This is a genomic window from Novosphingobium pentaromativorans US6-1, assembly GCF_000767465.1.
GTDB classification, from domain to species: Bacteria; Pseudomonadota; Alphaproteobacteria; order Sphingomonadales; family Sphingomonadaceae; genus Novosphingobium; species Novosphingobium pentaromativorans.
The window spans coordinates 57,139-169,537 of sequence record NZ_CP009294.1; the positions used below are offsets into that span (position 1 = coordinate 57,139).

The 112,399-nt window shown below is 63.0% G+C and carries 111 protein-coding genes and 7 pseudogenes (2 of these 118 running past the window's edge); 61 read left to right on the plus strand and 57 right to left on the minus strand.

Translation table 11 applies throughout. From position 1 onward, the window contains the following. A pseudogene (locus tag JI59_RS23825) lies at positions 1-163 on the minus strand (IS3 family transposase) (its annotated part extends 740 nt beyond the left edge of the window); the annotation flags it as partial. On the opposite strand from JI59_RS23825, the gene JI59_RS27245 reads away from it, so the two are divergent. Beyond that, positions 107-301 (plus strand): hypothetical protein, encoded by a 195-nt coding sequence (locus JI59_RS27245; protein WP_162473516.1) that lies wholly within the window; start codon positions 107-109, stop codon positions 299-301. The pseudogene JI59_RS23825 and the gene JI59_RS27245 sit on opposite strands and share 57 nt — an antisense overlap. Beyond that, positions 231-1,263: pseudogene (locus JI59_RS23830) on the plus strand (IS110 family RNA-guided transposase). Before JI59_RS27245 ends, JI59_RS23830 begins: the two are co-directional and overlap by 71 nt. A 246-nt stretch (positions 1,264-1,509) precedes the next feature. On the opposite strand, the pseudogene JI59_RS23835 reads toward JI59_RS23830, so the two are convergent. From JI59_RS23835 to JI59_RS23845, 3 genes and pseudogenes are all read right to left on the minus strand, one after another. Continuing rightward, positions 1,510-1,743 (minus strand): annotated as a pseudogene (locus JI59_RS23835) (transposase); the annotation flags it as partial. A 194-nt stretch (positions 1,744-1,937) separates the two neighbouring features. Next, entirely contained in the window at positions 1,938-3,506 is a 1,569-nt protein-coding gene (locus JI59_RS23840) for an AMP-binding protein (RefSeq protein WP_007016007.1), read from the minus strand. Positions 3,507-3,509: 3 nt separating this feature from the next. Then, positions 3,510-4,469: a DMT family transporter gene (locus JI59_RS23845; protein ID WP_047824562.1), complete on the minus strand. Its 960-nt coding sequence runs from the start codon at positions 4,467-4,469 to the stop codon at positions 3,510-3,512. Between the two features lie 127 nt (positions 4,470-4,596). Here JI59_RS23845 and JI59_RS23850 point away from each other — a divergent pair, with 127 nt between their 5' ends. The 9 genes and pseudogenes from JI59_RS23850 (at position 4,597) to JI59_RS23890 (ending at position 12,144) form a co-directional block, all read left to right on the plus strand. Next, positions 4,597-5,961 (plus strand): aromatic ring-hydroxylating oxygenase subunit alpha, encoded by a 1,365-nt coding sequence (locus JI59_RS23850; protein ID WP_039859049.1) that lies wholly within the window; start codon positions 4,597-4,599, stop codon positions 5,959-5,961. A 41-nt stretch (positions 5,962-6,002) separates the two neighbouring features. After that, positions 6,003-6,527 (plus strand): aromatic-ring-hydroxylating dioxygenase subunit beta, encoded by a 525-nt coding sequence (locus tag JI59_RS23855; protein WP_037485814.1) that lies wholly within the window; start codon positions 6,003-6,005, stop codon positions 6,525-6,527. Between the two features lie 36 nt (positions 6,528-6,563). Further along, positions 6,564-6,800, plus strand: a pseudogene (locus tag JI59_RS23860) (alcohol dehydrogenase catalytic domain-containing protein); the annotation flags it as partial. A gap of 108 nt (positions 6,801-6,908) precedes the next feature. Further along, entirely contained in the window at positions 6,909-7,871 is a 963-nt protein-coding gene (locus tag JI59_RS23865; RefSeq protein ID WP_007016013.1) for a dihydrodipicolinate synthase family protein, read from the plus strand. Positions 7,872-7,891: 20 nt separating this feature from the next. After that, entirely contained in the window at positions 7,892-8,905 is a 1,014-nt protein-coding gene (locus JI59_RS23870) for a ketopantoate reductase family protein (protein ID WP_007016014.1), read from the plus strand. 22 nt (positions 8,906-8,927) lie between these two features. Next, a complete protein-coding gene (locus JI59_RS23875) occupies positions 8,928-9,995 on the plus strand; it encodes a tartrate dehydrogenase (RefSeq protein WP_007016015.1) in 1,068 nt (355 codons plus the stop codon). A 38-nt stretch (positions 9,996-10,033) separates the two neighbouring features. After that, positions 10,034-11,356: an LLM class flavin-dependent oxidoreductase gene (locus tag JI59_RS23880; protein WP_037485717.1), complete on the plus strand. Its 1,323-nt coding sequence runs from the start codon at positions 10,034-10,036 to the stop codon at positions 11,354-11,356. A gap of 54 nt (positions 11,357-11,410) precedes the next feature. Next, positions 11,411-11,698 carry a DUF1330 domain-containing protein gene (locus JI59_RS23885; protein ID WP_007016018.1) on the plus strand — a complete coding sequence of 96 codons (288 nt, stop codon included), beginning with the start codon at positions 11,411-11,413 and terminating at the stop codon, positions 11,696-11,698. Between the two features lie 26 nt (positions 11,699-11,724). Next, positions 11,725-12,144, plus strand: coding sequence for a BphX family protein (locus JI59_RS23890; RefSeq protein WP_007016019.1), 420 nt, complete (start codon positions 11,725-11,727; stop codon positions 12,142-12,144). Positions 12,145-12,182: 38 nt separating this feature from the next. Here JI59_RS23890 and JI59_RS26500 read toward each other — a convergent pair whose 3' ends face one another. After that, positions 12,183-12,509, minus strand: coding sequence for a 2Fe-2S iron-sulfur cluster-binding protein (locus JI59_RS26500; protein ID WP_081474106.1), 327 nt, complete (start codon positions 12,507-12,509; stop codon positions 12,183-12,185). A gap of 28 nt (positions 12,510-12,537) precedes the next feature. Next, positions 12,538-13,815, minus strand: coding sequence for a cytochrome P450 (locus JI59_RS23900; protein WP_007016021.1), 1,278 nt, complete (start codon positions 13,813-13,815; stop codon positions 12,538-12,540). Positions 13,816-13,969: 154 nt separating this feature from the next. Here JI59_RS23900 and JI59_RS23905 point away from each other — a divergent pair, with 154 nt between their 5' ends. After that, positions 13,970-14,755 (plus strand): FadR/GntR family transcriptional regulator, encoded by a 786-nt coding sequence (locus JI59_RS23905; RefSeq protein WP_052118054.1) that lies wholly within the window; start codon positions 13,970-13,972, stop codon positions 14,753-14,755. A gap of 14 nt (positions 14,756-14,769) precedes the next feature. Next, positions 14,770-15,885 carry an NAD(P)H-dependent flavin oxidoreductase gene (locus JI59_RS23910; protein ID WP_007016023.1) on the plus strand — a complete coding sequence of 372 codons (1,116 nt, stop codon included), beginning with the start codon at positions 14,770-14,772 and terminating at the stop codon, positions 15,883-15,885. A gap of 482 nt (positions 15,886-16,367) precedes the next feature. Here JI59_RS23910 and JI59_RS23915 read toward each other — a convergent pair whose 3' ends face one another. Further along, positions 16,368-16,925 (minus strand): recombinase family protein, encoded by a 558-nt coding sequence (locus tag JI59_RS23915; RefSeq protein ID WP_031290454.1) that lies wholly within the window; start codon positions 16,923-16,925, stop codon positions 16,368-16,370. A gap of 139 nt (positions 16,926-17,064) precedes the next feature. Here JI59_RS23915 and JI59_RS23920 point away from each other — a divergent pair, with 139 nt between their 5' ends. Continuing rightward, entirely contained in the window at positions 17,065-20,022 is a 2,958-nt protein-coding gene (locus tag JI59_RS23920; protein WP_039859054.1) for a Tn3 family transposase, read from the plus strand. A 56-nt stretch (positions 20,023-20,078) separates the two neighbouring features. On the opposite strand, the pseudogene JI59_RS23925 reads toward JI59_RS23920, so the two are convergent. Together JI59_RS23925 and istA are read right to left on the minus strand one after the other, a co-directional pair. Continuing rightward, positions 20,079-20,600: pseudogene (locus JI59_RS23925) on the minus strand (ATP-binding protein); the annotation flags it as partial. Continuing rightward, positions 20,597-22,093 carry an IS21 family transposase gene (istA, locus tag JI59_RS23930; RefSeq protein ID WP_039859056.1) on the minus strand — a complete coding sequence of 499 codons (1,497 nt, stop codon included), beginning with the start codon at positions 22,091-22,093 and terminating at the stop codon, positions 20,597-20,599. The gene istA and the pseudogene JI59_RS23925, both read right to left, overlap by 4 nt. 48 nt (positions 22,094-22,141) lie before the next feature. On the opposite strand from istA, the gene JI59_RS23935 reads away from it, so the two are divergent. After that, a complete protein-coding gene (locus tag JI59_RS23935; RefSeq protein ID WP_138921582.1) occupies positions 22,142-22,468 on the plus strand; it encodes a hypothetical protein in 327 nt (108 codons plus the stop codon). Positions 22,469-23,117: 649 nt separating this feature from the next. Here JI59_RS23935 and JI59_RS23940 read toward each other — a convergent pair. Then, positions 23,118-23,510 carry a hypothetical protein gene (locus JI59_RS23940; RefSeq protein ID WP_138921583.1) on the minus strand — a complete coding sequence of 131 codons (393 nt, stop codon included), beginning with the start codon at positions 23,508-23,510 and terminating at the stop codon, positions 23,118-23,120. A gap of 241 nt (positions 23,511-23,751) precedes the next feature. Here JI59_RS23940 and JI59_RS23945 point away from each other — a divergent pair, with 241 nt between their 5' ends. From JI59_RS23945 to JI59_RS23955, 3 genes are all read left to right on the plus strand, one after another. Beyond that, the gene (locus tag JI59_RS23945; protein ID WP_039859059.1) at positions 23,752-24,027 is read left to right on the plus strand and encodes a hypothetical protein; all 276 of its coding nucleotides are present in this window, start codon (positions 23,752-23,754) and stop codon (positions 24,025-24,027) included. Between the two features lie 148 nt (positions 24,028-24,175). Continuing rightward, positions 24,176-24,790, plus strand: coding sequence for a hypothetical protein (locus tag JI59_RS23950; protein ID WP_007016032.1), 615 nt, complete (start codon positions 24,176-24,178; stop codon positions 24,788-24,790). A 211-nt stretch (positions 24,791-25,001) separates the two neighbouring features. Continuing rightward, entirely contained in the window at positions 25,002-25,991 is a 990-nt protein-coding gene (locus JI59_RS23955; protein ID WP_007016033.1) for a 5'/3'-nucleotidase SurE, read from the plus strand. 34 nt (positions 25,992-26,025) lie between these two features. Here JI59_RS23955 and JI59_RS23960 read toward each other — a convergent pair whose 3' ends face one another. The 3 genes from JI59_RS23960 to JI59_RS23970 are packed head-to-tail and all read right to left on the minus strand — an operon-like array spanning position 26,026 to position 31,787. Continuing rightward, positions 26,026-27,450 (minus strand): efflux transporter outer membrane subunit, encoded by a 1,425-nt coding sequence (locus JI59_RS23960; protein ID WP_039859099.1) that lies wholly within the window; start codon positions 27,448-27,450, stop codon positions 26,026-26,028. A gap of 2 nt (positions 27,451-27,452) precedes the next feature. Further along, positions 27,453-30,638 (minus strand): efflux RND transporter permease subunit, encoded by a 3,186-nt coding sequence (locus tag JI59_RS23965; RefSeq protein WP_007016035.1) that lies wholly within the window; start codon positions 30,636-30,638, stop codon positions 27,453-27,455. A 3-nt stretch (positions 30,639-30,641) separates the two neighbouring features. Beyond that, positions 30,642-31,787, minus strand: a complete 1,146-nt coding sequence (locus JI59_RS23970; RefSeq protein WP_007016036.1) for an efflux RND transporter periplasmic adaptor subunit — start codon at positions 31,785-31,787, stop codon at positions 30,642-30,644. Positions 31,788-31,902: 115 nt separating this feature from the next. Between JI59_RS23970 and JI59_RS23975 the strand changes: the two genes are divergently transcribed. Continuing rightward, positions 31,903-32,487: a TetR/AcrR family transcriptional regulator gene (locus JI59_RS23975; RefSeq protein WP_007016037.1), complete on the plus strand. Its 585-nt coding sequence runs from the start codon at positions 31,903-31,905 to the stop codon at positions 32,485-32,487. 390 nt (positions 32,488-32,877) lie between these two features. Then, the gene (locus JI59_RS23980) at positions 32,878-33,801 is read left to right on the plus strand and encodes a lytic transglycosylase domain-containing protein (protein ID WP_238532672.1); all 924 of its coding nucleotides are present in this window, start codon (positions 32,878-32,880) and stop codon (positions 33,799-33,801) included. A gap of 58 nt (positions 33,802-33,859) precedes the next feature. Here the strand turns inward: JI59_RS23980 and JI59_RS23985 are convergent, their stop codons facing one another. Then, positions 33,860-34,381, minus strand: coding sequence for a hypothetical protein (locus tag JI59_RS23985; protein WP_007016039.1), 522 nt, complete (start codon positions 34,379-34,381; stop codon positions 33,860-33,862). Positions 34,382-34,473: 92 nt separating this feature from the next. Further along, positions 34,474-34,839, minus strand: a complete 366-nt coding sequence (locus JI59_RS23990; RefSeq protein WP_007016040.1) for a hypothetical protein — start codon at positions 34,837-34,839, stop codon at positions 34,474-34,476. Between the two features lie 342 nt (positions 34,840-35,181). On the opposite strand from JI59_RS23990, the gene JI59_RS23995 reads away from it, so the two are divergent. The 20 genes from JI59_RS23995 to JI59_RS24090 all read left to right on the plus strand — a co-directional run bounded on the left by JI59_RS23995 (position 35,182) and on the right by JI59_RS24090 (position 57,120). Beyond that, positions 35,182-35,508, plus strand: a complete 327-nt coding sequence (locus JI59_RS23995) for a hypothetical protein (RefSeq protein ID WP_039859106.1) — start codon at positions 35,182-35,184, stop codon at positions 35,506-35,508. 75 nt (positions 35,509-35,583) lie between these two features. Next, on the plus strand, positions 35,584-35,868 hold the full coding sequence (gene traL, locus JI59_RS24000) for a type IV conjugative transfer system protein TraL (protein ID WP_007016042.1): 285 nt from the start codon (positions 35,584-35,586) through the stop codon (positions 35,866-35,868). A 1-nt stretch (position 35,869) separates the two neighbouring features. Then, positions 35,870-36,442 (plus strand): type IV conjugative transfer system protein TraE, encoded by a 573-nt coding sequence (locus JI59_RS24005; protein WP_007016043.1) that lies wholly within the window; start codon positions 35,870-35,872, stop codon positions 36,440-36,442. Then, positions 36,439-37,248, plus strand: a complete 810-nt coding sequence (locus JI59_RS24010; protein ID WP_007016044.1) for a type-F conjugative transfer system secretin TraK — start codon at positions 36,439-36,441, stop codon at positions 37,246-37,248. Before JI59_RS24005 ends, JI59_RS24010 begins: the two co-directional genes overlap by 4 nt. After that, on the plus strand, positions 37,248-38,624 hold the full coding sequence (locus tag JI59_RS24015; protein WP_007016045.1) for a TraB/VirB10 family protein: 1,377 nt from the start codon (positions 37,248-37,250) through the stop codon (positions 38,622-38,624). Before JI59_RS24010 ends, JI59_RS24015 begins: the two co-directional genes overlap by 1 nt. An 8-nt stretch (positions 38,625-38,632) precedes the next feature. Then, positions 38,633-39,496, plus strand: coding sequence for a DsbC family protein (locus tag JI59_RS24020; RefSeq protein WP_007016046.1), 864 nt, complete (start codon positions 38,633-38,635; stop codon positions 39,494-39,496). After that, positions 39,493-40,668 carry a hypothetical protein gene (locus tag JI59_RS24025; protein WP_007016047.1) on the plus strand — a complete coding sequence of 392 codons (1,176 nt, stop codon included), beginning with the start codon at positions 39,493-39,495 and terminating at the stop codon, positions 40,666-40,668. Before JI59_RS24020 ends, JI59_RS24025 begins: the two co-directional genes overlap by 4 nt. Positions 40,669-40,673: 5 nt before the next feature. Next, entirely contained in the window at positions 40,674-43,295 is a 2,622-nt protein-coding gene (traC, locus tag JI59_RS24030) for a type IV secretion system protein TraC (protein WP_007016048.1), read from the plus strand. Next, positions 43,292-43,660, plus strand: coding sequence for a hypothetical protein (locus JI59_RS24035; protein ID WP_039859061.1), 369 nt, complete (start codon positions 43,292-43,294; stop codon positions 43,658-43,660). Before traC ends, JI59_RS24035 begins: the two co-directional genes overlap by 4 nt. Next, positions 43,632-44,204, plus strand: a complete 573-nt coding sequence (locus JI59_RS24040; RefSeq protein WP_007016050.1) for a type-F conjugative transfer system protein TrbI — start codon at positions 43,632-43,634, stop codon at positions 44,202-44,204. Before JI59_RS24035 ends, JI59_RS24040 begins: the two co-directional genes overlap by 29 nt. After that, positions 44,188-44,706, plus strand: coding sequence for a S26 family signal peptidase (locus JI59_RS24045; RefSeq protein ID WP_007016051.1), 519 nt, complete (start codon positions 44,188-44,190; stop codon positions 44,704-44,706). Before JI59_RS24040 ends, JI59_RS24045 begins: the two co-directional genes overlap by 17 nt. Next, on the plus strand, positions 44,703-45,359 hold the full coding sequence (traW, locus tag JI59_RS24050) for a type-F conjugative transfer system protein TraW (protein ID WP_238532674.1): 657 nt from the start codon (positions 44,703-44,705) through the stop codon (positions 45,357-45,359). Before JI59_RS24045 ends, traW begins: the two co-directional genes overlap by 4 nt. Further along, a complete protein-coding gene (locus JI59_RS24055; RefSeq protein WP_007016053.1) occupies positions 45,356-45,634 on the plus strand; it encodes a hypothetical protein in 279 nt (92 codons plus the stop codon). Before traW ends, JI59_RS24055 begins: the two co-directional genes overlap by 4 nt. Further along, complete coding sequence (gene traU / locus JI59_RS24060; protein WP_039859015.1) at positions 45,631-46,647, plus strand: conjugal transfer pilus assembly protein TraU; 1,017 nt, start codon at positions 45,631-45,633, stop codon at positions 46,645-46,647. The genes JI59_RS24055 and traU overlap by 4 nt, the downstream gene beginning before the upstream one ends. A gap of 621 nt (positions 46,648-47,268) precedes the next feature. Next, complete coding sequence (gene ltrA, locus JI59_RS24065) at positions 47,269-48,873, plus strand: group II intron reverse transcriptase/maturase (protein WP_138921578.1); 1,605 nt, start codon at positions 47,269-47,271, stop codon at positions 48,871-48,873. Beyond that, complete coding sequence (gene trbC, locus JI59_RS24070) at positions 48,870-49,658, plus strand: type-F conjugative transfer system pilin assembly protein TrbC (protein WP_007015857.1); 789 nt, start codon at positions 48,870-48,872, stop codon at positions 49,656-49,658. Before ltrA ends, trbC begins: the two co-directional genes overlap by 4 nt. 1 nt (position 49,659) lies before the next feature. Continuing rightward, the gene (locus tag JI59_RS24075; protein ID WP_007015858.1) at positions 49,660-51,795 is read left to right on the plus strand and encodes a conjugal transfer protein TraN; all 2,136 of its coding nucleotides are present in this window, start codon (positions 49,660-49,662) and stop codon (positions 51,793-51,795) included. A 25-nt stretch (positions 51,796-51,820) separates the two neighbouring features. Continuing rightward, positions 51,821-52,648, plus strand: coding sequence for a conjugal transfer protein TraF (gene traF, locus JI59_RS24080; protein ID WP_007015859.1), 828 nt, complete (start codon positions 51,821-51,823; stop codon positions 52,646-52,648). Beyond that, a complete protein-coding gene (locus tag JI59_RS24085) occupies positions 52,648-54,087 on the plus strand; it encodes a conjugal transfer protein TraH (RefSeq protein WP_039859018.1) in 1,440 nt (479 codons plus the stop codon). Before traF ends, JI59_RS24085 begins: the two co-directional genes overlap by 1 nt. A gap of 15 nt (positions 54,088-54,102) precedes the next feature. Beyond that, a complete protein-coding gene (locus JI59_RS24090) occupies positions 54,103-57,120 on the plus strand; it encodes a conjugal transfer protein TraG N-terminal domain-containing protein (protein ID WP_007015861.1) in 3,018 nt (1,005 codons plus the stop codon). Positions 57,121-57,465: 345 nt separating this feature from the next. Here JI59_RS24090 and JI59_RS24095 read toward each other — a convergent pair whose 3' ends face one another. The 5 genes from JI59_RS24095 to JI59_RS24115 all read right to left on the minus strand — a co-directional run bounded on the left by JI59_RS24095 (position 57,466) and on the right by JI59_RS24115 (position 63,871). Next, entirely contained in the window at positions 57,466-57,702 is a 237-nt protein-coding gene (locus tag JI59_RS24095; RefSeq protein ID WP_007015863.1) for a DUF5818 domain-containing protein, read from the minus strand. A 247-nt stretch (positions 57,703-57,949) separates the two neighbouring features. After that, a complete protein-coding gene (locus JI59_RS24100; protein WP_007015864.1) occupies positions 57,950-58,153 on the minus strand; it encodes a hypothetical protein in 204 nt (67 codons plus the stop codon). Between the two features lie 48 nt (positions 58,154-58,201). Then, entirely contained in the window at positions 58,202-61,246 is a 3,045-nt protein-coding gene (gene mobF / locus JI59_RS24105; protein WP_007015865.1) for a MobF family relaxase, read from the minus strand. Positions 61,247-61,251: 5 nt separating this feature from the next. Then, positions 61,252-63,594, minus strand: coding sequence for a type IV secretion system DNA-binding domain-containing protein (locus JI59_RS24110; RefSeq protein WP_007015866.1), 2,343 nt, complete (start codon positions 63,592-63,594; stop codon positions 61,252-61,254). After that, the gene (locus JI59_RS24115) at positions 63,581-63,871 is read right to left on the minus strand and encodes a ribbon-helix-helix protein, CopG family (RefSeq protein WP_007015867.1); all 291 of its coding nucleotides are present in this window, start codon (positions 63,869-63,871) and stop codon (positions 63,581-63,583) included. The genes JI59_RS24110 and JI59_RS24115 overlap by 14 nt, the downstream gene beginning before the upstream one ends. 474 nt (positions 63,872-64,345) lie before the next feature. Here JI59_RS24115 and JI59_RS24120 point away from each other — a divergent pair, with 474 nt between their 5' ends. After that, positions 64,346-64,573, plus strand: coding sequence for a hypothetical protein (locus JI59_RS24120; RefSeq protein WP_007015868.1), 228 nt, complete (start codon positions 64,346-64,348; stop codon positions 64,571-64,573). 127 nt (positions 64,574-64,700) lie between these two features. Here JI59_RS24120 and JI59_RS24125 read toward each other — a convergent pair whose 3' ends face one another. The 3 genes from JI59_RS24125 to JI59_RS24135 all read right to left on the minus strand — a co-directional run bounded on the left by JI59_RS24125 (position 64,701) and on the right by JI59_RS24135 (position 66,534). After that, a complete protein-coding gene (locus JI59_RS24125; protein WP_007015869.1) occupies positions 64,701-65,012 on the minus strand; it encodes a hypothetical protein in 312 nt (103 codons plus the stop codon). Next, entirely contained in the window at positions 65,009-65,197 is a 189-nt protein-coding gene (locus JI59_RS27500) for a hypothetical protein (RefSeq protein WP_007015870.1), read from the minus strand. Before JI59_RS27500 ends, JI59_RS24125 begins: the two co-directional genes overlap by 4 nt. Positions 65,198-65,478: 281 nt before the next feature. Continuing rightward, complete coding sequence (locus JI59_RS24135) at positions 65,479-66,534, minus strand: DUF2493 domain-containing protein (RefSeq protein ID WP_037486491.1); 1,056 nt, start codon at positions 66,532-66,534, stop codon at positions 65,479-65,481. A 563-nt stretch (positions 66,535-67,097) separates the two neighbouring features. On the opposite strand from JI59_RS24135, the gene JI59_RS24140 reads away from it, so the two are divergent. Beyond that, the gene (locus JI59_RS24140) at positions 67,098-67,379 is read left to right on the plus strand and encodes a hypothetical protein (RefSeq protein ID WP_007015872.1); all 282 of its coding nucleotides are present in this window, start codon (positions 67,098-67,100) and stop codon (positions 67,377-67,379) included. 381 nt (positions 67,380-67,760) lie between these two features. Here JI59_RS24140 and JI59_RS24145 read toward each other — a convergent pair whose 3' ends face one another. The 6 genes and pseudogenes from JI59_RS24145 to JI59_RS28250 form a co-directional block, all read right to left on the minus strand. Next, positions 67,761-69,002, minus strand: coding sequence for a type II toxin-antitoxin system HipA family toxin (locus JI59_RS24145; protein WP_007015873.1), 1,242 nt, complete (start codon positions 69,000-69,002; stop codon positions 67,761-67,763). After that, positions 68,999-69,211 carry a type II toxin-antitoxin system Y4mF family antitoxin gene (locus tag JI59_RS24150; RefSeq protein WP_007015874.1) on the minus strand — a complete coding sequence of 71 codons (213 nt, stop codon included), beginning with the start codon at positions 69,209-69,211 and terminating at the stop codon, positions 68,999-69,001. Before JI59_RS24150 ends, JI59_RS24145 begins: the two co-directional genes overlap by 4 nt. A 297-nt stretch (positions 69,212-69,508) precedes the next feature. After that, positions 69,509-70,024 (minus strand): Ros/MucR family transcriptional regulator, encoded by a 516-nt coding sequence (locus JI59_RS24155; protein WP_007015875.1) that lies wholly within the window; start codon positions 70,022-70,024, stop codon positions 69,509-69,511. A gap of 118 nt (positions 70,025-70,142) precedes the next feature. Beyond that, on the minus strand, positions 70,143-70,700 hold the full coding sequence (locus JI59_RS24160) for a hypothetical protein (protein ID WP_007015877.1): 558 nt from the start codon (positions 70,698-70,700) through the stop codon (positions 70,143-70,145). 500 nt (positions 70,701-71,200) lie between these two features. Further along, positions 71,201-71,536, minus strand: a pseudogene (locus JI59_RS24165) (single-stranded DNA-binding protein). 282 nt (positions 71,537-71,818) lie between these two features. Then, positions 71,819-72,130, minus strand: a complete 312-nt coding sequence (locus JI59_RS28250; RefSeq protein WP_420798907.1) for a hypothetical protein — start codon at positions 72,128-72,130, stop codon at positions 71,819-71,821. 543 nt (positions 72,131-72,673) lie between these two features. On the opposite strand from JI59_RS28250, the gene JI59_RS24170 reads away from it, so the two are divergent. Beyond that, the gene (locus tag JI59_RS24170; protein WP_138921579.1) at positions 72,674-72,862 is read left to right on the plus strand and encodes a hypothetical protein; all 189 of its coding nucleotides are present in this window, start codon (positions 72,674-72,676) and stop codon (positions 72,860-72,862) included. A 17-nt stretch (positions 72,863-72,879) separates the two neighbouring features. On the opposite strand, the gene JI59_RS24175 is transcribed toward JI59_RS24170, so the two are convergent. Continuing rightward, positions 72,880-73,569, minus strand: a complete 690-nt coding sequence (locus tag JI59_RS24175) for a pentapeptide repeat-containing protein (RefSeq protein ID WP_007015881.1) — start codon at positions 73,567-73,569, stop codon at positions 72,880-72,882. 225 nt (positions 73,570-73,794) lie between these two features. Between JI59_RS24175 and JI59_RS24180 the strand changes: the two genes are divergently transcribed. Next, positions 73,795-75,027, plus strand: coding sequence for a DUF1173 domain-containing protein (locus JI59_RS24180; protein ID WP_007015882.1), 1,233 nt, complete (start codon positions 73,795-73,797; stop codon positions 75,025-75,027). A gap of 6 nt (positions 75,028-75,033) precedes the next feature. Here the strand turns inward: JI59_RS24180 and JI59_RS24185 are convergent, their stop codons facing one another. The 6 genes from JI59_RS24185 to JI59_RS24210 form a co-directional block, all read right to left on the minus strand. Then, positions 75,034-75,537 carry a hypothetical protein gene (locus tag JI59_RS24185; protein ID WP_007015883.1) on the minus strand — a complete coding sequence of 168 codons (504 nt, stop codon included), beginning with the start codon at positions 75,535-75,537 and terminating at the stop codon, positions 75,034-75,036. Between the two features lie 88 nt (positions 75,538-75,625). Beyond that, positions 75,626-76,138: a hypothetical protein gene (locus JI59_RS24190; RefSeq protein ID WP_007015884.1), complete on the minus strand. Its 513-nt coding sequence runs from the start codon at positions 76,136-76,138 to the stop codon at positions 75,626-75,628. 45 nt (positions 76,139-76,183) lie between these two features. Next, positions 76,184-76,675, minus strand: coding sequence for a hypothetical protein (locus JI59_RS24195; RefSeq protein ID WP_007015885.1), 492 nt, complete (start codon positions 76,673-76,675; stop codon positions 76,184-76,186). After that, positions 76,672-77,013: a hypothetical protein gene (locus tag JI59_RS24200; protein ID WP_007015886.1), complete on the minus strand. Its 342-nt coding sequence runs from the start codon at positions 77,011-77,013 to the stop codon at positions 76,672-76,674. Before JI59_RS24200 ends, JI59_RS24195 begins: the two co-directional genes overlap by 4 nt. Further along, positions 77,000-77,464 (minus strand): hypothetical protein, encoded by a 465-nt coding sequence (locus JI59_RS24205; protein ID WP_007015887.1) that lies wholly within the window; start codon positions 77,462-77,464, stop codon positions 77,000-77,002. Before JI59_RS24205 ends, JI59_RS24200 begins: the two co-directional genes overlap by 14 nt. A gap of 52 nt (positions 77,465-77,516) precedes the next feature. Further along, positions 77,517-78,137 (minus strand): SOS response-associated peptidase, encoded by a 621-nt coding sequence (locus JI59_RS24210; RefSeq protein WP_007015888.1) that lies wholly within the window; start codon positions 78,135-78,137, stop codon positions 77,517-77,519. A 97-nt stretch (positions 78,138-78,234) separates the two neighbouring features. Between JI59_RS24210 and JI59_RS24215 the strand changes: the two genes are divergently transcribed. Next, entirely contained in the window at positions 78,235-78,426 is a 192-nt protein-coding gene (locus JI59_RS24215) for a DUF6771 family protein (RefSeq protein WP_007015889.1), read from the plus strand. 11 nt (positions 78,427-78,437) lie between these two features. Here JI59_RS24215 and JI59_RS24220 read toward each other — a convergent pair whose 3' ends face one another. Further along, entirely contained in the window at positions 78,438-78,794 is a 357-nt protein-coding gene (locus JI59_RS24220; RefSeq protein WP_007015890.1) for a hypothetical protein, read from the minus strand. A 163-nt stretch (positions 78,795-78,957) separates the two neighbouring features. After that, positions 78,958-79,491, minus strand: a complete 534-nt coding sequence (locus tag JI59_RS24225) for a DUF736 domain-containing protein (protein ID WP_007015891.1) — start codon at positions 79,489-79,491, stop codon at positions 78,958-78,960. A 420-nt stretch (positions 79,492-79,911) separates the two neighbouring features. Here JI59_RS24225 and JI59_RS27910 point away from each other — a divergent pair, with 420 nt between their 5' ends. The 3 genes from JI59_RS27910 to JI59_RS24240 are packed head-to-tail and all read left to right on the plus strand — an operon-like array spanning position 79,912 to position 84,219. Further along, positions 79,912-80,907 (plus strand): AAA family ATPase, encoded by a 996-nt coding sequence (locus JI59_RS27910; protein WP_007015892.1) that lies wholly within the window; start codon positions 79,912-79,914, stop codon positions 80,905-80,907. 5 nt (positions 80,908-80,912) lie between these two features. Next, entirely contained in the window at positions 80,913-83,414 is a 2,502-nt protein-coding gene (locus tag JI59_RS24235; protein ID WP_007015893.1) for a S8 family peptidase, read from the plus strand. A 16-nt stretch (positions 83,415-83,430) separates the two neighbouring features. Then, positions 83,431-84,219 (plus strand): HNH endonuclease signature motif containing protein, encoded by a 789-nt coding sequence (locus JI59_RS24240; RefSeq protein WP_007015894.1) that lies wholly within the window; start codon positions 83,431-83,433, stop codon positions 84,217-84,219. Positions 84,220-84,259: 40 nt separating this feature from the next. Here the strand turns inward: JI59_RS24240 and JI59_RS24245 are convergent, their stop codons facing one another. Beyond that, a complete protein-coding gene (locus JI59_RS24245; protein ID WP_039859074.1) occupies positions 84,260-84,667 on the minus strand; it encodes a DUF2513 domain-containing protein in 408 nt (135 codons plus the stop codon). A 335-nt stretch (positions 84,668-85,002) separates the two neighbouring features. On the opposite strand from JI59_RS24245, the gene JI59_RS24250 reads away from it, so the two are divergent. The 7 genes from JI59_RS24250 (at position 85,003) to JI59_RS28080 (ending at position 90,657) form a co-directional block, all read left to right on the plus strand. Beyond that, positions 85,003-86,109 carry a hypothetical protein gene (locus tag JI59_RS24250; RefSeq protein ID WP_007015898.1) on the plus strand — a complete coding sequence of 369 codons (1,107 nt, stop codon included), beginning with the start codon at positions 85,003-85,005 and terminating at the stop codon, positions 86,107-86,109. Then, positions 86,103-87,074: a competence protein CoiA gene (locus tag JI59_RS24255; protein ID WP_007015899.1), complete on the plus strand. Its 972-nt coding sequence runs from the start codon at positions 86,103-86,105 to the stop codon at positions 87,072-87,074. Before JI59_RS24250 ends, JI59_RS24255 begins: the two co-directional genes overlap by 7 nt. Before the next feature lie 11 nt (positions 87,075-87,085). Further along, positions 87,086-87,667: a hypothetical protein gene (locus JI59_RS24260; RefSeq protein ID WP_007015900.1), complete on the plus strand. Its 582-nt coding sequence runs from the start codon at positions 87,086-87,088 to the stop codon at positions 87,665-87,667. 53 nt (positions 87,668-87,720) lie between these two features. Beyond that, positions 87,721-88,392 (plus strand): hypothetical protein, encoded by a 672-nt coding sequence (locus tag JI59_RS24265; protein ID WP_238532677.1) that lies wholly within the window; start codon positions 87,721-87,723, stop codon positions 88,390-88,392. Continuing rightward, positions 88,392-89,705, plus strand: coding sequence for a hypothetical protein (locus JI59_RS24270; protein WP_007015902.1), 1,314 nt, complete (start codon positions 88,392-88,394; stop codon positions 89,703-89,705). The genes JI59_RS24265 and JI59_RS24270 overlap by 1 nt, the downstream gene beginning before the upstream one ends. Positions 89,706-89,779: 74 nt before the next feature. After that, positions 89,780-90,526, plus strand: a complete 747-nt coding sequence (locus JI59_RS24275; protein ID WP_007015903.1) for a helix-turn-helix domain-containing protein — start codon at positions 89,780-89,782, stop codon at positions 90,524-90,526. After that, a complete protein-coding gene (locus tag JI59_RS28080) occupies positions 90,526-90,657 on the plus strand; it encodes a hypothetical protein (RefSeq protein ID WP_007015904.1) in 132 nt (43 codons plus the stop codon). Before JI59_RS24275 ends, JI59_RS28080 begins: the two co-directional genes overlap by 1 nt. Here the strand turns inward: JI59_RS28080 and JI59_RS24280 are convergent, their stop codons facing one another. From JI59_RS24280 to JI59_RS24295, 4 genes are all read right to left on the minus strand, one after another. Beyond that, the gene (locus JI59_RS24280) at positions 90,658-91,830 is read right to left on the minus strand and encodes a DUF3800 domain-containing protein (protein WP_007015905.1); all 1,173 of its coding nucleotides are present in this window, start codon (positions 91,828-91,830) and stop codon (positions 90,658-90,660) included. 152 nt (positions 91,831-91,982) lie between these two features. Next, positions 91,983-92,231, minus strand: a complete 249-nt coding sequence (locus tag JI59_RS24285) for a hypothetical protein (RefSeq protein WP_039859023.1) — start codon at positions 92,229-92,231, stop codon at positions 91,983-91,985. Between the two features lies 1 nt (position 92,232). Then, positions 92,233-92,529: a hypothetical protein gene (locus JI59_RS24290; protein ID WP_239000653.1), complete on the minus strand. Its 297-nt coding sequence runs from the start codon at positions 92,527-92,529 to the stop codon at positions 92,233-92,235. A 19-nt stretch (positions 92,530-92,548) separates the two neighbouring features. Next, entirely contained in the window at positions 92,549-92,956 is a 408-nt protein-coding gene (locus tag JI59_RS24295) for a DUF3768 domain-containing protein (protein WP_007015908.1), read from the minus strand. A 108-nt stretch (positions 92,957-93,064) separates the two neighbouring features. Between JI59_RS24295 and JI59_RS24300 the strand changes: the two genes are divergently transcribed. Continuing rightward, entirely contained in the window at positions 93,065-93,553 is a 489-nt protein-coding gene (locus JI59_RS24300; protein WP_007015909.1) for a hypothetical protein, read from the plus strand. Here JI59_RS24300 and JI59_RS24305 read toward each other — a convergent pair. The 8 genes from JI59_RS24305 to JI59_RS24340 all read right to left on the minus strand — a co-directional run bounded on the left by JI59_RS24305 (position 93,547) and on the right by JI59_RS24340 (position 100,582). Next, complete coding sequence (locus JI59_RS24305; protein ID WP_138921580.1) at positions 93,547-93,807, minus strand: hypothetical protein; 261 nt, start codon at positions 93,805-93,807, stop codon at positions 93,547-93,549. The genes JI59_RS24300 and JI59_RS24305 overlap by 7 nt on opposite strands. Then, positions 93,804-94,247: a DUF6927 domain-containing protein gene (locus JI59_RS24310; protein WP_039859025.1), complete on the minus strand. Its 444-nt coding sequence runs from the start codon at positions 94,245-94,247 to the stop codon at positions 93,804-93,806. The genes JI59_RS24305 and JI59_RS24310 overlap by 4 nt, the downstream gene beginning before the upstream one ends. After that, entirely contained in the window at positions 94,244-96,121 is a 1,878-nt protein-coding gene (locus JI59_RS24315; protein WP_238532678.1) for a reverse transcriptase domain-containing protein, read from the minus strand. Before JI59_RS24315 ends, JI59_RS24310 begins: the two co-directional genes overlap by 4 nt. A 549-nt stretch (positions 96,122-96,670) precedes the next feature. Further along, on the minus strand, positions 96,671-96,958 hold the full coding sequence (locus JI59_RS24320) for a hypothetical protein (RefSeq protein WP_007015913.1): 288 nt from the start codon (positions 96,956-96,958) through the stop codon (positions 96,671-96,673). A gap of 10 nt (positions 96,959-96,968) precedes the next feature. Beyond that, positions 96,969-97,625 carry a hypothetical protein gene (locus tag JI59_RS24325; protein ID WP_007015914.1) on the minus strand — a complete coding sequence of 219 codons (657 nt, stop codon included), beginning with the start codon at positions 97,623-97,625 and terminating at the stop codon, positions 96,969-96,971. Between the two features lie 103 nt (positions 97,626-97,728). Beyond that, on the minus strand, positions 97,729-98,013 hold the full coding sequence (locus JI59_RS24330) for a zincin-like metallopeptidase domain-containing protein (protein ID WP_039859029.1): 285 nt from the start codon (positions 98,011-98,013) through the stop codon (positions 97,729-97,731). After that, positions 98,010-98,912 (minus strand): ArdC family protein, encoded by a 903-nt coding sequence (locus JI59_RS24335; RefSeq protein ID WP_007015916.1) that lies wholly within the window; start codon positions 98,910-98,912, stop codon positions 98,010-98,012. The genes JI59_RS24330 and JI59_RS24335 overlap by 4 nt, the downstream gene beginning before the upstream one ends. A 44-nt stretch (positions 98,913-98,956) precedes the next feature. Next, entirely contained in the window at positions 98,957-100,582 is a 1,626-nt protein-coding gene (locus tag JI59_RS24340) for an integrase (protein ID WP_239000654.1), read from the minus strand. A gap of 99 nt (positions 100,583-100,681) precedes the next feature. On the opposite strand from JI59_RS24340, the gene JI59_RS27915 reads away from it, so the two are divergent. Further along, positions 100,682-101,167, plus strand: a complete 486-nt coding sequence (locus JI59_RS27915; RefSeq protein ID WP_239000655.1) for a hypothetical protein — start codon at positions 100,682-100,684, stop codon at positions 101,165-101,167. Between the two features lie 11 nt (positions 101,168-101,178). On the opposite strand, the gene JI59_RS24345 is transcribed toward JI59_RS27915, so the two are convergent. From JI59_RS24345 to JI59_RS27210, 3 genes and pseudogenes are all read right to left on the minus strand, one after another. Beyond that, on the minus strand, positions 101,179-102,966 hold the full coding sequence (locus JI59_RS24345; RefSeq protein ID WP_007015919.1) for a hypothetical protein: 1,788 nt from the start codon (positions 102,964-102,966) through the stop codon (positions 101,179-101,181). Continuing rightward, positions 102,963-104,276, minus strand: coding sequence for a tyrosine-type recombinase/integrase (locus tag JI59_RS24350; RefSeq protein ID WP_081976352.1), 1,314 nt, complete (start codon positions 104,274-104,276; stop codon positions 102,963-102,965). The genes JI59_RS24345 and JI59_RS24350 overlap by 4 nt, the downstream gene beginning before the upstream one ends. Positions 104,277-104,508: 232 nt before the next feature. Next, positions 104,509-104,646: pseudogene (locus JI59_RS27210) on the minus strand (zincin-like metallopeptidase domain-containing protein); the annotation flags it as partial. Between the two features lie 136 nt (positions 104,647-104,782). Here JI59_RS27210 and JI59_RS24355 point away from each other — a divergent pair. Genes JI59_RS24355 through JI59_RS24370 form a run of 4 tightly spaced genes read left to right on the plus strand, consistent with a single transcriptional unit; the run spans position 104,783 to position 109,947 of the window. Then, the gene (locus JI59_RS24355) at positions 104,783-105,916 is read left to right on the plus strand and encodes a tyrosine-type recombinase/integrase (RefSeq protein ID WP_007015922.1); all 1,134 of its coding nucleotides are present in this window, start codon (positions 104,783-104,785) and stop codon (positions 105,914-105,916) included. Beyond that, positions 105,916-107,691 (plus strand): site-specific integrase, encoded by a 1,776-nt coding sequence (locus JI59_RS24360; RefSeq protein ID WP_007015923.1) that lies wholly within the window; start codon positions 105,916-105,918, stop codon positions 107,689-107,691. The genes JI59_RS24355 and JI59_RS24360 overlap by 1 nt, the downstream gene beginning before the upstream one ends. Beyond that, positions 107,688-109,517 carry a site-specific integrase gene (locus JI59_RS27920; RefSeq protein WP_238532679.1) on the plus strand — a complete coding sequence of 610 codons (1,830 nt, stop codon included), beginning with the start codon at positions 107,688-107,690 and terminating at the stop codon, positions 109,515-109,517. The genes JI59_RS24360 and JI59_RS27920 overlap by 4 nt, the downstream gene beginning before the upstream one ends. Next, positions 109,504-109,947: a hypothetical protein gene (locus JI59_RS24370; protein WP_007015925.1), complete on the plus strand. Its 444-nt coding sequence runs from the start codon at positions 109,504-109,506 to the stop codon at positions 109,945-109,947. The genes JI59_RS27920 and JI59_RS24370 overlap by 14 nt, the downstream gene beginning before the upstream one ends. On the opposite strand, the gene JI59_RS24375 is transcribed toward JI59_RS24370, so the two are convergent. The 3 genes in view from JI59_RS24375 to JI59_RS24385 are tightly spaced (at most 2 nt apart) and all read right to left on the minus strand, a layout consistent with a single transcriptional unit that may run on beyond the window. Further along, complete coding sequence (locus JI59_RS24375; protein ID WP_007015926.1) at positions 109,931-110,830, minus strand: ArdC family protein; 900 nt, start codon at positions 110,828-110,830, stop codon at positions 109,931-109,933. The two genes, JI59_RS24370 and JI59_RS24375, sit on opposite strands and share 17 nt — an antisense overlap. A gap of 2 nt (positions 110,831-110,832) precedes the next feature. Further along, positions 110,833-111,543 carry an ArdC family protein gene (locus tag JI59_RS24380; RefSeq protein ID WP_007015927.1) on the minus strand — a complete coding sequence of 237 codons (711 nt, stop codon included), beginning with the start codon at positions 111,541-111,543 and terminating at the stop codon, positions 110,833-110,835. Beyond that, on the minus strand, positions 111,540-112,399 hold the 3' portion of the coding sequence (locus JI59_RS24385; RefSeq protein WP_007015928.1) for an ATP-binding protein. Its footprint extends 805 nt past the window's final position; the window shows 860 of its 1,665 coding nt (coding positions 806-1,665); the start codon falls outside the window, past its right edge; it ends in the stop codon at positions 111,540-111,542. Before JI59_RS24385 ends, JI59_RS24380 begins: the two co-directional genes overlap by 4 nt.

Below are 112,399 nucleotides of genomic sequence, written 5' to 3' on the forward strand. Positions count from 1 at the left end.
CGTCTTCCCGAGCCCGCTGGCTCAGCGGACTCTTCTGCCAGGCATAATAGCCACTGGGCTGCACGGCGAGGCACCGGCACATTGCCCGCACACGGAAACGATCACGATGCTCGGCGATGAACGCGTACCTCACTTTGCATCTGGGGCGAAATACGCGGTGGCTTTATGGGATGGCCCGCCCCTCACCGACCGGCATTATCATGCTGCCGGAATGGAAGTGGAGAAGATCTATGACGAATCCGGCGATCAGCATTTTGGGCGTAGATCTTGGCAAGAACAGCTGCAGCGTCGCAGGCCTTGATGCCACGGGCGCGGTCGTGATGCGTCGGCGAATGACGCGCGAGGGGCTGATCAGGTTCGTCTCGAAGTTGCCGCAATGCGTGGTGGCGATGGAGGCATGCTGCGGGGCGCACTTTCTGAGCCGCATCTTCGTGACGCAGGGACACGTCGTGCGATTGATGTCGCCGGAATACGTTCAGCATTACGTCAAGGCGCCAGAAAACCGACGACCGGGATGCCGAGGCTATCACCGAAGCCGCGACCCGTCCGACAATGCGCCTGGTGACGCCGAAAAGCGAAGCGCAGCTGGATTTACAAATTCTGCATCGGGCGCGAGCGAGGCTGGTTGCGGAGCGAACACGGCTAACCAACCAATTGCGCGCGGTCTTGCTGGAGCGTGGCATCATCCTGCCGCAACGGCGTGCTCCTCTGATCCGGCGACTGGGCGAACTTATGTCGGGCGAACTTGCGATCAGCGCCCGAATGCTGCGTCTACTGAACGACTTGCGAGAGGAATGGGCGGACCTTGATCGCAGGATCAGCGCCTATGACGAGGAATTGATTGCAATGACGCGGGAAGACGATCTGGCACGGCGTCTGGTTACGGTTCCCGGCATCGGCGTGATCAATGCAACGGCCTTGGTCGCCGCAGTGGGTGATGCCAGCGCGTTCGCCAAGGCACGCGATCTGGCTGCATGGCTCGGTCTGACGCCGCGCCAACATTCAACCGGCGGCAAAACCAAAATGCTCGGGATCAGCAAACGCGGAAATCGCTACCTGCGAACCCAGCTCATCCACGGCGCGCGGGCGGCGATGCGGCACTTCGCCGAAAGACCAACGGCACTCGGGGCCTGGATCCGCAATCTGCTTGCACGCGCGCATCCCAATGTTGTGGTGGTTGCGCTGGCTGCCAAGCTGGCTCGGATCGCCTGGGCTGTCCTTCGGCGCGGCGACGCATATCGGCCGCAAGCAAGCTTGACCTGACGCAATTGCGGCCTGGCAGAACCGGCTGCTCGACATGTCTGTGGAGGTGAGAAAGATGGCATAACGGTCGAACCGGCGGAGCGGTTAGCCTGGTTAAAAATGTGGCGCATGACGCCGATAGCTTTATGAGGCCCCACCCGCGCGGAACCCATCTTGGCCAGGACAGCAAGCCTGAGACCGGATACGTTGATGCAGACCCACTACGCCATCCATTCTATCCTTGCAGACGGGGGCGGGCCTTACGTTTTTTAGGATGTCGCGCTCCTCGGTCACCCGGGCCAGCTCGCGCTTCAGCTGGCGGATCTCGGCATCCTTGCTGGCATCACCAGACACGACTTTCGCCAGCTGCCGCTTCCACGCATACAGCGAGTGCGCGCTGACCCCGAGCCGCTGCGAGACCTCCGCCACTAGATACCCGCGTTCGGTGATCTGGGCCACCGCATCACGCTTGAACTCATCACTGAAGTTGGGCTTCCCCATAATAGCCTCCTGTCCTCAAAATTAGGATCGAAGGCGTCCAGAAATCTAGGGGCTATTCACTCTGCCTTGTCGCTGACCACCGTCCCGAGCAGTTCCTCGCGCCGAGCGATCGCGAACGCCTCCTTTCCCGGCCAATGAAATCCTGAAGCGGCAGCGTTCGCTCTAAACGGTCGAAAACTCATGATGCAGGTCAATCACTTACCGGGATTTTGCAGATGAGGGTCGTCTAGTCCCAATTCTTCCCGACAAACCGCCGCAATCTTGGCCGGCGTTTCTGGATCGTCAATTGTCGCGGGGATATCAAAGGGTTCGCGGTTCACGATCTTGCGGAGCAGGCTACGCAAGATCTTGCCAGAACGGGTCTTGGGCAATTGCTCAACGACCAGCACCGCCTTCATCGCCGCGATCGCACCAAGCTCGCTACGCACGGCAAGGACAGCGCGCTCGGCTATGCTCTTGTCTGCCGCATAACCAATCTGCGGGGTGACGAAAGCAATCGGTACCATACCTTTGAGGTTATCGTCCGCACCGACGACGGCGCATTCAGCGACACCTGGTTGCCGCGACACGATCTCTTCCATCTGTCCGGTCGACAGCCGATGACCGGCGATGTTGATGATGTCGTCGGTTCGTCCCATGATGTGCATGAAGCCCTCACTGTCGCGAAAGCCTGCATCACCGGTTTCGTAGTACCCAGGGAACGTCTCGAAATTTCGGACAAACGTGGCGTTGTTGTTCCACAGCGAACGGAAAGTGCCGGGCGGCAGCGGGGTCTTGATCACAACATTGCCGCTTGCCTTGTCGGGCAGAGCAAATCCTTCGTCGTCGAGGATGGCGAACTGATATCCTGGCACCGGAAAGCCAGCGCTGCCAGGCTTGCGGCGCAGATCCCCCATCGCGAAGCACGAAGCGATGGCCGGCCAGCCAAGCTCGGTCTGGCACCAATGATCGATCACCGGCAAACCGCTTTTCCGCTCCAGCCAGGCAATCGTTTCCGGGTCGGCGCGTTCGCCGGCCAGAAACACGGCACGGCACGCGCCGACGCCGATCTCCTTCAGGTACCGGGCATCGGGATCCTCCTTGCGGATCGCCCGAATCGCGGTCGGCGCGGTGAAGAAACTCTTGACATTATGGCGCGCTATGGTCCGCCAGAACGTGCCGGGATCGGGTGTGCCGACAGGCTTGCCTTCGAACAGGACGGTCGTGGCCCCAACCAGCAGCGGGGCATAGACGATGTAGCTATGCCCCACCACCCAACCGACGTCCGAGGCAGCCCAGAACGTGTCCCGTGCCCCGATGCCATAGATGTTGGCCATCGACCACGACAGGGCCACGGCATGTCCGCCATTGTCGCGCACCACACCCTTGGGAGTTCCTGTGGTGCCCCAAGTGTAGAGGATGTAGAGCGGATCGCCGGAGGCGAGAGGAACGCATGGAGGCACCGGCATATCGGCGGTCCTCCGCCGCAGATCGTGCCAGTCAATGTCTCGGACGGGCATCAAGTCCGCGGTTAGCTGTTCGCGCTGGACCAGGACGACATGCTCGACCGAGTGGGCGGCAAGGACCAGCGCTTCGTCGACCAACGGCTTGCAGGCAATGGTGCGGCTGCCCTCGATTCCGCACGAAGCGGTGAGCACCAGTTTGGGGGTGGCATCGTCGATCCGCTTGGCCAGTTCGGGTGGGGCGAACCCGCCGAACACAACGGAATGGATCACACCGGGCCGCGCGCAAGCCAGCATCGCGAAAACCGTCTCGGGGATCATCACTCATGGTTTCCGCTCTCCCCTGTTTTCTGTCTGGCCCGCCGCTGCTCGGCGCGAAACGAATATCGCGGCCACCACAATGGCCGCTCCGACCATGTGATAGGTTTCGAGTCTCTCCCCCAACAGCAGCACCGCCAGAAAAACACCAAACACTGTAGGCAGGTTCATGTAGACGCCGGCTCTTACTGAACCGATCAGGACTACCGCGCGGTTGAAGAACGCATAGGCAATCAGCGAGGGAAAGATGCCAACATAGACCACTGCGCTAATCACTTCAATTCGTGGCGTGGCGACCCCGCTGTCGGCCAGGCTGACCAGGTAAGGTACAGCCAGCGCTCCCATGCCGACCGCGAACAGCACCGCGAGCAGAGTGATGTGGTGTATGGCGGGCACCTTGCGCAAGAACGTCGCATAGGCCGAGTAAAGGAAGACCCCGGTCAGGGCGAGCAAGTCGCCGTGGTTGAGCCCGCCAAGATGCAACGCGAAAGGCTGCCCTCTGGTCACGATCCAGACGACTCCGGTAAAGGACAGCGTCGCACTGGCAACCAATAGCGGCCTGATCCGCTCCCCAAAGAGGATGCTGGGCATGACCAGAGTCATTACCGGCATGGTCGATTGCAGCAGCAGGCTGTTGGTGGCTGTAGTGAGTTGCAGGCTCCAGTAAACGATGAAGGCGAACACCCCCACGCCGAATACGCCCAATACCGCGAGCAGGCGCCAGGACTCGCGCAGGACCAGACGATCGGCCACGATGTGCTGCCAGGCAAATGGCAGAACGAACAGCAAAGCAACCACCCAACGCCAAAAGGCCAGCGACAGGGGAGAAAGCAAGTCGCGCGCCGCCCGGCCGACGATGGGATTCAAGGCCCAGAACAGCGAAGCGAGCGAAAGCAGCAAGAATGGTGAATTCCACAGGTAACCTGGGGCACGCCGCCAGCCTGGGGAACAGTTGGCAGCGCCCATCAGACGGAACGGCCCGACCATTTCAATCCCACTTGCATAGCGTCGACTTTTTGCATATCGTGCATCGCATTGCCCTTAGTGCACGATTCTGCCGAAGACAATCGGGGGCGTGAAACCGGAGAGAGCCATGAGCGGCGACACCACACTCGTAGACACTGTCAATGCTAGCCAGTCCCGTCAGGTGTTCTGGGACAGAGACGTTTATGATCTTGAAATAGAGCGGATTTTTTCCCGGGCATGGTTGATGCTCGGCCACAAATCGCTTCTCCCGAAGCCGGGCGACTTCATCACGACTTATATGGCCGAGGACAAGATCATCCTTTCGCACCAGAGCGACGGGACCTTCCGCGCCTTTATCAATTCGTGCACGCACCGCGGCAACCAGATTTGCCACGCCGACAGCGGTAACGCCAAGGCGTTCGTCTGCAATTATCACGGCTGGGTGTACGGGCAGGATGGATCGTTGGTCGATGTCCCACTCGAGTCGCGCTGTTACCACAACAAACTCGATAAGCAAGAGCTGGCGGCGAAGTCTGTTCGGGTCGAAACCTACAAGGGTTTCATTTTCGGTTGCCATGATCCCGAAGCGCCAAGCCTTGAAGACTACCTGGGCGAATTCCGTTTTTATCTCGACACCATCTGGGAAGGAGGGGGCGCTGGGCTGGAACTGCTCGGTCCGCCGATGAAGAGCCTGCTTCACTGCAACTGGAAAGTGCCGGTCGAAAATTTTGTCGGCGACGGATATCATGTCGGATGGACCCATGCGGCGGCGCTTGGTCAGATCGGTGGTCCGTTTGCGGGACTGGCCGGCAACCGCGCGGACATTCCCTTCGACGATCTTGGATTGCAGTTCACGACCCGGCATGGTCATGGCTTTGGGTTGGTCGACAACGCGGCGGCTGGGATCCACCGAAAGGGCGACGGCTGGAACAAATATCTTGAGGACACCCGCGGCGAGGTGCGCCGCAAGTTTGGCGCGGATCGCGAACGGCTTTATGTCGGGCACTGGAACGGCGCGATCTTCCCCAATTGCTCGTTCCTGTATGGCACCAACACCTTCAAAATCTGGCATCCACGCGGGCCGCACGAGATTGAAGTATGGACCTATACCATGGTGCCGAGCGATGCCGATCCCGCTACCAAGAGTGCGATACAGCGCGAAGCGACGAGAACATTCGGAACCGCCGGGACGCTGGAAAGCGACGACGGCGAAAACATGTCTTCGGCAACCTACGTGAACCGTGGCGTGATCACGCGTGACGGCATGATGAATTCGACCATGGGCGTCGGCTACGAAGGACCGCATCCGGTTTATCCCGGAATCGTCGGCATCAGCTTCATTGGCGAGACATCCTACCGGGGCTTCTACCGGTTCTGGAAGGAAATGATCGATGCCCCCGATTGGGCGAGCGTGAAGGCAAACGACGACAATTGGGATTCGGTCTTCACGAATCGCAATTTCTGGAACGAAAAGCTCAACGCGGCCGAATGATCGCCAGAGCCGGTCCAAATATCGACAACTACGGAGAGAACATGTCGACCGAACAAGTTCCGGTGACGCCGGATGTGCACTACGCCGTCGAAGCGCACTATCGTGCCGAGGTCAGACTGTTGCAGACCGGGCAGTACCGGGAATGGCTGCACGGAATGGTCGCCGAAGACATCCATTACTGGATGCCGATTTACGAACAGCGCTTCGTGAGAGACCGGCGCCCGGACCCAACGCCAGACGATGCGGCAATTTACAACGACGACTTCGAAGAGCTCAAGCAGCGTGTCGAACGGCTTTATTCAGGTCAGGTCTGGATGGAGGATCCGCCATCCAAAATCCGGTACTTCGTGTCGAATGTCGAAGCCTTTGAAGCCGAAAACGGCGAATTGGACGTCCTGTCGAACATCCTTGTCTACCGCAACCGCCGCCAGACTGAAGTCACGGTGCATACATTGGGGCGTGAAGACAAGTTGCGCCAGGACGGCAATGGTTTCAAGGTCTTCCGGCGAAAACTTATCCTCGATGCGAGAGTCACGCAAGACAAGAATCTGTATTTCTTTTGTTAGAAATGCGCGATTTGGCGCCAGATCGGGAGAATTTGCATGGAAGCCTATGCCGCGATCATCGAACGTCAGGGCGGGGAATTCGTCCTCGACACCGTATCGCTCGAAGATCCTCGCGACGGCGAGGTACTAGTCAAGATTGCTGCGGCCGGCATGTGTCACACCGACCTGACCGTGCGCGACCAGCATTTTCCGACGCCACTGCCGGCTGTGCTCGGCCACGAGGGCGCGGGCGTCGTCGAAAGGGTCGGCCTCGATTATGTCAGCGCCTCTCCGTTCCGCGTTCCGATCGCGCGCCTTGCCGCTGCCCAATCGGCGCTGGCCGCAACCTAGCTCGGCACATTGCCAACAAGTCAACCAGACAAAGGGTGAAGGAATACTAACATGGACTACGATCGCAAAGACGCCAAGAAGTGGGCCACCGAGACAGTCCGGGGGTTCTACCAGTGCCCGATCACCCCGATGACCGCCGACCACAAGTTTGATATCGACGGGATCCGCTACAACATCGACAAATACGTCGAAATGGGCCTTGATGGCCTGGTTGTCGGCGGCTTCATTGCCGAATGCTGGAACGTCACTCCGTCCGAATGGATGCGCTTTCACGAGATCGTCGCCGATGCCAACGCCGGGCGGCTCGACCTGTGGACGATCATCCTCGACCCGTCGGTCCACCTCGCGCTCGAAAAGATGCAGTTCGTCGAGAAATTGGGTTTCAACGGCGCCGAAGTCATCAACCCGGTCGTCCAGCTGCGAACCGACGACGAGATTTTCGCCTGGTTCAAGTATCTGACCGATCGCAGCAATATGGCGGTCTGCCTCTACCGCACCCCGGTTTCGGGCACGGTGCTGAGCTGGAACCTGATGCGCCGCCTAGCCGATCTCGATACCGTGATCGGGGTCAAGCAGGGTGCGCTTAACCGCGCCGAGACGATCAAGATCCGCAGCCTGATGCCCGAAGGCTTCAACACCATGGAGCCGTTCGAATATTTCTTCCTCGAAGACCTCCGGCTGGGCGGGACGGTGTGCTGGGGCGAACTGTCGTTCATGCTCTATGGCAAAAAGCGCCACCTCGCGCGCGACTATATCAACCTCGCCAACCAGGGCAAATGGGAAGAGGCCCGCACCAAGTGGGAAGGCCTGCACGATGTCCGCGAATATTACCATGACCAGTTCGTCTGGGATATTGCGCGCACCGCGACCTATGCTTCGGCACTGGCGAACATCAAGGCGTGGTATGAGGCGATCGGCCTCAAGGCCGGCCCGATCCTGCCGCCGGTTGCCGACGTGACCCCGCAGAAGAAGGAAGAGATCAGAGCCAAGCTCATCGAGCTCGGCATCGCCTGATCGAACGCAGGACACTACCAATGACAAAGCAATTGCATTTCTGCATCCACGGCGCAGGCGGTCTTGGTTCCGTTGTCGGCGGCTTCCTGGCCCGCCGCGGACACAAGGTAACGCTGATTGCGCGCAAACCCCATGTCGAGGCAATCCGTCAGGGCGGTCTGCAAATCGAAGGGGTGCGTGCACAGTTCGTGCAGCGCGACAACCTGTTCGCGGTCGAGACCCCGGCTGAGGTCGAGGACGCGATCGACTATTACATCTTGCTGACCAAGGCGAAGGGCACCGATCAGGCGCTGGCCGATGCGACAGTGCTGGTTGACCGGACAGCCTGCGCCCTCACCTTGCAGAACGGGGTTGGCAAGGAAGGCCGGCTGCAGGCCGCGTTCGGCAAGGACAAGGTGATCGGCGGGTCGATCATGGACGGCGCAACCCTGCTCGAACCCGGCCGCGCGCTCAACAATATGGCCGTCCCGGTAACCGCCTATTTCGGCGAACTGGGAGGCGGGGAAAGCGATCGCACCCGGACAATGGCCGAGGCGCTGGACTCGGCCGGGATGGGGTCCCGCTCGACTGCCGACATCACCCATGTCCATTGGGAAAAACTGGTCCAGGTCGGAAGTGCTTCATCGTGGAGCGCCAGCACCCTGGGCGGCATCAAAGAGCTCGATTTCATCGACGGTGTGGCGGTGCGCGAAGGCGCGGCCCAGTATGTCCTGATCGTCAAGGACCTGCTGGCGATTTACAAGGCGCTGGGTTACGAACCGCGAAATTTCTTTGCCCCTGTCTCACGGCTCGTCGAGATCAACGGCCAAAGTTTCGACGAAGCACTTGCCGGGGTGATGGCCATGGTCGGCCGGTTCAAGCCGGAGAACCGGCCGGCGCGGACCTCGATGCACGATGACCTGGTGGCCGGCCGGCGCATGGAGGTTGACGAAGTGCTGGGGCCGCTCGCCGAGGCCGCCGAACGCCTCGGCGTCGATGCGCCGACATTCCTGGGGGCTTACCGGGTCCTCAAAACCCTGAACAGCTACCTTTGACCTTTCGGCACGGGAAACAGTCTTGAACCGCTATACCATAGCTAATATCCCCGGCGACGGCATCGGCCGCGAAGTTCTGCCCGCCGGGGTGCGGGTCTTGTCGGCGGTCGCGCAGCGATGCGGCTTCGCGCTCGAGTTTCGCGACTTCGATTGGAGCTGCGAAACCTATCTTGCCACCGGGAAAATGATGCCCGATGACGGGCTCACCCGGCTTGCCGATCATGACGCAATCTTCCTTGGCGCGGTCGGTTATCCCGGGGTGCCCGATCACGTCTCGCTGTGGGGCTTGCTGCTGCCGATCCGGCGCGAATTCGATCAATACGTCAATCTCCGGCCGGTGCGGTTGCTGCCCGGCATTCGCTCGCCGCTGCGCGACAAGAGTACCGGCGATATCGACTTCTGGGTGGTGCGGGAAAATTCGGAAGGCGAATATTCCCGGATCGGCGGCCGCACCGGCACCGGAGAGGATGAAATCGTCATCCAGCAGGCAGTATTCACCCGCCGCGGCACCGACCGGATCCTGCGTTACGCCTTCGATTTCGCGCGCAAGCTTGGCCGGCCGCACGTCACCTCGGCCACCAAGTCCAACGGGCTATACCATTCGATGCCGTTCTGGGACGAGCGTTTCGCGGCGATCGGCGCGGAATATCCCGAGATCGCCACCGACCAGTACCATATCGACATTCTGGCGGCCCGCTTCGTGATGTCACCCGAACGCTTCGACGTGGTGGTCGGATCCAATCTGTTCGGCGACATCCTGTCCGATCTCGGTCCCGGCGTAACCGGGACGATAGCGGTCGCGCCGTCGGCTAATCTCAATCCGCCGCGGCGCTTTCCGTCGATGTTCGAACCGGTGCACGGTTCGGCCCCGGACATTGCCGGCCAGGGTATTGCCAATCCGATCGGCCAGATCTGGTCGGGGGCAATGATGCTCGACCATCTGGGAGAAGCTGAAGCCGCGGCGATGGTGCTGGCCGCGATCGAAGCGGTCCTGCTCGATCCGCAAGCGGACCTGACCCCCGATCTAGGTGGCGACGGCAGTACAGCGGACCTGACCCGCCAGATACTGGAAAAGCTGCCGGGAAGGTGATCCCCGGCAGTCTTCGCGAACCTGAAGGAACGAAACGCATGAGCCAGCAACGCCAGCTTCACCTCGGCGCGTTCATGCGGCCGGTCAGCATCCATACCGGCGCCTGGCGCTACCCCGGGGCAATCCCGGATGCGAATTTCAACTTCGCCGCGATCCGTCAATTCGCCCGCAAGCTCGAGGCGGGCAAGTTCGATGCCTTTTTCATGGCCGATCATCTCGGTGTTCTGAACATGCCGGTCGAGGCGCTGCGCCGCAGCCACACCGTCACCTCGTTCGAACCCTTCACCCTGCTGTCGGCGCTGGCCGGCGCGACTGAACGGATCGGGCTGGTCGCGACCGCTTCCACCACCTTCGACGAACCCTTTCACGTCGCGCGCCGCTTTGCCTCACTCGATCACATCAGCGGCGGGCGGGCCGGCTGGAACGTCGTGACCACGTCCAACCCCGACAGCGCGAAGAATTTCGGGTTCGAGGTGCAGCCCGATCATTCCGGACGCTACGGACGCGCCCGCGAATTCTACGACGTCGTGACTGGCCTGTGGGACAGCTTCGCGGAAGACGCCTTCGTCTGCGATGCGGAAAGCGGCATCTACTTCGATCCCGCGCGGATGCACGTGCTCGATCACAGAGGGCCGCATTTCTCGGTCCTCGGTCCGCTCAACATCGCCCGCCCCCCGCAGGGCTGGCCGGTCATCTTCCAGGCTGGGGCCTCGGATCCCGGACGCCAGCTTGCCGCCGAAACCGCCGAAGTCGTCTTTGCCGCCGCTTCGAATCTTGCCGCCGCCAAGAGCTTTTATTCCGATGTGAAAGGGCGGATGATCCCGATCGGACGCAATCCCGATCATCTCAAGATCCTGCCCGCCGCGCTCGTCGTTGTCGGTGACACGGTCGAGCAGGCCAAGGCCAAGCGCGCTCACCTGGACAGCTTAGTTCACTATGAAAGCGGGATTCACTCGCTGTGCGGCATGCTCGATCATGATGTTTCGGGGTTCGACCCCGATGGCCCCCTCCCCGAGATACCCGATACCAACGCCAGCAAGACTTCTCGTGAAATGCTGGTCACGCAAGCCCGGCAGCACAACCTCACGATCCGCCAGCTCGCCGCGAAAGCCGGCAGCTATGCCGGGCTCGCCTTCGTCGGCACTCCGGATTCGATTGCCAACGAGATGGAGCAATGGCTGGAGGAGCGCGGTTCGGACGGGTTCGTCGTGATGTTCCCCTATCTGCCGGCGGGGCTCGACGATTTCGTCGATCTGGTCGTGCCCGAATTGCAGCGCCGGGGCATTTTCCGCAAGGACTACGAAGGAACCACCCTGCGCGATCATTTCGGTTTGCCGCGCCCCGGCAACCGATTTTTTTGACGCGGCGAACCGGGAGCCGCCGACCAGACCGGTAACGACACGGAGGGAACAATCATGGCCGCCTATTTCATCGCTTCCGTCACCTCACACGACGATGGCTGGGTTGCGGACTACCAAGCCAATGTCCCGCCGATGGTTGCGCGGTTCGGCGGCGAACTGATCTGCCGCTCCAACCGGTTCGAACGATTCGAAGGCGAAGGCGCGGTGCCGCACTATACGGTGATCTTCCGCTTCCCCGCGATGGCGGATGTCCAAGCGTTCATGGCCTGCCCCGACTATGCGCCGTTCAAGGCTGCACGGATCGCCGGCGCAACGTCCGACATTTTCGCGGTCGCCGACTGACCGGCGCAGCCTTTGGAGATTGAACCATGCAAAGCCTGCGCATCTTCTTCATCGCCAGCGGAATCTGGTACCTGTGTAATCTGGTCCTGCTCTGGCCGCCGATCTATGCGGGGGCCCTGCCCCTGATCTACCCGGGAATTGATCTGGGCCAGGGCAAGCCGGTGTTCGGCCTGCTGCTCGATGCTTGGCTGATCGTCGGGATACAGCTGGCCGCGATCGGTGTCGTCGCCCTGTGGGGCGCGCGGCAGCCGTGGAAATATGTCGCGCTGGTCCCGGTGATCGTGCTCACCGAAGCGGTCGGCGCGGCCTGGGACATCTACAGCCTGCTGTGCAGCGGCGAGGCGGCATGGGTCGTCTTCACAACGCTGGCGGCTCATGCGGTAATCGTACTCGGAGCCTGGTACGCCTGGACCGCGGCGCACCGGGAAAAGGCGCAACAAGGTTGAGGAGCTAGATCACCGGCTGGACAACCGTCAGCCCGAGCTCAGTATTGTTGCTCCGGAACATGGAGGACAAGTCCGTCAAGCCGTGCGTCGAGCCTGATCTGGCAGGCAAGGCGGCTTTCCGCCGTGGTCCCTTCGGCAAACTGGAGCAGATCGGCTTCCATACTGTCATCCGCAAGGCGCCCGACCAGGTCGATCCAGGCTGGATCGACCTGGACGTGGCATGTCGCACAGGCGCACTGGCCGCCGCAATCGCCGTCGATGCCGGGAACGTCGTTGAACAGCGCCGCTTCTCGCGCCGTCAAACCCTCGCCGATTTCGACGCGGAGCTTGCGGCCATCGTGAGCTACAAATGTGACCTTGATCATGGGATCTGACTTTCCCTTGGCGTGCAAATCAATGCGCGTGAAGCTTGACCGGTAGGCGGGTGATGCCGCGAACGAGGTTCGACAGGAGTCGCTCGGGCTCACCCACCACCTCGACGAAGTCAAAACGCTTCTGGATTTCCTCCCAGATGATCCGCAATTGCAGTTCGGCCAGGCGGTTGCCCATGCAGCGATGGATGCCATAGCCGAACGAAAGGTGCTGGCGGGGATTCTTGCGGTCGATGATGAACTCTTCAGGTCGGTCGATCGCCGTTTCGTCGCGGTTGCCCGAGAGGTACCACATCACCACCTTGTCACCTTTGGCGATGCGCTTGCCGCCGATCTCGCTATCCTCAAGCGCGGTTCGGCGCATGTGGGTGAGCGGGGTCTGCCAGCGGATGATTTCCGGCACCATGCTGCTGATCACGGCGGGATCGCGCCTTAGCTTGTCATACTGGTCGGGGTGCCGGTTCAGCGCCAGGACGCCGCCGCTGATCGAATTGCGGGTGGTATCGTTACCACCGACGATCAAGAGCAGCAGGTTGCCCAGAAACTCAAGGAACGGCATGTCGCGCGTGGCGGGCGAATTGGCCATCATCGAAATCAGGTCGTTCCCCTCCGGCTGATCGATCCGCTGGTCCCACAGCCCCTTGAAGTACATCGCGCACTCGATCAGCTCGGCGCGGCGCTGTTCGAAGGAATCGACAATTCCCGCTCCCGGAATGGCGGTCGTGACGTCCGACCAGCGGGTCAGGCGCGCCCGCTCGTCCCAGGGAAAGTCAAACAGTGTCGCCAGCGTCATGGTGGTCAGTTCGACCGAGACGCATTTCACCCAGTCGATCTCCTCGCCAACCGGCAGCGCATCGAGAATCGCGCCGGCGCGCTCGCGGATCACCGGTTCGAGCAGCAGCAGGTTGGATGGCGCCACTGCCGGCGTCACCGCCTTGCGCTGGGCATCGTGCTTGGGCTGGTCCATCGCGATGAACATCTCGAGCTCAAGATTGCTCTGGTCGCGGTGCATGTCCTGGATTGCGATTCCGCCGAGCTTGGCTTCGGAGGAATAGACCTTGTGGTTGGTGTCGACCGCCATGATGTCGTCGTATCGGGTGATCGACCAGTAGGGTCCGTAGGAGCTTTCGGCGCAGTAATGAACCGGATCCTCGCGCCGCAGCCGCTCGAAGAAGGCTCCGATCTTGTCGCTCTGGAACAGGCTTGGGCGGGAAACGTCGATTTCCGCAAGCGGGATTCCGGCAACGAACCGGGACAATTCCGCGCTATCCTGGTCAGGGCTTATCGTCAGTGTGGTCATGGCCGCCTCTTACACCTCGGTCTGCGCCGGGGATGGTAGAGACAAATGGCAAGTCGGTCAATAAATAGGATCAGATTAACATGCAAGGTTCCCAGTATGAGCGATCTCATGCGTGGTGATTGACAGAATTCTGATAAATTCTTATCAGAATATCATGCGCTCAGATCACGCCTCCCCTCGCCATCCGTCCGCTGCCGCAAGCTTGGGCCGGGCCAAGGCCAAGCGCGCCTTGGTGCTGGCGCGCGAGATTGTGGAGGATATCGAGAGCAACGCCCGAGGACCGGGCGACCGGCTGCTTCACGAGGATGCCATGCTGGCGCGCTACGACGTGGCGCGCGCGACGCTGCGCGAAGCACTGCGTTTTCTCGAACTGCAAGGCGTGATCCATCTCACCAAGGGTCGGGGTGGTGGACCGGTCGTCGCCCGGCCCCAGACCGCCGATTTCGCCAGCTCGATGGCGCTGATCCTGCAATTCATGGATGCGGACCTCCAGGCGCTGCTCGAATTGCGCGAAGCGATTGCCCCGACAGTAGCGGCAAGGGCCGCGCAAATGGCCACCGCCGCAGATCTTGCCGCGCTCGAGGGTTGCCTGGCGCAGCTCGAGCGCGAACGCGAAAGTCCGCAATTCGAAGAAACCAACCGGCGATTTCACGACCTGCTGGGCTGGGCCAGCGGGAACCCGACCTTTGGCCTGCTGATTTCCGCGCTGCACCTACTGACCCGCAGCATGTCGGTGGGCCTGGGCTATTCGGCCCAGGAGCGCGACACCCAGTTGCGGTGCCTGGGGCGTGTGCTTCATGCCGTGCGGATGCGTGACGTGGCCGGCGCGCGGCGCCAGATGGACCGGCTGATTGCTGGATCGACCCAATACCTGGCCGAACGCAGTCCCGAACTGCTCGCCCAAAAGGTCCGCTGGGGGAACGCAAACCGGGAAACCTGAAAGGGAGAGAAACGATGGCCCTGAACAGCCGCATCTGCCAAATGCTGAAGATCGAATACCCGATTGTCCTCGCCGGGATGGGCGGGGCCAGCGTGCCGGCGCTGGCGGCCGCGGTTTCGAATGCTGGCGGGCTTGGCGTTCTGGGTGCAGCAGCCTGCGCGCCCGAGCGTCTGCGAGACTGGATTCGCCAGACCCGAAAACTGACCGACAAGCCCTTCGGGGTCGATACCCTGCTGCCGGCCTCGGTACGCCGGGGCAAGCCCCCGCAGAGCGGCGCAGCACCCGCCGATCCGATGGCGCTGGCGGCCGAATACCGCCAGTTTGCCGCAGATTTCATGGCCAGCGAAGGATTGGCCAGTGCCGATGGCGAGGCGGTACGGCGGGCGATCGGCGGGCGCGATGCCGAGGGCGGGCCGCCACTGTTCTCGAAAGAGTTCTTCGAAGCCCAGATGGAAGTGGTGATCGAGGAAAAGGTCCCGGTCTATGCCGCAGGCCTTGGCAACCCCGGTCCGTGGATGGACAGGCTCCACGCCAATGGAACGGTCGTCATGGCGGTGGTCGGCAAGGTCCAGCACGCGCGGCAGGTGGTCGAAAGCGGGATCGACATGATCGTCGCCCAGGGCCACGACGGCGGCGGGCACAATTCGCCGATCGGGACAATTTCGCTGATCCCGCAGGTGGTCGATTCAGTGGGCGACCGCGTGCCAGTTCTGGGCGCGGGCGGCATTTCCGACGGGCGCGGTGTGGCCGCTGCGTTCATGCTCGGCGCCGAAGGCGCGTGGGTCGGCACGGCGTTCCTGGCCACCGAAGAGGCGGGGATCGAGGATTTCCAGAAAGAGGCAATCGTTGAGGGCGGCGATGCCGATACCGTGGTCAGCCGGTCGATCACCGGCAAGCCCGCGCGGATGATCCGCAACAAGTGGGCCGACGCCTGGGTCGCAGCCGGCAAGGAGCCCTTGCCGATGCCGTACCAGTCGATGATCGCCGGTCCGGTCATGGCAGCCGGCATCGAGGCCAAGCGCAAGGATATCCTGCCCGGCTTTGCCGGACAGGGCATTGGTCTGATCCATGCCGTGCGTCCCGCTGCCGCAGTCCTGGCGGATCTCGTTGGGGTGACTACACGAAAGTGACGTAACTGCACGCTAAGGGCGAACGGATAGCGAACACATGTGGCGGGCAGATTTCCGCTACGAACACGGTCCGCTTATTTTCGGACGATATGCCCACAGGTTGGCTGTCATGAGGGTGTAGCCACCTTCCCCATCGGGACGAAGAACAGCCAGAAAGTCCCGATCATCGCGTATCTGCGCATGAGCGATTGCTGATGCGGGAACTATATGCCTGTTTTCCTTACCTTGGATCACTCGTTTGATCCGTACTTGAAGGTTATACTGGCTCCGCCAATTTGGCAGACCATCGGAGCCGGGACTGGCCTTTGAGCTAATCGTCACTATGCGTCCGACAACGGCAAGGTCTCCACATGCATATTCTAGCGCATCTGCGGCCTCGCCATCTTGGACCGTGGCGCATCCGCTGAGGGCACAGAGTAGCGGCAATAGCAGTTTGCGGAGCAACGCTCGATGTTCCGACAGCATGCAGGTAATTCCCAAGTTCATGGCGTTTTTTGTTCCAGTGCCTTGTAGAGAGCTGTCTTCCCGATCTTGAGGCGCGCGGCGGCTTCGCGAACAGTTAGGCCCGCTGCGATATGCGCCCGCGCCTTGCGTAGCTTGTCGGGGGTGACGACAGGGCGGCGACCACCCTTGTTACCCCGATCGCGCGCGGCCTTGAGGCCAGCATGGGTGCGTTCCCGGATTAGATCTCGCTCGAATTGGGCAAGCGAGCCAAAGATGTTGAACACCAGCATCCCGCCCGAAGTGGTAGTGTCGATGTTTTCGGTGAGCGAGCGGAATCCGATGCCGCGCGCCGCAAGCTCGCCGACTTTCTCGATCAGATGGCTCATTGAGCGCCCAAGACGATCGAGTTTCCAGACCACCAGCGTGTCGCCGGTACGCAGATAGGCGAGCGCCTCGGCCAGGCCAGGCCGATCGGTCTTGGCGCCGGACGCATGGTCGTCGAAGATGCGCTCGCATCCGGCCACATTCAGCGCGTCATGCTGAAGCGCCAGCTTCTGATCGCCGGTCGATACCCGCGCATAGCCGATCAGTGCCACGACCGGTCCCAATCTGTCCGTTTTCCCATCAATTTGCATTCTTGTCCGAATCGCCATCGCGGGTCCAGAGTTGACGGACATATTCATGCTGACCGCCAGAGGACCGTCTGACGGACTCGCAAAGCGAAGGAGATGATGCGTGGCGAGACGGCGACTGGTGAGCCCGGAAATCTGGGCGGGGCATTATAGCGCGCCGCTCGATGAGCGCGAGATTGCGCGGCACTATACGCTGACCAGCGACGACGTGGAAATTGTCGGCCGCCGTCGCGGCGATGCCACCCGGCTCGGTTTCGCGATGCTCCTGCTCACTATGAGATGGCCTGGCCGTGCGCTGGAAGCGGGCGAAGTCCCGCCCGCTCCTGTGCTCGCCTATGTAGCGCAGCAACTCGACATCGCGCCTGAAGCCTTTGCGGCCTATGCTCATCGGGACCAGACCCGTCGCGAGCATCTCGTTGAAATCCGACGATCGCACGGGTTCAGGATCTTCGACCGCGACGCCTTCCGTGAAGTTGTCGCCTTCTCGATCCCGATCGCGCAGACCATCATCCATCCCGGCCAGATGGCAGGGGTCATCGTCGATGAACTCCGCCGTCGGCAGATCCTCCTGCCTTCTTCGTCGATTCTCGAAGCGGTACTGCGACGGGCTCGCCAGCAAGCTGAACAGCTTACCTATGAAGTGCTCACAAATGGCCTGCTGCCCGACACACTACAGGGCCTGGACGATTTGCTGGCGCGACGGTCGGGGCAGGCCACCACATGGCTATCCTGGCTACGCAATGCGCCACAGTCGCCGGCAGCGCGCACCATCCTGCGCCTGATCGAACGGCTCGCCTATGTCCGCGCGCTGGGCCTCGATCGCGCCCGTGCCGACATGATCCCGGCTTTGACTTTTGACAGGCTGGCGGACGAAGGCAGCCGCATCACGCCCCAGCACCTTGGCGAACTCAATGCCCTACGGAGACATGCAACACTGGCGGCAACCGGCATCCGCCTTGAGGAAAGCCTGACCGACGCGGCCCTGACGATGTTCGACAAGCTGTTGGGGAGCATGGCGCGCCGCGCCGAGAACCGGACTCGCGACAAAGCCCTAAAGACGGTGCGCGAGCTGCAAGGCCATCTCCGGACGCTCACGGGATCTTGCCGGCTCCTCATCGACGCGCGCACCAAGGGCGTGGATTTTCTGGCGCAGATCGAGGCGCTGGACTGGCAGCGCTTCGCCGTGGCCGTCGAGCAGGCCGAAGTGCTCGGGCGACCGGAAACCGTCGATCGCACGGCCGAATTGATCGAGCGGCATCGCACTGTGAAGCTCTTTGCCGGTGCCTTTCTCAACACCTTTGAATTTCGCGGCGCCGGTGCGGTGCAGGGGCTCCTGTCAGCGCTGGCCATCATCGCGGAGCTCTACCAGACCGGCAAAAGGCGCTTGCCTGATCGCGTGCCGCTGCGCTTTGTGCCGTCCGCATGGCGGCCGTTCGTCCTGCGCGATGGCATCGTCGATCGTGCCGCCTATGAACTATGCGCCCTGTCGCAGCTACGTGAACGGCTGCGAGCGGGAGACATTTGGGTCGCGGGAAGCCGGCAGTTTCGCGATTTCGACAGCTATCTCATCCCGCCGGCGACCTTTGCGGCGCTTCACGAGAAGGGGCCTTTGCCGCTAGCCATCGAAACGGATTTCGAGCGCCATATCGAGGAAAGGCGCACCAGGCTCGACACGGCGATCGAACAGGTGACGATCCTCGCGCGTCAGGGCGAGCTGCCCCAGGTGAGGCTTGACGAAAACGGCCTCATCATCTCGCCGCTGAAGGCGGCAACGCCGCCCGCCACCGAGATTGCCCGTCGCGCCGCCTATGATCGACTGCCGCGCGTGAAGATCACCGATCTTCTGCTTGAGGTCGATGCCTGGACCGGGTTCAGCGAATGCTTCATCCACCGGCGTTCGGGTAGGGAAGCCGACGATCGCAATGCCCTGCTTACCGTCATCCTCGCCGACGGCATCAATCTCGGCCTCACGCGGATGGCGGAAACCTGCCGGGGCGCAAGTCTGCGTCAGCTCGCCCATCTTCACGACTGGCATATTAGCGAGGCCGCTTATGGCGAAGCGCTGGGAAGGCTGATCGACGCCCATCGCGCCATGCCACTCGCCGCGCTGTGGGGAGACGGCACCACTTCGTCGAGCGACGGACAGCAATTTCACGCTGGCGGTCGTGGGGCCGCGATCGGCGACATCAACGCACGCAGCGGCAACGAACCGGGCGTCGCCTTCTACACCCATGTCTCGGATCGATATGATCCCTTCGCGAGCAGGGTGATCGCGGCGACTGCCGGCGAAGCGCCTTATGTGCTGGATGGCTTGCTGTATCATCAGACCGGCCTGACGATTGAGGAGCACTACACCGATACAGGCGGGGCATCGGACCATGTGTTCGGCCTCATGCCTTTCTTCGGCTACCGCTTCGCGCCGCGCCTCCGCGATATCAGGGAGCGTCGCTTGCACCTCCTGCCTGGCCAGGAATCTGGCCAGCTGCTCACTGGCATGACGGCCGAGCCGATCGCATTGGGTCATGTCGCCGCGCATTGGGACGAACTGCTGCGGTTCGCCACATCGATCCGCACCGGCACCGTCACCGCTTCGGCGATGCTCCGCCGGCTGTCCGCCTATCCCCGACAAAATGGACTGGCCCTCGCGTTGCGCGAGCTTGGCCGCCTCGAACGCTCGATCTTCATGCTCGACTGGCTGCGCGACATTGACCTGCGCCGGCGCACCCAGGCGGGCCTCAATAAGGGTGAAGCCCGCAATGCGCTCGCCCGCGCGCTCTTCTTCAACCAACTCGGCGAGCTGCGTGATCGGCGCTTCGAGAACCAGACTTATCGGGCATCGGGCCTCAATCTGCTCGTCGCCGCCATCATCCTGTGGAACACCCGCTATCTCGAAATGGCGTTGGCTGACATCGGTACGCCCGACGAGATCGCACGCCACATCGCACCGTTGGGCTGGGAGCACATCTCGCTGACAGGGGACTATAGCTGGAATGTCGAAGATCGCCCAGATCCGGATGCCTTGCGGCCGCTGCGCGCCGTCAGCTCCTTGCTCGCCGCGTGACGTTCGCTATCCGTTCGCCCTTACCGTGCAGTTGCGTCACTTTCGTGTAGTCACCCCATGATGAGGAGCTTGTATCCGGCCATCTGCTTGTGAAGTCGCAGCAGGCGGCGTTCGTCGCGTGCTTCCATCATCTGGCTGACCAGCGCGGATGCGGTGACGAACCCGACGGTCAGGCCCTTCTGGCAGGCCGCGAGGCCCAGGCCGATTGCGACATGGGTCTTGCCGGTTCCCGACGGTCCCAGGGCAATGACGTTCTCGCGCCGGTTGATCCATTCGCAGCGCGCCAGTTCCAGCACCTGCATTTTGTTGAGCTTGGGGATGGCGGTAAAATCGAAGCTGTCGAGGCTCTTGGCCGCCGGGAACCGTGCGGCTTTGATCCGGCGCTCGACCATCCGGCGTTCCCGGTCGATCAGCTCCAGTTCAACAAGCCGGGCAAGGTAGCGGACATGATCCACGCCTTCTGCTGCGCATTGCCGGGCCAGCTTGTCATGCTCGCGCAGGAACGTCGGCAGCTTGAGCGTCTTGAGGTGGCTGGCCAGTAACAGCTCGGGCAGCAGTTCGGGAGCCTGGCTGCTCATGCCGCATCCTTCGCATTGTCCGACAGCAGCCGCATGTACGAGCGCGCCGATGTCGCCTCCACCCTGGCCCTTGGCAGGTAGGGATAGATCGCCATGTCCAGTCTGGGCACCCGGCGCTCCACCCGGCACAGCAGCAGATGCTTCACTGCATCGAAGCCGATCGCGCCCATGTCGAGGGCCTGCTTCACCGCGCCATGCAGATCGGCCAGAGCGAAGCTCTCCAGCAGGCGCAGCACCTGCACATACTCGCGCCGGCCATGCTTGCCCATCCGTGCTTCCATGAGACGGCGCAGCGATGCAAACGCCTCGGGCAGGTTCCAGGCCTGCAAGGGCGCGGCCTGATCGAGGGCATTGATCTTCTGTTCGATCAGGGGAAGGTAATGGACCGGATCGAAGATCACATCCTCGCGCTCGTAGCTGCGGGGATGGCGGGCAATGACCTCGCCCCGGCAGCCGATCACCACCTCGCCGACATAGCCCCGGATCCACACCTCCTGGTGGCCGAAGCGTACCGGCACCGAGTAATCGTTGGTCCGGTAGCGCACCAGCGCCTGCGACGAGACCTGGCCGCTGGTCTGGTCACAGGCCTCGAAGGGGGAAGCCGGCAGTTCCTGCATCGCCGCCAGATCGCGCTGCAGCCTCTCGCCGATCGTCTCGCTCTCGCCCCGCAGCCGGTCGTTCTGCCGTTTGCGGCATTGCTCCTCGAGCCACAGGTTGAACGCCTCCCATGTCGCGAACCGGGGGATCGGGACCATGAAGTTGCGGCGGGCATAGCCGACAAGGCCTTCAACGCCGCCCTTGTCGTTACCCTTGCCGGGGCGGCCATACCGGTCCCGGATCAGGTAGTGCGACAGGAAGGCGCTGAACAGCCTCGCGCGCAGCCGCGTCCCGTCGGGCAGGATCTTCGAGACCAGGCAGCGGTCGTTATCGTAGACGATCGACAGCGGCACCGCGCCGAAGAACGCAAAGGCGTGAACATGGCCGTCCATCCAGGCCTCGGCAACGGCAGCCGGATAGGCGCGTACGTAGCAGGCGTCGCTGTGCGGCAGATCGAGCACGAAGAAGTGCGCCTTCTGCTCCACCCCGCCGATCTCTACCAGAGCTTCTCCAAAATCTGCCTGCCCATGGCCGGGTGCGTGCGCCAGCGGCACGAACATCTCACGCCTGCGCTGATCCCGCTCCCGGATGTAATCCTTGATGATCGTGTAGCCTCCGGTGAAGCCATGCTCTTCGCGAAGGCGGTCGAACACACGCTTCGCCGTATGGCGCTGCTTGCGCGGAACCTGACGGTCCCCATCCAGCCACGCATCGATGACCGGAATGAACGGTCCTAGCTTGGGCCGCCGAACCGCCGCCGTGCGACGGTAGCCGGGTGGCTCGGAATACGACAGCATCTTGCAGACCGTGTCGCGCGATAAGTTGAAACGCTTCGCTGCCTCGCGCTGGCTCATCCCTTCAGCGCAAGCCAGGCGAACCCTCAGATAAAGTTCCACGGTGTAAATCCCTCATCCCTCCTCGCCCAATCTGCGAAAAGGGAAAAAGTGGACGACTTTTACGCCGCCCGCAGCAACACAACGCCGCCGCTACCGTGGTCTAATTTTGCACCGCCGTTCTCAATTGAGCGCATGATTGCGCGTTATCCGGAACTGGAAGGTGAGGAATTGAACCGGACGCTGAGCTATCTCAAGCGCGAGGCGTCCGCCATGGATCAGGCGATGATCGCCTCCAATCCCGATATCATGCGGCAATACCGGCAACTAAGCCGCGATCATTACCTCGACCGGTTGCGCCCGTCGCAGCTTGCCCTCGCCACGATAGTCGCGTTGGTGATTGTCGTGGCTCTCATCTTGGCGGTGATTTTGCTATAGTGGCGTCGGCTATACGGGCAATCGTCGCGTGCCAAAGGGGACCGTTCGATTTGCCCGTATGGCGAATGACCCGCAATCGACATTCGATGGCTGCCGGCTGCTGAGATCACATGCACTTGCACGCTATTGTGCCTATGTTCCGTCATGCCGGCTACAGTCCGTCAGGAGCCTGGCGTTTTCGGGGCGTGTGATGCCAAGATGTGCTTGCGTCCAACAGGAGGTGCCGGCTGTCGGGGCTCTTGCGGACATTCCGGCAAGGCGATCGATGGACAATTCTGGATTGACGCCGGAAGCATGTGATACCGGCCACCGCGGCCGATCCTGGAAACGCCAACACCTCCTGCATCCGATAAAACGGGATAGGATGGGCGCAGACGCTGACACACTGACGGGACCCGGCTAAGGGATCAGCATGGCTTTGCTCTGCCTTATCGGTCGTCACAGACCCTCGATGTCCTCGATCACGCGCGGCAAGAATGGCGGCTATGCAGGCCTGTGCGATGGCTGCGGTCTACCGCTTGAACGGGCGGAGAAAGGACCATGGCGGGCCAGCGAACCCCTGACATCTCGCCAGCGTTAGACCGTTTGCGACATCGGTAGATTATCCGCTCTCTTGTTTCTTGCCGTTTCCTGACAACAGGATACCAGGTCAGTTGCAGGGCAATGTCGGGCAAGGATCGGTTTCGTCAATGGGGTCCAGCGTCGTGTCGAGATCGTGCGGCAGCTTTCTCAGCTTCTTGCCCTTGAAGGGCCAAATGCGCTGATTGGCATCCTCCGTATCGTCTGCATTGCCACCGCCCGAGCCATCCGTCGCCGCCTGAGGGGCTTTGTAAAGCGCATTTTCATGGGTCGTTCCGGAGGCCTCGTGCAGCGGGTTCTCGCCGGATTTTCTCGTATCCGTCTCAACGGGTTCGGACTGGACCGCCTGAGGCTGGCGCCTATCCGGTTCAGCCGTCTGCGCATTGCTGGCGGCTGTAAACGCCATCGTGCCCGCTACGATCATACCCGCGAACCGGGCTGTCCTGTATGAGCGTGTGACCATTGGTTCCCTCTCCCTGTCTGGCATAATCATCGAGGCGTTCACTTATCATCGCGTCAACATGAACTGCGCCCTAATGCACGGTTGGCGATGATGCAGATGCGTGGATCATGGAGGGCTCACGTTGTCTTCGCGCTGGCGCCTTTCATTGCCGGTCTATTTGGCATGAAAATCGGTATAATATTAGCATGTTTTAGCGTAATGGCCGCAAGCAACAAAATTTGGAAGCAGGAAAATCAGCGTCATGCGCAGCGATAGGCAGCAATCAGCGCGACAACTCCGACGTATGGTCAAATGGATCATTATGGCAGGCGTCTTGATGGTCGTCGGCGCGCTTCTCTATCTGCGAGCAATGGATGCATGGAGCACCCATGCCGTTATCGCGACGGTTCTGGGTGTGTTCCTCTCCGTCCTTCTGGGCTGCGGATTGTTCGCGCTGGCTTTCTATAGCGACAAGAGCGGTCACGATGAGGACGTGAGCAATACTACGTCAAAACGCAATGATGAGCATGACGTGTGATGTCTCCTTGGAAGCGCTTAGCAAAAACCGACGCGATTGACGTGGACCTGACGATAATGGGCCTATCCTCGCAAATTCAGGGGTTACCACTGGAATCCCCTACGGAAACTTCTCGCCGGAGGGCAGCACCGGGATTGCTGACGAGGACGTGGCAACGCTCGATTCCGCGACCAAGGTAGACTGGTCACGGCTCAGTTTTGGCACCGCCTATAATCTCTTCGAGAGTAGTGAAGCCTTTGCGGAAATAGCACGTTTCGTGCTGTCCGGCTATGTCGATGTGGAATTGAGCGACACCGACATCAGAACCGCGCCGACCGGCACCTGCACGGTCGAACGTTTCGCCTTCAGCTTCGACCAGGCCCGCGTTCACGACCTCAAGGAAAGAACGTACGGGCTTGGCCTCAAGATGGAGTATGCAATGTCCCTCGCCGAGAGGCTGGGTCTGAAACTGAATGTGGAAATCGGCCCTTACCTCTATGATTTCAAACGAGAAATAACCGAGACCGACCGGTCCAGCTTTATTCTCCCGCTCGACAATGAGTTTGCGCTGAACTCCACCGAAAGCGATAGCGGCGTCGGTCTGAGGGCACACGCCCTACTCAAGCTTGAATATGATCTCGGCGGCGGCTTTACCATCGGCGCCGCGGGCTCCTATGCCTGGCGCTCGGACGGGCGGGGCGTCTTTGTGCCTAAGTCCGGCGTCAGACCCTTGGCGGACAAACGACCATGCTACGCCGGGAGGAGCGCGATGAATTCGGCGTGAGAGTGATCCTTGAGATCCCGTTCGGGGGGTCGAGGCTCGCCGCCGCGGAGGCCGTCCCGGCGGTGTCAAACCTTGAGAGGAAAGCGGCAAGGTGGCCCCTTGCTGAGCAATAAACCCAATGACAAACTGTAATATCTCCTCATAGTTGCCGTTTAGCCTCCTAGAGGCTGTGGGAAGAGCTATAGCGTCCTATCAATAAGGGAGAAGAGATATGTGGCGGGCCTTCGTTGCCAGTTTGGCGCTGACCGTATTCGCGCAAGGAAGCATGGCGCAGGCGCGCAACATCGTCATCACTAACGATGATGGCCTTTCGAACAATGTCGTGGCGCTTTACAAGGCCCTGAAGGCGGAAGGGCACGATGTTGTGGTGTCGGTGCCATGCACCAACCAGAGCGGTATGGGCACCGCGCTCAAGATCGGCAGGCCGGTCGTGCCATTGGAGGCAGCCTGCCGCGCCGATGCCGCGCAGCCGGGAGACCCCGGAACGGGCGCAATGACGCGCCAAGACCTTGTCGCAGGCGACTTTTTCTATGTAGACGGCACGCCCACCATGGCGATGCTCTATGGTGTCGATGTCGTGGCGGCGAAGCGGTGGGGCAAGGCGCCGGATCTCGTCCTGTCCGGCCCCAACGAGGGGCAGAATGTCGGCGCGATCATTCTGAGTTCGGGCACGGTAAGCGCCGCCCAGGGCGCAGCGGTGCGGGGCATTCCGGCGATCGCGCTCAGCGCCGGTGGGCGTACGGTCGACGACAAGGCCTTCAGCAACCCGGATTCGGCCCGTGTGGCGCAGCTTTCTGCCGAGTTGGTCGGTCGGCTCGACAAGCTGGCGGGAGAGGCTTCGCTCTTGCCCAGCGGCATGGCGCTCAATGTCAACTTTCCGGACAAGCTGGAAGGTGCGAAATGGCGAAGTGCCCGCATCGGAACGTACAATGCCTATGAACTGCGCTTTGTCGACGACATGGCGGCATCGAGTTCACCCGAAATGGTTGCCATGGCCAAGGAGCACGGCATGGAAATCCCGCACCTGCCCGGGCTTTCTGCGCAAAGGGATACCGGAACGCCGACCGCGATGCAGGCTGACGACGAGTCCGTTGTCTACAAGACCGCAATCTCGGTCAGCCCGATGCAAGCCGGATACGAACCTGTTGCGTTTGAGGGCTGGGGGCGCTGGCTGGTGGGGGCGCTTAACTCGGACGAATAGGCCAGCCGGCAACAGGGTTGGCCAACCAAAGAGGTCAATTCAAGCCGCCTCCAATGGCGCGATAAATCTCCACCATATTGGTTGCACGGTTCAACCTTGCCGCAATCAACGATTGTTCAGCACTGTAGACCGTCCTCTGGGAATCGAGCGTCACCAGAAAGCCATCGACACCTGCGCGAAATCGCGCATCGGAGAGCCTGTAGGCGGACCTGGCCGCATCCCGCAGCGAGACTTGTGCTTCGAGCTCGTCCGCCATCGTCGCGCGTCTTGCAAGTGCGTCAGCGACTTCCCTGAAACCGGATTGGACGCTCTTTTCATATGTGGCCACCATGGCGTCGTAGGTGGCACGCGAATAGCGAAGATTGCCCGTGTTCCTGCCAAAATCGAAAATGGTCAGATCGGCAGACGGTGTCACCGTCCAGTAATCGCTACCCGATCCGAACAGGTTTGAAAGGCCAAGGCTCATCGAGCCCAACGCCGCGGTCAGCGAAATTCGCGGAAAGAAGGCGGCGCGAGCCGCGCCGATATTGGCGTTCGCGGCACGAAGGCGGTGTTCGGCAGCGACGATATCCGGGCGGTTCAGCAACAATTCTGACGGGAGTTCGGCCGGGAGTTCATCAAGCGTGACGTCCGTTTCAGGAAAGCCTGATGGAAGATCGCTGGCGGTAAGCGCCGTGCCAGCCAGAAGATCGAGGGCGTTCCTGTCCTGCGCTACACGGGTGGTCGACGCGGCGATATCGGCCCGCGCCTGATCGTAGCTTGTCTGTGCCTGGCGAACTTCAAGCTCGGACGCGATACCCTTGGCAAACCGGGCCCTCGTCAATTCCAGGGTTTGCCCGAACGCCTGTTCAAGGTCATGCGCAATTCGGAGCCGTTCCTGATCCGCCGCCATTGTCAGCCATGCCGTCGCCACTTCGGCGATCAGAGCTGTCTGTGCCGCGTTCCGGTTCTCGACACTGGCGAAAAATTCCTGCTGCGCTGCCGATGACAAGTTGCGGATCCGGCCAAACAGATCGATTTCCCAGGCCGACACGCCTGCCGAAGCCGAATAGGTATCGGTCCGGCCCGACACGGCCCCACCCGTGCTGCCCGCAAACGGCTGATCCTGATAGGCAGCGCTGCCCGTAACTCCAACCGTAGGCAAAAGATCTGCGCGCTGCACTCGATATTGCGCGCGTGCCTGCTCGACATTGGCAAGGGCGATGCGAAGATCACGGTTGTTGTCCAGAGCCATCTGGAGGACGCGCGTCAGACGCGGATCGACGAAAAAGTCATGCCAGGCGGTTTCGGCTGACACGGTCATGACCGTACCGGCCGCACCTTCACCCGGCCCGGCAAGTCCGGCTGCTGCAGTTGTTTCAGGCACAGGCAGTTCGGGGCGTACATATTTGGGCGCCATATTGCACGCAGTCAGTGCAAGTATCAGCGCAGGGGTGGCGAGCAGCTTCGTATTTCGCATGGTCATGCCTCCCGCGGCATATCGGGTTCATCGCCGTCACGCCCTGCGATGAGATGTTCCTGATGCTGGCGGAACACGCGCTTCACCACCGTAAAGAACAAGGGAACGAAAAAGATCGCCAGCACCGTTGCCGAAACCATGCCGCCCACCACGGCCCAGCCGATTGCATTCTGGCCGCCCGCACCCGCACCGGTTGATAGCGCCAGCGGCAGCACGCCGAAAGTGAAGGCAAGACTGGTCATGAGGATCGGACGGAGGCGCAGTTTGCCCGCTTCGAGGGCAGCCTGAACCGGAGATAGCCCCTGACGCATCTTTTCTTCCGCGAACTCGACGATCAGGATCGCGTTCTTGGCCGATACGCCTATGGTGGTAATGATGCCGACCTGAAGATAGATGTCGTTGTTCAGACCTGCCAGGGTTGCTGCAACCACCGCCCCGAGTACGCCGAGAGGGACAACGAGCATCACTGCCACTGGCACGGACCAGCTTTCATACAGCGCGGCGAGACACAGGAACACGATCAGCATGGACAGAGCATAGACCGCCGGAGCCTGACCACCCGAAGTTCTTTCCTCGTATGAAATACCACTCCATTCGATACCCACTCCGTCGGGCAATTGCGTGGCAAGTTCCTCGACGGCTTCCATCGCCTCGCCGGTCGACACGCCAGGTGCTGGCGCGCCCACGATCTGAATGGACGATACGCCGTTGAAGCGTTCCAGTTTCGCCGGACCTTGTGCCCACTCCGTTGTCGCGAACGCCGAAATTGGCGCCATCGTACCGCTGTTACCGCGTACATGAAACGCGCCAATGGATTCAGGGCTTGTGCGGAATTGTGCGTCGGCCTGTACGAACACCTTTTTTACGCGGTCACGATCGATAAAATCGTTGACGTAAGTGCCCCCCATTGCGGTGCTGATAGTGGCATTGATGTCTGATTGGGCGACTCCGAAAGATCCGGCTGCAGCCTGATCGACATCCAGCTTGAGTTGCGGCGTATCATCAAGGCCGTTGGGCCGCACTTGCGAGAGTCGGGGGTCCGTGGACGCCAAGCCGAGGAACTGATTGCGTGCCTCGGTCATTTTCCGGTGGCCGAGGCCCGCACGGTCAACAAGCTGCACTTCGAAGCCTGAGGCATTGCCCAGTTCCCGGACAGCGGGTGGGGCAAAGGCGATTATCATGCCGGACGTTATCTTCTGGAATGCCATGTTGGCGCGTTGGGCAACAGCGGCAACCCCGTTTTCGCTTCCTTCGCGTTCCGACCAGTCGCGCATGTCAACGAAAATCATGCCGACATTCTGGCCCTGCCCCGCAAATCCGAAGCCGGCGAGCGTGAATACATTGGCGACATTGTCGCCTTCCTCGGTGATGTAGTGCGCGCGCGCGCGGGCGAGAGTACGCTCCGTCTCTTCAATGGTGGAACCGGCGGGCAAATAGACCTGATTGATGATCGTTCCCTGATCCTCGTCAGGCAGGAAACCACTGGGGAGCCTAAGGAAGATTACCGCCATTCCGACGACGACCAGCGCGTAGATCGCCATTGATTGGCCCCATCGCCGCTCGACCTTTCCCAGAGCACCGCCATAGTGGCTTACACCGCGATCGAAGGTAGTGTTGAACCAGTTGAAAAACCTGTCGGACAATCCGGCAAGTCCGGTCCTGCTGCGTTCCGGGTTATGCCCGTTGGTGGACGGCTTGAGGATGCTGGCGCACAAAGCGGGGGTCAGGATAAGCGCTACCAGAACCGAAAGCGCCATGGCAGAGGCAATGGTGATGGAAAACTGCCGGAAAATTACCCCCGTGGAACCACCGAAAAACGCCATCGGTATGAACACCGCAGACAGGACAAGCCCGACACCAACCAGGGCTCCGCTGATTTCGTCCATGGACCGTCGCGCGGCCTCCTTGGGACTCAGTTGCTCGGTGTGAATGAGCCTTTCCACGTTCTCGACAACAACGATGGCGTCATCGACCAGCAGGCCAATTGCCAGCACCATGCCGAACAGGGTGAGCGTATTGATCGTAAAGCCAGCCAGCGCCAGAATCGCGATTGACCCCAGAAGAACGACGGGTATGGCAATTGTAGGGATCAGGGTCGCCCGCCAGTTCTGAAGGAACAGGAACATGACGAGGAAGACCAGGACAACGGCCTCGATCAGCGTGTAGATGACTTGCTCGACCGACAATTCGACAAATGTCGAGTTATCGACCGGGAATTCGTATTTCACCCAGGCAGGAAAATCATCCGACAATGTATCCAGTTCGGCCTTGATTGCCTCGACCGTATCGAGCGCATTGGCGCCAGGAGCCAGATTTATGCCGACAGCCGCAGCCGGATGACCATTGAACTTTCCCCTGAAACCATACGTTTCGATGCCCAGTTCGACTCGCGCAACGTCAGCCAGGCGGACGACCGAACCGTCGCTATTGTTGCGCAGCATGATCTCGCGGAACTCATCGACCGTCTGCAATCGTGACTGGGCCGTGATCGTGGCATTCAGCACCTGCCCTCCGGGCGAGGGCGCGCCTCCGACCTGACCGGCGGACACCTGTGCGTTTTGCGCCCTGATCGCACTCAGAATATCCGCTGTCGTGATGCTCAGGTTTGCCATCTTGTATGGATCGAGCCAGATGCGCATCGCATATTGTGCGCCAAGAAGCTGCGTATCGCCCACGCCGGTCAGCCGGCTGAGGCGGTCCTGCAATGTTGATGCGATAAAGTCGCCCGCGTCATTCTGATCGTGAATACCATCATCGGCATAGACAGCCATGATCATCAGAAACGTCGAACTGGACTTGGTTACACGCAACCCCAGTTGCTGAACTTCCTGCGGTAACATGGGTGTTGCCTGCGCCAGCTTGTTCTGGACCTGCACTTGCGCGATGTCCGGGTCGGCACCTTGCTCGAAAGTCAAGGTGACAGTCAGATTTCCGGCCCCGTCGCTGGACGAGGTGAAATAGCGCAGATTGTCTATGCCCTTGAGCTGCTGCTCGATCACTTTCGTGGTTGTGTTTTCCAGTGTTTCCGCGTCAGCGCCCGGATAGCTGCCCATGATCTGCACGGTCGGGGGCGCGATCGACGGGAACTGGGCCACAGCAAGGGAACGCAAGGCAATTGCGCCCGCAAGCATCAACACGATGGCAAGGACCCATGCAAAGATGGGTCTGTCAATGAAGAAACGCGACATTTGCTACTTCGTCCCGCTTGCGCTGGCGGTCACTTGCTGCGGTTTTTCAGGCTTTACTACCGTGCCTGGGCGCAGGTTCATCAGACCCTCGACGATAAGCCGGTCGCCAGGCTTGAGCCCGTCCGTCACAATCCACTTATCGCCGACCGCGCGATCCGTCTTGACTTGACGAACCTCAACCTTGTTGTCCTTGCCAATCACCATGGCGGTGGCGCGGCCGCGCACATCCCGGGAGATGCCTTGCTGGGGGGCTAGTATGATATTGATGCGCTCACCTTCGACAACCCGTGCACGCACATACATGCCGGGAAGCAGCAGGCCGTCGGGATTGGGAAAGGTGGCGCGCAACACAACTGCGCCGGAGTCCGGGTCGACAGTGACATCGGAAAACTGAAGCCGCCCCTCAAGGGGATAGACCGAGCCATTTGGAAGAGTCAGCTTTATGCGTGCGCCATCACTTTCGTTCAGTTCGCCGGCAGCCAGGGACTGCCTGAGGTCGATGAGCTGCGCGGCGGACTGGGTCACATCGACATAGACCGAATCGGTTCGCTGGATTGTCGCCAGAGGGCTTGCTTGCGCCGCCGAGACAAGCGCGCCGGGCGTGATCAGCGAGCGACCGATTCTCCCCGAAATCGGAGCGCGAATGCGTGTGAAATTCTGGTTGACCTGCGCGACACGCAGCGCACCTTGCTGCGCTGCGACGTTGGCGCGGGCCTGCGCCGCAGCTGCTGCCGCATCGTCAAATTCCTGCTTGCTGACGGCATTGATCGCAACAAGGTCTTTGTAGCGGCTCGCTTGTGAAGCGGTTGAGTTGATCGTTGCCCTGGCGACAGCAAGGGCACCCTGAGCCTGCGCAACGGCCGCGCGATAAGGTGCGTCCTCGATTTCATACAAGACCTGTCCCGCCCTGACGAAGCTGCCTTCTTCAAACAACCTGCGGCGAATGACACCGGAAATCTGCGGTCGAACATCGGCCGTTTCCCGAGCGGCAATCCGTCCCGGCAGTTCGTTTGCCAGTTCTGTCGATCCTGTCGCGAGCGTGACGATTCCCACAGTTGGAGGAGGCGGCTCGAACTGTTCCTGCCCACAGGCCGCAAGCGAGAGTGTCAGGATACAGGCGAGAATTACGCCTTGTATGCCATTTTGCATGGTGCATTTTCCGTTGTAAACACGTACTGGCGAGTAAATGAACGCTCATTCACTCGCCAGTCGAGTAGGTTTCGAAAACTAGGATTGCAAGGTGAAATAGACGGGGAGTGGTGAAATGTCCGCGATCGAACACAAGCTGCCCAGTAAGGATCGCATCCTGCTTGCGGCGCGTAAGCTCTTTGGCGAAAACGGTTTTCATCGGACATCAATGTCCGAACTGGCGGCAGGGGCGGACATGTCGGTCGGTCTGATCTACCGCTCGTTCAAGAGCAAGGAAGAGATAATCGAGGCGATTGTTTGCGCCGATTTCGATCGCAAACTCGCTGAGTTCGAAAGCCTTCGGCAGAGGTTGGTCGATGGAGAGCTAACGGTCAGGCAAACTTTCGAAGAGCTCTTCCAAAAAACCATCGAGGAGAATCGAGAGGCCTTGGCATTCGACATCCTTGCGGAAGGCTTTAGAAACGGGCGAGTCGGAAGAACCATTGACGAATCGTGTCAGCGGTTTCGCGATTATTTGCGCCAATTCATACGAACTGCGAATGGCGGATTGAACAACGAAGAACTTGAGGGTGCGACTGAGTTGGCGTTGTGCTGTCTGTTTGGTCTCGGGCATCGCAACATATCAAAGCCTCGGCTTGGCGCTGTTCAAACCGCTCGTCAGAGTGCCAGAATGGTTACAGCCGCGCTGGAAGGCCTCTGAAAAAGAGGCTACACGCAGTCAGGACTACCAGGAACTGGCCTGCGTCCTGATGGATCAACCCAGACCGGGCCGGAAAGATGCCTAGTAGCGGCGCTTCATATCGTACTGAGCCGCGCCTAGTTGATCCGGGAGATAGAGCGACGCATGGGACGGGACGGGCCTGGCGCGCAATACGATCCGCAAGTACTTGCGCAACGGCACGGTGGAACGCGCTCGTGCCCGCATTATCACATGGCATCGTTATAGCACCAACGTCTCCCGTCCAGGTCAAGACGCGGCTCATCAACATTGCGCTTCAAATGCATAAAGTGGGCCCGGGACAGCGTTCCCGATGCAACGGATGAAGGCGGTTCTGAATGACCACCAACGGCAATCGGGTGCGGCGCAGTATTGACGCCCACGCGCTCATCTGCTTGGTCTTTCGCGCGCAACCTGCCGACCCGCACGCACCAAACGGTGCGCGACATGAAATTCCTTGGCTTCCCAACTACCTTGTTCGTCCTTGCGTGTGCCGCTCCCACCAGTGCGCGCGAAGTCGATCTGCTGCAATTCGCGAATGCCAACGCAGTTGAGCCCGAGTCCAAATCTACCTTCGACACGCGCAGAGGCGGCGTGGCTGTTTCTACCTCCTTGCTCGACCACTTTGCAGAAGAATTGGAGGAACAAACGCAAGCAGCCGTTTTGCAGATTAGTCCTGTCGGCGGATTAATTCGATCGCGCGTCGATGATTTGAACCTGCCGCGGCAACGGTCGGCAACGGCAGGCTTGGCCTGTGACGGTGCATCGTACACTCCAACATGGTGGCTCTCGCTCACAGCTGAGACGCGCAGATCACTGTACTTCGACACCGTCGCCCGGATCGCATGCGAACATGGTCTTCCCACTCGCCTGCTTGATGCCGTGATTGCCCAGGAGTCAGGCTACAATTCGCGCGCGATCAGTTCTGCTGGCGCCATGGGCATGATGCAGATCATGCCCGGCACCGCTCGCTCGCTTGGCCTCTCTCGTCCATTCGATCCGATCGCCAACATGCGCGCCGGTGCTCGCTACCTGCGCCAGCAACTCGACCGCTTCGGCCGCGTCGATCTCGCGCTCGCCGCGTACAACGCCGGACCCGAGCGCCGCTCATTGCGGCGCGGCACAATCCCTCGCATCCCGGAAACCATCAACTACGTGCGCACGATCACCACCAACTGGGCACGCCTCGCCGAACTTAGCCAGGGACAATCCCCATCTGTCGATCGCGCGCGGGCAGCGATGGTGGCCGTCAATTCATCGCCCTATCGCAGCGTCGAGCTGGTCAGCTACGATTGAGGTGCTGGGCCGTCCCAACTGACGCGGTGTCAGCCCGAGACCTGTCGAGCCGACCAATTCATTCGAACAGTCTGTCATCGACCTCAAGCACCCGTTCCTGGTGCTTCAGCAGCATCTCGTAAGTCCGTCCCAGAGCCTCATGGATGAGCTGCGGACGGATCGATACATGCAGTTCGCCGCGGCGACACGAGAGTACTTCGCTGCAAAACCCCTTCATCGCTTCGCAGACGACCGAGATCGACGGGTCGTCATAGGCCGTTTGGTTGTGCAGGAAGACAACGCAGAACTTTGCTCGGACAGGATCGAGCTCGAGCGCATCAAACAGCCGGTCACGCAGTTCGTCGGACAGTGCGGCACCATTTCGCAGAACCTTATGGAGACGCGAGCGTCCCGCACCAATCCGGTCTGCAAGATGGCCCAGCGGCAGTGCCTGTTTCGCGGCCTGCTCAATAATGAGAAGCTTGTAGCGGTCCTGCTCAGTAAGCGGTTTTTTGGTTGGTCCGAACGAAAATGCGGAAGGCTCATCTGCCGATGGGCGCGGCATGAATACCGTATCAGGCGTCAAGGAACGATGCGGCATCGAACGACCCTCCCGAACCAATCGCTCTATGGGATGCCATAAGATGTCAAGTGGGTAGAACCCAGTATCTTTGCGAATAATTCGCAGAAAAATCAAAGGAGTTTATTTGTCCGGACCAGCCAGACTACGAAGGCAATCACGACCCGGTCGTGCATAACCCGGCCACAAGTCTCGGCGATCCTGTGGCGGACTGCATCGTAATCTTCGATCCAGTCGGGTTTGACTTCGAGCCAGATCGAGATGGAGCCTTCAAGCGGAAGGCCTGAGATGAACTTCTCAACCTCCTCGCGCGCAATTTCAAGGCCTTTCGCGCGTGCGCAGGCATGCTGTACGGTCGAGCGCAGGCTCTGGAAACGGCCGGTCGACTTGGAAAATTCGCACATGGCATCGGCCAGAAGCGCGAAGCATTCCTGGCTCACGGTTATGCGGATGTTGCGCGTTCCGCCTGCCACCAACATCAACTCCAAGCGCGATCCTGCGCCCATGAGTATGATCGAGAACCGTTAATATCCCGAGTCGCCGCACTTCGGCTGCGATTCGCATTGCCCGAGTTCCAATATGGCACTCGTGATTTCCTTTTCGGAAATTGTAAATTGTCTGCGCGGAACTCTCGGTTTGCCGATCCGGCATCTGCCGTTTCCAATACGGAAATTGCGACCCCCTTCGCATTCCCGATTCTGCAATCCATGTCCCGCGAAGTCGGTTGCCGGTCGTCCTGCCGATTGCCCGGCGAGCCCGATCGCTGTCCTTTTGACCTGGCCCCGCGAACAACGCGGCTGAAGCAGCGAAAGGACGAAGCGATGCAATTGACGATCAAGGGGATGGGCAAAGTGAAGGGCCAGGCACTCGCGCAAGGCGTGGCGGCATTCGCCATCGCGGGTCTGGTGGGCAGCAGCGCGGCCTTTGCCGGCGCGGACGGGACGTTCAACACCGCACTCACGGCATTCACCGGCTTCCTCGAAGGCTCGGGCGGCAAGATCATCACCGTGCTTTCGCTTGCCGGCGGCATTGTCGGGCTCGCCTCGGGCCGTTTCAGCCTCGGTCAGGTCGCGATCCCCGTCGGCGTCGGGGTCGGCGCTGGCACGGGCGTGCCGATCGTCACCGCCGCGGTCACCGCGACGATCTGATCCATTCACAGCTTCCGGCTCAAGGGGTTCACGCATGGCCCCCGCGCCGGAACAGCCAAGAGGGTGGCGGCGGCAATGAACCGGTACACGGTCCCAGCACATCTCGATGACCCGGAGCTGATCGGCTTCTGGACGCTCGACGAGTTCATCGCGATGATCGTGCCCTTCGCCTGGGGCGTCCTGTCTCAACATATTCTGATTGGGCTCTTTGCAAGCGTGCTGGCCTGGTGGGGATTGCGCAAGTTGAAGGCAGGCCGCGCGGTCTCGTGGATCATCCACACCGCCTACTGGTACCTGCCGGGCTCCTTCATGGGCCTCAAGGCGACGCCACCCTCGCACCTTCGCGTGATGGCAGGCTGAGATGGACCTCTCGATCTCGCATGGCCAGGCGCAGCGCTTGCTTCGCCAGCGCAATCTCCTAGCGATCGGCTGCGCGCTGCTGTTCGGGGTCTGCGTGCTGCTAACGCTGACCGCAGCAAGCCGCGACCGCGAAGTGGTGCTCCAGCCAGTGCTCGCAAAGCCGCTGACGCTTTCCTCAAGCCATGTCGACAAGGACTATCTCGAGCTGGTCACGCGCGATGCCGCGCTGCTCACGCTCAATCGCTCGCCTTCGAACCTGCAGTACTGGATGGAATCGATCCTCGAGATCACCGATCCCAGAACCCACGGCCGGATGAAGGCCGAACTGATGAAGATCATGAGCGAGCAGAACGGCTCGAACGTCTCTCAGTACTTCACGATTGAAAAACTCACTGTCGATCCCGAGGAGCTGACCAGCGAGGTCAATGGCATACTCCACACCGTGGTTGGTTCGAAGGAAGTGACCGCCGAGGCGCGCACCTTTCGCTACGTCTGGTCCTATTCTGGTGTGAGCCTCAAGCTCGCCGGGTTCGGACAGGTGACCGACAAGGACAAGAGCGGAGGCGAGGCATGATCGCGCCGCTCTCCTTCAATCTCGCCTGGTGCCTAGTTGGTGTCGGCAGCGCACTTGCCGGAAGGCCGCTCGCCTTCGCCGGCCGCCCGATCGGGGCAATGCTCATCGCGATCGGGCTTGCAAGCCTCGCAAGCCCGGCGCTGGCCGACCAGAACGTGCTCACCGCCGACAATGGCACGGTGCAATGTGTCGCGTCGGCCAAGGATCTGACTCGTATCAGCCTTGCCGGCGACCAGTTCGCCTCGGTTTCCAAGATATCGACCGGCAATCCGGCCGAAGACTTCAAGATCGTCAACGAGCCGGTGCGCGGCGACATCTACATATCCGTGCCAGACGGGTTTCCGCGCGCGGCGATCTCGTTCTTTGGCACGACCCGCAAGGGCTATGTCTACAAGTTCGTCTGCCAGGTGCGAGGGCAGGACGCCGAGCAGGTCTTCGTTGCCAACGAGGCGATCGCTCAAGACAGCGCGCGCGACTGGGAACTGCGCACATCGCCCGAGGACGCCGCCGTTCGGCTTGCCCAGGCGATGTACCGCGGCGAACCCATCGATGGCTACGACATGCGCGCTTCGGTGCTTGAGCCGGTGCGGCTTGGCCCGCTCGAAGTCCAGCAGGTCGGCGAATGGCGCGGCGCGGAACTGAAGGGCCTGGTGCTCAAGGTGCGCAATGCCGGACGCACGGCGCAGAACCTCGATGAGACCATGCTCGCCGCGCGCGGCAGCCTTGCCTTCATGACCCCCGTGAGCGCCATCGGCCCCGGCGAGGAAACCGCCGTCTACCTCATCCAGTCGAACGGAGCCCGCTGATGGACCTGCGTCGCCTCTTTCAAAAAAGACCAAAGGCTCTCGATCATGCCGATGACGGGTTCGGCGAAGATGACGACGATACCGCACCGCTCGGCGATGCCATGGCGGCCAACGATGCCGCGCGGCGCAAGCAGATGCTGCTGCTTGGCGGAGCAGGGGCGGGAGCGCTCATTATCGGCTCGCTCTACATCTTCGACGACGGTCCCGGCAAAGGCGAGGGCGAGCTTGCCGAAGCGGTCGAGGGCGTCTCGGTCGACGAGATGGTCAACAAGAACATGGCCGAGAAGGAATGGCGCGCCCAGTCCGAAGCGCAGATGATGTCGATGGACACCAACATGCGCGCGCTGGCCGCCCGGGCCGAACGCGCCGACCAGCTCGAAGCCCAGCTCGCGCGTGAACAGGGCGGCAGCGTTTCGCCAGAAACCGAGCGCGTGCTGTCCGCCTACCAGGCGGAGAACGAACAACTGCGGGCAGCGCTCGCCGCCGCGCGCCAGTCACCGGTCGGCGGCAATGCCGGACCCACTTCGCTCTACGGGCGCACCAGCCCGCCAGGCTACCAGGTGGCGGGGAGCCCGCGCGGCAATGCCGGTAGCGCCACCCCCGCAGGACAAGCAGCCGCCGCTGCGGCGGGCCTGCAGGGGCGGAGCAGCGAGGTCGCGCTGGTCTCGTTCGGCGAGGGCGCGGTGAGCAGTAATGGCTCGCCCGTGCCGAAAGGCAATACGGTCTACACCGACAGCGCCAATTACCTGCCGCCCAATTCGATTGCTCTGGCGCGCGTCATCGTCGGGGTCGACGCCAATGCCGGCGTCCAGAGCCAGACCGATCCGCTGCCCGTGGTGCTGCGCATCACCGGGCCTGCACGCTCGGTCTACGACAATGGGCGTCTGCTCACGACCAATATTTCCGGATGCCTGGTAAACGGGGCGGCGCGCGGAGACCTTTCTTCGGAAAAGGTCTACGTCAAGCTCCAGCGCATGACCTGCCCGCAGCCCAACGGGCGCTACGCGGTCTCCGAAGTAAAGGGGTTCATAGCCTTTGGCGGCAAGACCGGGGTCAGGGGCCGGGTGGTCAGCCGCGAGGGCGCACTGGTCGGCCAGGCGTTCCTTGCCGGGCTTGCCGGAGGGTTCGGCCGCGGGTTCTCGGCAAACACCAGTTCGATCCTTACCGGCACCAATGTCACCGTCGATGGCAAGCGCCAGCGGCTCGGCACCGGCGAGATTCTCGAGGGAGGCCTCGGCGAGGGCGTCGCGACCTCGGCCGACATGGTCTCCAAATATCTGATCGAGCGGGCCGAACAGTACCAGCCCGTGATCGAGATGCCGACCGGCATCGATGTCGAAATCGTCTTCCTCGAAGGCGTGTTCATCAACGGATGAGGAGGAAGATGATGCAGTTCAAACGCCTTGGCTGGGCCCTGTCGGCCATCGCGCTCGGAAGCGGCGCCTCGCTGGTCTGGGCCAATGCCGGTGAGGGCAAGCGCGCGCAGCCTTCCAACGTCGATACGGCGGTTGCCCAGCTGCTCAAGACGCGCCTGCCACGCACGCAGGTCTCGAAGATCGATTGCCAGGTGGTCGAGGGAATCTGCGAAGTGACTGCGGGCTCGCAGCTCTTCTATGTCGACAGGAGTGCGCGCTACCTCCTGATCGGGCGGGTCTATGACATGGAAACGCGCCAGGACCTCACCGCCGTGCGCCTGCTCGAAGTCAATCCCGACCTGCTGGTTGGCGGCGCGGCAGGACGCCGGCGCGAAGCCGAGGACGTCGAAGCGCCCCGGCGCGGGATCAGCACGGCCGCCACAGCCAGAACGGCTGCGACCGGCAACCCCCGGACGATGTCGCTTGCCGCACTGCCCGAGGCCGGCGGCATCGTCTGGGGCAACCCTTCGGGCAAGACAGTGACTGTCTTCAGCGATTTTCGCTGCGGCTATTGCCGCGCGCTCGCGAGTGAACTCGAAGCGATGAATGTGCGGGTGATCGAGCGGCCGATTTCGCTGCTTGGCAGCCGCGATCTGGCCAACCAGGTGTTCTGCGCGCGCGACCGGCGCAAGGCGATCAAGGCAGCCTATGCCGGGGCACCGATCATCGGCAGTAGCCCCTGCGACACCTCGCCGCTCGATGCCAACGAGCGCTTCGCGCGCGAGCAGGGGATTGCCGGAACGCCGGTGATCGTGCGCTCTGACGGCGCGGTAATCGAAGGCTTCCGTCCGCGCGCCGTCCTCGAGACCTGGCTCAAGGGAGCCTCTTCGTGACCCTGCTTGCCAGACCCGAACTGGCGAGCCTGCGTCGTGCGGTCGGGCGTCGCTCGAGAGGGCAGGTGCGGATACCCGCCGGCGATCTCGGTCGCGAGCTGGCTATCGCCCTGTGGCGCGATGTCGCAACCGCGTTCTCGCCGGGTAAGGGCAGGGTGCTGACCGACCAGGAATGCGCTCATCTGCGTCAACGTGCCTGGCGATTTTCGCATGGATATGTCGCCCTGTCCGATAGCCCGCTCACGCTCGACCAGGGCCTGGCCCTCTGGGCGCTTGCATGTCAGCTCGGTGAGCTTGCGACTGGCGAACCGCGCTCGCGGTTTCTCCGCGCGGCGGGCGTTGCCGCCTTCGGGCTTGCCGCGACCCAGCTCGCCGCCTGCACAACCTTTCTGGGCAGCAACGTCAAAGGCAGTTTTTCGTGCAGCGCGCCGGGCGGCACCTGCGCGCCATCGACAGTGATCGACGACCAGGCATTGAGCCTGATCCAGAACGCGCGGCCCATGGTGCCCGAAACCCGGTTTCCCGCAGGACCGACCTTCGAGGGGCAACCCCGGCGTTCCAGCACCAGGACCTCCGCCAGCGGGCAGGAAGGCCGGGGCAGACTCGCCGCCGTGCGCCCTGACCTGGTCCATCGCGAGCGCAGGGTGCTCAAGGTCGTGTTTCCTTCCTATGTCGATGGTGCGGGCAATTTCCATGAACCGCGTGTCGTCCACACGGTCGCCGACGAAGGCGGGTGGATGCAGCTTTCCGCTGTCGCGCCGACCCCGGTACTGGCAACATCAGGCACCGGCCCTTCGATCCCCGAAGCGTCCGCCGCAATGCCCGCCGGGTCTGTTGAGCCGACCCTGGCGGCTAGCGGGCTTGCACCCGCCGGACCTCCAGACCCCCGTGTTGTTGCCGCTGCCCGGGCAAGAGGCACCGCCGCGCGCACCGCCAACCCGATCGATGCGATCAAGGCCGAAGTCGATGCGCGCCTTGGCCAGAGTGCCAAAGCGCCCGGTGGACTTATGGCATCACCTGGACTCGCCGCATCGCCTGCAGATGTGCAGCCCGCAGAGGGCACTGCGGAGCAAGCAGCCTCGCGTCCTAAAGGGGCATCGCAGCCTCCTGCGACCGGCGAGGCCACATCGATCAACCCGCCCGCATCCTTTCCCGCCGTCGAGGAGGATTGATAGCCATGGCGCGGCGCGGTTTCTGGGAGAGCTTTCTCGATCTCGTCTTCGGCGAAAGCGCGCGGCCCGAGGCCGAGCGCCCGCTGCTTGGCGCACCGATGCTGTCGAACTGGCTTCCCTACCGCAGCTACGACGCCAAGGCGCGGATGTTCATCAACACCGAGTCGATCGGGTTCATCCTCGAACTCGCGCCGATGATGGGCGCCGACGAGCGCAGCGGTGAAATCCTCACGCAGTTCCTCTCCGACGCTGTGCCGTCGGGCTGCGAGATCCAGCTGATCCACTGGCAAAGTCCCTCGGTGGGTGAGCGCATCGCCGACTGGGTCATGCCGCGCGTTGCCGCCAAGGGGGTCTATGGCCGTGCAGCCGAGCACCGTGCACGCTGGCTGCGGCGCGGGGCATGGATGTCGATCTCGCGCGACGCGCCCTTCTACCTGCGTTCGCACCGCGTGATCCTCTCGGTCGGAGCCTCGCTGCGCTCGTCAACTGGGGCCGACGCATTATCGACCGTGCGCGAAAGCCTGATGGGGACCTTGCAGGCGCTTTCGATCCCCGCACGCGAAATGGGTCCGGTCGAGCTTATCGCTTTCCTCGATGATTTCCTCTGTCCCTCGGTCGACAATGCCGACCGGCCCGAACACTATTCCGAACTCGATCCGATCAATGTCCAGTGCATCCGCCGCGACCTCGAAACAAGGATCACGCCAGAGCGGATCGTTCTCAGAACCGAGCGCTTTCGCCCCACTGGGGAGAAGCATGACGGCGTCCCCGTCATCGGCGAGGTTGTGCCCGACGCCTTCGACTGGCGCTTCTTCGGAGTGCGGCACTTGCCCAAACAGTGGGCGCCCTGGGACGTGCAGAAGATCATCGGCGACATGGTCAACGACAAGCTGCGTTTCGGCTGCAATGTCATGACCGTGCTGGCGCTGGCTTTCCAGGACGAGGAGGCGGTCGCCTCGCGCACCGGGCTCAAGGTCATGCGCACAACCAGCCTGGCGGATTCGCGATCCGCGCGCTTCCTGCCCCAGCTCTCCGATCAGCGCGACGAATGGCAATATGTGCAATCCGAGATCCGCCAGGGCCGCAAGCTGGCGCAGGTCTACTACGGCGTCGGCGCGCTCTCCCCGCTCGGCAAAGGCGACGTCAACGAGCGGCTCGTGAAGTCGGTCTACAAGGCTGCCGGTTGGGACCTGATCGACGAGCGCTACCTCCAGGTGATGGGACTGCTTGCCGCGATGCCGTTGTCGTTGCCCAACGGGCTTTCCGCCGACCTGAAGCGCATGAAGCGTTTTCGCACCATGCTCACCACCACCGCCGCAGCGATCGCGCCGGTCCAGGGCGAGCCGCTGGGCGGGACGATCCCGCATGTCCTGCTGGTGGGGCGGCGAGGGCAGCCCTTCTTCTGGTCGCCGTTCCAGAACCAGGCGGGAAATCACAATGTCGCGGTCTTCGGCAAGTCGGGTTCGGGCAAATCGGTGTTCCTGCAGGATGTCTGCGCCGCGATGTCGGGCGCAGGCGCCAAGGTCATTGTCATCGACGACGGCCGTTCGTTCGAACACATGGCGAAAGCCTTCGGCGGCGCCTTCGTCGAGTTCCGTTTGTCTGCAGGCTTCTCGCTCAACCCCTTCGACATGATCGATGCCGCGGCGCTCACCGACGATGCGGACGGCGAGGACTACGAGGTCGAATGCCTTGCCATGCTCAAGGCCATCGTCGGGCAGATGGCGCGCCAGCAGGACCGGCTCTCGGACACCGAGCGTGGGCTTATCGATTCGGCGGTGAGTTCAGTCTGGCGCGAGCATCAGCGCGAAGGGACCATCGACCACGTCGCTGCCGCGCTGCGCGCTTTGCCATCGCCCTTCGCCGGCGATCTCGCCGATGCGATGGCGCCATTCCTGAAAGGGGGCACTTACGGGCGCTTCTTTACCGGGGCCTGTTCGATCGATCTTTCTGCCGGGCTCACCGTGTTCGAGCTTTCGGACCTTTCCTCGAAGCCCGAACTGCGCTCGGTCGCGCTTACCGCGCTCATGTTCCTGACGCTTCGCGTCATGCGCGATCTCAACCGCTCGGTGCCCAAGCTCACGATGATCGACGAGGCCTGGCAGCTCCTGGGTGGCGGGCAGATGGGCCAGGCGATCGAGACCTATGCGCGCACCTGCCGCAAATATGGCGGGGCGCTCGTTACCGCGACGCAATCGCTCAACGATTTCTACAAGTCCGAGGGCTCGCTGGCGGCGCTGGAAAACTCAGACTGGTCGGTGGTGCTCCAGCAGAAGGAAGAGACGATCAACGATCTCGCGCGCCACCAGCGCTTCGAGATGGACCGCTATACCGAGACCCTGCTGCGGTCGCTGAAGCGCAACGGCACAGAATATTCCGATGTGCTCATCAAGGGTCCGGAAACGCTCTGCGTTGGCCGCCTCGTGCTCGATCCTTATTCGGCAACGCTCTATTCCTCGAGCCCGCGCGTGTTCTCCGCGATCGAGGAGCTTGTGAAGAGCGGGATGGCGCTGCCCGATGCAATCGAGCGGATTGCCTTTCCCGACTTCGTTCCGCCCGAACCGGGTGCGCCCGATTTTCATGAAGGCGAAGTTGCAGGCGGCTTCCAGCAGGAGGCGGCAGAATGAGCGTGCCTGTCGCTCCTGCGCGGACCGCCGCACGAGAGCGCTGGTGGGCGAGGGCCTGCTATGTGACGCTCAGGCTTTGTGGGTGGCTCGCGGTCTGCGTGGCGTTCGTTGCGGCATGCTGGGCGCTGTTCTTTGCCGCGCTTGGCGAGTTCACTTTCGCAGGGCTGGTGCTTCATCTCGACAATTTCGCGGACCGCTACATCAGCGCCGATCCGCTGCGTCAGGCCGCGTTTCGCGCGCAGTTCTGGCTCGCTTCGGGCGCGGTGTTCCTCGTTGTCGCGGTGCTGCGCCTGCCCGTGCTTATCCAATCAATCGCACCCAGCAAGGAGAGGCCCGATGGCCAGGAACACGCCGCCGGCCGGTAACGGGCCGCTGTTCGATGACAGGTCCGAAGAGGGGGCTGATGCATTGGCGTCGAAGCCCAGGCGCCGCGTGCCGCGCAATCTTGGCCTCGTCCCGGTCGCGCTTGTGGTCGCACTGGTTGGAACGGGCCTGTGGGGCGCGTGGGTGACGAAGGAACTGCTAGCCGATTCCGCCCTGCCGCCGATCGCCAAGGTTCAGCTCTCCACTATCGTCGGCGAATATGTCCAGGCGCAGGCGCGCTCGGCAACCCCGCCCGACCAGGTGACCGCCGAGACCCGCGCATTCATGGCCGAGATCGAGCGCAACCTGAAAGCGCGCGGGGCTCATGGCCAGACTGTGCTGGTGGGCGAGGCGGTGCTCGCCGGCGACGTTCCCGACATCACCGCCGATCTGCGCCGCGAGATCTATGCCAGGGTCAAGATGCCGCAGCCTGCTGCGGCCGATGCCGGCGACGTCATGGGCGCCATGCGGGCTGCCATCGCCGCGCCCGCCGGGGAGGCTGGGTCTGGCATTATCGGAGGGGCGGCCAATGCCCCCGTCAACTGAACACTCGCACCAGGTCCGGCGCTGGCTGGCGATCGGAGGCCTGGGGCTATGCCTAGCCGGGAGCTCAGCGCTCGCCGCCTGGCGCGACGAGCATGTGCTGCTCATCAACACCACGCAGTCGCTGCCCAACTGGGCATTCTGGGTCGACCGCAGCCGCGTTCCCCAGCGCGGCGACTTTGTTGTGTTCAATCCGCCGCGCACGCCGCTAATCGTTGCGCATTTCGGCAAAGCACCGGCACCTTTCGCAAAGCGCGTGCTTGGCATGCCGGGCGATTTCGTCACGCGCGACGGGTCCGTGGTGCGGATCGACGGACGCGAGGTCGCAAGGCTCAAGGCCTTCAGCAAGCGCGGTGAGAAGCTCGTGCCCGGTCCAGTGGGGCGCATCCCCGAGCATTGCTATTACGTTGGCACCGCGCATGCCGACGGGTTCGACAGCCGCTATTCCGATGTGGGCTTTGTCTGCCGGGACAGGATCGTTGGCACCGGGGACTCGGTGCTGTGAGCCTGCGCCGTCGCCTTGTGCTCGGTATGGGACTTGGTTTGGCGGCAGGCTGGCCTGCGGCGTCCATGCTGCAGGCCGCCGACCATGGCCAGATGGGCCAGACTTTCCCGATCATCGAGGAAGACCTGCTCGCCACCATCGAAGCAAGGCTGAGGACGCTCGAAGCTTCGGGCCAGATCGAAGACCTGCAACGGCGGATGCAGCAGCAGGCGACGATGAGCGTGCGGCGACCAAAACCGGTTGCGGGACTTTCGGCAGCAAGCGAGCGGCGACAATGGCTGTTCGATCCCTCGATCGTGCTCGAAGCCGATATCCGCGATGCCGAGAACAATCTGATCGCTACACGCGGCACGCGGGTCAACCCGCTCGACCATGTCTCGCTCGGACAGGACCTGGTCTTCATCGATGGCACGGTTCCGGCGCAGATCGACTGGGCCGTGCGCGAGCATAGCGCCCAGACCGCCAAGATCATCTTTGTTGCCGGCTCGCCGTTCGACATGATGAAGCCGCACCAGCGCCGGTTCTGGTTTGACCAAGGTGGCCGTCTGACGACGCGTTTCGGCATCCGCCACACGCCTGCCGTGGTCACATCGGCGGGCAAGGCGCTGCGGATCACCGAAGTCCCGCTTGGGGGCAAAGGTGGCGCGACATGACCCATCCGCTGCTCGCGTTCATGGCCACACCTATGGCTGACCCCGAGACCCGAGCGCTGAGGCGGATGCGACATACATGGGTCCTGCTTTGCGCGGCGCTCATTCTCGCTGTGGCCCTCAATCCAGCAAGCGTCTCTCTCTTCGGTCCTTGGGGCGCTCTGCCGGCGCTGCTGCTCCTGATGGCGACGCCCATCGTCGGCATGATCTACTGGCGCGCCAAGACAAGGGCAGATGCCGCCTGGAACCGGTCCGATCACCCGAAAGGCGAGGCATGATGCGCCTGCCACGCTTCTTCGTCGCTCTGTTCGCTGGCTTGGCGCTCGTGGGGCTAGGCGCCGCACCCGCGCGCGCTTCGGTTACCTGCCATGGCAAGTTCGTCAATCCGATCACCGACGTGTGCTGGTCGTGCCTGTTTCCGCTTTCGATCGGCGGGCTCGCCATCTGGAAAGGCTCGCGGCCCGATCCCAAAAACCCTTCGTTTCCCTTGTGCGCCTGCGGCTCGCCGATCCCGCGCATCGGCATCTCAGTGGGGTTCTGGGAACCCGTGCGGCTCGTCGATGTCACCAACAAGGCGTGGTGTTTTCCCAATCTTGGCGGCATCCGGCTCAACCCCGGGTTCGATATTGGTAACGGCCATGTCCAGGGCCGCAGCCAGGTCGGCGGCAAGACGCAGAATTCCTCGCAGTGGCAGGCCCACTACTATGTCTATCCGCTGCTCTACTGGATGGAGATCCTCACCGACTTCCTCTGCTTCGAACAGACCACATTCGATGTCGCCTATGTAACCGAGCTCGATCCGCTCTGGCAGGATTCCGCGCTCACCTCGATCATCAATCCTGAAGTCGCGCTCTTCGCCAATCCCGTCGCTACCGCCGCATGCGCCGCCGACTGCGTGGCCGCAACCGCGCGGCTTCCGATCGACCAGATGTTCTGGTGCGCGGGCTGTAACGGGGGGATGTATCCGTTGAACGGCCATGTCGCCGCTCACGTCACGCCGGTTCAGGCCTCGCGGCTCGTGGCCGAACGCATGCTCTACAAGATGCACCGCGAAGCGCTTGCCTGGGGGACGATGGGGTCCAAGGCGCTGTGCCACAAGTACCTCATGCCGGTGATGCGTAAGCAGCAGTACCGGCTGCAGATGACCAACCCGATCCCGACCGTCAAAGGCAGATACGCCTGCGCGCCGATCGGGGCGACCACAATCATTCCCCACACGGGCAAGTCCTTTCCGGTCAAAGGCGAGGATTTTGGCTACCTTGTGTGGAGGAAGCGAAATTGCTGCGCATGAGCGCCGTGACGGCGCAGAAAGGAAATATGTATGTAATACAACAACATATCCTTTCATCGTCTTGCTGACGAATGACCGGTGGCTGCGATGCCACCCCACCCGGCGGAAGGAGTCGGGGCGGAAGGGGGTCTCCAAGGTTTGCCGCGTTCCGGCGGTCGGCCTCAGAGCAGGAGACCTGAACTGTACCGGATGCGGCCCGTCAGCCGCAGGCCGGGCTACCACAGGATCTATGGTGAGATACAAGCGAATGACGTGTCTGAAGCCTCTTTATTTACAGTTGAACTCCCGATCACCTGACGGGGTGGGGAAATCGCGGTGTGAACCGGTTGGCGTGTTGCGCTGCCTTCTGGTGGGTGCTCGCAGAGCACTCGTGTGCGGGTCGTCCTTTCTTGTCCGCACGCCCGAGCCGCAAGGGGTTAAGCGTCGCACCTACGGGTCCAAGGTTGATCGTCGGAACACGGGAACCATCATCGCCCGCCTGCTTCGGAGCAGGCTATCCGCGGAGACCGGGGATGGGCGCTGGTGGGGCGGAGCCTGCGTAGTAGTCCGAGGGCGGGAAAGCCGTCCACATGGCGAAGGCAGGCAGGAAGCCGGTGGGCTGTCATGACGGAGGAACTACCAGTGGACTCTGGTAATCAGGCCGCACAGGTCTGGCTCCTCGGCGTTCAGCGAAAGCTCTACCAGTGGAGTCGGGAACACCCCGAAGAACCATACTGCGACTTGTGGAATTGGGTAACCGATCCCCGCAATCTGCAGATGGCCTGGAAAACGATTGCCGGTAATCGCGGCAAGCGCACTCCGGGAGTCGACGGGGAGACCGTAGCGAGAATTGCATCCGGTATTGGTGCCATGGAATTTCTGCGGAAGCTTCGCGAGGAGCTTCGGTCGGGCGGCTACCGCCCGTCCCCTGCACGCAGGAAATGGATCGCCAAGCCGGGCAAACCGGGGAAGTTCCGACCCCTCGGTATCCCTACAGTCAAGGATCGCGTGGTGCAGTGCGCGGTCAAGCAAGTACTGGAGCCGATCTTCGAGGCCCGGTTCTGGCCAGTCTCTTACGGGTTCCGGCCCGGACGGGGCAGTCAGGCCTGCCTTGAACATATCCGTGTGACCATCCAGTCGCGGGGCAGACCTGCGGCTGACGGTCGCCGACACAAAGCGCCGTACCAATGGGTAATCGAAGGCGACATTGAGGGCTGCTTCGACAATATCGGACATCACCCGCTGATGGAACGCGTGCGCCACGGCGTCGCGGACCGCAAGGTGAACCGGTTGCTCGTGCAGTTCCTCAAGGCCGGGGTTCTCGAGGATGTTTCGTACAGCCCGACAGACACCGGCACGCCGCAAGGTGGAGTGCTCTCACCGCTGCTGGCCAACATCGCGCTTGGCGTGATCGAGGAACGGTATCGGGACTGGGTAAAACGCCCCGAGGACCCACAGCTGAAATCCGATGGGATAAGGCTGGCGGCAATCAGGCGCGACAAGGATCGCAAGGCCGGGCGACCGGTCTTCTATCCCGTCCGCTATGCCGATGACTTCCTGATCTTCGTGTCGGGAACGGAAGCTGACGCTCTTGCCGAAAAGCAGGCGCTGGCAACCTACCTGCACGAAGCGATGGGTCTGACGCTCTCGCCCGAGAAGACGCGCATCACCGCGCTGACCGAGGGCTGTCGATTCCTTGGATGCCGCGTGAGGCTCAAATGGGACAAGCGGTTCGGGCTGCACGCCCGCATCGAAATCCCGCGCGAGCCGATCAACGGATTCAGGATACGGGTAAATCAACTGGCCCGACGGCAGACGCTTCGGCGTTCGCTCAAGGCCATGCTTCAGGAACTCAATCCATACCTTCGCGGGTGGTCTGCCTACTACCGCTACTGCGTGGGGGCGAAGTCGATCTTCGCCAGTCTCGACTGGCATGTGCGGCAACGTCTCTGGCTGTGGCTGCGGGCCAAGCACAAACGTGTCCCCGGGAGGAAAATCGCATCGTGGCGCAGGCCGGGCATCGCCCATCCGGGCAGCAAGGTCTGGGCTGAAGGCAGCACGGAGCAATTCTTGATGAGCTACGTGCCAGTTCGGAGGTTCGATCTCAAATGGATGAAGAAACCCGAGTACGCCAAGGCTTCTGGAGAGCCGGATGCACAACGAAAGGTGCACGTCCGGTTCGGAGAGAAGGCGTGGGAAACTGGGCGTGGAGACACGCCGCAGCGCCCACGTCTTACTCTACTATGAACAGGTTACGTCACCTTATCGGAGCCTTCCGCACCTCCAGACTGGCCGCTGTCGCCGCCTTCCTGGCGCTTGCGGGGATCTCGGCGGGATTGGCGCGCACCGCCGCACAAACGGTGGAAGGCCTTGATCTCGACGCCATCAAGGCGCGCGCCGGCGAGCAGACCAGCGAGGCACAGGACTTCGTCGACGCGCTTGCGGGCCGCGAAGCCGCGCATGCGCGCGATGCCGAGGAATTGCGCGAGGATGCGTTGGCCGCGATGCAAGACATCGATCCCGCCAGCCTGCCCAAAGGCCCTGCAGGTCCGGTCGATTTCGACGCAATCCTTGAAGGCGCGGCCGCCAATGCCAGCGCTCCGATAGGCGAGGGGCCGCTGTTCGTGGTCTTCGCCAGCCTCTCGATGCCCGAGGCCTCACTCTCGCGCCTGATCGCCGACACCAGCGCGGCGGGCGGCGTGGTCGTCTTTCGCGGATTTCCCAAAGGCAGCACGCGCGCGTTCGCCGAAGGGCTGAAGCGTGTCATCACCGACGAGCGCCAGGAAGCCCATATCGCCATCGACCCACGCCTGTTTCGCGCGTTCTCCGTCAGTGCAGCGCCGACGTTCGTCGTCGCAAGCCGCGCCTATGAGCTGTGCGACGGGTTCGATTGCACCTCTGCCGTTCCCGATCACGACCGCATGAGCGGCAATGTCAGCGTCGACTATGCGCTCGAACGCTTTGCCGGGGGGCGCGGGCCCGGTGCCGGAGTGGCGGGAATCGCGCTTGCCAACCTGCGCAAGGCGAAGTGACATGGCAGGGGCGGCAGAACTATCTGGCCGGACGCGCCCGCTGATCGCGGGCCTGATCCTCGCCTGCCTGCTCGTCGCTGCCAGTCCGGCGCAGGCCCAGGTCTATATCCCGCCGCCCGACGATCTGATCGAGGACCTGCCGGTCCTGCCTCCTGCCGGCGAGCTACCCTTGCCGCAACCGCTGCCGCCACCGCCTCCCGCGCCTGAAACGATGACAGCGCAGCAGGCGAAGGCCGAAGCCCGCGCCGCGGGGTCAGCGCTGCGCGAGAATTACCAGGACCTGACGCAGGCAGCAGGCGCGGCGGCGCAGGTGCCGGGCTATGATGCTACGTATCCCGGGCTCACGCAGTATTACGATAATCCCGGCGAGATGTATGCTGCGGGCGCGGCGCAAGGTTACAATAGCGAGGCCTACCGAACGGCCAATTCGACATCGCGCCCGGTGGTCGATGTCACCCGAGGCGACATGGCGCGTGCAACCGCGATCGAAGCTGACCCGGACGCTTATCTCGATGGGGTCAGCGCCGACGGTTCGACCGGGGACTGCACACCGCTGCCGCCCGGTCCCGGAACGCCCAACAGCGCTGAGTGGACCTGCCATGTCGGCTCGAAGGTCATCGAGGAAACCAAAAGCTGCACCAGCAACCTTGTCGTGACCGAGTGGAGCGCGCTTACCTACCAGTACCTCTGCGCGATTTCGGGAACGTTCAATGGCTGCTCGGCGCTTTCCGGCAATGGCCAGTGCCGGCGCACCTCCAGCTATCCCGTTCCCGATTACGGCATCACTATCGACTATTACGACTGCAGCAGCGCTGTAACCGATCCAAACATTTACCTGCTGGGCACCGTCCCCGCGCCGCCGCCTGCCGGCGCCTTCGAAGTCGTCAGCCACATCTATCGTTGCAACAATGACGGTCTGAGCGCTGCGCTGACCTACGATCCGGTCACCAGCTTTCCGCTCGAGTACGTCACCGGGCTCCAGCATTGCGGCGCGATCGGTTCGCAGCCTTCCTGCACCCGCACGACGGCAGGCACCGCAGGCCTTGCCGAGCGCGACTTGTGCAAGACCTGGGACTTTATCGGCGATCCGCTCAATGGCGGATATCTGACCTGCATCGAGCCTGCCGCACCCGAGCAGGTCTGGTCGTGCAGCGCCAGCATCGCGGGGTTCACGCCGGAAATCTCGACCTCGAAATGGTTTACCGAGAGCTGGACCACTTCGGGCTGTCCCAATGATCCGGTCGCCTGCGAGCTCAAAAGCGAGGTCTGCACCGCGCCAAACCAGACCCGGACGATTGCAGGCGTCCAGGTGACGCGGCCCTGCTGGCAGAAGAACCGCTCGTACTTGTGCCAGCGGATCGTCGGGGGCGCCAACGATTGCCCGAGCCTTGAAGCCAATAGCTCCTGCACGCTCGCGCGCGAGTCCTGTCTCGACGATCCGCCTGCTGCCAATGGATCATGCGGGGTGACCGAACGGACTTATTCCTGCCCGATTCCCGGCACCACGCCCGAGCCGGTGCAATACATTTGCGGCGGCGATGTCTATTGCCTCAATGGCGAATGCGAGACAATCGAGCGCGAGGCCTCCGACGAGTTCAAGGATGCGGCCGTCGCCCTGAATGCCCTCGGTCAGGCCAGTGCCGAGTTCGACGAAGCCACGCTGACACTGTTTCGCGGCACGCGCGAGACCTGCTCGCACAAGCTCTTCGGGCTCTCGAACTGCTGCTCGGGAAGCGGCGTACCGCTGCTCACACCGCTGCTATGCTCCCCTGCCGAAGTGCTGCTCGACCAGAAGGACGATGCGGGCCTATGCCACAAAGTCGGGTCTTATTGCTCGTCCAGTTTCCTCGGCATCTGCAAAACGAGGAAGCAGGTCTACTGTTGCTTTGAATCGAAGATCAGCCGCATCCTCCAGGAACAGGGGCGCCCCCAGCTCGGCAAGCCCTGGGGCAAGCCCAAGACCGAGACCTGCGAGGGCTTCACCGTCTTCGAGTTCCAGCGGCTCGACCTTGCGATCATGGATTTTTCCGAAGTCTACGCCGAGTTCGTCGAGGCCGCGAAGCTTCCCGATGAGGCCGCCACGCTCGTCGAAATCCAGCGCAAGATCGAAGCCTATTACGCGAGCCACCAGCCATGAGCCCCCAGGAGGTCAGGAACCGATCATGATCAACGCCAGGACCATCCCCGTCGTCGCCGGCATTGCCGCCAGCCTCTCCTTCAGTCTCCTCGTCCCGGTTGGCGCTCATGCGTCCAGCGGCGACGGGATCGAGGTCGAGCAGGCCGGGGACAGCTTCTACTGCGGCGAGCGCAAGCTCGGCACGTGGTTCTATTGCGAGGATCCAAAGCCCGAGACCGGCAGCCCCGAGAGCGCCCCGCAAGTCCCGGCGCGCGAGCGCCTCGCGGCAATCTCAACTGCGCTTGAGGAATTGAAGGCGCGCGCGATTCTCGAGCCCACCCCTGAGAATGTGACCGCATACGTGCGCTTCCAGCGCGAGCAACTCGACCGCTCCTCGCTGTTCGCCGATGTCTGGCAGCGCGCGCTCTGGCAGGACCCGGGCCTCGACTATACGCTCCAGCGCCCGGTCTCGACGCTTGGCAAGCGGGCCTGGATCGACCAGCGCAAGACCGACCGCGATCTTGCCATGTCCCGGCTCTCGCAGCGCTACGGTGTGTTCTACTTCTATGCCTCGAGTTGCGGGGCCTGCGAGATCTTCGGGCCGATCCTCAAATCGGTGAGCGACAAGTTCGGGCTTGCCGTGCTCGCGGTCTCGATGGACGGCGGGCCTACGGCCTCATTTCCCGAGTACGTCGTCGATGCCGGGCAATACGAGCGGCTCGGGCTTGGCAACGACCGTCAGGTGCCCGCGCTGGTGCTGTTCGACTCTGTGACCAAACGGCCCATGCCGATCGGCTACGGTATCCTGTCGCAGGACGAGATCATGGACCGGGTGTTTCAGCTCACGCAGGTCCGGCCCGGGAGCGACTACTGATGCGCGCGCGGATACTTCATGCCTCGCGCCGCGCAATCGCTATGGTGCTTACCGCTTCGCTTGTGCTGGCAGTGCCGGTTCCCGCCTTGGCCGGGGTCGAAAGCGAGATGCAGAGCTTCATGACCGAAATGGGTGCGCAGGCCAATGTCACCGGGCCATCAGCCTATCAGGGCCAGTCGGCGGGTTACTATTCGGGCGGGGCGATGTGGGCGCGGTTTCCGCAAAAGAATATCCAGCCCTTCAATCTCCAGTTGCCGCATGCGCGTGCCGGGTGCGGGGGCATCGACCTCTTCGCCGGATCGTTCTCGTTCATCAACACCGCCGAACTCGTCGCGATGCTCAAGGCCACCGCCAACAATGCGTTGGGCTTCGCCTTCAAGCTCGCGATCGACACGATTTCGCCCGAGATCGGCAAGGTCATGGATGAGCTGGCGCAGAAAGTGCAGCAGATGAACCAGATGAACATTTCGTCGTGCGAGACCGCGCAGGCGCTGGTCGGCGGGCTCTGGCCCAAGACCGATACCGCATCCTCGGTCGTCTGCGAGGCGATCGCCAACAGCCAGGGTGCGGTCGCCGACTGGGCCCGAGCGCGCCAGCAGTGCAACAATGGCGGAGAGCGCGAGGCGCTGAAGGCGGGCAATTCCGATCCCGACATGCAGGATCAGGCCGGGATGCCGAACAACTACACCTGGGAGGCGCTGGGCAAGAAATACGGCGGGTTCGACACCCAGTTCCGCGAATTCCTGATGACGCTGGTCGGCACGGTGATCTACGATCCGGCCGGAAACGGCGGCAAGCCGCGCGTCCAGTTCATCGGCCCGGCTGACTCGGCGCTCATCAGCGCCATGCTCGATGGCACTTCGGCCGCGCCGCACAAGGTCTGGTCCTGTGGTTCCGACACCACCAAATGCATGAACCCAACCGAGACCGCGCTGGTGATCGGCCCCAATGCGGCGCTCAAGGCCAGGGTGCGCGCGCTGATCGAATCGATGGCCTTGAAGGTGCGCGATCCGGGCGCTTCGCTCACCCCTGCCGAAGTCCAGCTGCTCGGCATGGCAAGCGTTCCGGTCTACAAGATCGTCACCGTCAGCGCAGCGGCCGAGTTCGGCATCACCGCACAGGAGATCAACGATCTTTCCGAAATCGTTGCAATCGACCTTGTCACCACCATGACCATGCGTTTCATCGACATGGCGGTGAACGCGCGCTCGGACTTCAACGGGGCGGATGCCGACAGCTTGCGCGAATGGCGCGAGGGGCTTTACGAGACCCGGCGCAACTTTCTGGGCTTGTCCGCGCGCACCTCGCAGCGCTTCGACCAGACCTTCGCGCTGATCCAGCGCACGCAGATGATGGAAAAGACCCTGCGTTCGCAGCTCTCGCCGCAGATGTCGGCAGCGCTCAGGTTCTCGCGCACGCTCAACCAGCAAGTCCAGTAGGGGCGGGCCAGGGAGATGCTTGAGGTCTTCACCGTCGGGGGCGGCGAGTATCTCGTCCAGACCTTCAACGCTGTCGCCGCCTGGACCGGCTCTGGCGGGTTCAAGGCGCTGATCCGCGTTTGCATGGTGATGGGCCTGATCTATGCCCTGCTCATCACTGCGATGGACCTCGACTGGCGCGCGTGGTTTCGCTGGTTCGTCCAGTCGACGCTGATCTACCTCGTGCTGATGGTGCCGACCGTCACGGTCAAAGTCACCGACCGCATCAATCCCGGCCTTGCGCCCGCGACCGTCGCCAACGTGCCGATTGGCCTGGGGGTCATGGCCTCGTTCACCAGCCAGGTGAGCGATTACCTCACGCGCACCGCCGAGACGGTCTTCGTCATGCCTGCCGCGCTCAACTATTCAACCGGCGGGTTCGTCTATGGCGCCAGGCTGTGGGACAAGGTGCGTGGCTTCGAAATTCGCGATCCCGTCTTCAAGGCGAACCTCGATGGCTATCTCAAACAGTGCGCCTATTACGATATCCTGCTCGGGACGAAGAGCCTTCGGCTGCTTTCGGAATCCACTGACCTGTGGGCCGATCTCGGGGTCAATGCCGCGACCAACCGCGGCATGAAATTCCTGACCCAGACCGGCGGCGGGGCGGTCGATATCGAGGGCAGGACCTGCGCCGAGGCCTGGGGGCTGCTCGACGCGCAGTGGGACGCAGCGATCAACGCCTATGCGCTGCCCTTCGCGCATTCGATGTATCCCAAGCTCACCCAGGCTGCCGCCGGCGCACGGCTCGCCGCTGACGTGCCGGTAGTCGCGCAATTGCTCACCGGCACCGCCATGACCAGAAACCAGTTCTTCAAGCAGAAGAGCATGGTCGATGCCTTTGAGGCGGCCCAGCTCGATTTCGGCAACGCCGATGCCGACGCCTTCGCCTTGCAGCGCGCCGATGCGCAGACCCGCAATGCGATGACGACCGCAGCCGAGCAGGGGCTGATCTGGATACCGGTGCTGGGTGTGGTGCTCACGCTTGTCTTCTACGCGCTGTTCCCGGTGGTGTTCCCGCTGCTGCTGTTCCCACGCACGGGGATCGCGACGCTCAAGGGCTATTTTGCCGGGTTCTTCTACCTTGCCGCCTGGGGGCCGCTCTACGTCCTCATCCACATGTTCATCATGGACCGGCTTGCCAGCCAGACCGCCGCCAGCACTGCGGGCGGAGTCAGCCTTGTCACTTGGGCCGGTATCGATGCGGTAAACCAGGACGTGGCGACGATGGCCGGGTTCCTGATGATGTCGGTGCCGGTCCTCGCGCTGATGGTCATGCGCGGCACATTGTCGGTCGCGCACAACATGGGAGCGCTGCTGTCACCGGCGCAGGGCGCGGCCGATGCCGCCGCAGTTGAGCGCACCACCGGCAATTATGCGTTCGGCGATGTCAGCTACGGCAACCTCAATGCCGAAAACCGGCAAATGGCGCAGTGGAACCTTGCCCCCAATCTCATGGCAGGCGCACCGCAGGCGAGCCTGCGCGGCGATGACGGGCGCATGTACCGCACCTATGGCGATGCGCATTCGGTGATCGATGCGAGCGGCGCGATTTCACAGCTGCCGTTCAAGGCGACGATGACGCGCGGCTACGCCAGCGACTTGCGCAATCAGGGCCAGTGGTATCTCAATGAGGCAGACCGCATCGAGAACGGCACATCGACGACCTGGTCGAGCTCGCGCGGGCGGTTCGGCAGCGAGGTTGCCGCATCGAGCCAGGTCAGGGGCAGCCGCAGTGAAAGCGGCTCGCGCGCCTCCGACACCCACAATGTCGGCGGCAATGTCCTCATCGAAGGCTCGTCGGGCAAGTCGACCCGCGAGGTCACCAACGATGACCTGATCCTGCGGCAGGGGAATAGTCGTTCAAATAGCGATTTTGCCAACCGGGTGTTCGGTTCGAGTGTCTCCCTGACCGGAACCGGTACGATCGGAACGCCTATGCAGGACGCCGCCGGAAGTGGACTTGCAGGTTCATTGTCTGCAGCCCTGTCTGGTCGCAAGGAGACTGGCGATAGCGCGAGCGCCGGAACTGAACGCTCGGCCACCAATCAGGTCACCCGTGGCACCGACAAGTCCGAGGATGTTGGTAGCCGGGTCGTGATCAGCGGCAATGCGGGCGATGTGCAATCGAGCGGGACCTACAGCCAGGACTCGGAATACTCCGATGCGAGCCAGTCGCACACCAGCAGTGGCGGAACCGACTGGCGGGTTGCCGAAGCCGAGGAACGTCGCGCTGCCGCTGCGCGCTACCGCGAGATCGGGGGCCGCATGATGTCGGAAGCCAGCTATGCGGAGAGCCACGGATTTCAGGTCTCAAGCGATATGTCGAACCTCATCCAGGAGCGCTACGAGACGCTGCAGCGCGAACATCCCGAATGGCACTTGCCCGACATCTCCAATCCGCGCCTCGACTACCGCGATATCGCCCGGCGCGACCAGGCGATCAGCTTCATCATGGACGACCTGATGAGCGACTTGCGCAGCCGCCGGATCGACGAACTGGCCGATGTCGCGAAGATTGCGGGGCAGGGCACTCTGGGTTCGGCTGCAGATCTTGGTACGCCCTCTGGCGTGCCGCTGCCATCAGGAAGTCTGAGCGAGAGCAGGCTGATCACGCAGGACTTTGCTGGGCCGGTCGATGGAGCCGCCATGGCACGCGAGCTCGGACTTGGCATCAAGCGTGGTGTGCGGCTCGACCGGATGGATGGATCGCTGGTCCCGGCGATGGGCGCGGTCGCTGAAGAGGCGAGGGCGCTTGGCCTGCCAAAGCCAGTGGTGACCTCAGGGAACGACAGCAGCCAGCATGTCTCCGGGTCTGCGCATTATGCCAATCGCGCGCTCGACTTCAGGGGAAACAACATCTCCGACCAACAGGGTGCGCAATGGGCTGCCCGCGTGCGAGAGCGTCTTGGCCCATCCTATGCCGTCGACTTCGAGCGGTTCCCCGACAATCCGGCGCGCGACCACCTGCATGTGGCCAGGCGGAAAAACTAAGGCAGGTCAGCCAATCAGGTTCGACATATATGCCAAGAAGACCGCCACGATGCACATGAGTACAGCGAGGGCGATCGAGAGAGGGCCAGCTGTGCGACCGTTCGAGCCGCCAAATGTCGGGAGCGGTTGCCCGGTCACATGGTCGAAATGACCCGGGCGGGGATAGATTGGGTGTCCATCAAGTCCGTAGCGATCATGGTCCATGGCAGGGTCTTCCTTATCCCTGCTTGGATAGCCCAAACGGGCTCGATTTTCAATCGCATGGCAGGGCAATTCTGCGCCCCACGCCCTTGACGCTCCATCCTCCTCCCGCAGCGCGCATGCGCTGAAGATGGCACGCTAGGTTCAGCAGGCCCCGGCAATTCGTTCCCAGTACTCAACCTCAATACGGTCGAGATCGACAACCTTTCCGCGAATGCTCACTCTGCCTTCGAGGTCTTCGGGCACCTGATCGTCAACGAACCCGAGGCGCCAGATGACACCCTCATCATCGCGCAAGAGCGGGCCGCGCGGTGAAGCTTCGATCATTCCCACATGGACATTGGCGGCGCGCGAGTTCGGTTGGTGCATGGTCTTGTTCATAGCGAATGGAGAATGACGGGCGCCCGGATACGGCGAGTCACGGCTCTTCTAGGGCTGAAGCACCATCGACACCACCCTTTGAACGAAACGAGCGAGGCACACCCCATGCGATCTAAAACGAACATTGCACGGTTTTCTCCATCGCCTGTTCGGCGCGGCCCGGTGGGAGGCGGCCCGGACCGCGCCGTTCCGGTCAGGCACGGCGCAAGGCCAGCCCGGCGGAAAGGGAAGCGGGAATAGGCGCGCATCAGAAAAACCCGGTGCGCCGCCCATAGGAGAGGTCGCTTGGCGCCGTATCGCCAAGCGCAGAACGGCGTACACTGAGCGTCACACTGCCCTCACCGCGGGCGCGCAGGTGCAGGTCGCGCAGTTCGAGGCCGTTGCGCTCGGCCCAGTCGCGCGCATCGGCTTCGCTGGCAAAATCACCGATTTCCTGGTGGTCATAGGACATGAGTTGGGTCTCCTTGGCAGGTGGATAGATTTGGGGCAGGGGCGCCACTCACAGGTCGAGCCCCAGCGACTTTTCCGGAACGGGAAGCTGGCGCACTTGCGCTTCGGGCCGGGGACCAAGCACCGCATCGAGCTTGGCCCTGAGCTCCGGACTCATCTTCAGGTCTGGCACTTGGCGCGCATCGGTCGGGTTCGCGGGCGGCTTGTCCACCTCGATCCGGCCGGTCGCTTCGAGCGCCGAGGTCTTGTTACCCGGCGTGCGGTCGAGCTGAAACTTGAGCGCGGCAAGGTCGTTGGTGACCACATGCATGTCGTCAGTGGCACGCGTGTTGAGCACGTTCTGCGTGCGCTGGGTGGCAAGGTTGCGCTGGCTTGAGGATATGACCTCGATCGCCCGCGCAATAGTCACGCCCTGCGCCATATGGGCATTGAGAGCATAGCCCAGGTCAAGCCGACGCAGCATCGGGTCGCCGGCGGGCAGGGTGACCTGCCGCCTGTCGGAAAGCTCCAGCGTGACCGCATCCTTCGATGTTGCCAGCACCGTGGCATAGGTCGACTTGGCAATATCGCGGCTAGCGTCCTTGTCGCGCCAGAACACGGTATCGCCGTCGTGCAGGCGCAGATCCTTCTGTTCGTAGAGCCCGAGCCGGTCGAAACGGTGCTGCGGATCGAGCCGGTCGGGATCGATGAGTTTTGTGCGGCCTTCGCGCTCGAGCATGACCTTGCCGTCGCGGCGCACATCGCGGACAGTGTATTCGCCCTTGCCCAGCCCCAGTTCGCGCACCTCCATGCGCGCTTCGAGCACCTGACCAGCGCGATAGGTCGACGCAAAGCGCATTTCTTCGCGGGTGGTGTTGGCGCTTTGCAGCACCTTGAGCGCCACGCCTTCGCCTTTGAGCGTGCCCTCACGCAGCAAGCCGGCCTGGACCAGCGCATTGATCTGCGCGCGATCGTCGCGCCCGGCGGTAAAGATCGCGGTCTGCCCGCGCCGATCGGGCGGCAGGGAGAGCCAGAGATCGGCTGCCGCCGCGACATGGTCCTTGCCCGCTTCGGTGACCTTGCCGTGCGAAGCCAGGAGGTCGAGCGCAAGGCTGGCATGACCTTCGTTCGACAATCCCGCGACCGCGAGCAGCAGCGGCGAGTTCTTCTGGCGGATATTTTCGTCCATCCGCACGGTTGCGTGGCCCGCGCTTTGCGAGACCGCGAACATTTTGCCCTGTTCGATCGCCGACAATTGCTGACGGTCGCCCATGAACGGCGCCTTGGCGAGATCGAGCCGCTCGGCGATCGCGATGACCGAAAGCATGTCGCGCGAGGAGACCATCGAGGACTCGTCGGTGACAACGACGGTGTCCCTGAGCTCAGCCTTCGCCGCCTCGAACCGCTCGCCTTCCCCGCGCGCTGCGGCCGAGCCATAAGTGCTGACGAACCGCGCGATGGTATAGGCCTCGATCCCGGCCGCCTGCATCTCGTCGACCGACATCGCCTGACTGCCGCCGCCGCGCAGGTCAGCAACCATCTTGTTCTGGAAGGCAAGGCCAACGAGGCGCACGCCGTCTTCGGCCAGCACCTTCGCTACCGCGCCAAGCAGGGTCGACTTGCCCGCGCCAGCCACGCCCTGGATGTTGAGAAACCGGTCCTCGCCCGACAGGACCGCGACGCCTGCCGACAGCTGCCCGGCATTGAGTTGCCAGTCCTCGGCCCCTGCGCGTTCGCGTCCCAGTTCGCGCGCGGCCTGCTGCAAGCGTTCGACCGCCACGTCGGGCGCCATGAACGCGCGGCCATTTCCGGCACCGGCATCGATGCGGTCGAGAATCTGCTGCTCGCGCGCCAGCGCCTCGGGTGTTGTCACGAGATCAAAATGCCCGTCGAGACGGTCGGACTTTCCGGGAATGAGCTGACCGCTCTCGATCAGCTGCCCGATACGCTCGATCACCGCCTCGCCTTCTAGCCCCCTGATCTGGAAGCCCAGCGCAGCGGAAAGGATCGCATGCGGACTGAACGCCGCCTCGCGTTCGGAGAGATGCCGGATCGCCGAAGCGGTCGCATGCTGCGCCTTGATCGTCTCTGCCGAAAGGAACAGCGCCGCGGGTCCGGATGCGGCGAGATCGCTAGGCAGTCTTAGAGCAGCCGATATGCGTGTCGTGACTTCGGCAAAGGCCTGGCTTGCAGTCTCGCGCATGGTGGGGCGAGCCTGCGTTGCAGCGCGTTCCTGCGCTTCGGCAACCAGCGCCTTGCCATCGAACCCCAGTTCCGCCGCACGCGCCTGCCAGCCTTCGACCAGCGCTTGTCGGTCGGCGACATCGAGCTTGGGATCGCGGGTGTAAAGCGTGATCTGTTTCTTGGTGGCGAGCCTCGTGGCGCCGGTCTCCGCGATCTTCGCCTCGATCTCGGCAGTGCGCGTGGAGAAGGCCTTGATGACCTCTTTGGGCACCCCCTTGATCTCGAAGGCCCCATGCTTGCCAGACGCCTCGGTCTCGTATCCCAGCCTCTGCAACCGGGCGCGAAACGCGGCGTGGTAGAACTGCCCGATGGTGGTGTTGTTCTTCCAGATCTCGCCGTTCCACAGCGCCTTCCAGTTGCCCTTCAGATCGCGCGTCAGGTTGGCGACGACGGCGTGGACATGGCCTTGCGGATCGAGCGCGCGGCTCGTGTCGTGAGCGAACAGGGCATAGACGAGATTGCCGGTCTTTTCGGGTTCGCCATTGCGGTTGCGCTCGTAGTTGCGCGCTTCGGCAAGGCGCTTTTCGACAAGCTGGCTCATGGTCGATTTGACTGCGACAAGATGTGCATCGAGGATGCGCTTGTCGCCAGTTACCAGCGCCAGGATCGATGCGGACTTGGGCATCGAAAAGGTGAGATCGAGACCCAGCCTGCGCCCCTCGACCTGCCCCACCATCTCGCCACTGGGCAGCTTGCCGCCGAGCACCGCTTCGAACGCATCCCGACCCACGTCGCCTTCCAGCCCAAGCAGCCGCGCACCTTCGCCGCCCCAGACCCCGGCTTCCGCGTTCTCTTCAGCCGTGTAGTAATTGTCGTTCGCGAAATAGTCGGCTGCGCCGCCTGCGGACCGAACCGGTGCGATCGAATGCATCGCCGTTACATCCCGATGCCGTCATCGGCATCGAGTCCGGGCAATTGGGCTTCGCCTGGACCGGCTGCGGTGCGCTCGATTCCGCGTTCGGGTTCGAGCGCTTCGGAGAGCTCGCGCGTCGTTTGCGAGACTTGCTTGCCCTTGCCAACTGCCTTCGCGTTCACGTGAGGGCGAGAGGCAGTTTCATCGGCGCGCTGCATGGCAGACGGTTCGGCTTCGGGCATACCCGGACGATAGCTCATCGCGCGCGACAGGCTGCTGGCGACAGGTGGATTGTCGCCACTGTCCTGGCTCCCTAGCTGGGCCGGTTCGTCTTCGTCCGCGGATGCCTCAAGAGCAGACTCCCGGTCGTCGTCCGGCTCCATCTCCGGCTCGGGCGCGGGCGCATCGCGGGTCTCGCGCCCGCCTGTATCCGGATCGCCCTGATCCTCCTCGTCAGCCTCTTCAGCAAATTCGATCGGCTCGACATTCTCGCGCAGGACATAGCCTTCGGCGACACTCGGGTAGTCCTTCCAGGAAAGCCTGATCCGCGCGGCATCGAAGCCTTCGGGAAAGACCAGAAAGCCGCGCAACGACGGAAGCTTCATGATGTCGTCGGGCAGCACCAGGGGCTGGACTTCGCTTCGCGGGGTGATCGTCGCGGCATCGCGAATGTTCGAATAGCCGTAGCTGTATGCCTCATCCATCATGCGCACTTCGCGGTGGCCGATGAAATCCGAACAATGCTCGGCGGTATCGCGATCGGCGGCGGCAAGGATGAGCTTGGTGCGCGCGAGCGAAGCCAGGTTCTGCGCGCCTTCCTTGCCATAGGTTTCGGCAAGCTTGGCGAAGCTGTGGATGCCCAGCACGAAGGCTCCGCCGAACCCGCGCGCGGTCTGCAGCCCGTCCTCGATGGCTGGCAGGCGGTGGAGCGCGTGAACCTCGTCGAAGAAGAACCAGGTGCGCAAGTCGCGCGTGCGCGGCAGGCGCATCAGCGTGTGTACCGCAAGGTTCATCCAGAGCGAGAGCAGCGCGCGATTGAGCACCAGTTCATTGTGCGATGAGGTGATGAACAGGATCGATCCGGGCTGATCTGAGGCGCGGATCCAGTCGCAAATCGAGAAGGGCTCCTTCCCCTCGGGAAGGAAGCGCAGCGCCTGCGCATTGGTGTTGAATACCGCCCGGATCGATTCGGCCATCTTGGCTGCTTCGGGCGCGGTCAGCGGGTCGGCGACGGTATTCTCGAGCAGCTTGTGGACCTCCTTGAGGTCGGCCATCATCAGCCGGCTTGCCAGTGCCTGGTTGGTCGCCTTGCCGAGCTTGATCAGGCGCATGCAGGTCTCGACAAAGAGCGTGCGCGCCGCCAGCATCCAGAAGGGTTCGGCCCCGCCGCCATCGGCGGGCAGGAGGGCCGCGGCAATGCCGGTAAAGTCTGCATGGTTCTTCGCTTCGGCAAACACCGACCAGGACGGGCAGCGCTCGTCCATGGGATTGAGAATCGTGTCCGTCTCGGGGTTGTAGAAGGCCTCGACATAGGCGCCGGTGAGATCGAAGACGACGGCCCGGTCGCGGCGTTTGCGCATCTGCGCGATCAGCGCGCGCATCTGCGTCGTCTTGCCGGTTCCGGTCGATCCGATCATCATCGTGTGCGCCTGTTCGGTGCGCCAGGGGAAGGGCACACCGGCGAGCGAATAGGCATGATGGATGCCTGCTGCCTTGCGCGTCGCCAACGGCATCGCCAGCACCTCGTCCATGGTCCTTCCCGGCAAGCGTTCGGCGACTTCCTGGGCGAGTGCGGCGCGGTTGTGATCGGTGATGACGGATGCAAGATCGGCAGCATCGACAAGCATGGCGCCGCGCTGGTGACGCTCTTCGAGGATCGACTTTCCGCGCCGCCGGGAGAAGTCGACGAACCAGATCGAAAGCGGCACGGCGACGAAAAGCGAGATGAACAACGAACCCCGTATCGCGCGCATCATCCGCTCCCAGGCAACAGCGACATCGGGGTGCGAAGCAACCATGCCGATGGGGGCGGGAACGACCTCTCCCGATGGCAGGGTGAGGTTGATCACCTTGGCATCGGAGAACTCCATGAACTGCCATCCGGCGGCATAGATGCGCATGCCGATCATCTGCACTTCTTGGCTCTCAAGCCGCAGCGCCAGGACCACCGAAAGCACGCCGAGGAAGGTGAAGAACCAGACCAGAAACGGAAGCCGTGCCGACGCGAACCACATCAGGAATTCATGGGTGATGAGCTGCGAGCCGCGGGTGAAGTCGCCGGCATTGCGCGGCATGTTGCCGCGCGCCGAATGATGCTGCAGCTTGCCCGGGCGGCGGCGGTCGGACCAGGTGTCAGGCCGCGCCACAAAGCGCCTCCATCCGGGCCTCGGCTTCGGCGAGAAGTTCGCCGTGCACATCGGTATATTGGCGCTGGATAATGAGGTCGAGCGCGAGGAAGAGATACTCGAGCGAGAATTGCCGCCGCCGGTCGAGTTCGGAAGCGCCCGCGACGCCATCGAGAAAATGTTCAAGCGCGATTCGCACGAGATTGGAGCGGGAGGTCTTTTGCGCTTCGGCAGCGGCCTTGGCCGCTTCGGCAATCGGCTGCGGCAACCGCACCGAAATCAGAACCGTATCTGTCATCGCCAACCCCTTCGAAAAGGGCCTGGCGGGAATTGCGCGAGGGAGAATTTAGGCTATCGCAAAGAGGGTGGCAAGCGAAAGGTCGCAGGCAGCGGGGCGTATCACATCGTATTACGCCCGAAATGGCGTAGTTCTGCCGCTTCAGAAGCTCCTGGCCAGCATGTAATATACCCGAATACAAGAAGCATTGCGCGTAAACATACTGCTTTTGGCCATTCTTAAAACTGCACCGCAGTGTACGGTCTGCAACTCTTCCCCTCAATCCGATGCCATGTGTCTGGTGGGTGGTTTCTGGTCTTTGATGCGCATAGAGTCGAGCCTTGACCGCTTGTCCTGGAGCCAAGAAACGCCGCTGATTACAGGACGGGCAGCACAATTTATTTGCAGGGCCGATGGCACAGGGCTTGCCACTAACAGCGCTGCTTGGAATCCTCGCGCACGGGAGGTTTCAGCGCCAACCCACGAGGTATCATCATGGCCAGGAAAGGAAGTCTTGAAGCGGAACGACAGGCGATCGCAAAGGAGCGGAGTGCACTGGAAGCGCGCGAAGCGAAGCTGCGGGAAAGCGAGCAGGTTGCCATGGCCGAACTGTTGAGGAAGTCAGCACTCGGCAAGGCTCCGTTTGAGAGGGTTGAAGCATTCTTCGCCGCTCTTGGAAAGCTCGGCCTGGACGAAGCGGAGAAGCGCCTGCGGGCAAGCTGAAACCGGTCTCGGCAGAGACCAGCGCAGCCGGGGCTCGATGCCTCGGCTGCGCTTTATCTGGACACGCAAAAAAGGGGGCCGGAGAGCCCCTTGTCGGTGCCCTCCGGCGCTGCGGCGGATGATCATTTCAGAACGGGCAATCCGCGTCCCAGTCTGGATCCATCACCACGCTCATGAAGCTTGCGGCGCGGGCGATGTTCGCTTCGTCGAAGTCGTCGGCCATCATGCCCGGGACGGAATGGACGATCCGGTCGATCAGGTCCTGGGGCAGGGCGTTGTAGTCGCCTTCGTCGATGGCGCTGAAGGAACCGTCGTCGTTCTCGATCACGTGGCTGTCGAAGAAGCTGTGCTGGGCGCGGATAGTCGCGGCGCGGACCGCGGCGTCATAGCTGATGGGGTCAAAAGCCGGGATGTCGAGGGACTTGGTAAGTGCGTTCATGTGAGCCTCCTGTCAAAGGAATTGAAGAGGTCTCCTTCGGGATGGCCGAGCTTGGCCCGGGTCAGGAACGGGCCGCCCGCGGCCCGCCGCGCGAGCGGGGGTGGGGGAGCCGATTTTTTCGCCTTCTTCAGGCGCAAAAATTGGGGGAACCGCCCTTCTTGACGCGGGCCAATGGCGGCCATCATGCTTGGAAGTCTGCGAGAGTGTTTAACCCTGTTAGGCAGCACCCCGGTGGTCCACGCGCGGGCAGCGCCTGCCCGGTCGATGCGAAGCCTTCGCGGCGTTCCTGGTTGCCGCATCGCCAGTAACGATGCTTCGGCGCCAGCAGGCCGTCAGGCCGTTACTGTCGGGGCAAGAAGCGAGCGAGCCGGGCCATCAAGGTGTGCGTCCCGATCGACAAAAAAGAAGGGCATCCAGCGGTGAGGCTGGACACCCTTCTGGTTGATGCAATCGGAGCAGGCCCCGCTCAGAACGGCGGGAGTTCATCGCCATTGACGGTGCCACATGCCGTGCGCTTCATTGCAGGCCGCTCAGCTTGCGTTGCCGCTTTGGCCCGCGCCGCCGGAGCCTCGTTCTGGACCGAAGAATCGCGCACGATGTGCAAGGGAACGCGGGCTTCACGCAGCCGGTCGGCAAGGTTCGCCTGGATGCCGCCGCCGCTGCACACCACCGCCTCGACAGGCTTGAAGGCGAGCATGCGGGCGTTGCGCTGATAGGGCGCCGAAGGTCCCCGCGAGGTATCGGGCCTGCACAGGATAACCGGCACATTGTGGCGCGATGCCCAGGCTGCCGCGATCACGTCCGCGCCCTTGTTCTGGGCGGTCGTTGCCAGCGCCATTGACGGGACCCGGGCATGGATCGCATCGAGATAGTCTTCAACGAGGGCAATGTCGGTGAACTGCTGTCCGCCCGAAAACACCACGACGGGGCCGGTGGGTGCAAACTGTTCGCGCCGCTGCGCCTTCTGTGCCGCGAGATAGTCGCGCGCTTCGATCATCGAGGCATTGGTCTTGGACGAGACCCGCGAGCCCCGCACCGGCGAGAAGGGCCGACCGGTTTCGACTAGGTAAATCCGTGCGGCATGGTCACGCATGCACTCCATCGCATCGCGGCATTCGGCAAGGCTGCGGGCCTGCATGGTCAGGTCCTCAAGGTCGGTCGCATAGACCTCGCTCGGATCGTATTCGCGCAGCTTCTCCTGAAGCCGGTTCGCCATCGCATCCTCGCGGTCATCGAGGCGCTTGGCGACGACATGGAAGCTGTTGGCCACGCCCCAGGCGACTTCGCTTGCGAAGTCTTCCATCCGGGTGTCACGGAACAGGTCGAAGACCGTTGCCAACATCATCTCGATCGCCGCTTGCGCCACCTCGGGGTCGGGCATTTCGACAGCGCTCGGCTCATGCTCGATCGAGAGCTTGGCCATCTCGGTCTGCTCCATGAATGCCCGGGCGTAGTCGGGCGTGGCGATTTCGCGCGCATAGTGTTCGGCAAGGTCGGCGAAGTTCGAGAAACGGTCCGTCATGATAACCTCCAAAAGGAATTTTCTCTCATCACGCTGATGAAAGATGCCCATCGGAAGGACGCCGGAGTCAGGCAGTCAGGGACGGCGGCGCGCACGCGCTGCTGCCGCGTGTCGCGGGCGTGGGGGGAGCCGATTTTTGCTCGCAAGGCGCTAGCCGCAGCAAGCCAAAATCGGGGGGCACCCGCGATCCTTGACGGCCGCCAATCTCCCAGGCGTCATGCTATGGCGATGCTGATTTCGCTCAGCCACCGAAATGAGAGAGAGATTACGGTTTTGCCCCCGAACCCCCATGTGGGTGTTCGGGGTTAACCGCAAAACTCAGCCCTTGCCTAGCCGCAGCCTCGGTTGCGGCCCACCTGCAAATGACGGACCCCTTGCCGGAGCAAGTCAGTCGGCGCGTGGCCCGGTGCATCGCACGGGCGCGGGACGGCGACGGAGCCGGAGGCAAGAGTGCCGGCGGCCCAAAGCGAAAAGCACCGCACCCGCAGGAGCGCGGCTGCAGGTCGCGCGGGACCGAGTGCGTCCAACTTGACCGGGCCGCTCAACCTTGTCGAAGCAGGGCCATGGAATTCGACGACCAGATGCGGCGCTTTTTCGGAACCGATGATCTCGGTGCGGTTTCGCCCGAAGGGCTTGCCAGCGGGATCGAGCGCATGCGGGTCGAGTTTGGGCTTGAGACCGACAAGGGACGCAGGTTCGCCATGTGGTCGCTGCTCTACATGCTGGGTTCGGCGCCGAATCTCGATGTGGCGTTCAAGGACCCGCAAGACGGCGACGCGGCGCGCACGTTTATGGACCTGCTCGATCAGGCAAATGCCGGCGAGGCAGATGATCGCACGCCGTAAAGATTAGGATTGAGGCCGCTTTACCCTGCAGTTGATTGGTTCTCGCGTTTTGCAGGGTAACGGAACACTGGATTCGGCGCGGCGCGGTACGAGCAGGTTCGCCACCTTTCCGCAGATTCTTATGTTACAAAACCTATATCTATGAACGATCTAGTGATGGTTTTGAAGCAGTCGGAGGACCGTTTCCGTTAGGAATAAGGGGTGATATTTCTAACAAGAGTGCGCGGTCCTGAAGGACCGGAAAACGTCCGGCAGCTTCAGCGCGGACGGGCAGGTTAAATCGCGAAAACTCGGATGAAACGGCTATTAGATCTCGTTTTCTCGGTAAATCGGCCCCTTAAAGCACAATTTCTCGGAGCGGGCTTCCGAGTCGCGCCAATATCACAACTTCCCACCGAGCAGCCCGGCGCGCTCACGGACAAGCGCGATGACAGGGACGAATCCATCTGCCGCCCAAGTAGGGCCAGTAAATTCGTTGTCCAGGCCGGCAATGACAGCCTCACACAATTGCCTGATCCGGGTCCGCACGAACGGGGCGCCAAGCCCGCAATCGACAGCGAACTTGTCCCAATGACGCGGCTCGAGTTCGTTGAGGAGGTGCTTCCCGCCAATCTTCATCGCGAGCTTCGGCGAGAGTTCCGGGTAAAGCGTGGTCGAAAGCAGATCGTAGAGCGGTGCAAGCTCGATCGCGCCGTCCTTGTGCAGGAGGCTAAAATTCTTGGCGTGGGCATCAGCATTGCCGATGATCAGGTTGAAGATTGCCGCATCGAGCAGCCGCAGGATGTCGCGTGGCGGACGGGTTGCTGCCCGGCGCAGCAGCGCGAAGCAATCAGGAAAATTCGGCCCGCCTTCGCTCGCATATTTGCGGTGTGACGGCACGCCAAGCGCCTGCGCGAAGTCTTCCTGATGCAGGCGGACCAGTTCGCCTGACGGACCGATGGTCCGATCATAGCGACTGATCAGCAGAAATGAACGATCGCCAACCGTACGCATTTCGACCGGTGCAACGTCAAGGCCGATGGCGCGGGCGAGCGACATGCAGAAGTATTCGTTCTCGGTCGTCCAGGGGAAACGCGTGATCGGTGGTTTGAGGATATGACTGGTCGGCTGCCCGGGTGCTGGCAGGGCAACCTGCCTGTCGATCAGAAGCACCGGAAGTTTCGATTGTGCCCCGGCCAATGACAGCCGCAACCCATCCTCGCCCGCCAGCATTGGACGCATCGGCAAATGATCGAGCAACTGGATCAGACGATCATCATCGAGAGGTTTGGGCGCTGCGGCGCTATGGGGAGTGGGGGCTTCGCCTTCAGGAAGGAGCGTCAAAGCGCCTGCCACTTCACCGCCGAGATGCTCGAGCAGCCGGAATTCATTGTCGGCGGAGACACCAAGTGCGCGGGCGATGGCAGTACGCTGGCTTTCCTCGGGCAGAATGCCGCCAAAGAAAGGCTGGCATTCCCGACGATGGAATGGCTCGACCTGCTTGGGTAGCGAGAATGAAAGCGCAGGAGCGCGAAGCTCTGTCAGCCAGCCTGGATCATAGGCAAACTGGGTTTCGCCGAAGGGGTCGAGATAGAGGGCGCCGACCACACGGCCGTCCCACCAGACGGTGAGCCTGCTGCTCATGACCGGCTCGCAGGCGGGGCGATCTGGACTTCGCAGCCGAGCGTCGTGATGACCTGAAGCACCTTGCCGAGTTGCAGCGTCGGCTTGCCAGCTTCGAGATCGACAATAAACCGCACGCCAACGCCGCTCACTGCCGCAAGCTCTGCCTGCTTCAGGTTCTGTGCCTTGCGTTCGCGGCGCACAAGGAGGCCAAGTGAATTGCTGTCCATATTACCGAACGGGAAGTTATGCTCGATTGTGGCCGATTTCAAGGCATCTATTCCCGCTCGGGAATAACATCGTGGTGCCTGGCGTCAGCTCATGCACAAATTCCCGAACGGGAATGTCAAAGCGGTGCGATATGAGGCGGTGCGCCGCAAGTTATCCCATAATCTGACCGTGCCCCGGATTTATGGGATAAGTGGGTCGTTGTAGCTCCGGGTGACATCTCTAAATTGCAGAGATCGCTCGGGATGATAATGTGAATTATGTTAAATGAAATCAAATATTTACCGGAAATCAGCGGTTCAGCTGACGTCTGCCGAGCCGAAGGCAACGCCGAGCTTCTTGCGTTTCGCCGGGGTCGCGGCGGCCTTGGGCTGCACCTTTGGTGCAGCTTCGGGCGCTGCAGTGGCCTCAGCCTTCGGGCTCTGGCCGGGCTTGCGGCCAAGGCCGATCCTGACTGCCAGTTCCTTGCGCTTGGCGGCACAGTCGGGCGCGACCATCGGGTAGTCGGTGGGCAAGCTCCAGCGCGTGCGGTACTCGGTGGGTGTCAGACCGTGCTCGGTGCCGAGATGGCGCTTGAGCATCTTCATCTTCTCGCCGCATTCAAGGCAGGTGACGGCATCGGGCTTGACCGAGGCGCGCACCGAGACGGCAGGCTTCAGCTCTGCCACCGCCGGTTCCGGTGCCTGTCCAAGCGCGGCAAGCGAAGCGTAGACCGCCTGGATCAGGCCCGGCAGGTCCGCGGTCGCGACCGCATTGTTGCTGACATGGGCAGAAACGATATCGGCGACATGATCCAGCAGTGGTTCGTTTTCCATGCGGGCGAGACCCTTTTCAATCCTCGGTCGGGGGTGTCCTAGGCGATCGGTCGCCAAGACACCATAGGAGCATCGCCGCAGCGCGGCAGGCGCAGCTTGATGCTTGAAGTCCAGGGGTTCAGGCCGCGAAGAGTTCGCCCTGGGGATTGGCAGCGCCCGGGCCCTGACGCCGCAGCGGCGCAGGTTTGCGCAGCAGGGCAAGGACGCCCGGCTTGACCACATAGACCGCGTGACGCCCGCCGCCGCGGTTCTTGTGGTTGGTGGCGTAGCCCGCATAGTGCCGGCTCATCAGCCCGGCGCGGACCAGATCGGAAATCGCGCGGCTGACATTGGCGCGGCCCACTGCCTGGACCTGCTCCTCGACCGCGACCTCGATCCGCGCCGCGTCAAACTCCGGCTTCCCAGTCAGCTCGGCCTTCAACCCCACGGCAACGCGTGCGCGCAGCGCCGCGCGGCGGGCGGGCTGCGCGCTCATCGGCAGAAGCTGGGAGCAGAGCCATTCGCGCAGAAGCACGGGCACGCCACTCTGGGCGACGAAGGGCCCGGCCTGCCCGCGCCCATCGGCAATTTCGGCGACCAGTTGGAGGACGAGAAACGCGTAGCGCGGGCGGTTCGAGGCTTCGACCAGGACCGCGTAGATCCCACCGACGCCAGTGATTTCTTGGGCTCGTTCCATCGAACAGTATTGAGCACAAAAGGTGAATCCTGTGAATCCCCTTTGTACCTTGCGCTGTCGTTTGTCGCCCGTGACACTTCGCCCGGAGGCGCCAAGTGGTTGCGCGGCCACGTGCGCTGCCCTTTCTCCGCGACCGTTTTCGAGATTGTGCAGGCATGATCGATGACCTGCCCTTCCGGTCATGTCACGCGCGCAGCGCAACATGACACTCTGCCCGAGGGCAAAGTGTCACAGATGCCATGCCCGAAGGGGCGCAAGCCGCCGATCTGGCAGGCAAAAAATAGGGCCAGCGTGAGCCAGCCCCTTGGAAAGTTTTGGGAGAGGATGCCTGAAAGGCACTGCTGATATGGGTGCAAGACCCTGATGCTGCAAGTGCGAAATAAACGCCGCGCGTTGGCTTTTTCGCAACCGGTGTTTCACTCGCCGCAGCGTCTACATGAGTGATGGGGGGCTGGTCTTGGCCCAATGGGAGGCGGCGCTGCCGCCTCCCGGGCTCGGGTTTAGAGGAAGAGGACTTCCTCGGCGACGATCTCGACCGCGTAGCGCTCGATGCCCTCCTTGTCGGTCCACTTTGAGTAGTGGAGGCGGCCCTGCACTTCGATGAGGTCGCCCTTCTTCTTGTGCTAGGCGACCGAGGTGCCGAGGCCGTTGAAGGCGGTGACGCGGTGGAATTCGGCGAGGGTCTCGGTGTAGCCGGCCTCGTTCTTGACCGTCTTGCCGTCGACCAGCTTGGGGCGATCGGTGACGAGGGTGAACGAAGTGATCGCGGTCTCGCCGGCGTGGCGGGTTTCAGGAGCGGCGGCGATGCGGCCGATCAGGATGACGAGGTTCTTCATGGGGTATCTCCGTGCCTTGAACTCGGCGGAACCGCCCGCCGATGAACACCACAGGCAGGGCCAAAGGCCCGGGCCCGCACCGAACTCATGTGAGGGAAACCCAAAAGCGAGGAGTGGTGCGGCAAGCCCGAAGGGCTTCACGGTCCGCTGCTTTTGGGTTGCGGCTTGGGACTGGCGCTGCAGGGTTCATCGGCAAACGAAGGGCGGTTTCGTCAGGTCAGGCCCAGCGGATCCCCGCAAAGGTCAGACCCGTCAGCCTCGGCCTTTTCGCCAGGACTTCTCTCACCCGCCAGCGCCCGCGACAGCGGGCATTGCCTTCCTCGGCCCCGCCCCATGCCAGTCAGAGGCGTGTGGGGTCACACGAGGCCACGCCCAGCCCCTCCTCGTCCTGCGCCATGCGCTACGGCAGGGGTCTTCGTTAGATACGAAAGCTGGCGCCCGCAGGCGGGCAAGGCTCGGCCCCCTCGAAATGGACGCCCAGCGCCAGGGCCGCGCGAGGCCTTGCGCAACCAGATAGTTGCCGGCGTCCACCCCGTTCACCGAGACCGTGGCAAGCGTCCGCCCATAGGGGTCGGTGCCGAGCCGCGTGATCATGACCCGCCCGCGCGACAGTAGCCGCGCAAGGGCAACCCGCGAGGCTTCGCCCGCGGCAAAGTCGCTACCCAAGCGTAGGACCGCCTCCGGTCCTGGCACTTGGGACTATTGGGCAGTTCGGGCGCATCGATGTTGGCGATGCGGACCCGCTCACGGCCGCAGCGGATCGTGTCGCCGTCGTGAACCGAAGGCGACATGCAAAGGGCGGCGGCAGCAAGGAGGATCGGCATGAGGCGGAACCTAGCGCCCTCGCCCGCCCGCGCCAACCAGCCTCACCGCTTCCTCCACTGGCCCCGATCGTGACCCGAGAGGGCCGGCATTCATGCCGGCGAGTTTGGGTGGGCGGCGGTGCGACAGCGCCGACGCGCGCCCTAGCGAGTAGAGCGGGTCGCCGCGGGGCCCGCGTGGGGCGCGGGCGCCGGGGTGCCCATTCCCCTCTTCACCTCGCCACATCCCGGCAAAACCGGTATGAATGCGCTTCAATGCGACCTGCCCGGCCCCGCTGCCGCAGGCAGAGCTGCCGAAGGGAAAGGATCCCGGCCCATGGCTGAACCACAGCAAATGCCAAACGCTCTGCAGGTGGCGCGCGCCATGACGCAAGTCCTGCGCGCGAAGCTTGCCGTATTCGGTGCTGAAGAGATCATGCTCACGCGCGAGGAAGCCGCGCTGTGCCTCGGCCTTGCCGAAGGCGTGGCCGAAGGCCTGGAACAGGACACGCAGCAGGACCAGTAGGGTTCTCGGGCTGCGACCTACCGGACGTTGAGCCCCAGTTCGCCGAGCAGCTGCCCAGCCTGCTCGCGCGAGATCGTCGCTCCGCGAAACAGCCCGGCATCGACAAGGCGCAGGCCGCCGAGGTCAGCGCCGCGCAGGTCAGAGCCCTCGAAGCGCGATCCGGCGACCATTGCCTCGCGCAAGGAACAGTCCTCGAAGACAGTTATGCGGAAGTCGCCCTTGCGCAGATCGGCACCGGACAGATCGACCCGGCGCAGGGTTTCCTTGCGGAATGAGAAGCCGGGCAGCTTTGCCGAGACCAGCAGCACTTCCTCGAAGTGGATGTGCATGGCGCGCGCCTCGGTGAAATCGGCGCCGGTGAGCTTGGAGCCGGTGAACCGGGTCGAGGTCAGGGTGGCCCGGCGCATCGCGCAATTGTTCCAGTCGCCGCCGATGAATTCGGCTTCGCTGAGGTTCGCGCCCGAGAAATTGGCGAACGGTCCCCGGCAGCTCTGCCAGACCGTACCTTCAAGCTTTGCCCCCGCAAGATCGCTGCGCCGCAGGTTGCAGCGTTCAAAGCGCCAGCGGGTGAGGTCGAGCCCGGAGAGGTCGGCCTCCTCGAGGTCGCAGTCGACCAGTGTGCGCGGCGTCCTGCCGATCAGGCGCTCGATGTCGCTGCGCGCCAGAGTGGCGCCCGCGATGGGCTGCGAAGCGAAAAGGTCGTCCATCACAGGACCGGTAGCGCGGCAAATGCCGCCACGCCAGCAAACCGCGGGGCGGGCTCCACGGTTGCACCGCGCTAGGTTCGAAGCGCCCGCGCGGCGGGCTTGCCGCGCCCGCAAGGCCAGCATAGACTGACCCCAGCGCGCTCATCCGGGGCCGCGTCAAACCAAAGGAGATGCGCGAGAGGTCGAACGGGCAGCGTCGATCGCGAGAAATTGGAGCAGACCCCAATGATCCAGCGATACCGTGTGCTCGGCCGCAGCGTGGCCGAAGGCGATGAACTTCAGCCCGTCTTGCGCGAAGCCTACGAGCGCAAAAGCCCGGTCCATTGCGAATGCCGCAAGGGAACCGAGCTCCCCCTCTACATCTCGCACCGGCAGAATGGCTATGTACTCGCGCGCTGGCCGGGCTCGGGCGCGCGCCACGCGACCGCCTGCGATCACTACGAGGCGCCGGACTATCTGACCGGCATGGGCCAGGTGCGCGGGAGCGCGGTGCTTGACGATGAGACAAGCGGCGAGACCAGCTTGAAGCTCGGCTTCCCGCTCTCGCGCGGGGCCGCCCGGCTCGCGCCCGCGGCGCTGACCAATGACAAGCCGACGGTGAAGTCGTCGGGTCAGAAGCTCTCGATACGCGGGCTACTCCATGTCCTCTGGGACCGGGCCGAGCTCACCCACTGGCATCCCAAGATGGCGGGCAAGCGGACATGGTTCGTGGTGCGCCGCGCGCTGCTCGAGGCAGCGGCAAGCTGCCGGGCCAAGCAGGAAGCCCTGCCCCACGTGCTGTTCGTGCCCGAGAGCTTCAAGGTCGAAGAGAAAGAAGAAATCCGGGCCCGCCGCCGCGCGGCGCTTGCCCGGGTCTATGCCTCGCAGGGCGACATGATGGTGGTCGTGGGCGAGATCAAGGAGATCGTTCCCGCGCACGGCGCCGAGAAGATCGTCCTGCGTCATGTCGGCGACATGCCGTTCGTGATGGACCAGGACATGGCGCGGCGCTTCCACAAGCGGTTCGCCGGCGAACTCGCGCTATGGCAGGCGCAGGATGGTCCGAACGGCAAGAGCGGCCACCTGGTTCTCGCCGGCTCGTTCGCGCGGCGGCGCGAGGGTACTTTCGACCTCATCGAGGTGGCGCTGATGCCGGTCACGCCCGAGTGGCTGCCTTATGAGAGCAGCGACGAGCGCTACCTCGTCGGCAAGGCGGTCGCGGAGAAGCGGCGGTTCGTGAAGGGCCTGCGCGTCAATCTCGACACCGAGACGCCGATCGCCAGCCTGGTGCTCAAGGACACCGGCGAGGAAGCCAGCGCCATCCACATCCACGACCGCGACGACGAGGTGGCAGAGCCGCTGGAAGCGCTGCTCGCCGGGCAAGGCGTCGCTCACCTGCTGTGGAAGGAAGGCGAGCCGCTCCCGGCCCGCGTCAGCCGGCCGCCGCGGCGCAGCTGGGACGCGCAGCAGGCCGCCTGAGCAGGCTCAGTCGTCCGACCGGGGCAGCGGTTTGGTCGGCAGCAGGTCGAGACGCCGGGGCGTGTCCCCAACTGCCCGCAAGGCTTCGAGCCGCGCCGCAACCTCGCCCTCGTGCTGGGTGATCTCGATGCGGTTTAGGCCAACGATGGTCCATACCGCAAGGTCAGGCTGCTCGGTCACGTGTACCGAGTAAGCGATGGGCAGCTTGGCGGGATAGAGCCAGAGCAGCAGTACCGGCAGCGCGGCGAGATTGGGTTTGCCGCCCGTCGCCGCGAGCGTCATCACGCCGCCCTCGCGGTCATACCGGCAGGTGATCCCGAGCGGCTGCGGGTGCCCGGCAAGGCCGAGGATCGTCTCACGTGGCCGAGCGCCGAACATCGCGTCGAGTTCGGCCGGGGGTTCAGCTTCTGTATTCTCAGCCATTTCGGCGAGGAACAGTTCGACCGCGGCGAAGCGCGCGGCTTCCTCATGGGTGCAGGCAAGTTCGAGGGTGAGCGTGATCGAGGACATGGCTGGGGCTTTCGTGTTGCCGCGCGCGCGCCGCGTCCCGTTGCCAGGGCAGGGGGTAGAACGGCGGATACGCGCGGAATTGAACGGGTCAGAGGACGAGGTGGTGCTCGACGTGCGAACGCTCGCGCGGCCTCTGGAGGTTGAAGACGGGGACGGCGTGGCTCGCCGCAATGCGCAGCGCCTGGCCGGTGCCGCCCGAAGCCTCGCCGTCGGCGGTCCAGCACAGCACGAATTCCGCCGGGCTATCGAGGCTGGGACCCAGAACCTGGAACACGTTCCTGGTGTGGAGCGCCTGGACGAAGCCCGAGAGCCCAGCAAAGGCCGGATGATGCGCCGCGGCGATCGTGCAGGCCCTGTCCCAGAGCTCGGCGCCGAGCGTTTCGGGATGCATGGTGCTTGTCGATCCGCGCCAGCCCGCCGCCGGCAGGAAGATCTGCGCATCGCGGCCGGCGCCGCGTTCGAACGCGCTGTCGGCGCCGATCGCGTGGCCCGAGCGCAGGACATAGCCGCGCTTGGTGAGCGCGAAGGCGGCGCGGGTCATCAGGCTGAGGATCTCGGGCGGCGTCGCGCGCGCACCGATCCCGGCATAGAAGCGAGGCATGGACTTGGACTCCCTCTAGGAACGTCCAGTTCCAGCCCCCTCCCCTTACCCGGTGTCCGCGGCAGCGACCGTGGCAGGACCGTAGGCGGCGAGCAGGTTGCGGTGGAGCACCGCGTTCTGCGCGGGGAAAAAGCTGCCGTCGGCGTTCGCCCGGGTGATCTGGAGCGCGGCGGTGATTACCTCGCGGAATGGGCGCATGACGGCGCGCGAGCCGTCGTAAGTTACCGGCTGCGGAAATCCCGCCGCGATCCAGGTGGCCGGTTCGACAAGGTCGTCGAGCCAGGCCTGCCCGTCTTCGGGCAACGTCTGTTCCGATGAGACCAGCCAGAGCGTCCGGTATATCCCGAAATCATGGGCATTGGCGACAAGAGCAAAGCCGAGCGGCAGCGGCGGCTCGCCGTTAAGGGCAATGATCGCGGCTTTATAGGCGAGCAGTTCGAGGGTGTTGGCGGCGGCAAAGTCCGCGCATTGCCCCAGCTGCGCACAGGGTTCATCGGCGGGACCTGCGCCGAGTTCGAGGATCCGGTGCCGACTCATCGCGCGGCCTCCTCGCAGGCGTCGGGGTACCAGGCGAGTTCCACCGCGTCGGGATGGGCGGTATCGAACTCGGCGATGCGCGCATGGGTAATGAGGCCCGCGCGATCCCTGAGCCCAACATAGCCGCCGTAGAAGCGGCCCCCCGCAGCAACGAACTGTGCGTGGATGTCTTCGCTCACCGCCTCGGTGACGAAAAAGCCCGGCACTCCGGTGATGTGGGCTGGCGGCAGGACGCCGAGCATGTCGTCGAAGAAGGCTTCGGTCACCCGCGAGAGCGAAAAGCTGGCGAGCACTACCTCACGCGAGGGGGCCAAAAGGGCGGCATCAGTCGCAGTCATCGCTTGGCCCTCCAGTGATCTCGAAGGCCGGGATGGTCACTTCGGCACGGGCAATTTCACGCTTGAGATCGCGCAGCCGGGTGAAGTTGCTGATCCACGACGGCGGGAAGAGGACGTACTCGTCCTCGCTCGCCGTGTAGTCGCGCATCGGGCCTTGCCCATCGAACAGGATGATTTCGGGGAGATAGGCGCCGAGGGAGCCGCCCGACCAGCAGCGGAACGGCAGTCCGTGCTCGGCGCAGAAGGCGTCGATCTCGGGAATCTGCCCGCCGTTGAGTTCGGTCCCGTAAAGCTCGAGCGGCTCGCCGAGGGGGAGCACTGCCGGATCGAAGGGTTCGCCGTCCCACTCGGTGCGCAGGTCATAGTCGGCCGCATGTGCGGCAAAGGCTTCGAGATGTTCGCGCGGCAGTGCGCCGCCGATGGTGATGTGGACGGGGGCTCGGTCGCCCATGGCTTAGGTCCTTTCGCTTGGGTCTGATCCGACCGGCGAAGCCCCCCTCCCCTCAGCCTGACGTCGCCGCGGACCTCCCTGCCCCCCAGCGTTCGGCTGTGCGATCGACAGCGAGTTCATCGGGACAGGTATGACACAGCGCGAAGGCTTCGGCGGGCGTGCCCGTGAGCCATTGGTCCCAGCTTTCTCGGGCGAGGACGACGGGCATGCGGTCGTGTACCTCGGCCATCTGCGGGCAGCCATCGACCATGACCATCGAATAGGCCGCGCCCCACTCCTCAGTCGGGCGCCACAGTCCGGCAACGGCAAAGACCTCTTCGCCCGCCAATGAGTACCAGGTCCGGGTCATCTGGCCCTTGATGCCCTCAGCCTCGGCCCAGGCGGTCACCGGGATCAGGCAGCGGCGCCGCTCGAAGCTCGGCCTCCAAAATGCAGTGCCGACCTTGTCCTCGCGCGCGTTGTTGACGGCCTTGGGCTTTAGCGGCTGACCGTGCTTGCCTTTGAGCGCGAGCGGAAAGCCCCAGCTCATCACCCGCGCTTCGCCCTCGGCGACAACCAGGCCGGGATAGCCCGGGTAAACCTCGGCGGCGAAGTTCGCGCCCGCGCTGTTGTGCGCACCGAACAGCCGCGCGATTTCCGCAGGGGCCTTGGTCATGCGGTACAAATTGCACATGCGCTGATGCTCTGCGGACCGCCCTCCCCTGTCAATCGGGACGCGCGGCGGCACCAACCACCTTGCAAATATGTTCCCTCTATGTTCTTTTGATGGCATGGAACGAATCGATACGTCTGCTGTCGCTCATGCGATCCTTGACGCCCCGGGCTGGGCGCGGGTCGGCATCACGGCCCCAAGCTCCTGCCTGCGCGAGGATGCCGCGCTCGAACTCGCGCGCGTGATCGCTGATGCGGTCGACGCGCCTGTCAGTACGTCGTCACCTGAGCAGTCGACCCTGCCGCTCTGAAGCGCGCCGGCTCAGCCCGCCGGGCGAGCCAGCAGCGCCTCGATCTGCGGGTCGAGCGGAAATCCGAAACGCCGGGCGATCTCGGCGGCGTGTTCGAAGTCGGCCGCGCTGACGTGGAGCGAGCGGGCGAGATCCGCGAGTGCCTCACCCTCGCGCGGCGCGGACAGGGCATGGAGATGCCCGTGCGCCTGCGTCACCGCAAACGGCCAGGTCATGGCGACCCCGACCACCTCCTCGGCAAACACGATGAGCGTGTCTCCGGTGCGGATGGCCTCGTCGCACTGGACCGCGTCATAGGCATTGCCCGTGCTGGCAAAGGCGTGATGGCGCCGGGTGGTGAAGGCGAAGCGTTCACTGTCGGTCAGCATTGTGGTTCTCCGGATATCCCCATGCAAATGAAGAGGCGGAACGCCGGGCGGGGGGCAGTGCCGGCGTTCCGCCTCAGGCCGCGCGGGGGGGCTCATCCGCGGCCTTTGCACAGAGACGGGGACCCGCTTGGGGTCCCCGCCGGTTGGAGTTGGGACAAGCCGATCAGGCGTCGACGAGCGGCGGCAGCGCGCCATCGTGTTCGGCGCCGTCCTTGGCACCCGCCCGGCCGCGCTTGGCGGGCGGGGTCGCGGTGCTGTCGCCCAGGCCATCGTCGTTGCGCCCGGCGCCAGCCTGTTCCTCGCTGCGATCGCCGCCGGCGTCGTCGGCCGGGAACATATCGCTCTCGCCGTATTCGGCCGAACCGAGCTGGGTGCTCCGACGGCGCGGACGCTGCCAGGCGATCGCCATCGTGCCGTCTTCGCGCGGGAAAGCGGCGATGTAGAGCGGCTGCGCCATCGACGGATCGTCGATCTTGCCCTGGTAGAAGCTCTCGCCAGTCGAGTTCGAGGAGAGCTCGAAGAGCGCGCCGACGATCACCCAGCGGCGCTGGTCGTTGAGCGCGACGATCTCGTAGCGAGGGGCGCGCGGGTTGCTGGAGGTCACCGGTCGCAGGCCGATGGTGCGGGTGATGGTGAGCGTTTCGACAGAACCGATCAGCTGGCCGTTGGCGTTCTTGCGGATTTCACCGATGTTCATGGACGTTCTCCTAGGTGGATCGATTGCGACCGAACCCCTTGTTCGATCACTCTCTTCCCACCCCCCTTCCCTCCCGGCCGTCAGGCCGAAGCTGCGGGCACTGCCCGCAGGTAGAAATCCGATTGAATTCCCGGAGAATGCTCGGCGAAAGTTTTATCCTAATTTGCTCTCTGGGAGCTGCGCCGGTAGCGCTCCAACCTGTGCAGGCTCGCCTCGCGCAAAACCGCTGGTGGTTGCCTCACTCAGCCCGGTAAAATGGGGCGGCTTCGACGGGCGATCGCAATGTCGCAGCTGCGGTCTGAGCCAGCCCGGATGATCGTATGCCCTTGGGGTAACAATGGCGCTTCAAATTTCAGGAAGCATGACGTATCGCTGGCGGCGCAACAGGTCTCCGACGCGAGGGGATGGAAAGTAGAATAGATGTCAAACGCCAAGCAAATACTGGCGATGTTACGCAGTCGCGCCGAAGGCGACGACGCCCAGTTCTATTCTATTGCCTTGCAAGTTGCCGCTTCGGAAGCCCGTCAAGGGCACCGTGACACTGCGAATGAACTCCGTTCCGCAGTCGATGCGGCCCGCGGCGCGGGCGGGGTCAAGGCATCTATTCCCGTATCTTTTGCTGCCCCGCGCGGCGATCTCGAAGGACTGCTCGACTACCGCGATCCTGTGGTTGATCTTCAGGACGTGATCCTGAGTGCGTCCGTGTGCGAACGGCTCAATGGCATGCTGCTGCAGCAACGCAAGCGTGATTGGCTGCGCGAACATGGCAAGGTTCCTTCACGCAGCCTGCTGTTCGTTGGCCCTCCGGGATCGGGCAAAACCATGACGGCCGAGGCGATCGCCGGTGAGCTGAAGCTTCCGCTCTTCATCATTCGGCTCGAAACACTGATCACCCGCTATATGGGCGAGACCGCCGCAAAGCTGCGTCTGGTTTTCGATGAAACCCGTCGTCGGCGCGGGGTCTACCTATTCGATGAGTTCGACGCTGTCGGCGGTCATCGCACCGCGACCAACGACGTCGCTGAAATGCGCCGGGTGCTCAACAGTTTCCTCCAGTTCATGGAGGAAAAGACCTCGACGGACAGCCCAATCATCGCTGCCACCAACCATCCGGAGCTTCTTGACCGAGCGCTTCTACGCCGGTTCGATGACGTGCTAGAATTTGAGATGCCGACCGCCGCGCAGATTCGCGCGGTGATCAAGGCCAACCTCAAACCCCTCAAGTTCCAGCGCGCTGGATGGGCTGCGATCGAGCAGGCGGCGCACGGGCTGAGCCAGGCCGAAGTCGCCCGCGCTGCGGATGAAGTCGTCAAGACCGCGATCCTCGAGCAGAGGAAGCAGACGACAACCCAGGAGGTCGTCGCCAAGCTCACTGAGCGCCAGGCCATGCGAACGGCGTTTGCGGTGAAGCGCTGAGCCCTGTGAGCGAACACGACCGACCGCACATCGATATCACCGCGCTTGCCCAGCGACGTACTTTCAAATCGCCAGGCAGTAACGCGCGCCAGCGCGCGCTGAACAGGGTTCGCGGGGATCACGGTCTCCGCCTCATCGCGGAAATTGGCAATGCCTTTGCAGAGGCTGAGGCCGGACAGCGCGGTCTGCCTGAACAGCCAGCAGACCTCGAGCCTGCTGGCGGCGTCTTCATTGAGGTCGAACTCAATCGGAGCGCAGGCGCCACCAACCTTGAACGGCAAAGGGAGGGCACACGGCAAGCGGCCGAAATCGTCGACGAAAACGGCGTACGCCGCATTGCCCTGTTTGTCCCGGATGACATGCGCGATGCCTTTTCCCAAGTCTTTGAGGACTACACAAACGGGAAACTGAGCGAAAAGGGATCGCCGCCCAAGAAGACCCGGGTCGAACCGATCGAGCACATTCGCGCGGCTCGCCTGCAAAGTTTCTGGCGCGATGCTCCCGAGGCATTGCCGGAAGATCCCCAGGCGCAGATGTGGTGGGCGCTCTGGTGCTTCAACGATCGCATCGACAGAGTTCTGGGCAGCGCCGCGGTGTTGGGGCTGCATATCGGCAACCCCGACACCTTTCTGCGTTTTCCGGAGACGACGGTGATCCCGGCATACGGACGGCGCGCATCAATCGAGATGTTGCTGTTCGCAACCGCAGGCATTTCGGAGCTGCGTCGCGCGAGCGACAGCCCGCTGGTGTTTACCCGAGACCTGAAGGACGACGTTCCGGCATTTATCGATGATCTCGCAGAGCGTGTAACCTGGCCCGGCAATGACGCGCCGGCGGTCTGCCTGCTCGACACTGGGGTCAATCGGGCGCATCCCCTGATAGAACCCGCTCTGTCGCCAGAAGATCTGATGGCGATCGACACGGCCTGGGGCGGGGACGATCACGAACACGGCGCTGGCCATGGGACCGGCATGGCCGGTCTTGCCTTGCATGGGGATCTTGTCGGTCCGCTCGCGAGCAATCTGCCAATTGAGCTCATCCACCGTCTGGAATCGGTCAAGATTCTGCCCCCTCCCGGCGTGCCGGACAACGATCCCCATTCCTACGGACCGATCACCCAGAGCGCCATTCTGCTCGCGGAGATCAACAATCCGGATCGTGACCGTGTTTTCTGCATGGCGGTAACCAACGAGGGGCGCAGCGGATCAGATGCGACGGCGTGGAGCGCGGCCATCGACCAGGCGGCGGTCGGAGCGGAATCGGACGGTGCTGAAAATCCGTCGCCTCGGCGGCTGATACTGCTCTCTGCTGGCAATATTCCCGACAATTCCATTGCCGCCGAAATCGCAGATGCTGATGCTTTCCCGGCAGAAGACCCTTCCCAGGCGTGGAATGCCCTCACGATCGGCGGATATACGGACAAGACAGGGATCGGCGAGGCAGGCTACGACGGTTGGACCACGGTGGCACCGGTTGGTGCCGCCAGTCCTTACAGCCGGACATCCTTCCTCTGGGACACCAGCCAATCTCCGTTCAAACCCGAACTCGTCTTCGAGGCTGGGAACAGGGCGCTCAGCCCGTGCGGTGCAGAAGCGGTAGCGGGACTCGATTCCCTTTCCCTCCTTACGGCCTCCCGCCTCGTCGCCCAGAAGCCGCTGGACGCATTCTGGGCGACAAGTGCCGCAACCGCTCAGGCGGCTCGGATGGCGGCTCAGCTGACTGCTGCCTACCCGCATTACTGGCCGGAAACGATCCGCGCGCTGATGGTGCATAGTGCCCGTTGGACCGGGCACATGGATCAACTCGTCGCGCAGTGCGCGACAAAGCGAGAAAAGGCCGACTGCCTGAGGCGGTTCGGTTACGGTATCCCCGATCTGGGCCGTGCGATGGCGTCGGCCATCGATGATCTCGCCCTGGTTGCACAAAACACGATACGTCCGTTCCGGATGGAAGGCGGGAGCGTGCGATTCAACGAGTCGCATATCTATCAGCTTCCCTGGCCCCAGGACGTGCTTGAGGCGCTCGACAACACTCGGGTGAGATTGAAAGTTGCCCTCTCCTATTTCGTGGAACCCAACCCCAGCTTTGCCACCAATCTGGACCCGGCACGCTACCAGTCGTTCGGCCTGCGTTTCGATCTCAAGCGCTCACGTGAGACGATTGGGAACTTCAATCGCCGCAACAATGCCGAAGGATACGACAAAGACGCTCCGCGCGCGGTCAATGAAACGAACGACGGCTGGCTATTTGGCGAAAAGCAGATATCGTCGGGTTCGCTGCATGTCGACATCTGGGAGGGGCCTGCCGTCGAACTTGCCGCCCGCAATGCTCTATATGTCCATCCGATCTCGGGATGGTGGCGCGAGCGCAAATCGCTCGGAAGATATGGCCAAGAGGCGCGCTACGCGTTGGTGATCAGCCTTGAGACGCCGGGCGTTGAAGTCGACCTTCACACGCCAATTTCCGCATTGGTCCCCGTACTGGTCGAGGTCCCCATCGAGATTTGAATAGCGAGCAAGGCCAATGCCGAAGCCTTCGATCCGGGCCATTCAACGCCTCTACGCCATGTCCGGCAATCGCTGTGCGTTTTCCGGCTGTACTGCGCCCATCATCGAAGACAGCCCAGGGATGGCGGGCATCAACATGGGCGAAATCTGCCATATACGCGCCAGCAAGCCAGGCGGTGAACGCTATGATCCCGAACAAAGCGACGCTGAACGCCACGATTACGAGAATCTCATCCTGCTATGTCGTCGGCATCACAAGCTGATCGACTCCGACACGATTGAATTCTCCGTGGCCAAGCTCCTCGCGATGAAGCAGGAGCACGAGCAGTTGGCTGGCCGTGCAGAGAACACAGCGGACAGGTTTTCAGCAAAGCGCCTTCTTGATGCGATGGACCGCATCACAATCCCCGACAACAAGGGCACCGTGGTCATTGCCAGCGCTGGCTCCAATGTCAGCATCCGTCAGCCGCGATCCCGTGTCACGATGGCACCTCTTGCGGGAACCATCGGTGCTGATCGCGATATGGTGCGGTACACGAAGTATCTCGCGAAGCAGTATAATGAATTCGCCTCGTGGGCTCCGCATCGTACCGAAAAATTCCGGCCCGCGGTGATATATGCAAACATCATGAAAGAGTTTGGCTCGAAGCTCGAACTCATCCCGGATGATCGTTTCAGCAGCGTCTGCGCCTACCTTCAGCAAAGAATTACGCGCACCCGGCTGGGCCGGATGCGGAATGCGGAGGGACATCGCTGCTACGCGTCATTCGATGAGTTCTTGGACAAAGGTAAACAGCATCACTGAGGTTCAGGCGTGCCTGATGACCGGCCCACCGCCATGGCGACTACAGGTCCAGCTCAACGCCGGTGTGCTGCTCAATCTTCTTCTTGATCAGCCCTTTGGCGAGCGCCTTCAGGAGGTCGATGCTGAAACCGCCAGCCTGTTTGGCCCGGGCCTTTGTCTCGCGCCAAATGGCGGGATCGCGAATGGTGTCGAGGAAGTCGTGGCCGGCCCATGTAATCTGACCGATCTGCCAGACTGCACCGGACAGCTTCGCCTGGATCGTGATGAGCCCTGCGTCATCAAGCAAAGCCAGATGGTTTTCGATCAGCTCAGCCTGCTCGCGAGGCATTTTTCCTGCATCACCTTCGCCCAATATTTCGGCAATCTCGGGGGTCAGAAGATCAAAAGAGCGCTGCCCACCTTCAATCTTCAGGAGCAAATCCCGTATCAGGTCCATGTCGCGTTTCATGGTGCAGACCATATTACAGGTTCCATAGAAGGAAAGCGATCAATTCGCGTTGGACGAAGCGGGCCATCGGCAATGCGCTCCAATATTGGTCCCCTGGCCCCCAGCCACCCCGCACCAAAGCGGTCATTCATTGATGTCGTGACTTATTGCGCGTGTGCCGCTGTCGACTGCGAGCCGGACGAGCGTTAGCATCTGTCCTCGGACGCCGAGGGCTTTCGTGAGGACGCCCGATCGCGCCATATTTGGATCAACCAGCTCGTTCGAGAAACGAAACGACATTATAGTCTCGAGCCAATCGCTCTATCTGGACACTGTACTTGCCCCTGCTCGGTTCAATGATCATCGCCCCGGACAGCTCGCATTGGGCCAAATGGCTCGATGCGATGTCAACAGACGATTCCGATCGCCGCCGACGGGCGCTGTCGTTGCACGAGCGCCTGCTGAAGCAAGGCCGCATCCCCCTCTTGTGCTGGCATCATCTCGAAGAATTGCTCGGCGGTGACGACGACCATAAGGCGCGCAAGCGCATCTCATTCGTGATGTCACTTCCCCACATCGTGTGGATACGATTGCCGAAGGACGAGGCTGGGCTGGGATCCGCTGCGCAAGTGCGCGCAGCTGAGGTGATCGCCGCAAGCGAGGGACTGACGGACTTGATCGCAATCCGCGATCGGGCTCGCGAGCTGCTTTTGAAGTCGGGCACGGGCAGTCAGGCCATTGGTGAGGAGGCGTGGGTCTGGGATGCGGTGCCGCCGATGCTGCGCTCCAGAAGGAGCGGGGCCGATGTGGTTGCGGCTCTGGGACCGCTGCGCACTTTCGACGAGAGCCGCACGATTGGCGAACTTTCGAAGGGGGAAATCAATTCGCCGCAGGCGATGCGGGCGCAGCTCGGAGTCATTCACGCCAGGGCGCTTCAGGAAGCGACGCAGAGTACGGGCGGAGATACGGTTCGGGCTCGGGCGATGGCAGACGAGTTTCTCGAACGAGTGCTCGCGATGCTACCGCCGCCCGGCACGACGATCCGCGACCTACTGGTCTCGTCGCTGGTCGATCAGGGGTTGGATGAAGCCGAAGTGCGCGACGAATGCATCCTTGCCGACCTTAGCCGGCTCGGGGTGTTCCGAAGCCAGCTGCGCGTGATCGCGTCGGAGACCGGCAGCTCCTTCGAGGCCCTCAAGCGCGTGCCGATGGACATACTTCCGAGCTGGGTCATCGCCGAGGCCCTTCGACAACATGGTCAGGTCCGGGCGCTACGCCCAGGCAGCGACCTTCACGATAGCCATCTCGCTGTGCTCGCAGCCTATTGCGACGTCCTCTATGTCGACAAAAGGACGTCCGAGGACTTCCGCCAAGCCGTGAAAAAGGAACCGCGCCTGGATGGGCTGATCGGGGAGATCGCCAAGGCGGGAGACTTTGACGGTCTCGCGGACGCGTCATGCTAGTCGCCGTCCACGGTGCCGACGACAAGCGGGTCGAGGCCGGTCATGCGGCCAAGGGGCCGGCTTACAGCTGCCCCGGCTGCAAGGCGCCGGTGACACTTGCCAAAGGGCGTATTCGCCGACCCTATTTCGGGCATCGGCCCGGCGCGGCATGCTCCTATGCCGCCTTGGAGACGTGGGAACACCAACAGGCGAAAGAGGATTTCGCGACCGCCTATCGCGCGCGCGGGCTCATGTGCGATGTCGAGATCGAGGTGCTGTCGATTGACGGTGACCGACGTGCCGACGTGCTGCTGCACGCACCCGACGATGCCTATCGCGTCGCGCTCGAGGTTCAGAACAGCCCGCTCGACTATACGGCGCTGGAAGTGCGGACGACCGCCTATCTCAACGCGCGCGTCCCTGTGATCTGGGTGCCGATCCTCATCCGCAAACGGCTCGGCGACGTTCAGCGGATTGCGGGCACCAACATTTATTACATCAGTCATTTCTCGGCGGCGCCCTGGCAATTGTGGATCCACGACCTTCAAGGTGGACTCTGGTATTATGACCCGGTCGCCCGCGGCGTCTGGCGCGGCGTGCTCGACGACTGCATGCTCTATCGCAATCCGACCACTTGGTTTGCGGATGGCGACGAGCATAGCGCCGGGGGCCATTGGTATTCGTCGGAACGCTGGTCGAGCCTGTTTCTGGAAGGTCCGTTCGACCTCTCGCAGCTCCGGGTGAAGCGGGTGAAGCGCGCGTTGCGCAAGCGGCGAGCCTACCATCTTCCTGCCGGCATCGGCGCCGACTTCATCCTCGCCGACGAACCGCGCGACTATGCGATGCCGGCGCGGATCGGCAGGACGAAGGCCGACGGTCCGGGCGACTTCCACTATTATCGCGCGGAGCACCGCGTCGACAATCAATGGGTTAGCGCGTCGTTGGAGGCGTCTGTCTTGCCCGACACTATCCGGACTTTCGAGTAGGATCTCGGGCGATGCGCAACACCGATCATATCATCCTTGAAGATCGTGCGGTTCCGTTGCTGCTGCCGTGGCCGCTACCGGGCGATCCGGGGGGATTCATCGAAGTCGCGAAAGCCGATGATTGGCGCGCGTTGGTTGGCAGTCTCGGCATCGACCCGCGCATTCCCGATATCGTTCGCGCCAAATTTCATCGCGCCCATACCTTGTATCTGGTCGGGTGGCTTGACCTCGGTTTGGTCAAGGCGGCCGAACTCGCCGCACTGATCGCGCTCGAACTGGCGGTGATGGATCGCTACGGCGGCAAGGTTTCGAAGAGCAAGCGCAGCTTTGCCGCGCTGCTCAAATATATGGTCGACAGCGACGGCCTGACCGACGCGCAGATTCCGATGATCGTTCGCTGTGGCGGAAAGGCGATCGGGCAATTGACTGGTGACACCCGACCGACCCTCGCCGAGCGGCGCAACAAGCTGGCGCATGGTGACCCGTTCGACGGACTCCCGACCGGTGGGCTGCTGGAGCTGGTCCGCGATCTCATCAACTTTGCGTATCGCGATTACATTGCCGCGGCGGCGAGCCTGGAGGTTCAGTCATGAAGCCGTTCCGATGGAAGAACTGCTTTGCAGACGTCCAAGCCAGCAAGCACGATATGACGATCGAATCCTATTTTCAGGATGTGATCGTGCCGGCGCTCGCCACGCTCGATACCAAGATTGAGGAGCTGGAGAACAGTGACTGGCCGGGCGCGGTCTTCGCGAAGGCGGACATGGAGGAAGTTCGCCTCGAAACGGCGCGCGCCTTTGGCCTGTCCATCCAGTCCATCTGGGAGCGTCAGCTGCGCAGCTATCTCCTGGGCTGCGCGAAGGACTTGAGACCCGGTGAACCCTTCGCCACAAAGATCGAGAAGGCGAACTGGAAAGAGCTCCAGAAACTGTTTCGCAGCCTGCGCGGCATTGGTCTCGACGCCTTCCCTAGCTTCGCGGTGCTCGATGCTCTCCAGCATCTGGGTAACGCCTGCCGGCACGGCGACGGCGATTCCGCGGAGGAACTGGCGCGGCGCTATCCGGACTTCTGGCCGGTCATCCCGCCGATGCCGCCCGGCTTCGGGGCACTGCCACCGAGCCCGCCCCGTGTGGCGCAGATGCGAATCCCGCAGGAAAGGCTTCAGGAGTTCGTCGCCGCGATCGCACGATTCTGGCGCGACGCCGAATTTCTCTACAATGAGAGCATTGAGCGGAAGGATCCGGGGCTTGAGGCCCGTCTCGTGCGCGAGCGCACCGCGCGCGATTGGCTACCGCTGGCGCCAACGGACGGCAACTGATGGGCGCGAGCCCAGCCTTGATCGACGCGGTCGAAGTGCTGTGGCGCGTACCGCACCCCGGACCGAACAACCTCCTGGCAGCGTCCGCCTTCACTGCGGTGAGTAATGTTTGCCGCGCCGACTATGGCGGCGACATGCCGGTCTTTGCGCTGAGCACGGCCATTCGTTCGCTCGGCGTTCCCTGTTGGCTGCCCGCCGGCCACGGCAGCTTGTCGGTCGATCCGCAGAGCGCCGCCAATGCGATCGACCATGCGTTCACGCGACAGACGGTTACACGGCGGCATCTGTGCCCGCTCGATCTCGCAGACGATCTTCCGCCGCTTGCATTTGGCCAGGCCCGGCTTGCCCAATTCGGCGCGGACGAACTGGCGCAGATGTTCGACGCGCCCCGCCTAGCGCGCAATTTCCCGACCCAGCCGATCGACTCGAAGCGCCTCGCACAATTCCAATGGCTGGTGATCGAAGAGACCCTCGCGGTGAACGGCGGGGTCGAAGCCCGGGCGGCACCCTTCATGTACATGGCGATGAACCGCGACTTCGGCGAAATCGATCCGCATCTGGGCCGCTTTCCGCCGCCGGTTGAGGCGGCGCTGTTCTTCCTCCTGCTCGCTCCCTGGGAGCGTTGGTCGACGATGCAGGAGGTCGACTGGCGCGGCTTTCGCGTTCCATGGATCTATACGCTGAGCGACGACCTGTTCGTCCGGCCGTCGTCGCCGCCCAGCCCCGACAGCCTCACCCTCGAGCCTTGGATCGTCGAGGATCATTGGGGCGAGGAGGTCGAACTCGAGCGACCGACGCAGCTGCCGCTCGATGACGATGCGAAGGCGGGGCTCGCGCTGTTTACCCACGCCGCGTGGCGGGAGCTTGAGGCTGCGCGGTCGACGAGCCTTTTCGAAACGCCGATCGCCCATTTTCTCGTTCGCGCCTTTCTGGCCGACGGCATGGACGAAGTGATGGCCCATATGACCGCGATTGAAGCGGCAATGGGTCTCGAGATGGATCACAAGAAATGGATGCGGCCGAAGCCCCACAAGCATAAGGGCCGCTCCGCCACGGATCGGGTGGCGGCACGGATCGCCGCACTCTTGAACGATCCGAACTGCGTGCGCGACTATCGGCACCTGTTCGAGCTGCGCAGCACCTTCGTCCATGGGCGCGCCGGCATTCAAAAGGTGTCCACCGCCGAGCGGGTGATGGCGCGCGGTCTTGCACGCGGTGTCGCGCGCGGGCTAGTCGACGCCGCCGCGCCACCTGCGCGCTCTCGCGAAGACGTCCTGGCCGACCTGCTCGATCAGGGCGTGCAACATCTTTGAGGCGACGGCAAAGTCGTCGAACTGACGTGCGAAACGCCCTCTAAATTGCGAGGCGCTTCGATCATATTGAGGACATGGATACGGTCGAACCCCTCGAAACCTTCGTACTCGATGAAGTCGCCATCGCGAACTTCGTGAAGCTTCAGCGAACCTTCAACGGCTGGAAGCAGGACATGCTCGCCGCCGAGGCCGGCGTGTCGCTAGCGACGGTCTCGCGGGTCGAGCGTGGTCAGAAAGTGCGGCCAGCGCAGCTGCGGAAGCTCGCGCGGGCGCTGGGGAAGCCCGAAGAAGAGTTCGCGCGCGAGCGCATCCGTCCCACCCCAGAGGAAGCTGCCGCCAACTTCGTCGAAATATTCGCCTGGACCGAGGGGCGCGTACCTGTCGCGGTCGCCCCGTTCAGGACCGAGCTTCAGCTGCGCGCGACGCTCGCTACCTTCAGCCTGCTGCTCGTCTCCGATCTCGATGACGACGCTGCCGACGATGTCGCCGAGCTGCGCGAATGGCTCGATCTAGCGAGCTTCGTCCAGGCCGAGCGCGACGGCGTGATCGGGCCAAAGCCCGATCGTGATTTCCGGGTGCGCCGGCTGTGGCGCGACGTACTCGATTGCGTCGAACGGCTCGAGCGCGCCCACGCCGCCGTTGTGCTCACCGGCACTTACGATGCCGAGCCCCTGACGGGCGGCGAGCCGATCAAGATCGCCGTCGTCGCGATCCGGTCTCGTCGCCGCAATCCGGCGGCGAGCACGATCACGTCGCTGTGGGCGGATGCCAAGGTCGACGAACAGCAGATGCTCGCCGACTATTTCGAGAGGCTCGATTGATGACCGCGACGAGCAAACTCCTCGAACGCTTCACCGGAGCGCTCTTGGAGGAGTTGGGGCGCTGGTCGGCCCGGCTGGTGATCGCGGCGGTGATCGGGCTCGCGAGCGGCTTCATCGTGCTCCCGAACTGATCAGGTCTGGTCGCCTTCGATCTGCCGGGCGGCTTTCTCGATCCGATAGGCTTCGACCCGCTCCTTCGTTCCGGCATCGATCATCGCCAATTGCTCGCGCGCGGCGTCGAGGCGCGCCTCCTCCATCGGCTCGGTCATGAGGCCGGCGTATCGCGCGTCGAGCGCGCCGAGTACGCCATCGAAGGAGAAGTCGTTCTGCATCGCGCGGCGGAACACCCATTGCATCAAACGCCAGGAATCCGCGCCGATCTCCTTCTCACGGTGGAGCCGGTTGAACAGCCACATGATGACGTCGGTGACCTGGATGCCCGGACTGGCTTCCGCGGCCGATATCTCGAAGGTGCTGCCGCCGGCGCGCTGCGCCTTGAACATTTCGCCCATCATCAGCGGCACGCGTTCCGGCGACGCGTTGGCGTAAAGCTCGTGCCAAAAGCGTAGCGCCGCCTCGAACTCGCTCTGTCGATCATGCCGAATGCGCCGCACCGGTCGATGCCATGCCTGCGACTGCACCTCCACCCCGTCCATCAGATTGCCGAACCCGACGAGGTTGGGCAGATGGCCCTGCCGCGCGATGCGGCCGTCTGAATGGAAGTAGATCGCTTCCGGGTTCTCCCGCGCCCACTCGATGGCGGGACGGATGCGCTCGACAAAGCCTTTGTCCTCGACCCCGGGCAGAAGTGCCAGCACGTCATCGCAGAATTGGATCATGCCGCCCCGCGCGCGATCGGCATTCGTCTCCATCATCGACGCCCAGAAAGCGCGCGCCATGTCCTCGGTCACGATGCCGGCGAACTTTACTGCGAACGTAATCCTGAGCGGGCGCAGCATGTAGATATGCGGTGATGCGGCGCGGTTCTCGCCGGGATCGAACAGCAGATCGAACATCTTCGTGGCGACGATGTAGCGCTTCTCGACCCGCGAGACGAAGAAGCGCGGTTCGGCGCGCTGCAGAAGCTTGTGGAGCGGCCGGGCAATCTCCTCGATCCGCCCCACGCCGAGCTTGGCGGCGTGCAGCTGGGTATCACCAACCTCACGCGCGAGGGCAGCGATCGACTTGGCGTTGATGGCGTCGAAGTCGCTGCGCGTCATGAGCGCGACAGTCAGAAAGATCGGTTGCGCCTCGTCAAAGAGATGGGCGCCCGTATTTCCAGATTCGTCAACAAACACGTACATCCCGATTTTATATCCGTTTCTCCGGCGGCGAACCAGTCAGGGCGGACTGGTGAGACTTCGATCGCAGGGAACGATATCACCGGCCCCACCTGCATCGAGACGGCGAAGCGTCGTCCGCATCTCTGATGCTGCAGGCCGGACTCTCATCTTTTTCAGCTCGTCTCGGCGACGAGTTGCGCGCGAAACAAGGGGATTATCACCATTTGTTTGGCAGTTGCCCAGGCGGCGAGGCCGGGCTCAGCGGAGTTACGCAGTGAAGCTAGGGCGTTGTGGAAGCGGGCGGTGAGCGCAAAAGAACTTGCGTCGACCATCTTCTCGAAGAACGGGCCCAGTGTCTCCCATTCCCGTGCAATTAGGGAATGGATCGCGGTTGTCAGCGGTTCGGCTACCCGTCGTTTCACGTCAGAGCAGCCTCGAAATGAGCCGGCTCAATCTCCGTGAAGGGCCAGCGTCACCGTCGCGCTGATCGATACTCAGGCGCTTCGCCAGTTCCATCGGCAGCTCGGCGTACGGCGAAACCGCAGCCTGAAGTTCCTCGATCGTAACAATCTGCCGGGGCTGGCCACCTAGCCAGTGCCGCACATCGGGATCGTGACCGGCATCGGCGGCGCCGAACACCATCACAAAAAACGTGCCCAGCCCCGAGTCCCAGCCAACCGCAACCTCGAAGAGGTCCGAGTGCTCAGGCAGCGGCTTCAACGAATACCGGCTCATCGGCTCACCAGTCGCTTGCCAGCATGATCGTCACCACGCGGAAGCTCTGCCGCGCGTCCCACGGCATCTCCGACCCCCACGAAAACGTCCCGTCATTGGCGTAGACGTCGATCTTCCAGAAGATCTTGTGCCCCTGAAACTCGACCGCGCCAAAGTCGCGCTCGCCGTGAGGGTCGTTCCCTAGCTCGATCGGTGTTTCATTGATGAGCCTGCGCAGCGCGGCCTGCCCCAGCATCAGACTGGCCTGGCGGGCACCGGGGTCTTCGGCGTCGCCCGCAAGGATATCGGCCAGCGCCCGCGTGAAAACGGTGCGTGAGGTTGCCAGCGAACCAGCGCGGGCCGCGTCGTTGAGCCGGGCGATCTCGGCAGTGTGGTCAGCAGCGACCGGCGTGAATTGAGCAAGCTGGGTCATGGGTTCTTCCTTTCAAGATTGATCCCCCGCCGAGCGCCCCCTCCCCTCCGCTGTCCGGTTGACGGGGTCTGATCGTTCACGCTACGTTCTTTTGGAAAGGATCACGCCATGCCCGCTCCCAGCCACCTCGACCATTTCGATCTCGACATCGGCCTGCGCGATGCGTCGTGCGACGAGAACCTGCCGCCGGTGCGCCGGGCAATTGCGGCGCTGTGCATCGGGGTCGGCGTGGACGACGCCTACCTGTCGGTACGAGAACTGCGCGAGGCAGTGTCCCTCGTTCATGAAAACGCCCCCGGCGGACGGGCGAAACTCGCCGGCATCCTCAGCACGCAGTGCGACGATTTCCAGCGGGCGATCTACTACTGCCTCGCCGGACGCGGGGTGGTCGAGATGGCCGAAGCAATGGATTGGCTGCTGACGATCCTCAAGGCGCGCGGCCGCACTGCCGCCTGGCTCAGCCGGTCGCGGGTTCGCCGCAAGGATCTCGTTTCGCCCTATGTCAGCGAAGCGCCCGACGGGCCGGTGGTCTCGACCAGCCCGGATTTCGAGCTGGGGCAATCATGGTACGTCGAGCGCGGTCCGGGCCCCTACTGATCGTCCGGTTCGTCATCGTTGCAGGTGACGACCCGTGAGACGGTGCGCCCAGGCGCCGCCTTGCTCGCCAGGACCACGCGGAAGGGCTGCAGCGGGTTGCCAGTCTTGACCACGGCGGTGTCGCCCTGGACGTGCTCGGCAACCCTGGTCGCGATCCGGTTGGCGTTCTCGATGCTGCACAGGCGCGCCCGCCTGGACGAGCGCTGAGGTGGGGCGGGGTCGGTCATGGCGCTACTCGCTCGGTGCCGGGTCACGAGGCTGACGGGGCCGCAGGCGGCGGCACGATCGTCCAGGCCCGGCTCATCAGCTTGCCGATCTTCACGCCGACCCCGTCGCTGACCCGGCGCAGCATTGTCTTGCGGCCTGACTGGACGACGCGGAAGCTACGCTCGCTCTGCCCGTCGGTGAAAGTCAGCGGCTCTGCCAGCACCAGCATATCGCCCGGCGCCGGCTTACGGCGTGTAGTCAGCGCTAAACGCTGTCGGCAGTGCTCGCGCCACTGGGCGGCATATTCGTTGCCGGGTGGCCCGAGCAGATTGAGGATCGAGGCCGGGCAGTCGTAGCTGTAGGGACCCATCGTCTCGCTCAGTTGGGTAGGAGTGGCGCTGCTCAGAGAGTCAGCCCTGCTCCCCCCACCGAACCGCACGTGCAGCTTTCGCTGCATGCGGCTCTCCATTGCAATAATACCATTCATGTTCTCTGCTCCGGCTTTGGGCCACCGTGGATCGCCTTGTGACAAGGGACGCACAGAACCTTCGTCCTGCGTGCCCTGGCTATGGCTTTCTTCGTGGCGTGGTTTCTATGCGCAACATCAGCCATTCCCCGGACATGGTGGACATGACAGGGCAGGTCGGACCGGCCGCACGCTTCGCATTGCTTGGCGTTTTTCCGATCGACCCAATCTGTCCGCGATTCCGAGTAGATTTGTGTCCAAGGTTGGATATCCACCTTGGCCGGGTCTATCCGGTCGCGGGTCAGATCGGTCATTTTCCAGACTTTGACTGATCGAGGCTGGCCACCGGCTTCGTAGCCGGCATAGTATTCCAACCCCTGCCTCATGCGGGCGGCGACAATGCGCACACTTGATTTGTGCTTGCTCGCCAAGGTTTTGAACATGCTCCAGCGCTGAAGATATTCAAGCCGGTTGAGCTTGAATTTCACATCACGCGCGAGAGCGTAGTAGCTCGCGAACCCTCGCAGTTCGGCGTTGTAGGCAAGGACAATCTCGACATCGCTACAGCTCAGAAGATGGTTGCGGTGTCTGGCCTTCAATTGTGACCAGTCCCCGTATCCCTTCCTTGCGGCAAACGCTGTGACCCTGTCCCACGGGACATTGAGTTGCATGACTTCCGACGGTGGGCGTCGCTTGAAGTGCTGCGAACCATTCTGGCTCCGCACCGTCCATTGGCGTCCCGTGTAAGTCCGCGCTTCATATCCGAGGAACGTGGCCCCATCGCTTGCCTTGCGGATTCCGCTCTTCTGTTCCGACACCGTGAGGGCCAATGCCTCCGACAGGAATGTCCTGACGTCGGCGAAGACCCCTCGCGCATCGTCCTTGCTGCCAATCACGCCGATCAGAAAATCGTCGGCGTAACGACAGTAGCGAAGTCGGCGGAATCCGGCGTCCATGGCGTCTCCCGACGGCATGGAACGCATCTGTTTCGACAAGGTGTCGATCTCGGCCAAGAGAGCCTTCCCGATCACCTGATCAGCGTTGTCGTTGGCTTGTACGTCTTCAAGCCGCCGTCTCAGTTTGAAGATCTGGCGGGACAGCTTTTCATATTTGGGATTGCTGGCGCGGGTCGCACCCTTTTCGAAGGCCGCGATCCGGCCCGCCATGAACTCATCAAGTTCGTGCAGGTAGATGTTGGCCAGAATCGGTGAAACGATCCCGCCTTGCGGAGTGCCGCTATAGGTCTGGGTATGAACCCGTCCCTCCATGACGCCCGCTTTCAGCATATCGCGGATCAGGCTGATGAACTTTTCGTCATCGATCCTCTTCCGGAGCAGCATCAGCAGAATGTCATGGTCGATGTTCTCGAAGAACCCGGCGACATCCACGTCGACAAGCCATTTGACGCCCGTCCACACGGCCTTCACATGTTCGAGGGCCGTATGACACGATTTTCCGGGACGAAATCCATGTGAGGCCTTCGAGAAGACCGGCTCATAGATACGTTCCAGAAGTTGCCGTGCCACTTCCTGGACGAGACGGTCGTCGCGCGTGGGAATCCCCAGCGGACGCCGCTTTCCTTTGCCTTTCGGGATAAACACCCGACGCACAGGTTTTGGTTTGTAGGCTCCGGTCACCACGCTGGCGATCACCGGAACGAGACTGTCGGGACCGAAATCCTCGAATGTCTTGCCGTCAATGCCCGGCGTCATCGCCCCCCGATTGGAGGCGATCTTCCGAAGTCCCTGCTCCCACAGGAGCGGGGAACCCATCAAGCGATGAAGCCCATTTACCCTTTTGCCCGACGCAGAGATCGTCGGAATGGCCTCCAACCGGGCCATCACAGTATCTGGTAGCATCAGCACACCCCATGATTTGCGGTTGAAGTATCGCAACTGCCGCCCTTCTCCCGGCGGTCCCCGGTTTCGGCCCGGTCGCCCGGTCCTTATACGGTTGCACCGTCTCCCTTCCGGGAGCTGTCCCGGGCATTACCCCGGGCATTTGAATACTATGGCGGCTCCGTACCCGTGCAGGTCGGCTTGCAGCCGCCTGTTTAGGGCATCCCGTAGTTACGCTGAACGGAGATGCGACGCGTTTAGGTGTCCCTTTCGTCTACATAACCCCTCGACAAGGGGCGCACCGGACGGGTTGAGAACAAGCGGCCAAGACATCAGACCGTTGGCAGCGTCCGGAACTGGCGTGTCAGTCGCTTTCGCCAGCTTCGCATACATAAAATGCTGCAGACTAGGATTTAAGCAGTTTAGCCTTCACCATGCGCGTCTTGCCCTGACCGGCATCACCCCTTTGCGACTGGGATGCATTCGGCCTTGCTCCAAGCATGCTATGGTCCCCCGTTCCTTTCGGAATTTCAGACCTTGCAGGTCCGAGGTAAGCTTGGCGGGCAGAGGTATCTCAACTCACCTCATCATCACTGATACTCCGTTTCAGCGCCACAACGGCGCACTGTCCTTGTAGCCAAACTCCTCGCCGCTGCGCGCGCCGGGGTTCCATTTGACAAGGCAGATGATCGCGAAGGTCTCGCGCGGGCCTTCAGGGTCGTAGCTTTGGCAGGCGGCGTAGTAGGCGCCCGAACGCACGGTCGATTTGAGAACGCGCAGGCCCGTCGTCCGGCCCTTGTCGGGGTCGGGCGGATAGGTGCACTGGTTGTCGAGATAGACCTTCGGCGTGGCGAACGGGGCCATGCCGCCGCGGGACATGAACAGCCAACCCATGGCGGTTCTCCTAGACGAGCGCCTGCTGGCGCGGATTGATGGAAAGGCCGGTCTCGCGAACGACGAGCGCGCGGAAACTCTGCGGCGCGGCGAGGACGGCGATGTCGCAGAAGTGATTACGGTCGCCTAAGTAGTCCTGGCGGCCTTTGCACCGGCGGAACATGACCTCGCGGCCCGGACGGATGCAGGGTATCGACACCTGAACGTAGATCTCGTCGCCGTGGAGCGTGATCTCACCCGAGACCGCTGGCCCCGCGAAGTTGCTGCGCAGATCGTACTGGTCGGGCTCGAGACCGAGATAGCGGGCCGCGACACGCAGCGCCGAACGGGCCTCGCGGTGGAAGGCGCGCTTGGCTTCCGGGTCGTAGCCGATGCCGCGGCGGGCGAGCGCGACGAGAGCGGGCTTGGATTTCAACTCGTCGATCTTGGCGAGGCATTGCCGGCGCAGCGGCAGGTCTTCCGCGAAGGTTTCATCGGGCGCGTGGCCGAGCGCGATGCGGCCGACATGGCGGGCGAGCAGGATGGTCGCCGGATCGCGGGCCGGGTCGATCCCGGCGTTGCGCGCATCCTGCATCGCATCGACGACGGCCTGGGTGGCGGTGGCAATGGTCGCGAGCGCGTCGGGCTGCAGGGCACGGCGATAGCGGAAGTCGAGATCGTAGTTCATCGGTGAAGTCTCCCTTTGCGCCCCCTGGCGCATCGGGCTCCCACCCCCTCCCCTTCCCACTCGCCCTGCGAGCGGCCCCAGTGCCTCCGCTTTCCGGACGCCGTCAGGCCGCCTCCTTGATCTCATCCGGCAGGGGCGAACCGAGCGCAGGGTCGAATTGACGCAGCCACTTCACTGCCTGCTCGGCCTTGGCCGCCGCGTGGAGAATCGCGGTCTTGTCGCCGCGAAGGATCTTCATCCAGTGGTGGATGTAGGAGGCGTGGCTGTCGTGAAGTTCATTCGGGAGGCCGTATTCGGCGCAGAGGGTGGCTTGGCACAGCGAGGCGCAATATCCTGACAGTCCAGCCCCAAATTGAATTGCGGCGTCATTTTTCCGAACCGGTTTCATGCCGCCAACTCCTCGGTTTGAGGTTGCTGGGCATGCATCCAGTCGGCGGCGACCTGGGCTTTGCTGGCGGCAGTGAAGACCGCGCGGGGATCATCCTTCAGTACGCGCAACCACGACGCCACGTAGGCGGCGTGGTCGGCACGCGGGTGATGCGCGATACCAAGATCCGCGAGGACGAAAGATGCGGTCAGTTCAGCGCAAATCTCCTCGATCGCGAGGCTGTCGCGTTTGAACCGCTCGGCGAAATTGCGGTCGAGTCGGTGCTTCGCTCCCGTGGCGTGACCGCATTCATGGAGCAAAGTGCCGAGGTGCGCCGAAGCGTCGCGGAACGTAGCGAAAGTCGGCATGAAAATGTGATCGAGATCGATCCGGTAATGGGCCTCGTAGGCGCCTTCTGTAACCGGAATGTTCAATGCCGCGACGAAAGCCTCACCCTGCGCAATCCGCTCGCTCTCGGGCAGCATGGTAATCGGATCGGGTTCATAACCATCGATCTGCGCGAGATTGAACACGGTGAATGCGCGGGCGAACATGCGTCCAGGTCTTGCCTCGCCATCGTCGCGATCATCGTCGGCCGACGACGCGGATTGCTTCCAGAACACGACCGTGGTGCCGTGTTCGCCCTTGCGGACCTGCGCGCCCAGTGCGGCCCACTGGCGGTAGGTGCCCCAAAGGCCACTGGAATAGCCGCTGGCTTCGGCGGCGATCCACAGCGCGAGCACGTTGACGCCTCGATAGCGTTTGCGGGAAGTGACGTTCTGCGGCCGGGTGGTGGCCGCGCCGTCATGGTGCCAGGGCATGCGCCAGTCCCCAGCGCCGGTCTCAATAGCGGCAACAATCTCGGAGGTGATACGCGAATAGACATCGGCCCGCGCCGATGCGGGGTGGGATCGGGTCATGGCAGGTCTCCAGCGCGGACGGAGGGGAACTCTCTCCCGCTCCTTCAATCCGTCACCTTCAAACCGGCCTCCTCTTCCTCTCCCGCCACACCGGCATGCGGTGTGGCGGGACCCGGCGCGATCTGGGCGAGGACAGCCTCGATCCTCGCGACTTCGGCTTGCAACGTGACCCGCTGCGGCTCGGGCAATCGCTTCTCGCGAAGGAGCGATCGCGCTTCGTCCGCCCCGCGCTGCCAGGCGGGGCGATGCCGTTCGGTGATGCAGGCGTTGGGACAGCGCCCCGGCTCGCACATGGAAATCATCGGTGCTGGCGGACCCGGCTGTGTGATCCGGTTGAGGCACAGGGCGGTTGCGGGTTCAAAGAAGCAGTCGGCCAGCGGGCCGACATGCAAAGTCCGCGCAAGGCTTGCGAGCATGGTGCGCAGGCGAGCCCGGTCGGCGATCATGGCAGGCAACGGCGCAAGCTCGCTTGCTGCGGTATCAAGCACTGTGCCGACACGGTTCGCAGCGGGGCCACCGAGACGGGCGCCGCCATGCCGTTCGTCGAAATAGACGAGAATGTCGTCGATCTGGCCGAGCGCCCGCTGGGCTTCTATCTCGCCGCGAAATCCCGACCGGCTGCTTCCGGCATAGCCTTCGAAGGCGGCGACACTGGCGTGCTTGTACTGGATCATGCCTGCGATCGTTCCGAAAGGCCGGTTGGCGATATGCCAGGCGATGGTGCGACGAAACTGCCGGGTGGTGAGACGCCAGGGCGCGCCATCGGGTCCTGGCGGAATGACCGGCGCGTCGGGCGATCCGAACTGCTCGTTCAAATGATCGCGAAACCGGTTGAGCTGGCGGACGATCTCGGCGGAGACATGGGTCTTGGTGTTGGCCCGAAGCGCAAGCACCGGCCACAGCGTGGTCGTACCCCGCGCCCGTCCGGCCCGAGCGGAAAGCTGTTCGAGCACGGCGACCGCATCGGCAACCGGTGCGATCGTCACCCATTCGGCCTGCTGCCCGCCGCCACGCTTGCCCTTGTAGGCGGTGGATCTGATACGGTGGCGCAATATCGCGCCGTCTTCGCCCCGGATCACGGAAAGACAACTGCGCTTCATCGCCTGGATCTCGCTGTCGCGCATGCCCGAAAGATAGGCGCAAACGACATAGGACGCCGCCTGAAGCATGGTCTCTTCCAGCGCCAATGCCTTGGCGTCGAAACGACTGCGCCAAGGCTGACCACTATCCGGGTCGATGGAAACAGGTGTATCGATCCCGCCGGCTTCGGTGCCGAGTTCCGCGACCGCAGCGGCGATCAGGTCCGGTGCGCCGGTACTCAAACTGAGATGCATGGCAGGCTCGGCCTGCGCATCGACCCCGGCGTGGAGGTGGATGAGGTGATAGTTGATCGGTGGGAGCTGCGCACCGGTCAGCGGATCGCTGCGAACCGCTGCATTGTATATCCCGGTCCAGACGGGAACGCCTCGACCTTGCTTCCGCAGGGCCGCAAGGTAGGCGCTGAGCCGGCGGCGTTGCCGCATCCGGCGTTGGGCCGGATCGAGCCCGGCCTCATGTGCGAACAGCCGATTACGCCTTGCTTCGAGACGCTCAAGCTCATGTCGCGCGGCGAAAATGTCGGCAGAAAAGTGGGTCACATAGCGCAGCGACCATGCCAGCAGCGGCGTCATGACCTCCTCTGGGATGCGCGGCGTGCGGTTCTCATTGGGAACATGCCTGGCGCCCGCGACCGAAAACGGGCTGCGTCCGGGCCACGGCTCGAAACGAAGATGAGCTGTTGGCAGGTGGCGGCGCAACTCGTGGAGGTCGAATATGATCCGCAGCAAAGCCGCAACCGCGACGGGACGGAGCCCGGCACGGCGCAGCGAGCGGGCGAAACGATCCAGCAGCGGCTGATCGACCCGCGCCAGATCGAAGCGCCCAAGCTCGACCTGGACGAAGTTGAAAAAGCGCAAGGCCCGGTTGGCCTCCCCACGCACCCCCGCGGGTTCGAGCCGGGGGCGATGGCCAGGGATATCGACGTTAAGCCGCGCATGGAGAAACTGCCGCAGGGCATCGGCGATGGCTGGGGCTTCGATGCCCCCGAAATGCACAGTAACGTGGCAGCGTCGGGCATTGTCCCGAAAAACGCCGGGCGACAGGTCCCAGATGGGATCTCCATATCGCGACAGGTCCGCGCGATCAAAACCGGGACGCAACGGAGCGGAGATCAGAACGGGGAGCCCATCGCGCTTGTCGCCGTCACAGGCCGGTAACGGTATGGCGGTCATGCCCGGGCCTCGGGCGGCAGATAGATGACGGGCGGTTCTGCTGCGAGCCGGGCGCGGGCCTGCGCAACCACCTCTTCGCCGAAGGCCGGGAGAATCTGACGGATTATGCGTTCGCGGGCGTGGCCGAACTTTGTGGTCCACTCAGTCTGGCTCATGCCGGATCGCTGTTCGTCGACGAAGGCGAGAAACGCGAGGATAGCCGGCAACTTACGCGCGGTGATCACCGCGTTGCCGCAATCGAGGCAGCCCCAGAAAGGCATTGGGCAAGGCGTTCCGGCGGTTCCAAATGGGCTGGAATAGAAGCCGCCGCAGCTCGCGAGCCAAACGTCCTGTTCACCGTCGAGCAAGCAAGCCGCTGGATCATCGCGGTCCTGATCCGCGAACTGGGTTGGGCTGCGTAGCTGCTCCTCCTCGCCAGGAGGGATAATCCTTGGTCCGGTAACCGCCTCTTCAAGGGCGTCGGCGACGGCCTGCTCGTGCAGGGGGCGCAATGATGGAACATCGGCATAATGCCGCGCCGCGATCTCGACCGTGTGGCCGACAGCGAAGCGGGTCATGTGCCCTTCGGTCTTGAGATACCACAGCGCCTTGTGCGTCTTGCGCAGGCGGGAGAGATGCAGGTAGAGCGGCTCGCCCGCATCGTCGACGATGCCATGCCGGGCGGTCCATGCATCGATGGTCGCGCGTGGATGGCGGATGCCATCGGTAATCTCGCCGGGCTGATAATAGATCCACAGGCAATCGCTGTCGTTATGGACCCGGGCCTTGGCGGTAAGCGCCAGGATGCGCCGGATCAGCCCGCCCGGCGTCGTGGAAGCGCCGTCCCGCACCCGGATGGTCTTGTGTTCGGCACCATGCGCGCGAAGCTTGGTGTAGGCGATCTCCACCGTCCCGCCCGTAGCGTTACGCAGGCAATCAATGGTGAGCGACTTGCAGCACTCGAGCTCAAGTCCGGTCTCCAGCGAAAGCAGGACGAGCAGCGGCACGATATCGACGGATGTGAGGTAGTGGGCACCGTGCAGTGCCATCGCCAGATCCGGGCTGGCGATGCTCCGGTTCCAGCGCATGTGATAAAGCGACATCCACTCGGCATCGCGATGCTTCAGGACACCTCGCGCCTCAATCGCCCGGTGGACCTTGGCGGCAACTGCTTCAAGGTCCGGCACCTCGTCAAAGAGTGGGCCAACCCGCAAGCGCGCCTCGATGGCAACAAGATCGGCGCGTGCCGCGTCGCGTAGTTGGCGCGCTACGAACGGGCTGTATGCATCGCGGGGTTGAGACCGGACATAGGGATGCGAACTGACGTAGCGTAGCCGATCGCGCAAACCCGGATCGATGCAGCCGGGTTGATCGGTAGCCATACGGCGAAGGACGGAAACGACCTTGGCGACAATGGTCGCCGCGTGCCCTCGCGACTTGTCCCGATCTTCGAGCCAGGCTTCAAATCCATCGATTTGGCGGGCGCGCAGGTCAGCCGGGCCATCGATACGATCGCCGGTAGAAGCAAGATAGGTAAAGAAGAGTGGCAACTGGTTGGCGTATGTCTTTATGGACGAACGGACCGTGACGGGACCACGCGGAGCGATAACCATGAGCAGCCCCCGCGCGAAGGCAAGCGCGAGTCCTCGTGGACGCAGTGTAGTAAAATCGATGAGAACCGCGCCTCCGTGCGGCGGATCGATCGCAAAGCATAGCGTGCTCACCAGCGACCATGGATCGGCCTCAGGCGTGGATGCCTCACGCTCAAAACTGACCTTGCGCCCCTCGCGCGGGACGGCGGTCATGACCGGAGATAATCCGGCACGCGTGCAAGCAAATCCTCGATTGCCGCATCGACAGTATCGGCGCGGGTAGCGATGTGATCGAGGTAGACCGAAGTAGTGGCAAGGCTGGAATGGCCAAGCAAGCGCTGGACCTGCTGGAGCGGGTCGCCGAGCAACTGGCGGTAGCCTTCCATGGCGCCTGCCGATGCGACCGCTTCGTTGATACGCCGCTGGATCAGCATCGCCAGCATATGCACGGCGAAGGAATGCCGGAGTTGATGAGGGCTGACGCGGACGGTAATACCGGCATCGGTGCAACGCCGGCTCGCCCTGGCGAAGATCGCTTCCCACGAGTTGGGCAGTACCGGATGCCCGACCTCGGTAAGCCAGAGGACAGCGGCCTCGCAAGGCGCACCATCGTCGGCGCAGATCACCAGCCTTGCCCGTTCTTCGGGAGTAACAAGCTCCATGTCCATCGTGCCGCCACCAGCGAGCTGCAGTGCGGTGGGTTCAGGCGGTGGGCGATGGATAAAGATCGGGCGGTCGATCGCCTCCCACCCTCGTCGCGATGCGAACTTGGTCACCGCCGATGCACGCTCAACCGCGATGTATGCATCGAACGCCGGCAACAGGCGGCGCGGAAGCAGCATGGTGCGGCCCCGGTCCCCCTTGGTCAGCGCCGATGGCAGTTCGACCCGGCGCTGGCGTTCCGAACGTGCATCAAGGGTGGGAATCTCGGCGGCGAGAAGGAATGAGGCTTCTTCGAGACGCAGACCGGTGGTGACCAGCAGATCGGCGAAGAGCGCGTTACGCGCACCATTGCGGTCGCGAGCACCGGGGCGTTCTACGCCCTCGACCGTCAGGCCGCGCAGGCCGACGTCACGGAATGCATGGTAGTCGGCAAGATCGATGAAGCGCACATCGGATCGGCGCGCCGCGCGCTCATAGGCCTCATTGCGCCCGGCAATGGCGGCGCGGCGACCACCGTACGATCTTCGCCAGACCTGTCGATGGGTGAAGGGTGTGCGCTCGACAAGCCCCTCACGCTCTGCCCAGCGATAGAGCTTGTCCAGCGAGGCGACCGCGCGGTTCCATGACGACGCCGATATCCGGAAATCCGCATCGCTGCGACGGCGGGCACGATGATAGGCGGCGACATCGTCGCCATCGGCCTGCCACACGGTCTTGCTGCGTGCTTCGGCGAGGAAGCGAACCCAGACCAGGACATCATAGCCGTGCGCCCGAAGCGAATGGCGCGACCGCGCGCCGTTCAGCGGCAGATCGAGGAAATAGCGGTCAAGGTTGGCATCATAGATCGCCTCGCCCTGCATTATCACCGGAATGTAGGTGTCCAGACCATCGGCGTTGCGGTGTTCCTGGATGACGATCGGTACTTCTGAAATATCCACAGCTTGCCAGTCCCTCCCCCGGACCCCCTCCCGAATCCAGGACGCGCCCGTTGCGCGCCTGCGGGACGGTGGCCATCAGGCCGGACTTCGCCAGCTTATGGGTAGCGCTACGTCCGGCCTGATGCCCCCCTGCGTCGTACCCGGATCATACCGTTCAATGGAGCGTCAGACACGGTGCAGACTGTCCAGATAATGCGACGATTTCCTCGAACGCGTAGGCATCGTCCCCGAAGCGTTTGCCGAACTGGCGATTGAGCCGCTTGGGAGCCCCCGTGGCGTGACCGAGCTCGTGGTAGGTCCCATCCATAACGTGTCCTTTCTGTCCTCTTCTGCCAATCAAGCAGGACACATGATCCGAGCCCCCTCTTCTCTGCCGGACAGGGAGGGCCCGAGGGCCCTCCCTGTCCGGTCGCAATCGTGGAGTGGGTATGGCGCAGCTGCTGTTCTCGACGTCGGCGTTCCGGCCTGACGGGTCATCGGTGGAGGATGTCCCCATCCTCCTCGACGAACGGATGCGGCTCATCGAACCAGTCTGCGCATGGCTGATGCACATCGCACTGGTGCGCGGCAGGACGCGCAGCTCCCAAACCTGGCGAACCTATGGCGAAGCCCTCTACGACTGGTGGCAGACGCTCGAGGCCAATGGCTGGGCGTGGAACGAAATCGGCCCGGGCGAGCTTGCCGCCTATCGCGACGAGATGCTCCGGCCTCGCGGCGACAGTGGCAGGCCTCTCGCGCGCAGCACAATCAACGGGCGCCTCAGGACCATAGGCCGGTTCTACCGGTGGAGCGTTGCCAATGGGCTGATGTCGCAGGTCCCGTTCGCGGGCCAGGAAATCTCACTGTCGCGCAGCCGTCCGCTGGGCTTCCTTGCCCACGTCGATGCTAACGGCGGCCGAGCTCAGGCCAACGAGCTGACCATGCGGCACGTGCCCATGTTGCCACGTCCGCTGGTGCCGGAAGCGATCCGGCGCATCATGGCCGGAATGTCGGCACGCGACCGGCTGATCGTCGAGTGGGCAGTGACAACGGGTATCCGCCGGATGGAAGTCGCGGGTCTGACCGTGCGTCACCTGAAGAGATCGGGGAGCGAACCGATGATCCCGGTGCAGATCGACGAAACCAAGGGCGGGCGCTCGCGGATGATTTATCCCCCGGCCCCACTGATCGACCGCACCCGAGCCTATGTCCGAGAGGAGCGGGCCATCGTGGTCCGACGCACTGCGGTGAATCGAGCTGATCGTGACCCCGAAGCTCTGTTCCTGACCTGTCGGGGGCAACCGATGAAACCTCGCAGGATCGGCGCGATGTTCACGGCGGCTGCCGAAGCGGCAGGCGTGACGGCGACGTTCCACGCGCTGCGGCATACCTTCGCCGCAGCCATGCTGCGGTTCCTGCAGCGCGAAGCCCAAACCAATCCCGAACTCAACCCTCTGCTCACGCTGCAGGTGTTGCTCGGCCATGCCGACCTGGCGACCACAGCGGTCTACTTGCGCGTCGTCGAAACCGATCTGTCGGTGATCGAGGCCTCAGTCGATGATCTCTATGCGGCGCTGCTGTAATGCCGCGCGGGAAAAAGGACTACCGGGTCGCGCCGTCACCCGAGCCGCTCATCGGCAATCCAGGAGCGCTGCTCGTCAATGTCGTCGATGCCGACGGCAAGCTCGAGTGTTCGTTCGACTTCTCGATCTTCGCCGAGCGGCCCGCAATGGCCGCCGAGTGGGCGCTCGCCTTCCGCCACCACTATGCCGTCAGGCAACCGGCAAACAGGGTGAGCGTCTATCGGAACCTGAAACTGTGGTTCGCCTTTCTGGGCGAGCATTACACCAGCATCGCGGCGACGCGCGATGTCGATACGGGCGTGCTCAATGCGTTCATCGTCTGGCTCGGCACCAGACCCTGGAGCAAGGGCACGCGTTACACCGTCTGGTCGATCATCAAGCAACACATGGCTTGGCTCAAACGCAACCGGCCCGACCTGGTCCATCCCGATCTCGAGATCCCGTTCAACCCGTTCCCCCGTAAAAATGCCGAAGCGCGCCAGCGCGAGGCGTTGAGCCGCCATGAAATGGAACGCGTACTCGCCGCCGCCCGAAAGGACATCGAGGCAGGCTGGTCGTTGTTCGAGGAGGGGCGCTGCGCGCTTGCTCGCGTCGACCGGGCGGTGATCGCCGCCGAGCCGGACCTTGCGAAACTCGATCTCGGCGACATCGGCGTGATGCTCGCAGTGATCGACGTTCGGTTCGGCGGCGTACCGCCCAAGGTCCAAGACATGTTGCGCAAGGGTGCCGAGCTCTGGCGGCTCCACTTTGCGACGATCCGTCATGGCGGCATGGGCGGGGTTGCGGGCCGTCTGTTCGCGCTGCCCGACACGATCGTCGCTTACATGATCGCTATCGGTGCGCAGACCTACGCCAACACCGAGGCGCTCAGGCTGATGCGGCGCGACTGCATGGGCGAACATCTGCTGCTCGAAGGGCGGGTCATGGTCAGCTGGCATAAGGGGCGGGCGGGCCGCGAACAACGGCGCAGCTTCCTGCGCGACAAGAAGTTCTCGGTACCTGTGCTGATCGAGCAGGTGCTGGCGATGACCGAAAGGCTGGTGCCCCATGCGCCGATGCCCGACCGTGATCGCCTGTTCCTCACCGGCATCATACGTGCGTCGCGCAGCACGGGCGTGATCCCCGATTACCTGGCTTCGAAACTGACCCGGCGGTTCGTGAATCGTCACGACTTGCTCGACGATAGCGGCAAGCCGCTCAAGCTGACACTGGCGGCGCTGCGCGCATCGGGGCTGACGCTCGCGCACGAACGGCTTGGGCACGATATCCTGAAAACCCAGGCGCTGGCCAACCATGCCACTCCCGATACGACGCAGCGCTATGTGGATCGCCCCAGGGTCCGAAAGGCGCAGGCTATGGCGATCGGCAAGTTGCAAGCGCGGTTCGTCGAGGTGGTGCGCGGCGATGCCGAAACCCCGCCCGAAACGGAGGCGCTCCCCGATCTGAGCAATGCGACCGCAGCAGGCTTCATCTGCCGCGATCCCGTGGCTGGCGTCGCCGAAGGCCAGCGCAAGGGCGAGCTGTGCACAGCCTGGCTCGGGTGCTTCACCTGCCCCAATGCCGTGATCCCGCTCGAGGAGGACGTACTGACCCGTCTCCTTGCGACGCGGGTTGCGCTCACCGACGGTCGGGCCGGTATGGCGCCAGAGCGCTGGCGGCGGCTCTACGCGCCCAAGTTGGAAATCCTCGAGCGCGATATCTTGTCCCGGTTCCCCGATGCGATGCTTGAAGCAGCAGCAAGGGCGCCGCTGCCGCAACTGCCACCGATCGAATGACCGCGCACCCCCGCCCGCTCGCAATGTCGTCGTCATGGGAGGATGCGCCGATCTCCCCCTGGAGCCGGTTCGGCGACGGTGAATGGCTGCTCGATATCCGCACCGCAGGCCGCCGCGCGGATCAAAACCGGTTCAGTTGGGCCGCTCCCATGCCGGAGTGCTCCAGGATCAGCGGGCACGATCATTCCCACCTGATCCGCGCGGCGAAGCACTTCCTGTGGTCGATGCACTTCGATCCACCGCGTGGACGCAAACGGTCCTCAGCGACATCGCTCCAGCAGAAGGCGATGCTGCTGCGTCCGATTATCGGGTGGATGGCGGGCGAAGGGCTCAGCCGTTTTGCCGAGATCGACCCTGCTGCGGTCGAGCGGTTCTGCACATGGTTGCGCAGGCGACCATCGCGCGCCGGCCATGACTCGATCAGGCCCGCCACCGTCACGAACTATCTGCTCGCAATCAAGGATCTCTACCGGCAGCGTTCAAAGCTGGCCGATGCACCGCTGATCGACCCGTTGCCGCTGGAAACCACCTATGAGGCCGCAGGCCACACCCGCGCCAGCAAGGGCTCCATACCGTTCATCCCGGATCGGCAAGCAATCGCGATCCTGAACGAAGCCTTGCGGTGGATCGAGAAGCACGGCGAGACGATCGTGATGGCCGAAGCGATCCGCCTCGAAGCGCGGGAGCGCGGGCTTGCGACCGGCGTCTTCCGGCAAGCCTCTTATCACGTGCGCAGGGCGCTGCGCGCCGCGAGGCTGAGCGATCCATCGGGCGAACGCCTCGACGGGGCCTATGCGGCGCGGCAAGCGGCGGTCCACCTCGTCGAAGCCTGCTATATCGTGATCGCCGGGTTCGTTGGCATGCGCGTCAGCGAGATCCTGTCGATGAAGGTCGGGGCAATCGAGTATCGCCCGATCGGCGAGACCGGGGTGGATCAGGCCTATGTGGTGGCACGGTTGTTCAAGACGGTCGATGATCCCGATGGGCGGGTCGAACGCTGGACGGCACCCGCACCGGTGGCCCGCGCGGTCGATCTGCTCGAGCGCCTGAGCGCACCCCTGCGCGCTGCCTCGGGGCGTGAGGAGCTGTTCCTGGTGAAGAACACGCAATACGGCGAGATCGTGCCGGTGACCCACATGCACATCGCCTGGCGCATCAACGACTTTGCACGCCACGTCGGCGTCCCCGACCATGACGGGAAGCCCTGGCAGTTCAGCACGCACCAGTTCCGCAAGACCTTCGCCCGGTTCGTGGCTCGTCGCGACCGCACGCAGCTCCTGGGCCTCGCCGATCACTTCAAGCATGCCTCGGTGGCAATGACCGCGCGCGGTTACGTCGGCAGCGACTTCGACCTGCACAGCCTCATCAATCACGAAGCGCGTGCCGAAACCGCTGCAGCGCTGGACCGCCTACTTGCCGCAAGGCAGCTCGGCGGCAAGATGGGTGAACGCATCGTCGCCCGCAACGCGCGGTTCCGCGGCCGCGCAGGCGAGCAGGTGCGGCGGGACTACGTGGCGTTCATCCTCGAAGAGACGGACCTGCGCATCCATGCCTGCGACTATGGCTGGTGCGTGTTCCAGCAGGAAACTTCCCGCTGCGGCGGCGAACTCGAACCCGACGAAGCCGGACGCGCGCCAGCGGTCTGTCTCTCGTGCGCAAACATGGTGATCGAGGCGAAGCACGGTTCCTATTGGCGGGATCGCAGGGAGCGCAATGCTGCGCTTCTGCCATGTGCCAATCCCATGACCGCAGCCGTGCTGAATGAAGCAATCGGACAATGCGAGCGGGTGCTCGCGCAAATCGGAGATGACCATGGGCAAGAGTGAAGTGGACCCACGCGGACAATCGGCAGCGAGGAGCTACCGGGCGGCTCTGGCGAGGCTGGTTCGCGGCGAGGGTCGGCATCCCGACCACGCCGGGCGGGTGGTGCGGATCACGCCGGCCTCGGTGGCCCGCGAGGCCGGACGCAGCCGCAATCCACTTTATACGACACATCGCGACATCCTCGATGAAATCGAAGTGGCTGCTGAAGGACCGACGCCTATGCGGGACCTTGCGGCCCGGATCGCAGAACTCGAGGCCGCACTTGCGCATCTGCGCTCCGATGCGCGCCGACATGGTGAGGAACGTCGCGAACTCGCCAGCGAGAACATGACACTGCTGCACCGGGCGAGGAGCGCTGAGGATCGGCTCACGGCGATCCTGCGGCGAATGCCTGAAGCCCCCGCCACAGGCGCCATCACGCGGCCGCGCTAATCTGCTCCGGTTGCCGGGCATGCATCCAGTCAGCCGCCGCCTGGGCTTTGCTGGCCAGCGTGAAGATCGCGCGAGCGTCGGCCTTGAGCACGCGTAGCCATGACGCAATATAGGCCGCATGGTCCGGTCGCGGATGATGCGCGATACCAAGATCGGCCATGACGAGTGCGGCTCCGAGATCTGCGATCGCCTCCTCCGCTGCGTATCTGTCCGACCCGAACCTGCCGGACAGATCCCGGTCGCAGCGGTGGGCTGCTCCTGTGGCGTGCAGGCCTTCATGGAAAAGCGTGCCATAATAAGCGGCAGGCTCCCTGAACTGAGCGAAGGGTGGCATCTGCACGCGATCTTCCGAAGGAATATAATACGCCTCGTTGCCGCCATGCCGACACTCAATGCCAAGGTTGGCCCAGAAGGAATCGGCGTTCTGTAGCCGCGCATTGTCGGACAGGAGATCGATGGCTGGCGGCGCATAGCCATCGACCTGGGCCTCATTGAAAACGCTGTAGCCACGGGCAAACATGCGAGCGCGACCACGCCCCTCCTGCTCGTCGTCCCCATCTTCGGCATCCTCGCCGCGCTGGTTGATCTTCCAGAAGACGATGGTCGTCGCCTGCTCGCCCTTGCGGACCTGGGCGCCAAGCGCCTGCCACTGGCGATAGCTCGCCCAGCGCCCGGAGCAGTAGCCCGCGGCCTGCGCCGCGATCCACAGACTGAGGATGTTGGATCCCCGGTAGCGCTTGCAGGTGCCAGCGTTGACTGGCCGCGACGTCGCTGAGCCGTCATGGTGCCACGGCATGGTCCAGGAACCTGCCCCTGCCTCGATGGCTGCGACGATCTCGTTGGTGACGCGTGTGTAGATATCCGTGCGTTCGGTGCTGCGCATGATCAGGACTCCCGTCCTGAAATCGCAAGGCTGGCCCTGCGATTTTGCGGCAACAGCAGGGCGCAAAGGCCATCGACGGCCCTCGAAACGAGGACACTTGCGATGTTACATACCTCGTGACAGCGGGTCGAGAAGTACGCCTCGATCGAATGGAACACGTTTGGCGACGGCAAGGTGACGGTGTCGGTGCCCGGCGAGTAGTGCGCGCTGTCGCCGCCGTGAACGACACGGATCGGGATCGCGTCGAGGAAGGCCTGCACCCCGGCCGAGAGCTCGCCGATCACCTTAGGATCGGGCGGCTCGGGGTAGTAGTGCGGCGGCAGCCCCTCGATCTGCGAGGCGTTGAACACGTGGTTCCACTTCATGAACCGGATCGTCTTCTCCGTCGTTTCACCGGTCTCGCGATCGGTGTCGGTCTTGCGCGCCGAGGAGTAGAACACACTGAACGAGCCGCTCTCGCCCTTGCGGACATGCGCGCCGAGTTCGAGCGCCTGGCGGAAAGTCATCCAGTAGGGGCTGGCATAGCCCCGGCTTTCGGCGACCGCCCAGAGGAAGAATGTGTTGATCCCAGAATAGGGGACCCCGTTGTGGCGCAGCGGCCGCGTGCTGGTCGAGGTCCAGGGCTTAAGCCACGGGGCGGTGCCGGCGGCGATCTTTTCGAGGATCAGGTCGGTGATGACCTGCGCGACGTCGGGTTTGGGGTGACGGGTCATTGGGCCAGGCCCTCCTGGGCAGGCTCGAGCGAGAGGTCGGCAGCCGCGCTCGACCAGGAGAGGCGCAGCGTGCGCCCATGCGGAATGCGCCAGGCGACCCGGTCGGCGAAGGCCATGCGGAGGCCGGCAAGGATCGCCGCGTCCTCGCCTTCGAGGATGGCGTGGGCACGTACCGCCGCATCGTGGCGGAAGCGGGTCTCCTGCGTGTCGTAGCTGTCCGCATCGGAATCGTCCGAGCGCGAGAACACCGCATCGACGATGAGGTCGGTGAGATCGTCGGGCCCGAGTGCGGCGGTCCGGGTCAGCGCAACGCGCGCGCAGTCGGGATCGCCCCAAGAGTCGGCATCTTCCAGAATCGCAAAGTCGGTCTCGAGATCGAGCCGCCGGTCGTGCTGATCGGTGAGTTCGATCGTGATCGCGTCGGGGCGGAGGGTGACGGCCTCGGCTTCGTCCGCGGGCATGCCGTCATCGAAGGTGAAGCGCTCGCCGGTGCGAATGAAGGCCGGAAGCGCATCGTACCAGGGATAGCCGATGAAATTGGTGATCGGGTCGTAGAAGGCGCGCGGTTCGGGGCCGCCAAGGCGATGCATCTCGCCGCCGTTAGAGCGCCGCAAGGCGCGGCCGAAGGTGACCGCGTCGAAGGAGTCGGTGTCGTCATAGATCGCTGCACCCGGCTCGAGGTCGGCAAACCGCGGCACCTCGCGGTAGCTGTCGCGGGCAAGCGTCGGGTACCACAGCGGCAATTGCCGCGCCGCCTGCGGGAAGTCGTCGTGATACAAGCTCGCTTCGATCCAGTTCTCGAAGCTCAGGCGGTGGAACGGTTCCTCGCGGATGACCGAAAAGATCGCCTCGCGGC

Bases quoted from the DNA above. Each gene is read 5' to 3' on its own strand.
- JI59_RS24370 (WP_007015925.1), top strand. From the start codon at position 109,504: ATGGGCAAGAGTGAAGTGGACCCACGCGGACAATCGGCAGCGAGGAGC.
- JI59_RS23970 (WP_007016036.1), bottom strand. From the start codon at position 31,787: ATGCAAAATGGCATACAAGGCGTAATTCTCGCCTGTATCCTGACACTC.
- JI59_RS23990 (WP_007016040.1), bottom strand. From the start codon at position 34,839: ATGTTGGTGGCAGGCGGAACGCGCAACATCCGCATAACCGTGAGCCAG.
- trbC (WP_007015857.1), top strand. From the start codon at position 48,870: ATGAACAGGTTACGTCACCTTATCGGAGCCTTCCGCACCTCCAGACTG.
- JI59_RS24255 (WP_007015899.1), top strand. From the start codon at position 86,103: ATGCTAGTCGCCGTCCACGGTGCCGACGACAAGCGGGTCGAGGCCGGT.
- JI59_RS23845 (WP_047824562.1), bottom strand. From the start codon at position 4,469: ATGGGCGCTGCCAACTGTTCCCCAGGCTGGCGGCGTGCCCCAGGTTAC.
- mobF (WP_007015865.1), bottom strand. From the start codon at position 61,246: ATGCATTCGATCGCACCGGTTCGGTCCGCAGGCGGCGCAGCCGACTAT.
- JI59_RS24375 (WP_007015926.1), bottom strand. From the start codon at position 110,830: ATGCGCAGCACCGAACGCACGGATATCTACACACGCGTCACCAACGAG.
- JI59_RS24035 (WP_039859061.1), top strand. From the start codon at position 43,292: ATGAGCGTGCCTGTCGCTCCTGCGCGGACCGCCGCACGAGAGCGCTGG.
- JI59_RS24045 (WP_007016051.1), top strand. From the start codon at position 44,188: ATGCCCCCGTCAACTGAACACTCGCACCAGGTCCGGCGCTGGCTGGCG.
- JI59_RS24265 (WP_238532677.1), top strand. From the start codon at position 87,721: ATGACGATCGAATCCTATTTTCAGGATGTGATCGTGCCGGCGCTCGCC.
- JI59_RS24355 (WP_007015922.1), top strand. From the start codon at position 104,783: ATGGCGCAGCTGCTGTTCTCGACGTCGGCGTTCCGGCCTGACGGGTCA.
- JI59_RS23870 (WP_007016014.1), top strand. From the start codon at position 7,892: ATGACAAAGCAATTGCATTTCTGCATCCACGGCGCAGGCGGTCTTGGT.
- JI59_RS24195 (WP_007015885.1), bottom strand. From the start codon at position 76,675: ATGAGTCGGCACCGGATCCTCGAACTCGGCGCAGGTCCCGCCGATGAA.
- JI59_RS24200 (WP_007015886.1), bottom strand. From the start codon at position 77,013: ATGACTGCGACTGATGCCGCCCTTTTGGCCCCCTCGCGTGAGGTAGTG.
- JI59_RS27500 (WP_007015870.1), bottom strand. From the start codon at position 65,197: ATGATGGCCGCCATTGGCCCGCGTCAAGAAGGGCGGTTCCCCCAATTT.
- JI59_RS27920 (WP_238532679.1), top strand. From the start codon at position 107,688: ATGACCGCGCACCCCCGCCCGCTCGCAATGTCGTCGTCATGGGAGGAT.
- JI59_RS24240 (WP_007015894.1), top strand. From the start codon at position 83,431: ATGCCGAAGCCTTCGATCCGGGCCATTCAACGCCTCTACGCCATGTCC.
- JI59_RS24095 (WP_007015863.1), bottom strand. From the start codon at position 57,702: ATGAACAAGACCATGCACCAACCGAACTCGCGCGCCGCCAATGTCCAT.
- JI59_RS24325 (WP_007015914.1), bottom strand. From the start codon at position 97,625: ATGAACTACGATCTCGACTTCCGCTATCGCCGTGCCCTGCAGCCCGAC.
- JI59_RS24155 (WP_007015875.1), bottom strand. From the start codon at position 70,024: ATGGAAAACGAACCACTGCTGGATCATGTCGCCGATATCGTTTCTGCC.
- JI59_RS24145 (WP_007015873.1), bottom strand. From the start codon at position 69,002: ATGAGCAGCAGGCTCACCGTCTGGTGGGACGGCCGTGTGGTCGGCGCC.
- JI59_RS23960 (WP_039859099.1), bottom strand. From the start codon at position 27,450: ATGCGAAATACGAAGCTGCTCGCCACCCCTGCGCTGATACTTGCACTG.
- JI59_RS24380 (WP_007015927.1), bottom strand. From the start codon at position 111,543: ATGACCCGTCACCCCAAACCCGACGTCGCGCAGGTCATCACCGACCTG.
- JI59_RS24085 (WP_039859018.1), top strand. From the start codon at position 52,648: ATGCGCGCGCGGATACTTCATGCCTCGCGCCGCGCAATCGCTATGGTG.
- JI59_RS23880 (WP_037485717.1), top strand. From the start codon at position 10,034: ATGAGCCAGCAACGCCAGCTTCACCTCGGCGCGTTCATGCGGCCGGTC.
- JI59_RS24150 (WP_007015874.1), bottom strand. From the start codon at position 69,211: ATGGACAGCAATTCACTTGGCCTCCTTGTGCGCCGCGAACGCAAGGCA.
- JI59_RS24215 (WP_007015889.1), top strand. From the start codon at position 78,235: ATGGAACGAATCGATACGTCTGCTGTCGCTCATGCGATCCTTGACGCC.
- JI59_RS24280 (WP_007015905.1), bottom strand. From the start codon at position 91,830: ATGTACGTGTTTGTTGACGAATCTGGAAATACGGGCGCCCATCTCTTT.
- JI59_RS23965 (WP_007016035.1), bottom strand. From the start codon at position 30,638: ATGTCGCGTTTCTTCATTGACAGACCCATCTTTGCATGGGTCCTTGCC.
- JI59_RS24040 (WP_007016050.1), top strand. From the start codon at position 43,632: ATGGCCAGGAACACGCCGCCGGCCGGTAACGGGCCGCTGTTCGATGAC.
- traF (WP_007015859.1), top strand. From the start codon at position 51,821: ATGATCAACGCCAGGACCATCCCCGTCGTCGCCGGCATTGCCGCCAGC.
- JI59_RS24175 (WP_007015881.1), bottom strand. From the start codon at position 73,569: ATGGACGACCTTTTCGCTTCGCAGCCCATCGCGGGCGCCACTCTGGCG.
- JI59_RS24320 (WP_007015913.1), bottom strand. From the start codon at position 96,958: ATGGGTTGGCTGTTCATGTCCCGCGGCGGCATGGCCCCGTTCGCCACG.
- JI59_RS23955 (WP_007016033.1), top strand. From the start codon at position 25,002: ATGTGGCGGGCCTTCGTTGCCAGTTTGGCGCTGACCGTATTCGCGCAA.
- JI59_RS23985 (WP_007016039.1), bottom strand. From the start codon at position 34,381: ATGCCGCATCGTTCCTTGACGCCTGATACGGTATTCATGCCGCGCCCA.
- JI59_RS24350 (WP_081976352.1), bottom strand. From the start codon at position 104,276: ATGCAGGGCGAGGCGATCTATGATGCCAACCTTGACCGCTATTTCCTC.
- JI59_RS24135 (WP_037486491.1), bottom strand. From the start codon at position 66,534: ATGACGGACCGTTTCTCGAACTTCGCCGACCTTGCCGAACACTATGCG.
- JI59_RS23865 (WP_007016013.1), top strand. From the start codon at position 6,909: ATGGACTACGATCGCAAAGACGCCAAGAAGTGGGCCACCGAGACAGTC.
- JI59_RS24220 (WP_007015890.1), bottom strand. From the start codon at position 78,794: ATGCTGACCGACAGTGAACGCTTCGCCTTCACCACCCGGCGCCATCAC.
- JI59_RS27910 (WP_007015892.1), top strand. From the start codon at position 79,912: ATGTCAAACGCCAAGCAAATACTGGCGATGTTACGCAGTCGCGCCGAA.
- JI59_RS24345 (WP_007015919.1), bottom strand. From the start codon at position 102,966: ATGACCGCCGTCCCGCGCGAGGGGCGCAAGGTCAGTTTTGAGCGTGAG.
- JI59_RS23885 (WP_007016018.1), top strand. From the start codon at position 11,411: ATGGCCGCCTATTTCATCGCTTCCGTCACCTCACACGACGATGGCTGG.
- JI59_RS23940 (WP_138921583.1), bottom strand. From the start codon at position 23,510: ATGGTCACACGCTCATACAGGACAGCCCGGTTCGCGGGTATGATCGTA.
- JI59_RS24005 (WP_007016043.1), top strand. From the start codon at position 35,870: ATGGACCTCTCGATCTCGCATGGCCAGGCGCAGCGCTTGCTTCGCCAG.
- JI59_RS23995 (WP_039859106.1), top strand. From the start codon at position 35,182: ATGCAATTGACGATCAAGGGGATGGGCAAAGTGAAGGGCCAGGCACTC.
- JI59_RS24115 (WP_007015867.1), bottom strand. From the start codon at position 63,871: ATGACAGATACGGTTCTGATTTCGGTGCGGTTGCCGCAGCCGATTGCC.
- traU (WP_039859015.1), top strand. From the start codon at position 45,631: ATGATGCGCCTGCCACGCTTCTTCGTCGCTCTGTTCGCTGGCTTGGCG.
- JI59_RS24090 (WP_007015861.1), top strand. From the start codon at position 54,103: ATGCTTGAGGTCTTCACCGTCGGGGGCGGCGAGTATCTCGTCCAGACC.
- JI59_RS24335 (WP_007015916.1), bottom strand. From the start codon at position 98,912: ATGACCCGATCCCACCCCGCATCGGCGCGGGCCGATGTCTATTCGCGT.
- JI59_RS28080 (WP_007015904.1), top strand. From the start codon at position 90,526: ATGACCGCGACGAGCAAACTCCTCGAACGCTTCACCGGAGCGCTCTTG.
- JI59_RS27245 (WP_162473516.1), top strand. From the start codon at position 107: ATGCTCGGCGATGAACGCGTACCTCACTTTGCATCTGGGGCGAAATAC.
- JI59_RS24020 (WP_007016046.1), top strand. From the start codon at position 38,633: ATGATGCAGTTCAAACGCCTTGGCTGGGCCCTGTCGGCCATCGCGCTC.
- JI59_RS24180 (WP_007015882.1), top strand. From the start codon at position 73,795: ATGATCCAGCGATACCGTGTGCTCGGCCGCAGCGTGGCCGAAGGCGAT.
- JI59_RS23900 (WP_007016021.1), bottom strand. From the start codon at position 13,815: ATGACCACACTGACGATAAGCCCTGACCAGGATAGCGCGGAATTGTCC.
- JI59_RS23855 (WP_037485814.1), top strand. From the start codon at position 6,003: ATGTCGACCGAACAAGTTCCGGTGACGCCGGATGTGCACTACGCCGTC.
- JI59_RS24310 (WP_039859025.1), bottom strand. From the start codon at position 94,247: ATGAATGGTATTATTGCAATGGAGAGCCGCATGCAGCGAAAGCTGCAC.
- JI59_RS24275 (WP_007015903.1), top strand. From the start codon at position 89,780: ATGGATACGGTCGAACCCCTCGAAACCTTCGTACTCGATGAAGTCGCC.
- JI59_RS24190 (WP_007015884.1), bottom strand. From the start codon at position 76,138: ATGCCTCGCTTCTATGCCGGGATCGGTGCGCGCGCGACGCCGCCCGAG.
- JI59_RS24340 (WP_239000654.1), bottom strand. From the start codon at position 100,582: ATGACGCCGCTGCTGGCATGGTCGCTGCGCTATGTGACCCACTTTTCT.
- JI59_RS24270 (WP_007015902.1), top strand. From the start codon at position 88,392: ATGGGCGCGAGCCCAGCCTTGATCGACGCGGTCGAAGTGCTGTGGCGC.
- JI59_RS26500 (WP_081474106.1), bottom strand. From the start codon at position 12,509: ATGATCAAGGTCACATTTGTAGCTCACGATGGCCGCAAGCTCCGCGTC.
- JI59_RS23975 (WP_007016037.1), top strand. From the start codon at position 31,903: ATGTCCGCGATCGAACACAAGCTGCCCAGTAAGGATCGCATCCTGCTT.
- JI59_RS24260 (WP_007015900.1), top strand. From the start codon at position 87,086: ATGCGCAACACCGATCATATCATCCTTGAAGATCGTGCGGTTCCGTTG.
- JI59_RS24225 (WP_007015891.1), bottom strand. From the start codon at position 79,491: ATGAACATCGGTGAAATCCGCAAGAACGCCAACGGCCAGCTGATCGGT.
- JI59_RS24075 (WP_007015858.1), top strand. From the start codon at position 49,660: ATGGCAGGGGCGGCAGAACTATCTGGCCGGACGCGCCCGCTGATCGCG.
- JI59_RS23890 (WP_007016019.1), top strand. From the start codon at position 11,725: ATGCAAAGCCTGCGCATCTTCTTCATCGCCAGCGGAATCTGGTACCTG.
- JI59_RS23910 (WP_007016023.1), top strand. From the start codon at position 14,770: ATGGCCCTGAACAGCCGCATCTGCCAAATGCTGAAGATCGAATACCCG.
- traL (WP_007016042.1), top strand. From the start codon at position 35,584: ATGAACCGGTACACGGTCCCAGCACATCTCGATGACCCGGAGCTGATC.
- JI59_RS24245 (WP_039859074.1), bottom strand. From the start codon at position 84,667: ATGAAACGCGACATGGACCTGATACGGGATTTGCTCCTGAAGATTGAA.
- JI59_RS24360 (WP_007015923.1), top strand. From the start codon at position 105,916: ATGCCGCGCGGGAAAAAGGACTACCGGGTCGCGCCGTCACCCGAGCCG.
- JI59_RS24210 (WP_007015888.1), bottom strand. From the start codon at position 78,137: ATGTGCAATTTGTACCGCATGACCAAGGCCCCTGCGGAAATCGCGCGG.
- JI59_RS24295 (WP_007015908.1), bottom strand. From the start codon at position 92,956: ATGACCCAGCTTGCTCAATTCACGCCGGTCGCTGCTGACCACACTGCC.
- JI59_RS24170 (WP_138921579.1), top strand. From the start codon at position 72,674: ATGGCTGAACCACAGCAAATGCCAAACGCTCTGCAGGTGGCGCGCGCC.
- JI59_RS23945 (WP_039859059.1), top strand. From the start codon at position 23,752: ATGCGCAGCGATAGGCAGCAATCAGCGCGACAACTCCGACGTATGGTC.
- JI59_RS24055 (WP_007016053.1), top strand. From the start codon at position 45,356: ATGACCCATCCGCTGCTCGCGTTCATGGCCACACCTATGGCTGACCCC.
- JI59_RS24125 (WP_007015869.1), bottom strand. From the start codon at position 65,012: ATGAACGCACTTACCAAGTCCCTCGACATCCCGGCTTTTGACCCCATC.
- JI59_RS27915 (WP_239000655.1), top strand. From the start codon at position 100,682: ATGAGCTGTTGGCAGGTGGCGGCGCAACTCGTGGAGGTCGAATATGAT.
- JI59_RS24185 (WP_007015883.1), bottom strand. From the start codon at position 75,537: ATGTCCTCGATCACGCTCACCCTCGAACTTGCCTGCACCCATGAGGAA.
- JI59_RS24160 (WP_007015877.1), bottom strand. From the start codon at position 70,700: ATGGAACGAGCCCAAGAAATCACTGGCGTCGGTGGGATCTACGCGGTC.
- traC (WP_007016048.1), top strand. From the start codon at position 40,674: ATGGCGCGGCGCGGTTTCTGGGAGAGCTTTCTCGATCTCGTCTTCGGC.
- JI59_RS24010 (WP_007016044.1), top strand. From the start codon at position 36,439: ATGATCGCGCCGCTCTCCTTCAATCTCGCCTGGTGCCTAGTTGGTGTC.
- JI59_RS23840 (WP_007016007.1), bottom strand. From the start codon at position 3,506: ATGATCCCCGAGACGGTTTTCGCGATGCTGGCTTGCGCGCGGCCCGGT.
- JI59_RS23850 (WP_039859049.1), top strand. From the start codon at position 4,597: ATGAGCGGCGACACCACACTCGTAGACACTGTCAATGCTAGCCAGTCC.
- JI59_RS24205 (WP_007015887.1), bottom strand. From the start codon at position 77,464: ATGGGCGACCGAGCCCCCGTCCACATCACCATCGGCGGCGCACTGCCG.
- JI59_RS24250 (WP_007015898.1), top strand. From the start codon at position 85,003: ATGATCATCGCCCCGGACAGCTCGCATTGGGCCAAATGGCTCGATGCG.
- JI59_RS24140 (WP_007015872.1), top strand. From the start codon at position 67,098: ATGGAATTCGACGACCAGATGCGGCGCTTTTTCGGAACCGATGATCTC.
- JI59_RS24015 (WP_007016045.1), top strand. From the start codon at position 37,248: ATGGACCTGCGTCGCCTCTTTCAAAAAAGACCAAAGGCTCTCGATCAT.
- JI59_RS24330 (WP_039859029.1), bottom strand. From the start codon at position 98,013: ATGAAACCGGTTCGGAAAAATGACGCCGCAATTCAATTTGGGGCTGGA.
- JI59_RS28250 (WP_420798907.1), bottom strand. From the start codon at position 72,130: ATGATCACGCGGCTCGGCACCGACCCCTATGGGCGGACGCTTGCCACG.
- JI59_RS24120 (WP_007015868.1), top strand. From the start codon at position 64,346: ATGGCCAGGAAAGGAAGTCTTGAAGCGGAACGACAGGCGATCGCAAAG.
- JI59_RS23905 (WP_052118054.1), top strand. From the start codon at position 13,970: ATGCGCTCAGATCACGCCTCCCCTCGCCATCCGTCCGCTGCCGCAAGC.
- JI59_RS24100 (WP_007015864.1), bottom strand. From the start codon at position 58,153: ATGTCCTATGACCACCAGGAAATCGGTGATTTTGCCAGCGAAGCCGAT.
- JI59_RS24300 (WP_007015909.1), top strand. From the start codon at position 93,065: ATGCCCGCTCCCAGCCACCTCGACCATTTCGATCTCGACATCGGCCTG.